At 40.6% G+C, this 101,741-nt stretch carries 91 protein-coding genes and 1 riboswitch (1 of these 92 only partly in view); of the genes, 64 read left to right on the top strand and 27 right to left on the bottom strand.

Annotation, left to right across the window (positions count from 1 at the left end):
- Positions 1 to 432 precede the first annotated feature (432 nt).
- Positions 433 to 1,356 (top strand): glutaminase B, encoded by a 924-nt coding sequence (glsB, locus tag AN393_RS06280; RefSeq protein WP_055017622.1) that lies wholly within the window; start codon positions 433 to 435, stop codon positions 1,354 to 1,356.
- Between the two features lie 34 nt (positions 1,357 to 1,390).
- Here the strand turns inward: glsB and AN393_RS06275 are convergent, their stop codons facing one another.
- Entirely contained in the window at positions 1,391 to 2,695 is a 1,305-nt protein-coding gene (locus AN393_RS06275; protein WP_055017621.1) for an inosine/guanosine kinase, read from the bottom strand.
- Between the two features lie 178 nt (positions 2,696 to 2,873).
- Here AN393_RS06275 and tadA point away from each other — a divergent pair, with 178 nt between their 5' ends.
- Complete coding sequence (tadA, locus tag AN393_RS06270; RefSeq protein WP_055017620.1) at positions 2,874 to 3,377, top strand: tRNA adenosine(34) deaminase TadA; 504 nt, start codon at positions 2,874 to 2,876, stop codon at positions 3,375 to 3,377.
- Here tadA and AN393_RS20425 read toward each other — a convergent pair.
- Both AN393_RS20425 and mltF read right to left on the bottom strand, forming a co-directional pair.
- A complete protein-coding gene (locus tag AN393_RS20425; protein ID WP_200909026.1) occupies positions 3,374 to 3,538 on the bottom strand; it encodes a hypothetical protein in 165 nt (54 codons plus the stop codon). The genes tadA and AN393_RS20425 overlap by 4 nt on opposite strands.
- A 245-nt stretch (positions 3,539 to 3,783) precedes the next feature.
- Positions 3,784 to 5,280: a membrane-bound lytic murein transglycosylase MltF gene (gene mltF, locus AN393_RS06265; protein ID WP_055014881.1), complete on the bottom strand. Its 1,497-nt coding sequence runs from the start codon at positions 5,278 to 5,280 to the stop codon at positions 3,784 to 3,786.
- Positions 5,281 to 5,491: 211 nt separating this feature from the next.
- Here mltF and purL point away from each other — a divergent pair, with 211 nt between their 5' ends.
- The 4 genes from purL to AN393_RS06245 all read left to right on the top strand — a co-directional run bounded on the left by purL (position 5,492) and on the right by AN393_RS06245 (position 12,512).
- On the top strand, positions 5,492 to 9,382 hold the full coding sequence (gene purL, locus AN393_RS06260; protein WP_055017624.1) for a phosphoribosylformylglycinamidine synthase: 3,891 nt from the start codon (positions 5,492 to 5,494) through the stop codon (positions 9,380 to 9,382).
- Positions 9,383 to 9,515: 133 nt separating this feature from the next.
- Positions 9,516 to 11,972 (top strand): YdbH domain-containing protein, encoded by a 2,457-nt coding sequence (locus AN393_RS06255; RefSeq protein WP_055017619.1) that lies wholly within the window; start codon positions 9,516 to 9,518, stop codon positions 11,970 to 11,972.
- Between the two features lie 2 nt (positions 11,973 to 11,974).
- On the top strand, positions 11,975 to 12,172 hold the full coding sequence (locus AN393_RS06250) for a YnbE family lipoprotein (RefSeq protein WP_010556932.1): 198 nt from the start codon (positions 11,975 to 11,977) through the stop codon (positions 12,170 to 12,172).
- 10 nt (positions 12,173 to 12,182) lie between these two features.
- Positions 12,183 to 12,512 carry a YdbL family protein gene (locus tag AN393_RS06245; RefSeq protein WP_055014884.1) on the top strand — a complete coding sequence of 110 codons (330 nt, stop codon included), beginning with the start codon at positions 12,183 to 12,185 and terminating at the stop codon, positions 12,510 to 12,512.
- A 30-nt stretch (positions 12,513 to 12,542) separates the two neighbouring features.
- Here the strand turns inward: AN393_RS06245 and AN393_RS06240 are convergent, their stop codons facing one another.
- Both AN393_RS06240 and waaA read right to left on the bottom strand, forming a co-directional pair.
- Positions 12,543 to 13,091 (bottom strand): DUF1415 domain-containing protein, encoded by a 549-nt coding sequence (locus AN393_RS06240; protein WP_055017618.1) that lies wholly within the window; start codon positions 13,089 to 13,091, stop codon positions 12,543 to 12,545.
- Positions 13,088 to 14,371 (bottom strand): lipid IV(A) 3-deoxy-D-manno-octulosonic acid transferase, encoded by a 1,284-nt coding sequence (gene waaA / locus AN393_RS06235; protein WP_055017617.1) that lies wholly within the window; start codon positions 14,369 to 14,371, stop codon positions 13,088 to 13,090. The genes AN393_RS06240 and waaA overlap by 4 nt, the downstream gene beginning before the upstream one ends.
- Positions 14,372 to 14,553: 182 nt before the next feature.
- Between waaA and AN393_RS06230 the strand changes: the two genes are divergently transcribed.
- Together AN393_RS06230 and hldE are read left to right on the top strand one after the other, a co-directional pair.
- A complete protein-coding gene (locus AN393_RS06230) occupies positions 14,554 to 15,144 on the top strand; it encodes an SIS domain-containing protein (RefSeq protein ID WP_055014887.1) in 591 nt (196 codons plus the stop codon).
- Positions 15,144 to 16,583: a bifunctional D-glycero-beta-D-manno-heptose-7-phosphate kinase/D-glycero-beta-D-manno-heptose 1-phosphate adenylyltransferase HldE gene (hldE, locus tag AN393_RS06225; RefSeq protein WP_055014888.1), complete on the top strand. Its 1,440-nt coding sequence runs from the start codon at positions 15,144 to 15,146 to the stop codon at positions 16,581 to 16,583. The genes AN393_RS06230 and hldE overlap by 1 nt, the downstream gene beginning before the upstream one ends.
- 96 nt (positions 16,584 to 16,679) lie before the next feature.
- Here the strand turns inward: hldE and AN393_RS06220 are convergent, their stop codons facing one another.
- Positions 16,680 to 18,185 carry a capsule assembly Wzi family protein gene (locus AN393_RS06220; protein WP_055014889.1) on the bottom strand — a complete coding sequence of 502 codons (1,506 nt, stop codon included), beginning with the start codon at positions 18,183 to 18,185 and terminating at the stop codon, positions 16,680 to 16,682.
- A gap of 211 nt (positions 18,186 to 18,396) precedes the next feature.
- On the opposite strand from AN393_RS06220, the gene AN393_RS06215 reads away from it, so the two are divergent.
- Together AN393_RS06215 and AN393_RS06210 are read left to right on the top strand one after the other, a co-directional pair.
- Positions 18,397 to 19,470: a hypothetical protein gene (locus AN393_RS06215; protein ID WP_055017616.1), complete on the top strand. Its 1,074-nt coding sequence runs from the start codon at positions 18,397 to 18,399 to the stop codon at positions 19,468 to 19,470.
- Positions 19,467 to 20,549 (top strand): glycosyltransferase, encoded by a 1,083-nt coding sequence (locus tag AN393_RS06210; protein ID WP_055017615.1) that lies wholly within the window; start codon positions 19,467 to 19,469, stop codon positions 20,547 to 20,549. Before AN393_RS06215 ends, AN393_RS06210 begins: the two co-directional genes overlap by 4 nt.
- Here AN393_RS06210 and AN393_RS06205 read toward each other — a convergent pair.
- Positions 20,532 to 21,260 carry a 3-deoxy-D-manno-octulosonic acid kinase gene (locus AN393_RS06205; RefSeq protein WP_055017614.1) on the bottom strand — a complete coding sequence of 243 codons (729 nt, stop codon included), beginning with the start codon at positions 21,258 to 21,260 and terminating at the stop codon, positions 20,532 to 20,534. The two genes, AN393_RS06210 and AN393_RS06205, sit on opposite strands and share 18 nt — an antisense overlap.
- A 123-nt stretch (positions 21,261 to 21,383) precedes the next feature.
- Here AN393_RS06205 and AN393_RS06200 point away from each other — a divergent pair, with 123 nt between their 5' ends.
- From AN393_RS06200 to glpG, 6 genes are all read left to right on the top strand, one after another.
- Positions 21,384 to 22,445 carry a glycosyltransferase family 9 protein gene (locus AN393_RS06200; RefSeq protein WP_055017613.1) on the top strand — a complete coding sequence of 354 codons (1,062 nt, stop codon included), beginning with the start codon at positions 21,384 to 21,386 and terminating at the stop codon, positions 22,443 to 22,445.
- Positions 22,442 to 23,005, top strand: a complete 564-nt coding sequence (gmhB, locus tag AN393_RS06195; protein ID WP_055017612.1) for a D-glycero-beta-D-manno-heptose 1,7-bisphosphate 7-phosphatase — start codon at positions 22,442 to 22,444, stop codon at positions 23,003 to 23,005. The genes AN393_RS06200 and gmhB overlap by 4 nt, the downstream gene beginning before the upstream one ends.
- A gap of 168 nt (positions 23,006 to 23,173) precedes the next feature.
- Positions 23,174 to 24,370, top strand: coding sequence for a glycine C-acetyltransferase (locus AN393_RS06190; protein WP_055017611.1), 1,197 nt, complete (start codon positions 23,174 to 23,176; stop codon positions 24,368 to 24,370).
- Between the two features lie 48 nt (positions 24,371 to 24,418).
- Positions 24,419 to 25,444 (top strand): L-threonine 3-dehydrogenase, encoded by a 1,026-nt coding sequence (gene tdh / locus AN393_RS06185; protein WP_055014896.1) that lies wholly within the window; start codon positions 24,419 to 24,421, stop codon positions 25,442 to 25,444.
- Positions 25,445 to 25,510: 66 nt separating this feature from the next.
- The gene (gene glpE, locus AN393_RS06180; RefSeq protein ID WP_055014974.1) at positions 25,511 to 25,828 is read left to right on the top strand and encodes a thiosulfate sulfurtransferase GlpE; all 318 of its coding nucleotides are present in this window, start codon (positions 25,511 to 25,513) and stop codon (positions 25,826 to 25,828) included.
- Positions 25,825 to 26,646, top strand: coding sequence for a rhomboid family intramembrane serine protease GlpG (gene glpG, locus AN393_RS06175; protein ID WP_055014897.1), 822 nt, complete (start codon positions 25,825 to 25,827; stop codon positions 26,644 to 26,646). The genes glpE and glpG overlap by 4 nt, the downstream gene beginning before the upstream one ends.
- A gap of 2 nt (positions 26,647 to 26,648) precedes the next feature.
- On the opposite strand, the gene AN393_RS06170 is transcribed toward glpG, so the two are convergent.
- On the bottom strand, positions 26,649 to 27,047 hold the full coding sequence (locus tag AN393_RS06170) for a flagellar basal body-associated protein FliL (protein WP_055014898.1): 399 nt from the start codon (positions 27,045 to 27,047) through the stop codon (positions 26,649 to 26,651).
- 154 nt (positions 27,048 to 27,201) lie between these two features.
- On the opposite strand from AN393_RS06170, the gene AN393_RS06165 reads away from it, so the two are divergent.
- Both AN393_RS06165 and ubiA read left to right on the top strand, forming a co-directional pair.
- Complete coding sequence (locus AN393_RS06165) at positions 27,202 to 27,735, top strand: chorismate lyase (protein ID WP_055014899.1); 534 nt, start codon at positions 27,202 to 27,204, stop codon at positions 27,733 to 27,735.
- The gene (gene ubiA / locus AN393_RS06160) at positions 27,732 to 28,610 is read left to right on the top strand and encodes a 4-hydroxybenzoate octaprenyltransferase (protein WP_055017610.1); all 879 of its coding nucleotides are present in this window, start codon (positions 27,732 to 27,734) and stop codon (positions 28,608 to 28,610) included. Before AN393_RS06165 ends, ubiA begins: the two co-directional genes overlap by 4 nt.
- Positions 28,611 to 28,672: 62 nt before the next feature.
- On the opposite strand, the gene AN393_RS06155 is transcribed toward ubiA, so the two are convergent.
- The 3 genes from AN393_RS06155 to AN393_RS06145 all read right to left on the bottom strand — a co-directional run bounded on the left by AN393_RS06155 (position 28,673) and on the right by AN393_RS06145 (position 31,304).
- Positions 28,673 to 29,293 (bottom strand): 2OG-Fe(II) oxygenase, encoded by a 621-nt coding sequence (locus AN393_RS06155; protein ID WP_055017609.1) that lies wholly within the window; start codon positions 29,291 to 29,293, stop codon positions 28,673 to 28,675.
- A gap of 244 nt (positions 29,294 to 29,537) precedes the next feature.
- Complete coding sequence (locus tag AN393_RS06150; RefSeq protein WP_055014901.1) at positions 29,538 to 30,422, bottom strand: LysR family transcriptional regulator; 885 nt, start codon at positions 30,420 to 30,422, stop codon at positions 29,538 to 29,540.
- A 444-nt stretch (positions 30,423 to 30,866) separates the two neighbouring features.
- Entirely contained in the window at positions 30,867 to 31,304 is a 438-nt protein-coding gene (locus tag AN393_RS06145) for a DUF2721 domain-containing protein (RefSeq protein ID WP_055014902.1), read from the bottom strand.
- Positions 31,305 to 31,387: 83 nt separating this feature from the next.
- Here AN393_RS06145 and AN393_RS06140 point away from each other — a divergent pair, with 83 nt between their 5' ends.
- From AN393_RS06140 to tsaD, 3 genes are read left to right on the top strand one after another with little or no spacing between them, the layout of a single operon-like run.
- On the top strand, positions 31,388 to 31,747 hold the full coding sequence (locus AN393_RS06140) for a DUF2007 domain-containing protein (protein ID WP_055017608.1): 360 nt from the start codon (positions 31,388 to 31,390) through the stop codon (positions 31,745 to 31,747).
- Entirely contained in the window at positions 31,731 to 32,321 is a 591-nt protein-coding gene (locus AN393_RS06135) for a YjaG family protein (protein WP_055014904.1), read from the top strand. The genes AN393_RS06140 and AN393_RS06135 overlap by 17 nt, the downstream gene beginning before the upstream one ends.
- A gap of 37 nt (positions 32,322 to 32,358) precedes the next feature.
- Complete coding sequence (gene tsaD, locus AN393_RS06130) at positions 32,359 to 33,372, top strand: tRNA (adenosine(37)-N6)-threonylcarbamoyltransferase complex transferase subunit TsaD (protein ID WP_055017607.1); 1,014 nt, start codon at positions 32,359 to 32,361, stop codon at positions 33,370 to 33,372.
- Positions 33,373 to 33,374: 2 nt separating this feature from the next.
- Here the strand turns inward: tsaD and plsY are convergent, their stop codons facing one another.
- A complete protein-coding gene (gene plsY, locus AN393_RS06125; RefSeq protein ID WP_055014906.1) occupies positions 33,375 to 33,986 on the bottom strand; it encodes a glycerol-3-phosphate 1-O-acyltransferase PlsY in 612 nt (203 codons plus the stop codon).
- A gap of 230 nt (positions 33,987 to 34,216) precedes the next feature.
- Here plsY and folB point away from each other — a divergent pair, with 230 nt between their 5' ends.
- From folB to AN393_RS06085, 8 genes are all read left to right on the top strand, one after another.
- Positions 34,217 to 34,576: a dihydroneopterin aldolase gene (folB, locus tag AN393_RS06120; RefSeq protein ID WP_055014907.1), complete on the top strand. Its 360-nt coding sequence runs from the start codon at positions 34,217 to 34,219 to the stop codon at positions 34,574 to 34,576.
- On the top strand, positions 34,577 to 35,065 hold the full coding sequence (gene folK, locus AN393_RS06115) for a 2-amino-4-hydroxy-6-hydroxymethyldihydropteridine diphosphokinase (RefSeq protein ID WP_055017606.1): 489 nt from the start codon (positions 34,577 to 34,579) through the stop codon (positions 35,063 to 35,065).
- Positions 35,062 to 35,862, top strand: coding sequence for an undecaprenyl-diphosphate phosphatase (locus tag AN393_RS06110; protein ID WP_055014909.1), 801 nt, complete (start codon positions 35,062 to 35,064; stop codon positions 35,860 to 35,862). The genes folK and AN393_RS06110 overlap by 4 nt, the downstream gene beginning before the upstream one ends.
- Before the next feature lie 175 nt (positions 35,863 to 36,037).
- On the top strand, positions 36,038 to 37,393 hold the full coding sequence (gene mpl / locus AN393_RS06105) for a UDP-N-acetylmuramate:L-alanyl-gamma-D-glutamyl-meso-diaminopimelate ligase (RefSeq protein WP_055017605.1): 1,356 nt from the start codon (positions 36,038 to 36,040) through the stop codon (positions 37,391 to 37,393).
- A gap of 1 nt (position 37,394) precedes the next feature.
- Positions 37,395 to 38,015, top strand: a complete 621-nt coding sequence (locus tag AN393_RS06100) for a flavin prenyltransferase UbiX (protein WP_055014911.1) — start codon at positions 37,395 to 37,397, stop codon at positions 38,013 to 38,015.
- Positions 38,015 to 38,944, top strand: a complete 930-nt coding sequence (locus tag AN393_RS06095; RefSeq protein WP_055017604.1) for an ABC transporter ATP-binding protein — start codon at positions 38,015 to 38,017, stop codon at positions 38,942 to 38,944. The genes AN393_RS06100 and AN393_RS06095 overlap by 1 nt, the downstream gene beginning before the upstream one ends.
- A complete protein-coding gene (locus AN393_RS06090; protein ID WP_004588540.1) occupies positions 38,945 to 39,712 on the top strand; it encodes an ABC transporter permease in 768 nt (255 codons plus the stop codon).
- Positions 39,712 to 40,377: a tRNA (guanosine(46)-N(7))-methyltransferase TrmB gene (locus AN393_RS06085; protein ID WP_055014913.1), complete on the top strand. Its 666-nt coding sequence runs from the start codon at positions 39,712 to 39,714 to the stop codon at positions 40,375 to 40,377. Before AN393_RS06090 ends, AN393_RS06085 begins: the two co-directional genes overlap by 1 nt.
- On the opposite strand, the gene AN393_RS06080 is transcribed toward AN393_RS06085, so the two are convergent.
- Positions 40,374 to 42,254 carry a GGDEF domain-containing protein gene (locus AN393_RS06080; protein ID WP_055014914.1) on the bottom strand — a complete coding sequence of 627 codons (1,881 nt, stop codon included), beginning with the start codon at positions 42,252 to 42,254 and terminating at the stop codon, positions 40,374 to 40,376. The genes AN393_RS06085 and AN393_RS06080 overlap by 4 nt on opposite strands.
- Before the next feature lie 274 nt (positions 42,255 to 42,528).
- Here AN393_RS06080 and panP point away from each other — a divergent pair, with 274 nt between their 5' ends.
- Positions 42,529 to 44,157: a pyridoxal-dependent aspartate 1-decarboxylase PanP gene (panP, locus tag AN393_RS06075; protein ID WP_055014915.1), complete on the top strand. Its 1,629-nt coding sequence runs from the start codon at positions 42,529 to 42,531 to the stop codon at positions 44,155 to 44,157.
- A 77-nt stretch (positions 44,158 to 44,234) separates the two neighbouring features.
- On the opposite strand, the gene argE is transcribed toward panP, so the two are convergent.
- The gene (gene argE / locus AN393_RS06070; RefSeq protein ID WP_055017603.1) at positions 44,235 to 45,386 is read right to left on the bottom strand and encodes an acetylornithine deacetylase; all 1,152 of its coding nucleotides are present in this window, start codon (positions 45,384 to 45,386) and stop codon (positions 44,235 to 44,237) included.
- A 218-nt stretch (positions 45,387 to 45,604) separates the two neighbouring features.
- Between argE and argC the strand changes: the two genes are divergently transcribed.
- The 14 genes from argC to AN393_RS06000 all read left to right on the top strand — a co-directional run bounded on the left by argC (position 45,605) and on the right by AN393_RS06000 (position 56,411).
- A complete protein-coding gene (gene argC / locus AN393_RS06065; RefSeq protein ID WP_055017602.1) occupies positions 45,605 to 46,615 on the top strand; it encodes an N-acetyl-gamma-glutamyl-phosphate reductase in 1,011 nt (336 codons plus the stop codon).
- Positions 46,615 to 47,382: an acetylglutamate kinase gene (gene argB, locus AN393_RS06060; RefSeq protein ID WP_055014918.1), complete on the top strand. Its 768-nt coding sequence runs from the start codon at positions 46,615 to 46,617 to the stop codon at positions 47,380 to 47,382. Before argC ends, argB begins: the two co-directional genes overlap by 1 nt.
- Before the next feature lie 7 nt (positions 47,383 to 47,389).
- On the top strand, positions 47,390 to 48,322 hold the full coding sequence (locus tag AN393_RS06055; RefSeq protein ID WP_055017601.1) for an ornithine carbamoyltransferase: 933 nt from the start codon (positions 47,390 to 47,392) through the stop codon (positions 48,320 to 48,322).
- Positions 48,319 to 49,521: an argininosuccinate synthase gene (locus AN393_RS06050; RefSeq protein ID WP_055017600.1), complete on the top strand. Its 1,203-nt coding sequence runs from the start codon at positions 48,319 to 48,321 to the stop codon at positions 49,519 to 49,521. Before AN393_RS06055 ends, AN393_RS06050 begins: the two co-directional genes overlap by 4 nt.
- Before the next feature lie 51 nt (positions 49,522 to 49,572).
- Positions 49,573 to 51,438: an argininosuccinate lyase gene (gene argH / locus AN393_RS06045; protein ID WP_055017599.1), complete on the top strand. Its 1,866-nt coding sequence runs from the start codon at positions 49,573 to 49,575 to the stop codon at positions 51,436 to 51,438.
- A gap of 288 nt (positions 51,439 to 51,726) precedes the next feature.
- The gene (locus AN393_RS06040; RefSeq protein ID WP_055017598.1) at positions 51,727 to 51,924 is read left to right on the top strand and encodes a hypothetical protein; all 198 of its coding nucleotides are present in this window, start codon (positions 51,727 to 51,729) and stop codon (positions 51,922 to 51,924) included.
- A 16-nt stretch (positions 51,925 to 51,940) separates the two neighbouring features.
- Positions 51,941 to 52,471 carry a hypothetical protein gene (locus AN393_RS06035; RefSeq protein WP_055017597.1) on the top strand — a complete coding sequence of 177 codons (531 nt, stop codon included), beginning with the start codon at positions 51,941 to 51,943 and terminating at the stop codon, positions 52,469 to 52,471.
- A 26-nt stretch (positions 52,472 to 52,497) separates the two neighbouring features.
- Positions 52,498 to 52,947 (top strand): hypothetical protein, encoded by a 450-nt coding sequence (locus tag AN393_RS20535; protein WP_235576188.1) that lies wholly within the window; start codon positions 52,498 to 52,500, stop codon positions 52,945 to 52,947.
- Between the two features lie 241 nt (positions 52,948 to 53,188).
- The gene (locus AN393_RS06025; protein WP_082422681.1) at positions 53,189 to 53,611 is read left to right on the top strand and encodes a hypothetical protein; all 423 of its coding nucleotides are present in this window, start codon (positions 53,189 to 53,191) and stop codon (positions 53,609 to 53,611) included.
- A 149-nt stretch (positions 53,612 to 53,760) separates the two neighbouring features.
- A complete protein-coding gene (locus AN393_RS06020; protein WP_235576187.1) occupies positions 53,761 to 54,270 on the top strand; it encodes a hypothetical protein in 510 nt (169 codons plus the stop codon).
- Complete coding sequence (locus AN393_RS06015; protein WP_200909025.1) at positions 54,270 to 54,782, top strand: hypothetical protein; 513 nt, start codon at positions 54,270 to 54,272, stop codon at positions 54,780 to 54,782. Before AN393_RS06020 ends, AN393_RS06015 begins: the two co-directional genes overlap by 1 nt.
- Positions 54,775 to 55,299, top strand: coding sequence for a hypothetical protein (locus AN393_RS06010; protein WP_055017592.1), 525 nt, complete (start codon positions 54,775 to 54,777; stop codon positions 55,297 to 55,299). Before AN393_RS06015 ends, AN393_RS06010 begins: the two co-directional genes overlap by 8 nt.
- 82 nt (positions 55,300 to 55,381) lie before the next feature.
- On the top strand, positions 55,382 to 55,891 hold the full coding sequence (locus tag AN393_RS06005; protein ID WP_055017591.1) for a hypothetical protein: 510 nt from the start codon (positions 55,382 to 55,384) through the stop codon (positions 55,889 to 55,891).
- On the top strand, positions 55,884 to 56,411 hold the full coding sequence (locus AN393_RS06000; RefSeq protein WP_055017590.1) for a hypothetical protein: 528 nt from the start codon (positions 55,884 to 55,886) through the stop codon (positions 56,409 to 56,411). Before AN393_RS06005 ends, AN393_RS06000 begins: the two co-directional genes overlap by 8 nt.
- 41 nt (positions 56,412 to 56,452) lie before the next feature.
- On the opposite strand, the gene coaD is transcribed toward AN393_RS06000, so the two are convergent.
- On the bottom strand, positions 56,453 to 56,944 hold the full coding sequence (gene coaD, locus AN393_RS05995; protein ID WP_055014929.1) for a pantetheine-phosphate adenylyltransferase: 492 nt from the start codon (positions 56,942 to 56,944) through the stop codon (positions 56,453 to 56,455).
- A gap of 174 nt (positions 56,945 to 57,118) precedes the next feature.
- On the opposite strand from coaD, the gene AN393_RS05990 reads away from it, so the two are divergent.
- Positions 57,119 to 57,772 carry a TetR/AcrR family transcriptional regulator gene (locus AN393_RS05990; RefSeq protein WP_055014930.1) on the top strand — a complete coding sequence of 218 codons (654 nt, stop codon included), beginning with the start codon at positions 57,119 to 57,121 and terminating at the stop codon, positions 57,770 to 57,772.
- A 97-nt stretch (positions 57,773 to 57,869) separates the two neighbouring features.
- The gene (thiI, locus tag AN393_RS05985) at positions 57,870 to 59,327 is read left to right on the top strand and encodes a tRNA uracil 4-sulfurtransferase ThiI (protein WP_055014931.1); all 1,458 of its coding nucleotides are present in this window, start codon (positions 57,870 to 57,872) and stop codon (positions 59,325 to 59,327) included.
- A gap of 26 nt (positions 59,328 to 59,353) precedes the next feature.
- On the opposite strand, the gene AN393_RS05980 is transcribed toward thiI, so the two are convergent.
- Positions 59,354 to 60,256 (bottom strand): ketopantoate reductase family protein, encoded by a 903-nt coding sequence (locus AN393_RS05980; RefSeq protein WP_055014932.1) that lies wholly within the window; start codon positions 60,254 to 60,256, stop codon positions 59,354 to 59,356.
- The gene (locus AN393_RS05975) at positions 60,249 to 60,602 is read right to left on the bottom strand and encodes a VanZ family protein (RefSeq protein ID WP_055017589.1); all 354 of its coding nucleotides are present in this window, start codon (positions 60,600 to 60,602) and stop codon (positions 60,249 to 60,251) included. Before AN393_RS05975 ends, AN393_RS05980 begins: the two co-directional genes overlap by 8 nt.
- 150 nt (positions 60,603 to 60,752) lie before the next feature.
- Between AN393_RS05975 and AN393_RS05970 the strand changes: the two genes are divergently transcribed.
- The 3 genes from AN393_RS05970 to AN393_RS05960 all read left to right on the top strand — a co-directional run bounded on the left by AN393_RS05970 (position 60,753) and on the right by AN393_RS05960 (position 64,401).
- Positions 60,753 to 61,235 carry a YajQ family cyclic di-GMP-binding protein gene (locus tag AN393_RS05970; RefSeq protein ID WP_055014934.1) on the top strand — a complete coding sequence of 161 codons (483 nt, stop codon included), beginning with the start codon at positions 60,753 to 60,755 and terminating at the stop codon, positions 61,233 to 61,235.
- 267 nt (positions 61,236 to 61,502) lie between these two features.
- Positions 61,503 to 62,285, top strand: a complete 783-nt coding sequence (locus AN393_RS05965; RefSeq protein ID WP_055017588.1) for a hypothetical protein — start codon at positions 61,503 to 61,505, stop codon at positions 62,283 to 62,285.
- An 86-nt stretch (positions 62,286 to 62,371) separates the two neighbouring features.
- Positions 62,372 to 62,535: riboswitch (cobalamin riboswitch) on the top strand.
- Between the two features lie 36 nt (positions 62,536 to 62,571).
- Positions 62,572 to 64,401, top strand: a complete 1,830-nt coding sequence (locus AN393_RS05960; RefSeq protein WP_055017587.1) for a TonB-dependent receptor domain-containing protein — start codon at positions 62,572 to 62,574, stop codon at positions 64,399 to 64,401.
- A gap of 82 nt (positions 64,402 to 64,483) precedes the next feature.
- On the opposite strand, the gene msrA is transcribed toward AN393_RS05960, so the two are convergent.
- The 3 genes from msrA to AN393_RS05945 form a co-directional block, all read right to left on the bottom strand.
- The gene (gene msrA / locus AN393_RS05955; protein ID WP_055017586.1) at positions 64,484 to 65,020 is read right to left on the bottom strand and encodes a peptide-methionine (S)-S-oxide reductase MsrA; all 537 of its coding nucleotides are present in this window, start codon (positions 65,018 to 65,020) and stop codon (positions 64,484 to 64,486) included.
- A gap of 89 nt (positions 65,021 to 65,109) precedes the next feature.
- On the bottom strand, positions 65,110 to 68,217 hold the full coding sequence (locus AN393_RS05950; protein ID WP_055014938.1) for an efflux RND transporter permease subunit: 3,108 nt from the start codon (positions 68,215 to 68,217) through the stop codon (positions 65,110 to 65,112).
- Positions 68,218 to 68,220: 3 nt separating this feature from the next.
- Positions 68,221 to 69,273, bottom strand: coding sequence for an efflux RND transporter periplasmic adaptor subunit (locus AN393_RS05945; RefSeq protein ID WP_055017585.1), 1,053 nt, complete (start codon positions 69,271 to 69,273; stop codon positions 68,221 to 68,223).
- A 246-nt stretch (positions 69,274 to 69,519) separates the two neighbouring features.
- Here AN393_RS05945 and AN393_RS05940 point away from each other — a divergent pair, with 246 nt between their 5' ends.
- The 6 genes from AN393_RS05940 to AN393_RS05915 all read left to right on the top strand — a co-directional run bounded on the left by AN393_RS05940 (position 69,520) and on the right by AN393_RS05915 (position 75,564).
- A complete protein-coding gene (locus tag AN393_RS05940; protein WP_055014940.1) occupies positions 69,520 to 70,224 on the top strand; it encodes a DUF2982 domain-containing protein in 705 nt (234 codons plus the stop codon).
- A 20-nt stretch (positions 70,225 to 70,244) separates the two neighbouring features.
- Positions 70,245 to 70,577 carry a hypothetical protein gene (locus AN393_RS05935; protein WP_024034321.1) on the top strand — a complete coding sequence of 111 codons (333 nt, stop codon included), beginning with the start codon at positions 70,245 to 70,247 and terminating at the stop codon, positions 70,575 to 70,577.
- Positions 70,578 to 70,854: 277 nt separating this feature from the next.
- On the top strand, positions 70,855 to 72,510 hold the full coding sequence (locus AN393_RS05930) for a DUF1566 domain-containing protein (RefSeq protein WP_055014941.1): 1,656 nt from the start codon (positions 70,855 to 70,857) through the stop codon (positions 72,508 to 72,510).
- A gap of 9 nt (positions 72,511 to 72,519) precedes the next feature.
- Positions 72,520 to 73,038, top strand: coding sequence for a DUF1566 domain-containing protein (locus AN393_RS05925; protein ID WP_055014942.1), 519 nt, complete (start codon positions 72,520 to 72,522; stop codon positions 73,036 to 73,038).
- A gap of 532 nt (positions 73,039 to 73,570) precedes the next feature.
- The gene (locus tag AN393_RS05920) at positions 73,571 to 74,488 is read left to right on the top strand and encodes an ExeA family protein (RefSeq protein WP_055017584.1); all 918 of its coding nucleotides are present in this window, start codon (positions 73,571 to 73,573) and stop codon (positions 74,486 to 74,488) included.
- 11 nt (positions 74,489 to 74,499) lie between these two features.
- Positions 74,500 to 75,564: a general secretion pathway protein GspB gene (locus AN393_RS05915; protein ID WP_055017583.1), complete on the top strand. Its 1,065-nt coding sequence runs from the start codon at positions 74,500 to 74,502 to the stop codon at positions 75,562 to 75,564.
- A gap of 36 nt (positions 75,565 to 75,600) precedes the next feature.
- Here the strand turns inward: AN393_RS05915 and AN393_RS05910 are convergent, their stop codons facing one another.
- On the bottom strand, positions 75,601 to 76,806 hold the full coding sequence (locus tag AN393_RS05910) for an HD-GYP domain-containing protein (RefSeq protein WP_082422679.1): 1,206 nt from the start codon (positions 76,804 to 76,806) through the stop codon (positions 75,601 to 75,603).
- Positions 76,807 to 76,924: 118 nt separating this feature from the next.
- The gene (putA, locus tag AN393_RS05905) at positions 76,925 to 80,728 is read right to left on the bottom strand and encodes a bifunctional proline dehydrogenase/L-glutamate gamma-semialdehyde dehydrogenase PutA (RefSeq protein WP_055014945.1); all 3,804 of its coding nucleotides are present in this window, start codon (positions 80,726 to 80,728) and stop codon (positions 76,925 to 76,927) included.
- 206 nt (positions 80,729 to 80,934) lie between these two features.
- Between putA and AN393_RS05900 the strand changes: the two genes are divergently transcribed.
- Complete coding sequence (locus AN393_RS05900; RefSeq protein ID WP_055014946.1) at positions 80,935 to 81,417, top strand: winged helix-turn-helix transcriptional regulator; 483 nt, start codon at positions 80,935 to 80,937, stop codon at positions 81,415 to 81,417.
- A gap of 104 nt (positions 81,418 to 81,521) precedes the next feature.
- On the opposite strand, the gene AN393_RS05895 is transcribed toward AN393_RS05900, so the two are convergent.
- A complete protein-coding gene (locus AN393_RS05895; protein ID WP_055014947.1) occupies positions 81,522 to 82,127 on the bottom strand; it encodes a TIGR04211 family SH3 domain-containing protein in 606 nt (201 codons plus the stop codon).
- 215 nt (positions 82,128 to 82,342) lie between these two features.
- On the opposite strand from AN393_RS05895, the gene AN393_RS05890 reads away from it, so the two are divergent.
- The 3 genes from AN393_RS05890 to AN393_RS05880 all read left to right on the top strand — a co-directional run bounded on the left by AN393_RS05890 (position 82,343) and on the right by AN393_RS05880 (position 87,071).
- Positions 82,343 to 83,863 carry a CYTH domain-containing protein gene (locus AN393_RS05890; RefSeq protein WP_055014948.1) on the top strand — a complete coding sequence of 507 codons (1,521 nt, stop codon included), beginning with the start codon at positions 82,343 to 82,345 and terminating at the stop codon, positions 83,861 to 83,863.
- Positions 83,864 to 84,028: 165 nt separating this feature from the next.
- The gene (locus AN393_RS05885) at positions 84,029 to 84,838 is read left to right on the top strand and encodes a phosphate/phosphite/phosphonate ABC transporter substrate-binding protein (RefSeq protein ID WP_055014949.1); all 810 of its coding nucleotides are present in this window, start codon (positions 84,029 to 84,031) and stop codon (positions 84,836 to 84,838) included.
- Positions 84,825 to 87,071 (top strand): ATP-binding protein, encoded by a 2,247-nt coding sequence (locus AN393_RS05880; RefSeq protein ID WP_055017582.1) that lies wholly within the window; start codon positions 84,825 to 84,827, stop codon positions 87,069 to 87,071. Before AN393_RS05885 ends, AN393_RS05880 begins: the two co-directional genes overlap by 14 nt.
- A 32-nt stretch (positions 87,072 to 87,103) precedes the next feature.
- Here AN393_RS05880 and AN393_RS05875 read toward each other — a convergent pair whose 3' ends face one another.
- A complete protein-coding gene (locus tag AN393_RS05875; protein ID WP_408003133.1) occupies positions 87,104 to 88,573 on the bottom strand; it encodes a S10 family peptidase in 1,470 nt (489 codons plus the stop codon).
- A 378-nt stretch (positions 88,574 to 88,951) separates the two neighbouring features.
- Here AN393_RS05875 and AN393_RS05870 point away from each other — a divergent pair, with 378 nt between their 5' ends.
- The 5 genes from AN393_RS05870 (at position 88,952) to AN393_RS05850 (ending at position 97,940) form a co-directional block, all read left to right on the top strand.
- Entirely contained in the window at positions 88,952 to 90,172 is a 1,221-nt protein-coding gene (locus AN393_RS05870) for a response regulator (RefSeq protein ID WP_055014952.1), read from the top strand.
- Positions 90,173 to 90,392: 220 nt separating this feature from the next.
- The gene (locus AN393_RS05865; RefSeq protein ID WP_004587162.1) at positions 90,393 to 90,731 is read left to right on the top strand and encodes a P-II family nitrogen regulator; all 339 of its coding nucleotides are present in this window, start codon (positions 90,393 to 90,395) and stop codon (positions 90,729 to 90,731) included.
- 12 nt (positions 90,732 to 90,743) lie between these two features.
- Complete coding sequence (locus tag AN393_RS05860; RefSeq protein ID WP_055014953.1) at positions 90,744 to 91,973, top strand: ammonium transporter; 1,230 nt, start codon at positions 90,744 to 90,746, stop codon at positions 91,971 to 91,973.
- Between the two features lie 149 nt (positions 91,974 to 92,122).
- A complete protein-coding gene (gene mrcB / locus AN393_RS05855; RefSeq protein ID WP_055017580.1) occupies positions 92,123 to 94,465 on the top strand; it encodes a penicillin-binding protein 1B in 2,343 nt (780 codons plus the stop codon).
- 454 nt (positions 94,466 to 94,919) lie between these two features.
- Positions 94,920 to 97,940 (top strand): TonB-dependent receptor, encoded by a 3,021-nt coding sequence (locus tag AN393_RS05850; RefSeq protein ID WP_055014955.1) that lies wholly within the window; start codon positions 94,920 to 94,922, stop codon positions 97,938 to 97,940.
- Between the two features lie 75 nt (positions 97,941 to 98,015).
- On the opposite strand, the gene AN393_RS05845 is transcribed toward AN393_RS05850, so the two are convergent.
- The 3 genes from AN393_RS05845 to AN393_RS05835 form a co-directional block, all read right to left on the bottom strand.
- Complete coding sequence (locus AN393_RS05845) at positions 98,016 to 99,857, bottom strand: methyl-accepting chemotaxis protein (protein WP_055017579.1); 1,842 nt, start codon at positions 99,855 to 99,857, stop codon at positions 98,016 to 98,018.
- A 159-nt stretch (positions 99,858 to 100,016) separates the two neighbouring features.
- Positions 100,017 to 101,297 (bottom strand): glutamate-1-semialdehyde 2,1-aminomutase, encoded by a 1,281-nt coding sequence (gene hemL / locus AN393_RS05840; RefSeq protein WP_055017578.1) that lies wholly within the window; start codon positions 101,295 to 101,297, stop codon positions 100,017 to 100,019.
- Between the two features lie 35 nt (positions 101,298 to 101,332).
- On the bottom strand, positions 101,333 to 101,741 hold the 3' portion of the coding sequence (locus AN393_RS05835; protein WP_055014958.1) for an aspartate carbamoyltransferase. The gene runs 608 nt beyond the window's last position; only the last 409 of its 1,017 coding nucleotides appear in the window; its start codon lies off the right edge, out of view; its stop codon occupies positions 101,333 to 101,335.

The raw sequence follows: 101,741 nt of genomic DNA, 5'->3' as shown, positions 1-101,741 counted from the left end.
TGCTATGTGACTCTCTACCGCTGTGGGCACTACGACATTGCCAGGATTCAAATTAAAGAAACCCGTTACAGCGATGTAACGGGTTTTTTTGTTGTCTGGGGTTTATAAATAGCCAATACCCCATGTCGAAGACAGTCTCAGTAATGTCCGCACTTGTACATCCTTGAATCATAACATTCGTATCCTTTTAGAAAGCTTAACCATTTTATGCAAGGTTACGGCACACATCATGCTGAGTGTAATCAGGTTTAATGCCCCGTAAATAATTAACCATTATTGCGAAGCGGTATTACTTAGATATAGAAAATACCACTTTGTAAATAAACATTAAGTTCATGCTTATCTGCTATTTTATTCATGTAACATAACTAGGCGTGCAGAAGTTGTGCGTGTTAAAATCAAATTTTTATAATGCCAAAATAGAGGTGTCAATTGCCCACTGCTGACTACCAAACTGTTCTAGATGAAATAGCGCACGAAGTGCGCCCTTTGTTATCACAAGGTAAGGTTGCAGACTACATTCCTGCACTTGCTGAGATTTCTAGCGGGCAGTTTTCTATTGCTATTTATACCACTGATGGTGAAACCATTTGTGCGGGGGATTGCAGCAAACGTTTCACTATTCAGTCAGTTTCTAAAGTGATGACACTTACAATGGCCCTGCAGCGCTATGGTGATGAGCTATGGCACCGGGTAGGCAAAGAGCCCTCTGGAACCGCGTTTAACTCTCTTACACAGTTAGAGTTCGAAAAAGGCGTACCACGTAATCCTTTCATTAATGCAGGTGCGATTGTGACGTGCGATGCTTTGTACAGTCGATTATCTGCACCTCGCCACTCAATGCTTGAAACGTTTAGGTTACTCTCAGGTAATAGTGCAATAGTGATTGATAAAAAAGTGGCCAATTCTGAGTACGAGTTTAGGCATAGAAATGCGGCAATGGCGCATTTAATGAAATCATTTGGTAATTTTGAGAATGACGTAGATGATGTACTTTGGTCTTACTTTAATTTTTGTGCAATCGAACTTAACTGTATTGAGTTAGCTAGAGCGTATAACTTTTTAGCAAATAAAGGCGTTGATTACAGCTCGGGTAAACGTGTTTTAAGTAGCCGTCAGAATAAACAACTAAATTCGCTTTTATTTACTAGTGGCTTGTATGATGCAGCAGGAGATTTTGGCTACAGAGTAGGTATGCCGGGTAAGTCTGGGGTGTCAGGCACTATATTAGCAGTATTACCGGGTAAGTTTACGGTGGCTGTATATTCACCTGGGCTTAATGAATTTGGTAATTCGGTAGCGGGGATAGCAGCATTAGAGCTGCTATCTAAAAAGCTCGATATTTCGATTTTCTAAAATACCGCAATAGGGAGTACGTATAGCTCCCTATTTATTGGTCCCAATACACTTGCTCTAGGCAGTCTTCGCGCTCTGGTAGGCCACGAGATAAACGTGGCGAGTGTTGTACTAATACCTCGTAGCTCGCGCGGTTAGCGTATTTACTAATTTGTGCAAGAGAAGAATAAGTAATGGCCTTTTGTTCGTGCTTTGCTGAATTGGCGACATTTAATTTATGATAAACGTTTGCTGATAAATCGTGTAACACGGCAGCCAACGCACAATCGCCAGCACCATTGGTATTTTTGATTGAATCAGGCCCACCCATGAATGGCGCAGTGTGGCTATAGGCTTTTATCGGGTTTTCGCAATCGGATTTTTTCATTGCGCGAGAAAATTCATAGCGATTGAAATCGGCAATTGCCCCCGGTAATAGTGGATACTCGGTTGCCCGTTTAAAGCTTTCATCAACATAACCGGCCATAAATAAGCCTTTTTCGCCGGCGGTACAAATAACCAAGTCGACCCAGTCAAGTGCCTTGTCTGCGGCTAATAACGGGTCTTCAAAGCCAGTAATTGCCAGTCCTTCTTCTTCGTTCATGGCGAGTATATCGACATGCTCGTTTACAAAGTTAGCCCACCAGGTTGGATCTTGTTCAATTAAAAACTTAGTGCCCAGTGTTAAAACTACCGGTACACCTGCATCGTTAGCGTATTTAACTGCTTGTAGGGTTGCTTCAGTCATTGTTTCATCACCCTGTGTACGCATCAGGTAGGCGCTGATCACAAGGGCAGAAGATTGCTCGATTAAGTGTTTATCGATAGACTCAGGCTTTAAATGATTCATTAAACCAGCACTAATCGCGAATGTACGCTCGCCAGTTTCATCAATTAAGGTAAAGCAACGGCCAATAGGCCCATCTACAGGTTGTAAATAGTCTAAATCAACGCGACTTGATGTGTTACATAAAAAGCGATAGGCATAGCTGCCTATTTTTATGTTTTCACTCATAACACCAAGCAATACTGAGCGATCGTCTGCAAGTACTGAGTAGTTATGCATTGTGTTACCAATGGTGCCACCGGCAAACTCGTAATCAACCATATTGTTTAATTTTAAACGGTCGTATAGGGCGTTGGTAATATCGCTATCAATAACTTGCGACATACCACGGCGAAGTTGAAACTCGTCTAAAAAAGCCTGATCGACTTTGGCTTCAATATCAACAACGATCTGATCGATTCCCGTAATGTAACTACGCTGTAATCGCTCAGTGGCGTTTAGTTGATTAGTAAGTGGATCTTTAGCTTCCACTGGAAAATAATGTTTATGTCTGCGGCGTCCAGGAAATTTCATTTGCTACCTGTGTTGTGAGCTAAATAAAAAAAGCGTGAGATTATAGCGTAAATCACACTCTATGAGCCACGATAAACCACATTATTTTGTTTTATTTTTGCAATAATTTATTCAATTTCGCATTTTAAACAAGCAAATTGATATAATAGCGACAGAAAATTTATTTAAAGTAAGTAATATGAACGATCTTAAAAGCGATGAGTATTGGATGGAGCAGGCATTGGTGTATGCCAATAAAGCGCAGCAATTGGGCGAAATTCCGGTGGGAGCAGTCCTTGTCAAAGACAACACACTTATTGCTGCAGGGTATAATCGTTCAATTACTGATAACGACCCTTCTGCGCACGCTGAAATGATTGCAGTGCGAGAAGGAGGAAGAGCTTTAAATAATTACCGTTTAATTGATTGCACCTTGTACGTTACGTTAGAACCGTGCTCTATGTGTGCTGGGCTGTTAGTGCACAGTAGAATAAAGCGTTTGGTGTATGGTGCGCCCGATGCTAAAACGGGCTCGGCTGGATCTATTATGAACTTATTGCAAGAGCCGAGGCTGAACCATCAGGTAGAAGTATCAGGTGGGGTGCTTGGGCAAACCTGTGGTAGTACTATTTCGGCGTTTTTTAAACAACGCCGAGAGCAAATTAAAGCGGCTAAAAAAGCGGCTCGTCAAATTAGTGGCTAGTTAGCAACCTCTGAGTCTGCTTCTATCATTTGCTGCATAGCAAACATACGACGACGCCAAATAATTTTTTTATGTAAGTTACGTAGCATTATACGACGTCTGGTGGCTGTCGAATGAATAATATTGCGTTTTAGTTTTTGTGTGCGTCTACGTTTTAGCATGTGTTCTCCTAATGCGTGAGAGTGAGAAAGGCACAAGATATATATTAAAAATCAGGTAAATATACTATAAACACACATTAGTGATCATTTCATGACAAGTAAACAGATTTTTAATTTAGTTATCGCAGTGGTTAATCTTGAAGGAAAAATTAGCGCTCATTAAAACGCAAAGTTAAGTGTGTAATGCTCACATTTAATGTTTAACATGCATGAGCAGCCAATTAAAAAATGTAAATATAAACCCTTTACTGAGACTGCTGCGTGTTATTTTCACCTTGCTTACTTTTTTCTTCAGGTGAAAGCGATGGGGTAGGCTCGGTTTTATCGTTGTTTACAGGCTCTTTGCTTGGCTGAGCCGCTTTTTCAACTTTAGGTGTTTCAGGCTCTGGCGCTAAGGCATTATTTTCATCAAGCCAAACAAGTGCATCGTAATATCTGCGAATATTATCAACATATTTTACCGCAACATCGCCACGCGCATAACCGTAACGGGTTTTACGGTAATAACGTTTTTTGATTAAAAGTGGTAAGCGCTTTTTAACATCGGCCCATTTATCAGGGCTGGCCCCTTGTTGTTCGGTAATAATGCGCGCGTCGTTAACATGCCCCCAGCCTACATTATAGGCTGCCAGTGCAAGCCAAGTTCTATCAGGCTGCGGGATTCTATCGGGGATGCGTTTAACAAGCTTAGCTAAGTATTTAGCGCCACCGCGGATGTTTTGCTCTGGCTCTAATCTATTAGTCACGCCCACCTGTTTAGCAGTACTACGTGTAAGCATCATAATGCCTCGTACACCCGTAGGCGATTTAGCACGTGGGTTCCACATAGACTCTTGATAACTAAGTGCGGCAAGTAAGCGCCAGTCTAGGCTGCCCGCATACTGCTCAAACCAAGGTCTGTATGTGGGGAGTGTTTCTTTTATAGCCTCTATGTATGCAAGCGTATTAACGTAGTTGAATTGGCGTACGTGTCCAAAGTACTTTTCTTCAAGCACATACAATTGGTTGCTTTGCTTTACCTCACCAAAAAAAGGCACTAGCAATGCATAAAGTGAGTCATCTTTTGATTTATTCAGTATCCAGGCTATGGGGTCATTTCGGGTAACTGAAAAGCCAATACTTAAATTTGGGTGGTAACGTCTAAATAGTGAAAGCGTGTGTGAGTCGGCGAGGGTGTAGTCTATTTCGCCATCAATAACGGCTTGTAAAAGCTCCTCTTCGTCGAGCTCTTCGGTTTCTTGCCAGGTTAAATCTGGGTTGCTCTTTTTTATTTTTTGTAAGGTTAAAGAGTGGCTACTTTTGGCTATAACGGTAAAGTTTCCATCCAGGTCGTCAAATTCACGTGGGCGAACTCGACCCTGTTTATAAACCAACTTTTGGCTAATTGTTCTGTAAGTGGGGCCATAGCGGTATTGTTGTGCACGTACTTTGTTGTAGGTAAGGCCTGAGGCTATTATATCTAAGTCACCACTTTCAAGGCGCTCAAACATATCGGATAAATTAAAAAACGGCACTATTTCTAGCTCAACACCCAGGTAGTCGGCAAAGGCTTGCGAAAGCTCGTATTCAAAGCCTTGCTCGCCCTGCACTGCTTGGTAGTAGTTGCTGGCACTGGCAAGCGTACCTACACGTATTTTATTTTGTGCTTTAATTTGGGCAAGTTGAGTTTGTTGCTCCTGCATATTACAGGCGCACAACAACATAACTAAAGTGATGATAATTATTAGCTTTTCTTTCAACATTAACCGCCCCATAAAGCTCATACCCCGTTATACCAAAACTTCACTATGGCGTCACTTAGCGTTTAGCTTTTATTGGTAATTTTGCAGCTGTTTATATAAATAAAAAGTTAATTTTCTGAAAAGCGCAATTTGGAGTTAAAACTGAGTGCTACTTAGACTATAATGCCCGCCTAAAATATCGTTCAATCCCTAACCCCGGATGAAATTATCTATGTTGATCCTTCGTGGTGCACCAGCACTTTCAGAGTTCAGAGTTAATAAAATTTTAGCGCGTTGCAAACTATCGCAACTTCCAGTCACCAATGTATATGCCGAGTATGCACATTTTGCCGATTTAACCTCGCCTTTGAGTGTTGATGAGCAAACTAAGCTTGAAAAGCTACTTACTTATGGCCCAACTATTGCCGAGCATACCCCAGCTGGCACACTTATTTTAGTTACACCTCGCCCTGGCACCATTTCACCATGGGCATCTAAAGCAACCGACATAGCACATAACTGTGGTCTTAAACAGGTTCACCGTGTTGAGCGCGGTATTGCTTATTACGTAGAAGGTGAGCTAAGTGCAGAGCAACTTGCGCAGGTAGCGGCTTTATTACACGACCGTATGACTGAGGCAACGCATAGCGAGCTTGCTTCGGCAGCACAATTATTCCGTAACGACTCGCCTCGTGAAATGTCATCAGTTGACATTTTAGGTGGTGGACGCGAAGCATTAGCTGCTGCAAACGTTGAACAAGGTTTTGCGCTTGCTGATGACGAGATTGACTACCTAGTAGAAAACTTTAAAAAGTTAGGCCGTAACCCTAACGACATAGAGTTATTTATGTTTGCCCAAGCAAACTCAGAGCATTGTCGTCATAAAATATTTAACGCTGATTGGACAATTGATGGTATTGAGCAGCCTAAATCACTGTTTAAAATGATCAAAAATACATTTGAGCACAACCCTGAAAATGTACTGTCGGCGTACAAAGATAACGCAGCAGTAATGAAGGGCTCAAAAGCGGGTCGCTTTTTCCCGAATGCGCAAGGTGAATATGCGTATCATCAAGAAGACATAGAAATTTTAATGAAGGTAGAAACCCATAACCACCCAACAGCGATTGCACCATTTTCTGGTGCGGCTACAGGCTCGGGTGGTGAAATTCGTGATGAAGGCGCAACGGGCCGCGGCTCTAAGCCAAAAGCGGGTTTAGTTGGTTTTACGGTTTCTAACTTACGTATTCCGGATTACGAGCAACCGTGGGAGAGCGACTTTGGAAAGCCTAACCGTATCGTAAATGCCCTTGATATTATGATGGACGGTCCTTTAGGTGGCGCGGCATTTAATAACGAGTTTGGCCGTCCTAACTTATTAGGGTACTTCCGTACCTACGAAGAAAAAGTAACAAGCCACAACGGTGAAGAGGTGCGCGGTTACCACAAGCCTATTATGCTTGCCGGTGGTTTAGGTAATATTCGTGCTGATCATGTGCAAAAAGGGAATATTCCAGTAGGTGCAAAACTTATTGCACTAGGTGGCCCTGCAATGAATATTGGCTTAGGCGGCGGTGCTGCATCAAGCATGGCATCGGGTCAATCTAACGAAGACTTAGATTTTGCATCTGTACAGCGTGAAAACCCAGAGATGGAACGCCGTTGCCAAGAAGTGATTGATAAGTGTTGGCAACTAGGGGATAAAAACCCAATTGCCTTTATTCACGATGTAGGCGCCGGTGGCTTATCTAATGCATTCCCTGAGCTTGTAGATGATGGTGGCCGTGGTGGTAAATTCCAACTACGTGATATTCCTAACGATGAGCCGGGCATGGCCCCGCACGAAATTTGGTGTAACGAATCGCAAGAACGTTATGTGTTGGCTGTTGCTGTTGAAGACTTTGATCGCTTTGAAGCCATTTGTAAGCGCGAACGTGCGCAGTACGCAGTAATAGGTGAAGCCACAGAAGAGCGCCACTTAACTGTTGCCGACAGTCACTTTGATAACAGCCCTGTTGATTTACCGCTTGATGTATTACTAGGTAAAGCACCTAAAATGCATCGTGATGTAACTTCAAAGCAAGTTACCGGCAAGGCAATTGATGCAGAGTCAATTGATATAGCACAGGCGGCTCAGCGTTTATTACGCTTACCGACAATTGCAGAAAAAACATTCTTAATTACCATTGGCGATCGCTCGGTTACCGGTTTAGTAGCACGGGATCAAATGGTGGGTCCTTGGCAAGTACCTGTGGCTAACTGTGCAGTTACCGCAGCAACGTACGACACTTACCACGGTGAAGCGATGTCACTGGGTGAGCGCACGCCGGCTGCACTATTAAACTACGGTGCATCGGCACGTTTAGCTGTGGCAGAGTCACTAACCAATATTGCCTGTGCCAACATTGGCAGCCTTGAGAACATTAAGCTTTCGGCTAACTGGATGGCTGCAGCCGGTCATCCAGGTGAAGATGCAGGCCTTTATGAAGCTGTAAAAGCGGTAGGCGAAGAGCTTTGTCCTGCGCTTGGTTTAACTATACCTGTAGGTAAAGACTCTATGTCGATGAAAACGACATGGAAAAACGAGGATGATGCAACTGAGCAATCGGTAACGTCGCCCTTGTCACTTATTATTACTGCCTTTGGCCGTGTTGACGACGTGCGTAAAACAGTGACTCCGCAGTTACGTACTGATAAAGGCGATACATCGCTTATTTTAGTTGACTTAGGTGCAGGTAAAAACCGAATGGGTGCATCAAGCCTTGCACAAGTTTACAAGCAGCTTGGTGATGTTACGCCAGATGTTGACAGCCCTGAGCTACTTAAAGGCTTTTTCAATGCCATGCAAGCACTTGTCGCGGATAGCAAGCTACTTGCTTATCATGACCGCTCAGACGGTGGTTTATTTACTACCATAACTGAAATGGCATTTGCAGGGCACACCGGAGTGACTGTTGATTTAGCTGGTTTAACAGGGACAGACCTAGAAGCACTATATAACGAAGAGCTTGGCGCGGTAATTCAAGTTGCTAACAGCGATTTAGAGGCCGTAAATGCTGTATTTGAGCAACATGGTGTGGCTGCAATTAGCCACGTGATTGGCTCGCTTAATAGTGACGATAGCATTGTGTTTAACCGTGGTGAGCAAACAGTGCTTAATCATACTCGTACTGAGCTTCGTACAATTTGGGCCGAAACAACGTACCAAATGCAAGCACGTCGTGATAACCCTGATTGTGCAAAGCAGGAGTTTGATGCCAAGTTTGATGCAAAAGATCCAGGCTTAAACGTAAAACTTAACTTTGATTTAAACGAAGATATAGCCGCGCCGTTCATTGCAACGGGCGCTAAGCCGCAAATGGCTATTTTACGTGAGCAAGGCGTTAACTCGCATTTAGAAATGGCTGCTGCGTTTAACCGTGCTGGTTTTGCCGCTGTTGATGTACACATGAGCGATATCCTCGAAGGACGTTTAACCCTTGAGCAATTTAAAGGCTTAGTGGCATGTGGCGGTTTCTCTTACGGTGACGTATTAGGTGCCGGTGAAGGCTGGGCTAAGTCTATATTGTTTAACGATATGGCACGCGATCAGTTTAAAAACTTCTTCCACCGTGAAGACACCTTTAGCTTAGGTGTGTGTAATGGTTGTCAAATGTTATCAACGTTGAAAGAGTTAATTCCGGGGACTGAGCATTGGCCACGTTTTGTAACAAATAAGTCAGAGCGTTTTGAAGCACGCTTTAGCTTAGTTGAAATACAAGAAAGCCCGTCAGTGTTCTTTAATGGCATGGCTGGGTCGCGTATGCCAATTGCTGTATCACATGGTGAAGGCCATGCTGAGTTTGCAAATGATGCTGCCACTCAAGCTGCGCTTGACAGCGGCACTGTTGCGGTTAAATTTGTAGATAACTACGGTAACCCGACAATGCAATACCCGGCTAACCCAAATGGTTCACCAGAAGGTATTACCGGTATTACCTCTACTGATGGCCGTGCCACTGTAATGATGCCGCACCCTGAGCGTGTATTCCGCACTGTTGCTAACTCGTGGCACCCAGATGAGTGGAAAGAGGATAGCCCGTGGATGCGTATGTTCCGCAATGCACGTAAAAATGTAGGTTAAAAACGACATATACAAGTTAGATTCATAATCTAGCTGTACAATAAAAAAGGCTGCACTGTGCAGCCTTTTTTGATTGCGTAGATTTAAAATTACGATAGTTTGTAAGGTATGAATAAAAGCTTATAAGGATAGTATGTTAAAGCGCGTTAGTTTAATTATAGGTGCTGTATTGCTAAGTATAGTTTTGCTTGGCTATGTATTTCGTTTGCCACTATTGCAATGGGCTGTAGCACCTGCGCTTGAAAAAGCAGGCGTTACTTTAAGTTGTCTAGACTTTTCGCTTACGAGTAAATTAAATGTGTACGTACAAAAAGCGTGTTTAAGTTATCAAAATCAAGAACTTGTTGTTACAGGCATTACCGCAAATACTCGCCATGTTGAAATTAAGCAAGCGGCGCTTAATGTCAATCCGTTTCCACAAAGTGATAAAGAAAGCAGCCCTGCAACAATTTTAGATTTAGCCCTTCCTGAAAAAAGGCCAACAATTACAGTTGAGCAACTAAGTATAAACAGTGCGCTTTTAAAGCGCCCGCTTGTGCTAAATATTACCGAGCCTAAGCTTAACCACTTTGTAGTCAATGGTGATTTAAACGCAAGTGCAACGCTTTACAATAATAAGGTACAAGGGCAGCTTAAAGTTAATGATGAATTACTTAAACAGTTACTTAAAACCGATAACGCGTTATTAAATGGGCTTAGCTTTGATTCAGCGCAGGCATTTAGCTTTAACGGAGTAGAGGCAAGCCTTACTGGTGAATTACAAGCCCAGTATGACTATAAAATACAAAGCTGTGATATAACAAACAGCTCAAAAGGTGTGCTAAGTGCTACCTATCATTTAAATAACCAAAACCTTGAGCTTGACCCAAGCACGCTTAAAAACAATGTAAAACTTAGTAATAACTGCCAAACTCTTATTCCTGAAAGTGCCTACAAGTCATTTGCTGTAAAGCAGCTACCACTTAATTGGCAATGGGCTTTAGCTAAACCAATTAGTGCTGAACATAACACTCTATCTTTACCGTTAATAACGCTCAAAAGCGCAGAGCAAGCCAAGCAAAATATAGATATAACGTTTACAGATACGTTTATAAATACGGCTGCGCCATTACAAAGTGCGCGCACGCAGCTTAAAGCGCAGCTACACACTGATGATATAAAGGCTGTAGTGCTAAATACGCAGCTTGAAAATGAACAACTAAGTGGCAATTACGATATTGCGCTTACTGCTTTGCCTGAATTTTTACCGGCTGAGGCTAATAATGTAAAAGCCGCAGGGGATTTTACAGTTACTCAGATTATTGACTTTAAGCCCGTAGGTAACGCACGTATTGAACTTAGCTTTGATAGCGCAGCTGCTTATGGCAATGCTCTTACCGGGTACACAGGTAACCTTAAAGCAAGTATGAACGAAGAGTTCGATGCAAAAGTAACGCTTAAAAGTAAGCTTAATAGCGTGCAATACAACGAATATAAACTTACCGGTATTAATAACGCCCTTAGTGCCAGGGCAAACTTAGGTGTGGGTGAGTTATTTGCTCACTTAAATGCAAGCACTCAAATAAACACACTGACAAGCCCAAATGTCGATTTAAATACTATAAACGTAACCTCCACAGGGCTGCAAAGTCGCGCGCTTCAAGCGTCGCATCATTTACTTATTAATGGTGTTGAGCTGGTCGCTAATCACCATGTTTCAAAAGTAGCGCATCCGTTTGAAGTGATTATACCGCAGCAAAGTGTGCTTTCGTTAAATTCGATTATTAGCCAATTTGAGCCATTAGCTCAACTCACTCAAGGCGAGTTTGGCGGGCGTATTAGTGGCGATGTTAATTTACAAAAAGCCGATTTTAATTTAACCGTTGGTGATACCAGCGCGCTTTACAACGATTACTTAGCTAATCAGTTTAGTACGCAATTTAGTGGGCAGTACGATTCAGGGCAGCTTAATATTGCCCCTACTACCTTTAACGTTAATGAATTAAGAGCGGGCGTGGTAGTTAATAATATTAATGGCAAAATAGAAGTGGTAAATAATAGTGCGCAAGCCTTTAATGTAGTTGGCAATGTGTTTGGTGGGGTATTTGAATTAGATAAATACTCGCTTTTAAAACCGCAGCAAACAGCATATGTTACGTTTGAAAATGTTGATGCTAGTAAATTAATAACGCTTGACGATAAGTCGGGTATTACCCTCACTGGTAGGTTAAAAGGGTCGTTGCCATTTTATTTTGATGAAACAGGGGTTGAGGTAAAAAATGGTAGCCTAGTCAACCAAGGCCAAGGTAAGCTTATTATTAGTAATAACGAAGCGTTTGACGCCGTTATGCGCCAGCAACAAGAGTTACAACCTGTACTTGGGCTACTCAAAAACCTTGATATACAAAAGCTTGATAGTACAGTGGTGCTTAAAAGTGATGGCTGGTTAAACTTAGGTGTTAACTTACAAGGTTTTAATGAGCCAGAGCAGCAGCAAGTTAACTTTAATTATAACCACGAAGAAAACGTGTTTACGTTACTAAGAGCGCTTAGGCTGAGCGACGAAATAACACAAAAAGTTGAGCAGCAATATTCTCAAAAAGGAAACTAATGATGAAAAATTCGTTAAGCATTAAGGCAATCATTGCCCTTGCTGCTATTAGCGCATTGAGCGCATGTACACACAGAGTAGAAGTAGCAGCTAAAGAGCCAATAACTATCAACCTTAATGTAAAAGTAGATCATGAAATTCGTGTAAAGGTGGATAAAGAACTCGATACCCTGTTCAGTGACGACAGCGAATTATTTTAGGAGCTAAATGATGACTATAAAAAATAAATTAAGTATTGCCACTTTAATTGGTGCAGTGTGTATGTCGTTTTCGGCGTGGGCGATTAGTTTAGATGATGCTAAAAATCAAGGCTTAGTGGGTGAAGATAGCTCAGGTTACTTAGGGCTTGTTGTACAAAACAGCGAGGCAAAAGCAGTGGTTGAGGAAATTAATGCTAAACGCAAAGCACAGTATTTAAAGCTGGCTAAAAAGAACGACTTATCACTGGCACAAGTCGAAGCACTCGCTGCAGCTAAAACAATCGAAAAGACCAAAAGTGGCCACTATATTGAAGTGAATGGAAACTGGGTTAAAAAGTAGTATTGAATTTGTTACTTTAAAACCGAGCGTTTAGGCGCTCGTTTTTTTTATGTTTGCTAAAAGTTGCTGCCAAAAGTCGATGCCTTTTCGCCTTGCAAGCTTTATATTGTGTTCTGGTATAGATTCAGGCTCATTATAGTTATCAAGCGCTTCGCTCATACTCAGTTCGCGTATTAAATGCAGTGTAGGGTAGGGGGCTCGGTTGGTGTAATTTGCTGCATCATCTTCATCGCTGTCGGCAAATACGTAATCGGGGTGAAAATTAGCAATTTGGTATTTACCTTCAAACCCTTGCGCTACCAGTAAGGCATTGGCTAAATCAACTAAATCTAAAAAGTCTTCAAAATCGCTAAAGCCGTTATCAAACAATATTAATGTGGTTTCACGCTCGGGGTTTTGATCAAGCTGCACACACTGATCTAGCATGTCCATGACAGCGTCATCAATTTTATCTGCTGGGCTAAGCACATAATGAATACAGTTGTTTTCTACTTCTTTACGGGCAAATGGGCAAAAGTTATATTTTACAATAACAGACGATACCCACTCGCGGGTTTGGGTAATTGCTTGATGAGTCATGCTTTTGGCTCTAAATACTGATTTATAAGGGTCAATGTTTTTTCAATGGCGCCTTGGTTTTTTACTACACATTGCTGCGCTTTAATCCCCAAACTTTGGCACGCTTTGGTGTTTTGGCTTAAATTAATTAATTGTTTAGCAAGCTCGTCGGTATTTTCAACAACAACGGCCCCTTTAAGTTTAATTAGCTCAGGGTATACATGGTCAAAATTATATGTATGTGGGCCTGTAATAACACCAACTGAAAAAGCAGCAGCTTCAAGTGGGTTGTGCCCGCCGCGGCGAATTAAACTGCCGCCTATGTAACTTACATTCGCTGCGCCATATAAACACTGTAGCTCGCCCAATGTATCAGCTAATAGCACGTGCTCGTTTTGATAGTTATTGTTGCTGCGACGACTAAAACTAAGGGCACTTTGAGCTAACGTGTCGGCCACTTTATCAAACTGTTCAGGGTGGCGCGGTGCAATAATTAAAAGGGCATTAGGGTATTTTTTTAATAGCTGCTGATGTGCGTTTAATATCATTTCATGTTCAAGCGGGTGGGTAGAGCCTGCCACCCATACAAAACGTTCTTTGGTTTTATACTCGGTTTTAAGATTTGCAATTTTAGTTAGTTGCTCATTGCGTGGTGTAATGTCGAACTTTATTGAGCCTGTAACATGGCTTTTAGAAGAAGGTAAACCAAGTTCAATAAACCGCTTAGCATCATTTTTATTATGACTTGCAAGCACTGAAATTGAACGCATAATTATTTGCGTTAACCCTGCCACCTTTTGATACCCCTGTTGCGATTTTTCGCTTAGTCGAGCATTAAGCACCAATACCGGAATATTTTTTTTATGGCTTATGGCCATTAAGTTAGGCCACAGCTCAGTTTCTAAAATACACAGTGCTTGTGGGTTTATACGCTTTAAAAATCGAGCGCTTGAACCTGCAAAGTCAATAGGTAAATAACAAGATGCCACGGTATGTTTAAATTGTTCGCTAATTTGCGCACGCCCGGTAGGGGTATTGCAGGTAATAAGTATATTAAGCTGCGGGTGTTGTTTTTGCAGTGCTTTAATAAGTGGCGCTGCTGCAAGCACCTCACCTACAGAAGCGCAGTGGAACACAACCGGTTTAGCGCTATTATTAAATAAGTGTTTGCTAATAAAACCAAAGCGCTCTTTAAAGTGTGCGCGGTAGCCTTTATTTTTTTTACCTCTTAGTACATATAAGTAAAATACAATCAGTGGGCTAATTAAAATTAAAGCGAGTGAGTAAAAAATGCGTGCCATACTGAACTTTTATTAAGGTAAGTGGCGCTAGTTTAACGCGAAAGTGATAATTTCTGAACATGTGAAGCACTAAATTATAATTCAGTTCAGCTATATTCCCATAAAATACACACAACTAAATAAAACTATGGAATAATGGATTTAATTTTTTCCTGCCATTTCAGTTCCTAGAGGAATTTTTCATGTCAATTATCGATTCTGTGGCAACAAGCTACGTTGAAAGTTTAAACCGTCATCAAGCCTTATTTGAAACGATGGAGGCTTATCATCAAGAGTCTATGCAATTATTAGAAGCGTGCCACAGTGCATTGCAAGCTGGTGGTAAGGTTATTTGGTTTGGTAACGGTGGCAGTGCAGCTGATGCGCAGCATTTAGCCGCTGAGTTTGTAGTGCGTTATAAATTAGAGCGTGGCCCATTAGCTTCTATCGCACTCACTACAGATACCTCAATCCTGACTGCGCACAGTAACGATTACCACTTTGATACGGTATTTGAGCGCCAAGTTCAGGCTTTATGTAAACCTGAGGATTTAGTGATTGGTTTAACAACCTCAGGTACCAGCGCCAATATTAATCTAGCGCTTGAAGCAGCCAACAAAATTGGTGCATTTACAGTTGCCCTAACTGGGCGAGAAGGCGGTAAGGTTAAAGATATTGCAAAGCTGCCCATTATTATTAAAAACGATGAAACAGCCCGTATCCAAGAGGCACATATGTTTATTGGTCATTGGTTGTGTGAAGCCATCGATATGGTTGTTGCGGAGCAGCAGTAATGGATTTATCGCTATTAAAAAACTTATCTAAAGCGCGTATTTTAGTTGTCGGTGATGTTATGCTAGACCGTTACTGGTATGGCGATACAGGACGTATTTCGCCTGAGGCACCGGTACCGGTTGTAAAAGTAAGTAAGTTTGAAGATAAAGCGGGTGGCGCTGCCAATGTGGCAAAAAACATTGCTAGACTTGATGCAAAAGTAGGGCTACTTGGTTTAATTGGTGAAGATGAAAGCGGGCAAATTTTAGAAACCATTTTAAAAGGTGAGAAAATAAGTTCTCAACTTGTGAGTGTTTGTGATTTACCGACTATTTCTAAAATGCGTGTTATTAGCCGCCATCAACAACTTGTGCGCCTAGATTTAGAAGAAACCTTTAGCGAGCAGCATAGCCAGCTGTTATTAAACCGCTTAGAGCTAGTACTTGATGAATACGACTTTGTGGTATTTTCCGATTACAGCAAAGGCTCGTTAAGCTTAATTAAGGAGATGGTGAGCGTTGCTAAAGCCGCAGGTAAAACTGTACTGATTGATCCTAAGTCGCCCGATTTACACTTATACGAAGGCGCAGACTACATTACCCCAAATTTACATGAATTCAATTTAGCAGGTGGTAAAACAGGCTCTGAAGAAATTTTAGCGCAAAGCGCCCGTGAACTAATTAGCAAAAATGGTATTAAATCCATGCTACTTACACGCTCAGAGCAGGGAATGTCATTAATTAATGCCGATGAAAAACATGACTTTGCGGCTCAGCAGTTAGAAGTAAGCGATGTAACTGGCGCAGGCGATACTGTTATAGCCACGCTTGCCGTGATGCTCGGTGCAGGTATGGCCCCCAAAGATGCGGTAGAAATTGCTAACTTAGCGGCAGGCATTGTAGTAAGTAAATTGGGTGCGGCAACAGTGTCACCAGAAGAGCTAAGCCAAAAGCTTGGCCAATACTTACACACCAATGGCGAGCACTACCAAACGCCGTTTGACGATGTACTGCAACATATTGAATTTGCTAAGCAAAACGGCGAAACGATAGTGTTTACCAATGGCTGTTTTGATATTTTACACGCAGGCCACGTACGCTATTTAGCACAAGCCAAAGCGCGCGGGGATAGGCTCGTTGTGGGGCTAAACAATGATGATTCAATTACGCGTTTAAAAGGCCCTGAACGCCCGATAAACCCACTTGATGAGCGCGCAATGGTGTTAAGTGCACTTGCCTCTGTTGATTGGGTCATTCCCTTTGGCAGCGAGGATGAAAAAGACACACCGGCTAAATTAATCGAGCAAATAAGCCCCGATATTTTAGTTAAAGGGGGGGATTACACTGTAGAGCAAATAGCAGGGGCTGATCATGTGCTACGCCATGGCGGTAAAGTAGAAGTGCTGACATTTTTAGATGGTTGTTCTACATCTAAAGTAATTAGAAAAATTAAGCAATAACATTTGCTTAGCGAACAAAAAAGGGTTGAAAACTGCGTTTTCAACCCTTTTTTGTTCTAAATACTAACTTCTAAATGCTATTTTTAAATATAGGGTTTAAAAGTTATATTCGTATTTAGCAAACGCTGATGTGTCGTTTTCAGCGCCATCATTGTTTGATGCAAAAGCACCGAGCGTTAAGCGCCCACCCATTGCAAGTTGTCTGTAACGAAGCTCAACTTGTTTTGAGTTATAACCAGTTTTGGTAATTGTATTACCTAAGTCTGGGTTGTTAGGGTAGCGATCGCGATTATCGCTGTTGTAATCAACGCTACGCAGCTTTACTTGCCAGTCATCGCCATTTGAAAGTTGGCCAAGTAGTGTTAACACGACTGACTGTGCATCGTTATCATAGGTTGAGCCAATAGTGCGACCATGGTAACGATAGCCCGAATTATAATCTGAGTGTTCGTAGTAGCAGTTTTCATTGGTTGACTCGGCCGAGCACGATACACCTGTGTCTATGTATTCAACGTTAACGAGCACATTTTGATTGTAAATGCGCTGCGTAGTTTGTACGCCAAATAAGTATGCTCTGTCGGCTGGTTTAAATTGCGAGCTGGCATCTTCGCCAATTGTACTTGCGTAAATGGCATAAGGATGACTAAATAAAGTGTCAGACCAACGCACATCTATGCCAGCAAGCTGATTACCGATTTTAGACTCTAGGGAACTATCGCAATTTTCATTGCCATCAATACAATTTGTTTGCCCAGTAATTACATCAATAAAATCACCTGCCGAGCTTGGTTGGCCTTCGCCAGCCCACTGTGCAGACCAACTTAAAGCAACTTCAAGCTGTTGAATTGGGCGAAAGTTAACACGGCTACTCCAAAGTAATGCATCAGGAATAACGCGGGTTGATTCTAGCTTTGCCATTTGCGCGGTAAAGCTCCATTGGCCAAGCCAACTTAACCAAGGCGTTTCAAACGCTGTGCTTTGCTCACGGGTTACACTCAGTGCTGGCAGTGGCTTTGCATTACCTGACATAATTAAGCTGTTATCAACACCCGGGCCCCAAAACTGCTCTACGGCACCGGCTCTAAAAATCCAATTGCCTAAGCGGTAGGCTAAGTAGCTATCGTCAAATGAGGTATCGTTACACTCTTCAAGCGCCTGTTCGTTAGTGGCTATATCATTGGTCGTTTTGCCATCAACTAAGCATTGTTTACCATCGTTTCGGTAATTAACGGCTACCTTTGCTGCAAAATTATCGCCAAGGTAAGCGTAGGCCGCAGAAAGCTCAGACTCCTGTGTGTTGGTTGCTCCAAAGCTGGTGGCTATAATTGGGTCTGATGCAGCAAACGCTGAGAGTTGTACACTGTGCGAGCTACTGTTTTCTGACTTATAACGATGTTTTACACGAAGTAATGCATCTTGCAGGCTAGGAGATAAAAGTTCAAGCTTGCTCGATTCTAACTCCCCAATAAAACTTTTCCACATTAGCGGGTAGGTGGTTACAGGCGCTAAAATAACACCGGCATCAGCCAGCTGTTGTATATCGGCTCTGAGTCCGTAATCGTCTGGCTTTACCCAGGGCTCTGCCGTTACTGATGCGCTCATAGCGCAAAAAAGAGAAGAAAGTAGAAAAATTCTGTTTCGCAAAGTTCAGATCCTTGTGATTAAGATTGCGGCTAAGTTTACCAATCTAGCAAGGCTATTGCAGTAAATAATCTATTTTATGGCGTTAAATTTGTGTATAAAAATGTAACCTAGCTATCGTAAAAACAATGGGATTGGTATACTGCTGCGCAAATAGGAAATAGAGAATGCAATGAGCAACAAACGACTTTTATTCATACCCGTATCATCGCCACAAGGAATAGGCGAATACATGCGCTCGTTGTTGCTAGCTCAAAGCTTAGAAAGTGAATGCCCAGGTTCACTTAGTATCCATTTTGTTTTAAATAAACACACGGCCTACGCTAAAAACTGCCCATTTGATGCCACCTTGCTTGAGCGCTCTGCAACTAAAGAGCGCGATAAAGTGTGTGAAGTTATCGCTGATTTTAAACCTGACATTGTTATATTTGACTGTGCAGGGCGCGCAGCTCACATGAAAGCGGCCAAAAAAGTGGGCGCCAAAGTGGTGTTTATTTCTCAACATGCCAAAAAAAGAGCGAAAGGGTTAAAGCTTAACCGTATTAATTTAATTGATAGCCATTGGGTGGTACAGCCCGATTATTGCATTGAACCTCTGAGCTGGGCTGAAAGAGCTAAAATAGATATGTTTTCTTTGGCTATGCCTAAAAATGTGGGCCCTTACATAGCATTTTCATCAGCGTGCGATACCAAACAGGTGTTAAAAAAATATCAGCTTGATGAACAAGGCTACTTTATTGTGAGTGCAGGCTCTGGCGGTCATATGCTAGATAACCAAAACTGTGCAGATGTATTTTTTGCCGCCGCAGAGCAGGTTTCATTACAAACAGGGTTAAAAGCAGTGGTGGTATTTGGCCCTAACTATAATAAAGCGTTGCCAGTATCAAATGCGGTTTTAAATTTAAATACGTTAGAAAATAGTGAGTTTTTGTCGCTTATGGAACAAGCAAAGTTTGCACTGTTAAGTGCTGGCGATACCCTATTGCAAGCCATTGCGGTTAAAACACCTGTTGTAGCCTGTGCTATTTCAAAAGATCAAACACAACGCTTAGCAAGTTGCACCACAACCGGTGTGGTAATTAAAGCGAACTTTGAAATTCAAGACATAGTAAATAAAGTCAGTGCTTTGCTAATAGAGCCTGATTTTAACCAGCTATTAGAAAAATACGCTTTGCTTGAAAGCACGCATAGCTATGAAGAAATAACGCAAGGGGTTAAAAGCATGCTAATGGTTGCCGATAGATGAATATAGTGATTGTAATAGATTCATTAGCGGGTGGCGGCGCCGAAAAAGTGATGTTAACCCTTGCTCAGCAGTTAATAAAAGCGCATAGCGTGACTATTTTATCGTTGGCTAATAAATATGAATACACTATCCCTGCGTGTATTAAGGTTGAAAGTTTATTCACCGATAAAGCCACTAAAGTGGATCGTTTTTGGAAAATAAATAAAAGTGTAGCAAAGCTAGAAGCGTGGTTTAATAAAAAACAAAAACAAACTGGCCCCATAGATTTAGTACTTAGCAATTTAGATAGAAGCAATAACTTATTGGCTAAAAGCCAGATTAAAAATGTTCACTTTGTTATGCATAACTCTGTTAATGCAGAGCTTGCTAGGCAAAAAAAATTAGGCCCGCTATCTTATCACTACCTTAAAAAGTCAAAGCAAAACTTAAACGGAAAATCTTTGGTGTGCGTGTCTAAAGGGGTAGAGCACGAAATTACTCAAGGGCGTTTAATTAGCCCAAGCGCCATCACCACTATTTATAATCCCTTTAATTTAGAAGATATAAAGCGGCTCTCAAATGAGGTGAATGCGCAAATTCCGCAATCGCCGTATATTATTCATGTAGGGCGGTTAGCTAAACAAAAGCGCCATGATATTTTATTTGCGGCATTTGCAAAGCTTGATAAAAAATACAAATTAGTCCTTCTATGCAATAAGCCTAGTAAAGCATTTAAGCTTGCCAAAGCGCATGGTATTGAGGAGCAACTTATAGTGCCTGGGTTTGAACAAAATCCGTATAACTGGATAAAGCAGGCCGAGGCGTTAGTTTTAAGCTCTGATTTTGAAGGGCTCCCCACTGTGTTAATTGAGGCACTCGCTGTGGGTACGCCAGTGGTAAGTACTAACTGCACGTTTGGGCCGAGTGAAATTTTAACAAACGACTTAGCCAAATATTTAGCGCCGGTAGGGAATAGCGATGAGCTAGCAGCTAAAATTGAGCTGGTTTTAAACACTAAGCCTAATGTAGCTAATGCCGATATTTTACAAAAGGTAACGGCCGACCAAGTTGCTAAGCAATACCTAGCTTTGTGTGGTTAACTGGCTTTTATAAAGCGTTAATAATGTTTGCCAGTCATTATCTTGCCAATAAAATGCGTTGTTGCGTCCTTGCTCTTTTAAAAATGAGCGCTCTAAACGAGCCATATTACTTTGTTGCCACTGTTTATTTAATGGTTTTATTTCACCGCGATCAAAGTCGATAATATAAACGTCACCCGTTTCATTAAATAAAATATTATTTATATTTAAATCCGCGTGATACACGCCTTTTGAGTGAAAGAGAGCCACAGTACTGGCAATGCGCTTGAGCTCATCTTCTGTTAGTGGGCGTTCAATTAAGATATCGAGCAGGCTTTTAGCCCCTTTTATAGCCTCAGTAATTATATCACCACGATAAATTAAGCCTGTGGTTGTTACTTTAGCGGCAATGGGTTTTGGCACATTTAAACCAAGCTCAATAAGCGTTATCATTAAGCTGAACTCTTTATACACGCGGGTGCTTTCAAGGCCAGGGTAAAGGTATTGATCGCTTAATAACTTACCCACTAAACCACCTCGCCAGTAGTGTCTAAGTACAGCGGTTAAATTATCGTGTTTAAAAAACCAGGCTGTGGCACGGCCTTTTTTAGCGCCGACTATTTTATTTTGTTGTTGCCAGTAATCTGCATCAAACCAATTTAAATTAACCTCGTTAGTATAATCGGGGTGGCTTAAAATAGTGTGTTTGCCTTGCGTTAGTGTTTTAAACATAGCTCGTTAAAGTAATTCAATAATACGTGTATATTAACGTGTTTTATAGCGCAGCATAAGTGCTTGCATTAGCGCGAGTATAATTTAAGATCGCAGTCTATTATTTAAAGCCAAATGGAACGCATGACTCAAGTGCCTAATTACTCCTCAATTTGTATTTTAAGACTCTCTGCCATTGGTGATGTTTGTCATGCTGTTAGTGCTGTACAAGCGATTCAAAAAACACACCCCAATGCAAAAATAACCTGGGTTATGGGCAAAGTAGAGGCTATGTTGCTTGCCGACTTACCTGGGGTTGAGCTGGTGGTTTTTGATAAAAAACAAGGTAAAGATGCACTTAAAAAATTAAAACATTCTTTTAAAGGGCAACAGTTTGATGTGCTACTTAATATGCAAGTTGCATTAAGAGCTGGCTTTGTTGCGCGCTGTATTCCGGCTAAAGTGAAAATAGGCTTTGATTGGGCTCGTTCAAAAGAATTACACAGCTTGTTTATAAATAAACGAATAGCCCCACAAAAAGAAGCGCATGTGTTAGAGGGGTTTAAAGGCTTTGCGCAGGCCATTGGTGTTAAAAACTATTCACCTACCTGGGATATGCCTTATACCTTAGCGGATGAGAGAAAAGCAGATGAGTTGTTAGGGCCTGCGTATTTGTCAGGTAAACTATTGGTGATATCGCCTGCGGCCAGTAAAGCCCAGCGCAACTGGCTGCCTGAGCGCTACGCAGCGCTTGCTGATTACGCGCATGATCAGGGCTTTAACGTGGTACTAACGGGCGGCCCAACTGAGCTTGAGATTAATTTAGCTAACCAAATTATAAAACACAGTCACTGCACTATTTTAAACTTAGTAGGTAAAACAAAACTTAAAGAGCTGCTATGTGTGCTTAAGCGCGCTGATATAGTACTCGCTCCCGATACTGGCCCTGCACATATGGCGGTAACGGTAAGTACGCCGGTTATTGGTTTATATGCGCATTCTAATCCTGCACGTACAGGCCCTTATTTATATCAAGACTATGTAGTTGAGGTATATCATCAAAACTTGCTAAAGCAAACGGGTAAAACAGCGCAACAATTGCCTTGGGGGACGCGCGTTAAGGGCGATGACTTAATGAGCCAAATAACCGTAGACAGTGTTAAAGCTATGTTTGACCATGTGGTACAAAAAGAGTTTATCAAATGAGTGTACAAGAAAAAAACAAAGCGCTTTTTTTAGACCGCGATGGCGTGGTAAATATTGATCATGGCTATGTATATCAAAGTGAAAAATTTGAATTCATAGAGGGTGTGTTTAGTGCCTGTAAAGCATTTTATGATGCAGGTTATAAAATTATTATAGTGACTAATCAATCGGGAATAGGCCGTGGTTACTACACTGAAGAAGACTTCTTAGCCTTAACACAGTGGATGAAAACTCAATTTAGTGAGCATAATATTAAAATTACAGATGTGTACTTTTGCCCGCACCACCCCAAAAAAGCGCTAGCGCAATATTTAAAACAATGTCAGTGCAGAAAACCAGCGCCAGGTATGCTGTTACAAGCTATGCAAGAGCATAGTGTTCACCCTTCTAGCAGTGTTATGGTAGGGGATAAACTCAGCGATATGCAAGCGGCAGAAAAAGCACATATTGCAACGCGCGTTCTGGTGCGTTCAGGCCAGCATATAGATGAAAGTGCCAAGCAACATGCTGATCTCGTGATTAACTCGATACGTGATTTACCGACAGTTATCACTCTTTAGATTGAGCCTTCTTGTTCATCTGTAAAGTGGCAGGAATTCCTGCCAATTCGGGTGTTTGCGATGAACTGCAAACCGTGCATTTTACGCGTTAAACTTTTACAATACATCCCATCATAAACAGTGGCTTTAATGTTGTTGTTTACCCGTTCATTTAATTGGAGACTACAGATGAGAGCATCTGCTTTTTTTAGCCAACTACAAGAGCAAATCGAAGACGTTAAAGCGCAAGGTTTGTATAAAAGTGAGCGTATTATTACCTCGCAGCAACAAGCTCAGATAGAGGTTGCGTCTGGCGATAAAGTTATTAATTTTTGTGCTAACAACTACTTAGGTTTAGCAAATAGCCCAGAATTAATTAAAGCTGCGCAAGATGGTTTAGACGACCATGGCTTTGGTGTTGCCTCAGTACGTTTTATCTGTGGCACGCAAGATATCCATAAAACACTAGAGCAAAAAATTAGTGAGTTTTTAGAAACCGAAGACACCATTTTATATTCGTCTTGTTTTGATGCTAACGCGGGCCTATTTGAAACTATTTTAGGCGCTGAAGATGCTATTATTTCTGACTCTCTCAATCACGCATCAATTATTGATGGTGTTCGCTTATGTAAAGCTAAACGCTTTCGTTATGCTAATAACGACATGGTGGATCTTGAAAAACAATTAATTGCAGCTGATGAAGCCGGCGCTAAAACAAAATTAATAGCCACCGACGGCGTGTTTTCAATGGATGGTGTAATTTGTAACCTTGAGGCTGTGTGCGATTTAGCTGATAAGTACGATGCATTAGTAATGGTTGATGACTCGCATGCTGTAGGCTTTGTTGGCGAAAATGGTAAAGGCACCCCTGAGTACTGTAATGTGCTTGACCGTGTAGATATTATTACCGGTACGCTAGGTAAGGCGCTGGGCGGTGCATCAGGCGGTTATACATCGGGTAAAAAAGAGATTGTTGAATGGCTGCGTCAGCGTTCTCGTCCTTATTTATTTTCAAATTCCTTAGCGCCTTCAATTGTGACAGCGTCTATTAAAGTGCTCGAAATGCTTGAAAATGGTGGCGAGTTACGCGCTAAACTTTGGTCTAATGCAAAATATTTTCGTGAGCAAATGGAAGCTGCTGGCTTTACTTGTGCGGGTAAAGATCATGCCATTATTCCTGTCATGCTTGGCGATACAAAAGTAGCGTCACTAATGGCAGACAAGCTACTTGCAGAAGGCATTTATGTTACTGGGTTTTCGTTCCCCGTTGTGCCAAAAGGTCAAGCGCGCATTCGTACACAAATCTCTGCTGCACATAGCATTGAACAGCTAGATACCGCTATTGCAGCCTTTACCCGTATTGGTAAAGAAATGGGTGTAATTTAAATTTTTATAAGCCGAGGTCAGTCCTCGGTTTTTAGTTGAGTGTTAACTATGAAAGCATTATCTAAATTAAAAGCAGAGCCGGGTATCTGGATGACAGATGCGCCAAAGCCTGAAGTTGGCCATAACGATTTACTTATTAAAATTCGTAAAACGGCAATTTGCGGCACCGACGTTCATATTTACAAATGGGACGAATGGGCGAGTAAAACTATTCCTACGCCTATGGTTGTTGGCCACGAATACGTAGGTGAAGTGGTTGATATGGGCCAAGAAGTACGCGGCTTTGCAGTGGGTGATCGCGTATCTGGCGAAGGTCATATTACCTGTGGGCATTGTCGCAACTGTCGTGCTGGTCGTGTACATCTATGCCGAAATACCACCGGCGTGGGCGTTAACCGTGAAGGTGCATTTGCAGAGTACTTAGTGATTCCTGCCTTTAATGCGTTTAAAATTCCCGACAATATTTCTGATGAGTTGGCGTCTATTTTTGACCCGTTTGGCAATGCAGTGCACACTGCTTTATCGTTTGATTTAGTAGGCGAAGATGTACTTATTACGGGAGCAGGGCCAATTGGTATTATGGCAGCAGCCGTAGCGAAGCACGTGGGGGCTCGCCATGTTGTGATTACCGATGTTAACGAATACCGTCTTGAGCTTGCGCGTAAAATGGGCGCTACTCGTGCCGTTAACGTTGCCAATGATAAGTTAGAAGATGTAATGAATGACCTGGGCATGACAGAAGGTTTTGATATAGGCCTTGAAATGTCAGGCGTACCAAGCGCATTCAATTCTATGTTAAATAACATGAACCACGGTGGTAAAATTGCCATGTTAGGCATTCCACCTTCAGACATGGCAGTAGATTGGAATCAAGTAATTTTTAAGGGCTTAGTAATAAAAGGTATATATGGCCGCGAGATGTTTGAAACTTGGTACAAAATGGCAAGTTTGATTCAGTCTGGTCTTAATTTAGATCCAATTATTACGCATCAGTATTCTGTAGATGACTTCCAAGCTGGCTTTGATATGATGATCTCAGGTCAGTCAGGAAAAGTAATTTTAAACTGGGATTAATTCTACAAAATTACAAGAAGGGCGGCTGTGGCCGCCTTTTTTTATTTAATTTATAAAGAGATTTTAATGGCTTTTAAACATATATCTATAGAACAAACACATGAGCTACTTGATAAAGAAGACGTAGTAATTGCAGATATACGCGATCCTAACTCGTACCAAGCAGGGCATATCCCTGGCTCTGAAGCGCTTTCAAATGCCAATATAGCTCAATTTATGATGGAAAAAGAGTTTGATCAGCCCATTATTATTGTTTGCTACCACGGTATGAGCTCACAAGGTGCGGCGAGCTACCTAGTCGAGCAGGGTTTTGAAGATGTTTACAGCATGGATGGTGGCTTTACTGCTTGGGAAGCGGCTTACAGCGAGCAAGTAGAGCGATGATTGAATTAGGTAGCTTAAATAACCCACGCGCTGCGCAAGGGTTTATAGACTACTTAAAAAGCCAAGGCTTAGAAGGGCAGTTACACTCACCTGATGGCAGCAATGTGGTTATAAGCGTTAAGCCTGAACATTTTCATCAGGTGCAACCGCTATGGGCTGAGTTTGTACAAAACCCAAATCATCAGCGCTATCAACAAGCCTCTTGGGATGTTGGCAGCACACAATCTGGCTTAACGTACCAAGGGCAGTCGCTTAATTTAGTGGCGCGCTTTAAAGCACTAAGCTGGCTGAATAAAACCGTCAGTATTGTAAGCGTTGCTATTTACTTTGCATTTTTATTGGGTGGTTTTGAGCAAATATACACTGCTTTGCAGTTTAACCCGAGCCAACCACTGAACTGGTTTACGCCGGCACTTGTTCATTTTAGTGCAATGCACATTGTATTTAACCTAATTTGGTGGATGTCGCTTGGCGATAATATTGAAAAACAATGCGGTAAGCTCAGTTTAGTCGGATTATTTGTGGTTACTGCACTGATTAGTAACTGGGCCCAGTTTATAATAGTGGGCCCCAATTTCGGCGGGTTAAGCGGTGTTGTGTATGGGTTATTGGGCTTTTGTTGGATTCACGGCTATTTAAACCCTAAGCAGCCTGCGCTAGTGAGCACAGCGATTGTTGGCTTTATGTTAATTTGGCTAATACTTGGCTTTGCAGATGTTTTATTTGTTGGTATGGCTAATTGGGCACATTTAGGTGGGCTTTTAAGCGGCATGGCTTACGCCGTAACCGCTCATTTATTTAATGCTAAAAAAGCGTGAGCTTAGTGGTATAAGTACTTAGTAAATAATACTTCACGGATAATCTCTTGGCCTGTTTCTTCTTTTAACAGGCTTTTTAATTTTTCAGCACACTTTGCTCTAATTTCTTCACGCCCAGTAAGCGACTTTATTTTTTCTTCAGGCTCTTTTGAGAGTATTTCTACTAATGCATCGCGTAAAAGTGGAGTGTGATGCTCTACAATTGCAATGTCTGCGTTATTGCTAAGCATTAAGTCTATAGTCACGCGTACATAGCCCATTTTCTTACTTGAGGCACCTATGTAATTGGTAATTATATCTGGCTCAAAACCAAAATAACCCACTGTGGATTGTGCTTTTGCCCAGAAGCTAAAACAGCTTAGGCATAGTGCTAAAAAACCTGCGTATACTATTTTTTTCATCTTTAGTGTGTTTCCATTTTCTTAATACAAATAGTTTATACTTAATAGCGCTTAATAAACAGCTTCTACAATTATTTATCGGCAGTAAAACATCACTTTTTCAAATGCTTTGGCAATGTTATCATCGTCTCGGTTTTTATTTTATTGAGCTATTGTGATTACATTTCCGCTTTCTATATCTGCCAATTGGCAATGTGCATCTTTGGTAAATAACTTATCTGAGTTAGAACAAGAGTGGCTATTTGAGCCACATTCGTTAACCGCTAAATTGAAAAGTAATGCACAAAGTTTTAGTGTAAAAGTGCTTAATGAGCAAACTTTTACTTTAAGTGATGCACAGCAGCAATTACTTGGTTCAAACACAAATAAAGCACTTAAGCGTGAGGTGCTTTTATTGTGTGACAATGCACCTATGGTGTATGCCCAAAGCTGGCTGCCAAGTACACAAACAACACTGCATAATATGGGGGCACGCCCTTTAGGCGATGTTATTTTTCAACACCCTGAACTTACCCGCAGCAATATTGAAGTAGGACGCTTTGACTCAGAGCATGCACTGCAGTCACTTGTTAAAGAGTTGAATTTAACCATGCGCCCGTTACTAGGCCGCCGTAGTGTGTTTTCTATTAATGATTACCACTTTTTAGTGTGCGAAGTATTTTTACCCGGAGCCTATTTGTACTCATGAAATTAGCCCCTTTGCAATTACAGCATAGCCCTTTTTATATTCAACTTATGCGCGTTGATAAGCCTATAGGTACATTATTATTACTGTGGCCTACTTATTGGGCGCTATGGCTTGCAAACAATGGTATGCCTAGTCTAGTTAACTTTATTGTATTTACCTTAGGCGTAATTGTTATGCGCAGTGCTGGCTGCGTTATAAATGATTTTGCTGATAGAAAAATAGACGGCTCAGTTAAGCGTACAGCAGGGCGTCCTTTAGCCACCGGACAAGTAAGTGCCGGTGAAGCATTGAGTTTATTTGTATTACTCATAGCCATCGCCTTTGTACTAGTATTGCTGCTTGGCATCAACACTATTTTATTGTCGTTTGGGGCGTTGGCACTGGCTTTTTGCTACCCATTTATGAAACGTTATACGCACCTTCCACAGGTGGTCTTAGGCGCTGCATTTGGTTGGGCAATACCTATGGCATATATGGCATCAATTGACACATTGCCGCTGCAGGCATGGCTGTTATTTACCGCAAATATTTGTTGGACGGTAGCGTACGATACTATGTATGCCATGGTCGACAGGGATGATGATTTAAAAATAGGGGTTAAATCTACTGCTATTTTGTTTGGTAAATACGACCGTCACATTATATTTTTATTAAACGCAAATTTTATAGCGCTGTTGGCACTTATTGGCTTAATTAATCAGCTAGGCTTGGCGTTTGTTGCTGGTTTATGTACTGCCGCTGGGTTACTTATTTATCAGCAAGTGCTTATCCATAAACGTGCGCGTGATGCATGTTTTAAAGCGTTTTTAAATAATCACTATGTTGGATTAGCCATTTTTATTGGCTTGTTCTTGTCATTTGTATTTGCGCGTTAATTTCATCTCAACGTTATTAATTTAACCTCAGCATAGCCACTAGTTGTTGTGGCTATGTTTTTTTATCGTGGCGGGTCAATTACCCCACTTATTGACGCGTTCTTTCTAAACCAGCCAGCAATAGAGTAACGCTCATTAATGGCAGGTAATACCTCGTGTGCAAATCGCTCGCTTTCAAACATAACGAGTGTCCCTGCGGTGGGTTTAATTATTATTTCTATGTGGTTACTTTTTGGTTTGTATATAACAAGCTCGCCACCTTGCTCGGGCGTATTTAAATAAAGTACTGTTGTAAATACGCGGTTAGAACGCCCTTTAAACGCATCTAAGTGCTTTTTATAAAAATCCCCATTTGTATATTTTGCATAATGGCATTCGTAGTCAAATAACCCCATAAAAAACTGACGATTAAATGTTGTTTTTATACTTTCCATTAGAGCTTGATAAGTTAGTTGGGCTTGAGAGCTGCCATCAAACCAATAGGTTTTATCTTTACGGATAGTTTTATCTATTTTTAAATCGTTTAAGCGGCCAATACCTGCAAGGCTAAAATGCGGGTTTATACGGTGGCAATCGGTCATTAAACTCTCTACTAGCTCATTAATAAGTGCGTTAGGGATAACAACATAGCCGTGGGTTTTTATTGCATCTAAATAAACATCAGGACTAAAAAGTGTGTTCATTCATGTCAGTTGATTAAAAAAGGTGCGACAGTGTAGCCTAAAAAAATTTAATAGCTAATGGTTTGTGCTGCGCTACTAAAGCAAATAAAAAACCTCCCACGTAAGCATATAAACGAAAAGTGCTTTTGAGGTTAGGCTGCTGTGCTGCAGGCCTTAGCAAAAAGAAGAGTAGAACAGTGAAATATTGACTAAACGGGCTGCCCTTAAAAGCTTAAGGGCAACGCTGAATGCTATTTTCCTTGGATTAATTAATCGCGGTAGATGCTTTTTTGATAAGCGATAATAAATGGTCAATGTGTTCGCCAACCGCTGCTTGTTGACTTGTTTGTACAACAAGTTGTTCGTGGCTTAAGTCTTTATTTGTTTTTAGCTGTACAAGCTCTGTGTGCTCAGCAAGCGTATTGGCGTGTTCAATACTTGCAATAGCAAAGTGATCTGACTTAACCAGCCCTGACATTACTTGCTCAATGCTACCTACTTTAATACTCGCTGATTTGTTGAGCATATCGATAGCTTCGTTAAGCATGCTTTGAACTTGTTTAGACTGAGAAAAACAGCCATACATAGGGTAACTGTCTAGGTCGTGTTTGCTGATATCGCTTTTATTCGCTAGCGGGTGGTGTTTAGAAACAAACAACACCAGTTGGTCCGGTAGGTGTATGTCGCTGCCGATGCTATTAATAGCCTGCGAATAAACACTAATATCAATTTCACCCTCTTGGAGCTTTCTTGCAAGTTCATGTTGTTCTTGCAATTGCATTTCTATTTTTACATGTGGGTATTGCGCTAAAAACTGTCCGCATGATACGGGCACTACACTACTGGCTTTATTGGTATAGCCAATCACTAATTTTTCATCTGAATTGCCATTAACAGATTGAGAAATTCTTTTTTTTGTATGCTCAAGTTCGGCAAGGGTGTTTTTGGCGTAATCAAGAAACAGCTCACCTTCGGGTGTTAATTTGACTGAACGGGTTGAGCGTTTCACCAGTTCGTACCCCATTTCGTCTTCTAAGGTTTGAATGCTACGTGTGAGCGCTGATGTACTTATTTGAGTTTGTTCGGCTGCTTGTCTGAAGTGGCGTAGCACACCAAGCGCTACAAATTGTTCTAACTGTTCAAATCTCACTTTATAGTCCCTTTTTATAAGTAAGTCGCGTGTGCCGCGAACATCAATAATATTAGATTCAAGCGCTTATAAGCGAAGCCTAATATATAACTGTGTTTGCAAATTTATGACATATTTGCCTCAGCATATCCCTCTTTTAGTATTATTTAAAGAGCAGACGCATTTAAAAGTATTACCAATTAGGCTTAGTTATAGTGATTTATTACTCTATTTTAAACTAAGTTAAATGAGCAAGTAATATTAAATACAACAACTTAGGCTCTTTGTAGCGTACAAAAGTAATACTTTAGACATAATTTAGCATCAATTAATAAAAAAGTATGCCAGAAAAAAGGCTATACGAAAATCTTACTTAGTGATTTGTAATGATATGATGCATAGCAACTTAAAGTATCAAGTCTGCCAATACTTTTTTATTGTTTATGGTTTTAGAAAAATAAACCGCTAAGACTTATTATTTTTATTTGTAAAGTTTTTAGTTATGCGGCTACTGAGGGGCTTATCTTCAATACTTTGTAGCTCTATCTCTATAGCGTCGCACGAAATATGAATTTCAAATAACGACGTTAATAACGACAGGCTTAAGCACGCTAAGCTTACTCCAAATAAAATAATGCCCGTGGTATTAAATTCAATAAATAAGGCAAACATCGATAGCGTACATAATAAAAAAGAGGCTACACCATATACTTGCATGGTGCGTATTAGCTTGATGCGTTTTCTTAAGTTCGTTATTTGCGCTACGACTACGGGGCGAATAGACTCGCCTTCTCTTGAATTTAGTTCTCGGATTAATTGCGCTAATACTAAAAAGCGGTTTGTGTATGCAAGAAGCAGCAGTGAGATTGCTGGGAAAAGTAAACCTGGGGTAGTAAGTGTCATTGTTATGTCCTAAAAAGTTACCTGCTATACACTTTAGTAGAGTATCGTAGGATATTGTAAACACAAAATAATTGAGGTGATAATTGCAAAATATTAATACTCATAATAAGCACCAAGCCTTTCAGTGGGTAACGATCTACAAAGCAGATAACACATTAGAGGCAAATATAATCAAAGGGCTGTTATTAAGCGCGGGAATTGAGTGCCAAATTCAAGGTGAAATGCTTCAAGGCGCCTTGGGCGAAATTCCCTTTGAACAAACCCAAGTTAGTGTGCAGGTTTATTCGATAAAAGAGCGCCACGCGCGCGAAATATTGGTAAACTACCAACAAGTAAAACAATCCGCTCCAGATTGGGTATGCCCTAACTGTAATGAGCATAATGGATCAACATTTGATTTTTGTTGGTCATGTGAGACGTTAAGAAATGACAAAAGCGAATAACTTTCAACGTATTAGAGAGCTAAACTACTTACAAAAAGCGGTGTTAGCAAGTGCTTTAATTGAGCGTATGTTACCTAATTATGGTTTATTTAGTGAAGCCACCGGTTTTGGTGATGCAGCCTTATTACGCAGTGCGTTAAATGTTTGCTGGGAAAAAATATTACTACCCAAAAGTAAAATAGATCTCGAAAAACAAGTAGAAAAAATTGAGCCAAATGTCCCCGAGCTTGCCGACTTTGATATGTTTGGCACTTACCCCGCAATAGATGCTGCTACCTCGCTTTTAAGCCTAATGCATGGTTTGATGGGGCAAGACGAGCAAGAATTTATTAGCGTTAGTAAAATATCCCAAGCTACAGTGGCGCGTTTTATTGAATACCAAATGACAGTTGAAGGTGAAGTAGCCGATAATAAAGCCGTACGAGAACACCCATTAATGCAATATGAAATTGAAGTATTGAGTGAGCTAATCGACTTTGTAGAAAATATGGGCCGCGTAACTTCTGAAAACGTGAAGGCACTAAAAAAACAAGCTATTGCAGATGGGCAAACCAACATTGGCTTGGCGTTATAATACATTAAGTAAAGTTTAAAAAGGCAGGAGAAGTACAGTGCGAATTTTAGGCATTGAGTCATCGTGTGATGAAACCGGTATTGCAATTTACGATGATGAAAAAGGCTTATTGGCTCACCAGTTATACAGTCAAGTAAAAGTTCATGCAGATTATGGTGGTGTCGTGCCTGAGCTTGCATCGCGCGATCACGTTCGTAAAACACTGCCACTTATTGATGCTGCGTTTGCTCAAGCGGGGTGCGGCCCTGAAGATTTAGATGGCATTGCATACACTGCAGGCCCTGGTTTAGTAGGGGCGTTATTGGTAGGCACCTCTATTGGCCGCTCTTTAGCCTATGGCTGGGATATTCCAGCTGTAGCCGTACATCACATGGAAGGGCATTTACTTGCGCCTATGCTTGAAGAAAATGTGCCAGAATTTCCCTTTATTGCGTTGCTCGTATCGGGCGGTCATACCATGATGGTAAAAGTCGCCGGTATAGGTCAGTACGAAGTATTAGGTGAGTCTGTTGACGATGCTGCTGGTGAAGCATTTGATAAAACGGCTAAGCTGTTAGGGCTTGATTACCCTGGCGGCCCTCGATTAGCTAAAATGGCTGAGCAAGGTGTTGCAAAACGGTTTGTTTTTCCACGCCCGATGACCGACAAGCCTGGTCTTGATTTTAGCTTTAGTGGTCTAAAAACTGCGGCTTCTATCGCGATTCGCGAAAATGATGATGATGCACAAACCAAAGCAGATATCGCCCATGCGTTTCAAACCGCAGTGATTGATACACTAGTTATTAAATGTAAGCGTGCCCTTAAACACACTGGGATAAAACGTTTAGTGATTGCTGGTGGAGTGAGTGCTAATACACAGCTGCGTTTACAGCTTGAGCGTGTTATGCAGGGCATGAAAGGACAAGTTTACTACCCGCGTACTGAGTTTTGTACAGATAATGGCGCAATGATTGCCTACGCCGGTATGCAGCGCTTAAAAGCCGGCCAATTTGCCACCCTCGACATGAAAACCAAACCGCGTTGGCCAATAGACAGCTTAGAAGCGATTTAGCATTAATTATTATTTTTTTTATCAGTGGGCGCTTTTTTAGCGCCCACTTTTGGTTCTTCCCCTTTAAAAAGGCGAATAATATTAGTGCGATGACGAAATATAATTAGCACGGTAATAAAGGTTACCGGTAGGGTGTAAAGCGGTTTAATCAACCACGTATACAGTGGCGCAAGCGACACCGTGACCAAGGCGCCTAATGAAGAAAAGCGGGTCACAGCAACTACAATAATCCAGGTACTTATTAATAGCCCCGCCAGCGATAAACCAATCGGCAATAATGAGCCAAATGCAGTGGCTACCGCTTTACCGCCTTTAAAACTAAAAAATAGTGGGTACATATGCCCTAAACATGCGGCGACGGCGACCAAACCAAGTGATAAGGGGGTTAAATCTAAAAAATAAGCGCCCCATACGGGGATGGTGCCTTTTAAAATATCAAATATTAATACTAAGCACGCAGGAAAAGGCCCACCTAAACGGTACACATTAGTGGCGCCAGGGTTATTTGAACCGCTGTTGCGAGGGTCTGGCAGTTTGAATAGCCGAGACACTAATATGGCCGATGAAATCGACCCTAATAAGTAGGCTAAAACAAACAGTAAAATGGCTAACACAAAGTCCCTTATTTTTTAATTGCTATACCCATCGATAGCACTTTTACGCTATTATTGGCGGCACAATTTATCGTGAAAATTATTAACTGCTGTTTTTTGCAGTTAATCTAGCTATATGGCTATTGTAGAAGTAATTTTTACATATTTAAACACTGCTTAAAGCATATACAGTATTAATTTAATCAATGCATTGTATGTTTTGAGGGTGTTTATAGTTATTTGGAGTATCAATGGATAAGGTTTTTATATCTCAACTACACGTCGACACCATTATTGGCGTATACGACTTTGAAAAAGAAAGTAAACAAAGCCTTTATTTTGATATTGAAATGCTCAGCGATATAAAGCCTGCAGCAGCAAATGATGACATAAATTTAGCACTGGATTACGCAAAAGTAAGTGAACGGGTGATTGAACACGCTACGGCTAAGCCGGTTGAGCTACTTGAAACCTTGGTAGAGCAATTAGCGACTATTATATTAACCGAATTTAATACACCCCAAGTAACAATTAGAGTGAGCAAACCAGCCGCTGTGGCGCAAGCAAACACGGTAGGTGTAGAAATAACACGCACTAAGGCAATGAGCTAAATGGCGCAAATTTATATCAGCCTAGGCTCAAATATAAACAAAGCGCATTATATTCGTTGTGCGCTTGATGCGCTCAAGCAACATTTCACAGATATTGTGCACTCATCTGTGTTTGAAAGCGAAGCGGTAGGGTTTAAAGGTAATAACTTTTATAACTCGGTGGTGGCTGCTACCACATCAATGCCGCTTGAACGTGTATGTAAATTATTAAAACAAATTGAGCGTGATAACGGGCGTAAAGCGGACGATAAAAAATTTAGTCCCCGTACGCTCGATTTAGATCTACTTTTTTACGATGACGTTATTTGCGACTCGCCAGCACAATTACCTCGCGATGAAATTACTAAAAACGCTTTTGTGCTTCAGCCTCTTTGTGAAGTAGCCCCCAATTTTTATCACCCCGTTGCAAAGCAAACCATTGCTGCGCTATGGAGTGAGTATAATAACCCTCAACAAAAACTATGGAAGGTGGAGTTTTCTAACCCATGAGTATTTTAGAAATAATTATTTTAGCCCTGATACAAGGATTTACTGAGTTTTTACCTATTTCGAGCTCCGCTCACTTAATTTTACCTTCGCAAATTTTGGGGTGGGAAGACCAAGGCCTTGCTTTTGATGTAGCTGTACATGTTGGTACGTTGATAGCGGTTGTTATTTATTTTCGTAAAGAAGTGGCTGATATTCTTAGCGCCTGGTTTAAATCGTTTGGTACTCAAGGTACCACCGATGACAGTAAACTTGGCTGGTGGATTATACTGGGGACTGTACCAGCTGCGATACTAGGCTTATTGCTAAAAGACATTGTTGAGCTGTACCTGCGCAGTGCCTGGGTTATAGCGGCCACGACTATTATTTTTGGTTTATTACTTTGGTACGCCGATGCCAAAGGTAAGCAAATGAAAACAATTTACCAGCTTAACTGGAAAACAGCGCTGCTTATTGGCTTTGCTCAAGCGGTGGCGATGATCCCAGGAACTTCTCGCTCAGGCATTACCATGACAGCGGGTTTATTGCTGGGCATGAACAAACAAAGCGCAGCCCGTTTTTCGTTTTTACTTGCTATACCTATTATTTCTATGATGGGCCTTTATTACACAATAGAGCTGGCTTTAGGCGAGCATGTAGTTGATTGGAGTACATTAATTTTAGGTGTAGTCCTTTCGTTTTTATCGGCGTACGCCTGTATTTTCATGTTTTTAAAAGTGATAGAACGAATGGGTATGCTGCCGTTTGTAATTTATAGATTGTTACTGGGTGTTGGTTTAATTGTATTTTTAACGCTGTAATTTAAATTAATACGAACAAGCCCTCTTACTTAGGTTGGAGGGCTTTTTTATTTTGATAACGCAGATTTAGCATCAATGAATTGACGAGACGCGCGTAGTCATTAAGCCTAAAATTTGGCATTATAGCGCCATAAAACTTCACAGACGTGCGAAGTACCAAAGGATTTAAAAAGTTATGCATATTCATATATTAGGCATTTGCGGCACCTTTATGGGCGGTATTGCGGCGATTGCTAAATCACTTGGCCATAAAGTAACTGGCTCTGATCAAAATGTTTACCCGCCGATGAGCACTCAACTTGAGCAGTTTGGTATAGAGCTAACCCAAGGTTACGATGTTGCACAGTTAGAGCCTGCGCCTGATATAGTTGTTATTGGTAATGCCATGAGCCGAGGTAACCCCTGTGTAGAGTATGTGTTAGATAAGGGCTTACCGTATACATCGGGGCCAGAGTGGCTTAAACATAACCTGTTGCAAAATGCTTGGGTGCTTGCGGTGGCTGGCACGCATGGCAAAACCACTACCGCAAGTATGCTGGCGTGGATATTAGAGTATGCAGGCTTAAAGCCAGGGTTTTTAATTGGTGGCATAGTACAAAACTTTGGTGTGTCAGCTAAAGTGGGTGAAACGCCCTTTTTTGTAATAGAAGCGGATGAATACGATACTGCGTTTTTTGATAAGCGCAGTAAATTTGTACATTACCTACCACGAACGCTCATTTTAAATAACCTTGAGTTTGATCACGCCGATATTTTTGAAGATTTAAACGCAATAAAAAAACAATTTCATCACTTAATGCGTACATTACCTCACAGTGGCAAAGTGATTTGGCCTAAAGACGATTTAGCGCTTAATGATGTTATTAAGCAAGGGCTCTGGAGCGAAAGCGAAACCCTAAATGGTGATTGGCATTATGACTTATTAAGCGCTGATGGTAGTCAATTTAATGTGCTTTTAAACAATGAACTTCAAGGCACAGTTAATTGGCAGGCAATAGGCGAGCATAATGTTAAAAATGCCATTATGGCTATCGCGGCAGCGCGCCATGTTGGTATAGCCGTAGATCATAGCATTGCAGCGCTTGAAGAGTTTATTAGCCCTAAACGGCGTATGGAGCTTAAAGCCGATATAAATAACATTAAAGTGTACGACGATTTTGCACACCACCCAACAGCAATAAAAACCACCCTTGCGGGGTTACGTGCAAAAGTGGGCGATGAAAAAATTATTGCTATTTTAGAGCCTCGCTCAAACACCATGAAGATGGGTGTACACCAACATACGCTACTTGCTTCGTTAAGTGATGCCGATGACGTGCTGCTATTTGAGCCAGATAACCTAAATTGGTCTCTAAAAGCGCAAGCCGATAATGCCGGTATGCAGTGTTTTAATAGTACGCAAATGATTATTGACACTGTGCTTGAAAATATCATGCCAAATCAGCACATATTAATTATGAGCAATGGCGGCTTTAATGGCTTACATCAACACTTAGTTGATGGTTTAGCTAAAAAATACAGCGGAGAATAATGTGCAGTACAAAGATAAAATTACACTGGCGTTTAGTGGTGCTTCAGGCGCGCCTTACGGTTTAAGATTGCTTGAAGTATTACTCGCTCAGCAATTTCAAGTGTATGTACTTATATCAAGTGCTGCGCGCGTGGTGCTCGATACTGAGTCAAACATTAAACTCTCAGCTAATGAAGATAAAGCAACCGAGCAGTTAAGCGCTTTATTTAATGCCAAGCCAGAGCAGTTAAAAGTATTTGGTAAAGATAATTGGTTTAGCCCCGTTGCTTCAGGCTCTGCGGCCCCTAAAAAAATGGTGGTATGCCCATGTAGTGCGGGCTCTGTATCAGCTATTGCACTAGGGGCATCTGATAACCTACTCGAGCGTGCAGCTGATGTGGTTATTAAAGAGCGAGGCCAACTAATTTTAGTACCACGTGAAACCCCCTTTAGCGAAATTCATCTTGAAAATATGTTAAAGCTTGCGCGTTTAGGGGTCACTATTATGCCAGCAGCACCTGGCTTTTATCACCAGCCACAGAGCATTCAAGACTTAGTTGATTTTATGGTGGCGCGAATTTTAGATCATTTAAACATTGAACATAACCTAACTAAACGTTGGGGTTATGGTGAGGGTAAATAATGGATAAGCAAAATGTTGCTTTAAATATAGAAGGCCTAACCAAGGTTTATAATAATGGCGTAGAGGCCGTAAAAGGGGTTGATTTACAAGTTTTTGAAGGCGACTTTTTTGCCTTGCTTGGCCCAAATGGCGCAGGTAAATCCACCACTATTGGTGTTATTTCTTCACTAGTCAATAAAACCCAAGGAAAGGTGGAGGTGTTTGGTCACAACATCGATACCGACCTTGAAGCTGCTAAAGCGCATTTAGGACTTGTACCACAAGAGTTTAACTTTAGTCAGTTTGAAACGCTTGGACAAATATTGGTAAATCAAGCAGGTTACTACGGTGTTACTCGCAGCGAGGCGCACAAGCGTGCCGATAAATACTTAGCTCAACTTGGTTTACTTGAGAAAAAAGACAAGCAAGCACGCACACTTTCAGGGGGCATGAAACGTCGTTTAATGATTGCCCGCGCATTAATGCATGAGCCTAAGCTACTTATACTTGATGAGCCTACAGCAGGGGTTGATATAGAGCTGCGCCGTTCAATGTGGGACTTTTTACGCAAAATAAATGAGCAAGGCGTAACGATTATTTTAACCACGCATTACCTCGAAGAAGCCGAACTACTGTGTAAAAATATTGCCATTATTGATACTGGTCGCATTGTAGAAAACACCACAATAAAAGCATTACTTGCAAAGCTTGATAAAGAAACCTTTGTACTTGATTTAAAACAGCCAGCGCAGCCAGTCACCCTTGAAGGGTACTCGTTTAGCATGCCTGACGAGCACACCATAGAAGTTGAAGTGGCTAAATCTCAAGGGTTAAACGCAGTTTTTAGCGCGCTAACCGAGCAAGGTAACACTGTTTTGAGTATGCGTAATAAAGCAAACAGATTAGAAGAGTTATTTGTAGGATTATTAGAGCAAGGGCGGGGCGAATAAATGTTTAAATATGGCGTAGCCTTAAAGAGTTTATGGATTAAAGAGTGTATTCGTTTTTTACGTATTTGGGTGCAAACCTTAGTACCGCCGGCGATTACGATGAGTTTGTACTTTGTTATTTTTGGTAATTTAATAGGTTCGCGCATCGGTGAAATGGGCGGCTTTAGCTACATGGAATTTATTGTTCCGGGGCTAATAATGATGTCGGTTATTACCAACTCATATTCTAATGTTGCTTCTAGTTTTTATTCAACCAAGTTTCAAAAAAGTATTGAAGAGTTACTAGTTGCGCCTGTGCCTAATTACATCATTGTACTGGGCTATATGGGCGGTGGTATGACCCGCGGCATGATGGTGGGCTTTATTGTTACCTGTGTATCGCTGTTGTTTGTGGATATTCAAATACATAATATATTTGTAATTATGGCAACGGTAATTTTAACCTCAGCGGTGTTTGCACTAGGTGGTTTAATTAACGCTATTTACGCCAATAGTTTTGACGATATTAGTATTATCCCAACCTTTATTTTAACGCCACTAACATACTTAGGCGGCGTATTTTATTCAATTACGCTACTGCCAGAGTTTTGGCAAAATGTATCGCAAATAAACCCAATTATTTATATGGTTAATGCGTTTCGTTATGGCTTTTTAGGTGTGTCGGATGTTGATTTAAGCGTCGCGCTTGGTGTTATATTAGTATTTATTACGGTGCTATTTACTTTAGCACTAACATTAATTAAAAAAGGTGTGGGGCTTAGACATTAATGAGCGATGCAAATTCACGTCGTATTGTATCTAATCAAGCGGGTATACACGAAAAGCTTGATGAAATCGTTAACAAGCATTTAAACGCAGAGTTTAAAAAGCCTATTGCTGAGCATACTCAAAAAGCGTTTGATGAAGTAAATGAGCAAGTGAAAGCGTTTAATGGCCCGCTTATTTTAGACTCCTGCTGTGGGGTAGGAGAAAGTAGCGCCAATTTAGCTAAGCGCCATCCAGATGCGTTAATTATTGGTATAGATAAATCATCACACCGCTTAGATAAGCACGATGTTGAGTATAAACAAACAGACAGCGGCCAGTATATTTTAGTACAAGCTGACTTAAACGACTTTTGGCGTTTAGCTGTGGCTGCTAATTGGCAGCCTACTCATCATTATTTGCTTTATCCTAACCCTTGGCCTAAGTCTAAGCATATTCAGCGTAGGTGGCATGGTGCGGCTATTTTTCCGTTTATTGTTAAGCTAGGTGGTCGCTTAGAGGTGCGAAGTAACTGGGATATTTATGTAAAAGAATTTGCCAGAGCGCTTGAGCTTGCGGGTAAGCCTTGTGAGGTAACCCAGTATGAGTCAAACGAAGCAATTACTCCGTTTGAACGTAAATACTGGGCTAGCGGCCAACAAAGCCACCGTTTAGTGATTGACCTTTAAACGACTACTTCCTCTTGGCTAGGGGAGTTAACATGTGGCGTTGGGTAAGCAAAATAATTACCTTGCATTAGCGCCACATCGACATTTTTAAGTGCATTTTCAATACTTATATTTTCTACCGACTCTGCCATGAGCGTTAAACCAAGTTGCTTTGCAGCATTAACTGTATGCTCAATAAATAATGCTATATTTTCATCGCTTACGGCCTGTTTTACTAATGCGCCGTCGAGTTTTATACCGTTTACTTCAAGCTTTAGCACATTCGAAATATTTGAATAACCGCTGCCAAAACCAGTAATAATGACATTTACCCCTTTAGTTTTTACCATAGAAATAAACGTTTTAACCTCTAAAAAGTGAGTAATAGCGTGTGACTCAAAAAGGCCAAGCGTTATGTTTTCTGGGTGAGGGTAACGTTTAAGCTCGTTGGAAATGTATTCACTCAAACTTGGATCGAGAATATCCTTGTCACTTATATTTAAGCACCAGCGTATATCTGTTTTTCTAAAGCGTTCTATACATTGGCTAAATAGCGTGCGGGTTAATAGTCCACCCATTCTTGAGCGGCTCACTACGTTTAAAAATGAGTCGGGTTTTAAAATTTCACCACTTTTAGTTACCATTCTGGCCAAACATTGGTAATGGACTATTTCATTATTGGTGGTGTTAAACATAGCTTGAAAATAAGGCACTATGCGGTTGTTATCAAACGCTTCTTGCACTTCTTTAGCAAGGCTTACATTATACTGATACTGATTTTTCACATCACTCATTACTTTTGAGTAGCTAATGATCTTACCACGGCCATGCTTAGCCTGAAGTGTTGCAATATGTGCATTTTCAATCAATAACGATTTATTACCGCTGGCAATACCAGCACAGTAAGTTATATAAATAAACGGATTTGTTAATACAGGGCTATTCGCGTTATACGATTCGACTAAATCGTTCAGTTCGCTATTTTTGAAGTTTTTAGGTGCAAGAATTGCAATTTTATTGGTGGCAAGCCGGTACACTTTACAGTTTTGTGGACTGCGACTTTGATAATGACTGAGCAAGCTTTTCATTACGTTGTCGCCAATTTGAGTGCCATAAAAGCTATTAATATCTTCAATTTCGTTCACCCAAATAATGGCAAGTTGCATGTGGTGTGAATGGCTCTTTTTAATAAAGTACTCAAGCGCAATGTGATTAGCAAAGCCAGTACTGGCATCGGTTGCTAGGGTACGCTTTAACAAATATATATAAATGGCCGCAACCAGTACCGCAATAAAAAAGAAAAAGCACGCCGTTATTATGGCTTTAGTGACGCTGTATTGAAGTTTTTTATTTAAATCATCTAAGGTTATGTCGGCACCTGTAATGAAGGTAGTACCATATTTATCTACGAAGGGAATAAAAACAGTTTTAAAATCACCCCATTGGTCGCTTGATTGCTCAAAAACAGGCTCGGTAGAATAAAACGCGCCCTTGTTGATGTCGGTGGCCTCTGGGTATAAGTCGAGAAATTGCGTAACACGTGCGTTTTCTTGATCGTCTTTAGTGTAACTGGATGAGGTAAAATAAACTTTGTTATCGCGCATAACCATCGAATACACATAAGCTATATCAAGCGCTTGTGCAAGCTCTGAGAGTTGTTTGCTTTTAGTTTGGTAAACCGAAAAACCAATATCGTAGCCTTGGCTAATTCTATCGTGGTAACTTTGCCCTAAAATATGTTTTACGCTAGTGGCTGCATTTAGAAGACGCTCATCTACTGCGCGCATTATTTCACTACGTGCAGAGCTATAGGTGTAATAAACATAGACTAATAAACTGACCAAAAACAATGTAAAGCCAGCTATAAACCACTTCCCTTTTAATTTCCCTGTGAGCATACTTGTCCCTTATTGTTACACATGTTAAGTATACGCATAAATGTAATTTGCCCAAAACTAAAATGTGACTTTTTAATAAAATCCTATTATTGAAATTTTTTTACAATATTTGTCATCCGTTTTGCCGCTTTTATGGCTTAAAGGGAGACATTTTACTTATATTGCAGTAAAGTTAGCGCAATTTTTAAAAGAAGCACGCTGCTTATAATAGCGCCATAGTTTGGCATTTTTAACTGTTAAACGCGTGTTTTAGCTACACACACTAGGTATAAAGATGGATCAAAAGCGTTGTGCCGTCGCCTCTAAAGAAAGCCTTAAGCGTATATTTACTGTACCTGAAGCGCCAGACTCAACTTTAAGCAAAATTGAGCTTGAAATTTCGAGTAATTTAGCAGGGTTTTTAAACGAAAATATAGCGGCAATTGAAAAACCATTACATGAAATTGAAAAAGATTTTCAGGCTGCGGTGATCCCAGAAAACCCAACGTTTGTATCTGCTTACGCCCAAGATATTATGGAGCAGCTAGTTGCCCATTCGGTGCACACGGCTGCGCCTAGCTTTATTGGTCATATGACATCGGCGCTTCCGCATTTTTTACTGCCGCTGTCAAAGTTAATGGTGGGGCTTAATCAAAACCTAGTAAAAATAGAAACCTCAAAAGCATTTACCCCGCTAGAGCGCCAAGTACTAGGCATGATGCATCATTTAGCTTACTCGCAAGATGAGTCGTTTTATTCTAAATGGATGCACAGCGCTAAAACATCACTCGGCGCTTTTTGCTCCGGTGGTACAGTTGCAAACATAACGGCCCTGTGGATTGCACGTAACCGCTTATTAAAACCCGACGGCAGCTTTAAAGGCATTGCCGCTCAAGGGCTCGTAGCCGGTATGCTGCATTATGGCTACAAAGGGCTAGCGGTTTTAGTGTCTGAGCGAGGGCATTATTCTTTAGGTAAATCAATTGACTTACTAGGCATCGGCCGTGAAAACTTAATGGGTGTAAAAACCTGCGAAAATAACAAGGTTGATGTGAATGCCATGCGCGAAAAAGCCTTAGAGCTTGAATCGCAAGGCATAAAAGTTATGGCCATTGTTGGGGTTGCAGGGACTACCGAAACCGGCAATATCGACCCTCTTGATGATATGGCCGACTTAGCGCAAGAAATAAATTGCCACTTTCATGTAGATGCCGCGTGGGGTGGGGCTACGCTTTTATCGCAAACGCATCGCCCTTTACTAAAAGGAATTGAGCGCGCAGATTCAATCACCATTGATGCGCACAAACAAATGTATGTGCCAATGGGCGCAGGCTTGGTGTTATTTAAAGACCCAACCGCTACGGATGCAATAGAGCACCATGCAGAGTACATATTACGTAAGGGCTCAAAAGATTTGGGAAGCCATACACTCGAAGGCAGCCGCCCTGGTATGGCTATGTTAGTACATGCTTGCTTACGTGTAATTGGTCGTAAAGGGTACGAAATGCTGATTGATCGTAGTATCAAAAAAGCACATTACTTTGCAGATTTAATTAAAGCCGATGAAGACTTTGAGCTGATTTCTGAGCCTGAGTTGTGTTTACTTACATACCGTTATGTGCCTAAACAAATTAAGCAGGCTATAGCCCAAGCGGATGCCGCAACACGATTAGAAATTTTCGCGTCGCTTAACCGCTTCACTGCCAGTATGCAAAAACGCCAACGTGAATCAGGGCGCTCGTTTGTATCGCGGACTCGTTTAACACCTTCAAAGTATGACAATCAACCGACAGTGGTATTTAGAGTTGTATTGGCTAACCCGCTAACATCGGGGGTTATATTAAAAGAGATTTTAGCTGAGCAAAAAGAGCTTGCAAAAACAGACCCTGTATTTAAAAAGTACTTAAGTAAGTATATGCAGTAACGCATAGGTATTACTAAAGCAAAGGCGCCATTGGGCGCCTTTGTTATTTTTGCTATTAGTTTTTAATACAGTCTTTTTTAAGCGTTAAAGCAGTTTGCTTTAATAATGTCAGTTATAATTTTTTGCGATGGGTTTATTTTCTCCATTGCTAAAAACTCATCGGGTTGGTGAGCTTGATTAATAGAGCCAGGCCCCATGACTATTGTTTCACAACCAAGTTGCTGGATAAACGGCGCCTCCGTGCAATAGTTAACGGCAACAGCTTTCTCTCCTGCAATTTTTTCTGCCATTTTAACGAGTGCGCTGTCGGTGCTACCACTAAAAGCAGGAATGGGGTCGTGTAAATCAATCACACTTACTGCGTTTGGGTATTGCGCGTTTATATCGCGGGTGGCATCAATAAGCAAAGCTTGTAGGTCTTTAATGCTTAACCCCGGGAGTGGGCGCATATCTATGTGCATTTCGCAGCACCCACAAATGCGGTTTGCATTATCACCACCATGAATATTGCCTAAGTTTAAAGTAGGGTAAGGTATTTCAAAATGTTCAATTGAATATTTATTCTTTAACTGCTCTTTTAAGATCAGCAATTTTGTAATCAATTTATGCATGACTTCGATGGCGTTAAGTCCACGTTCGGGATCGGAGCTATGACCTGAACGGCCTACCACTCTTATAGCGGTACTCATATGCCCCTTGTGGGTAAATACAGGAGTCATATCAGTAGGTTCGCCAATTATACAGCGAGCAGGTTTTAAATTAGGGTGCTTGCAAATTTGCTGTGCACCCGCCATGGTGGTTTCTTCATCGGCAGTGGCAAGTATTAAAATAGGCTGAGATTGTTGCTTTTCATCAAGTTCACTAATTGCTTGCAGCACAAAAGCAAAAAAGCCTTTCATATCAATGCTGCCTAATCCATACAATTTATTATTGTGCTCTGTTAGTTTAAACGGGTTGTGGTTCCAGCGGCTATCATCAAACGGTACAGTATCGGTGTGCCCTGCAAGCATTAAACCGCCATCACCTTGGCCGCGTTTAGCTAATAAATTGTATCGGCCTTTACCGCCTTCTAATTCTATAATTTCGCATGTAAAACCAAGGCTTTCACACCACTGTGCAAGTAACTCTATTACCCCTTTATTACTCATACAAAGATCATCCTCTATTGCACTAATAGAGGGGGCAGCAATGAGTTGTTGGTACATTGAGATAAATGACGGCAAAGACATAAAAAAATCCAAAATAATTATTCAATTTAATTGCATAACAATATAAAAGTATTTATGATGAATATCAATTCACTTTTTAAGCATAAATATATTAAGTATAGCCATGAAGATAATGCGACGATAATCAACAATTCATTAAGAAAAGTATTAGCTAGCATCTAAGCTAGTGTAAGCGAACACCATCCCTATTTAGTAGTAAATTTATAATCGAGTAACAAATGAATGTAGTGATTATTGGCGCAAGCGGTTACAGCGGCGCAGAATTAGCAAGTTTAGTTGCTAAGCACCCTAATTTAACTTTATCAGGTTGTTATGTGTCTGAGGGAAGTTTAGATAAACATAAATTATTAAGTGATTTATACCCAGAGCATAACGGATTACTGGACTTGCCATTATTACCTCTAAGTGACTCTGCGTTTGATGATATTAGCGCAAGCGCTGATTTCATCTGTTTATGTACTGATCATAAAGTAAGTGTTGATTTAGCCCCGCAATTTTTAGCCATGGGTAAAAAAGTATTTGATTTATCTGGCGGCTACCGCCTTGCTAGTAATGACGACTACGTCACTTACTATGGCTTTGAGCACCAACACCCAGCGCTATTAAGTGAAGCGGCTTACGGGTTAGCTGAGTGGAACAGTGATGCCATAGCAAGCGCACAACTTGTTGCTGTGGCAGGTTGTTATCCTACAGCCGCACTTAATGCGTTAAAACCACTGCAGCAGGCTGGATTGTTAAGTGATGAAAAAGTAATTATTAATGCGGTTTCTGGTGTAACTGGTGCTGGGCGCAAAGCCAGCGTAGGTACTCACTTTTGCGAAGTGTCGCTTGCCCCGTATGGTTTATTTAACCATCGCCATGGACCAGAAATCGAACAGCACCTGGGACACAAGGTGTTATTTACACCGCACTTAGGTAATTTTCCGCGTGGGATTTTAGAAACTATCTATGTACAGCTTAAGCCAAACGTTACCAAGGAAAACGTTTCTGATGCTTATAAAGTACTTGAAAACGAGCCATTGATTCGTTTGCTAGGCGATAAAATACCCTCTATTAAAGGTGTAGCTAAACAGCCGTACGTTGATATTGGTTGGCAGCAACAAGGCTCGCAGTTAATTGTTATGGCAGCCATAGATAATTTATTAAAAGGCGCTGCAGGCCAAGCATTGCAGTGCATTAACTTATCTATGAATTTAGATCATACAACGGGTTTAAAGGGAGCCTTTTAATGAGCACTAAAACGTGGGTAATTAAATTAGGTGGTGCTGTACTTAACTCTGAAAACGCAGCAAAAGCGTTGTTTGATGTATTAAGCACAGATCAAAATAATCAGTTTGTAATAGTGCATGGTGGCGGCTCGTTAGTTGATACCTGGCTACAACAAGCTGGATTTGCTAGTGCAAAACACCAAGGCTTACGTATTAGCCCAAGTGAGCAAATGCCTTACATAGTGGGGGCGTTGGCTGGCTGTGCAAATAAGCAGCTGGTAAGCCAAGCTATTAATGCAGGGCATAAACCTGTTGGTTTAAGCCTTTATGAAGCCGGTGTGATGGCGTCGCAAAAACTAAAAGCACTTGGTCAAGTAGGTAAATGCACAAGTAATGATGATTCAATAGTGAATGATTTACTTAAGCTTGGTCGCTTACCTATTGTGAGCTCAATCGGCTTTGATGAGCAAGGCAATTGGTACAACGTCAATGCCGATGAAGCTGCGGCAGCGATTGCGAGCAACTTAAACGCAGAACTTATATTTATGACCGATGTAGAGGCGGTACTTGATGCAAATAAACAACCGCTACATCAACTTGACACAAAACACATTGATACTTTAATTGATGAAGGAGTGATTTTGGGCGGGATGGAGGTCAAAGTGAAGACCAGCCTACACGCTGCCCAACATTTACGACGAGGTGTGTATATTTCCAGCTGGCAAAAGCCAGAAAACTTAACTGCTTTGCTACAAGGCGAGCATGTCGGAACAAAGATTACACCATAGGGTTACCATGTTAGAGAATTTTTTAACGGGTCTAGAATTAGACCAACAAGGCGCACTTAATTTATTAAAGCTTGCGCGTGATTTAAAAGCAAATCCAGCGAAATACAGCCAAGTACTAGCAGGCAAGTCAGTTGTTACCTTATTTGAAAAGCAAAGTTTACGTACGCGTTTATCGTTTGATATTGGTATTAATCGTTTAGGTGGTCACGCTGTATATTTAGACCAGCAAAATGGCGCTATGGGTGCACGTGAATCGGTAAAAGACTTCGCGCTGAATATTTCTACATGGGCTGATGGGATTGTAGCGCGTGTAAACCAGCACAGCACGTTAACCACCTTAGGTGAGTACTCGAGTGTACCTGTCGTTAATAGCTTGTGTGATTTATATCACCCGTGCCAAGCATTGGCTGACTTTTTAACACTACAAGAAGTACATGGCGATGTGAGTGAGCTTAAAGTGGCTTACTTAGGTGAAGGTAACAACGTTACTCATTCACTTATGTTATTAGCGGCAACGCTAGGTACTGATTTTGTTGCTGTTACACCAAAAGGCAGCTCGCCTGATTCGCAAATTCTTAAAAAGGCCGAGCAAATAGCGGCAATGAACGGTGCATCAGTCATGGTAAGCGACCGTGTAGAGGCGGCTGTAGGCGCAAACGTTGTATATGCAGATACCTGGGTGTCTATGGGTGACGATACGCCGCTTGAGCAAGTTAAAGAAAAATACATGCCATATCAGCTAAACCAAGCATTGCTAGAACAAACAGGTGCGACTACGGTATTACATTGCCAACCGGCACACCGTGAGTTTGAAATTACCTCTGAGGTAATGGATGGCCCAGCATCAAAAATTATTCAACAAGCAGAAAATCGCATGCATGCGCAAAATGCTCTGCTAGTTACATTACTAAATCCAAATTTTGTTAAGGAACACCTATGAGTTCAATTAAAAAAGTCGTTTTAGCCTATTCAGGTGGTCTTGATACTTCAGCTATCGTGCCATGGTTAAAAGAAAACTACGGTTGTGAGGTTATTGCCTTTGTTGCCGATGTAGGCCAAGGCGCTGAAGAGCTTGAAGGCGTTGAAGAAAAAGCCATCGCATCAGGCGCATCAGAGTGTTACGTAGTTGACTTAAAAGATGAAATGGTAAGTGACTACATTTACCCAACCCTTAAAACGGGTTCTATTTACGAAGGTACGTATTTATTAGGTACGTCAATGGCGCGTCCTATTATTGCTAAAGCGCAAGTTGAAATTGCACGTAAAGTAGGTGCTGATGCACTTTCGCATGGTTGTACTGGTAAGGGTAACGACCAAGTTCGTTTTGAGTCGTGCTTTGCAGCGCTTGCACCTGATTTAAAAGTTATTGCACCGTGGCGTGAGTGGGACTTATCAAGCCGTGAATCATTATTAGATTACTTAGCTGAGCGTGATATTCCGTGTTCTGCTTCTGCAACAAAAATTTACAGCCGAGATGCTAATGCGTGGCATATTTCGCACGAAGGTGGCGAGCTTGAAGACCCATGGTGTGAGCCGAGCGACCAAGTGTGGACGTGGACTAACTCACCAGAGCAAGCACCCGATAAATCAGAGCTAGTAACTCTAAAAGTTGTTGAAGGCGAAGTGGTTGCGGTAAATGGTGAGCAGCTTAAACCTTACGACTGTTTAGTTAAATTAAACGACATTGCTGCGCCACATGGTGTTGGCCGTGTAGATATTGTAGAAAACCGTTTAGTGGGCATGAAATCGCGCGGCTGTTACGAAACACCAGGCGGTACCGTGATTATGGCGGCACTGCAAGCCATTGACGAGCTAGTGCTTGATAAATCAAGCCGTAAGTGGAAAGAAGTACTGGGCGGTGAATTTTCGCATTTAGTTTATGACGGTCGTTGGTTTACACCACTAAAAGACTCTATTTTAGCCGGTGCAGAAGCGCTTTCTACACTAGCAACAGGTGAAGTTGTACTTAAGCTTTACAAAGGCCAAGTAACCGCCGTTCAGAAAAAATCACCTAATAGCTTATACAGCGAAGACTTTGCTACCTTTGGTGAAGACGACGTATATGATCAGTCACATGCTGAAGGCTTTATTCGTTTATTCTCGCTTTCGAGCAGAATTTCAGCAATGGCTAAAAAGTAAATTATTTATAGCCCCTTGCATAAGGGGCATTACAGGGTTTGGAGAGATTTCATGGCATTATGGGGCGGACGTTTTTCTACGGGTCCAGATGAGGCGTTTAAACAATTTAACGACTCACTTCCGTTCGATTATCAGTTAGCAGAGCAAGACATTATTGGCTCTGTGGCATGGGCAGGTGCGCTTGAGCAAGTAAATGTACTTACAAGCGATGAGCACACAAAGTTAGTTGCAGCACTTAATGAACTGCTTGAAGAAGTAAAAGCAGATCCACAGGCTGTGGCAACCTCAGGTGCAGAAGACATTCACTCGCACGTAGAAGCTGCACTAATCGAAAAAGTAGGCGATTTAGCTAAAAAGCTACACACAGGCCGAAGCCGTAATGACCAAGTAGCCACCGACTTTAGATTATGGTGCCGCGATACTGCCGATCATCTACTGGGTGCTATTGCTGCACTAAAAGCTGAGTTTGTGGCGTTAGCTGAGCGCGAACTGGGCACTATATTGCCAGGCTACACTCACTTACAACGTGCTCAACCGGTATTGTTTAGCCACTGGTGTATGGCTTACGTAGAAATGCTAGAGCGTGATGAGAGCCGCCTACAAGATGCCAAAGCGCGTTTTAATTTTTGCCCTCTAGGCAGTGGTGCACTCGCTGGTACTGCATACCCAATTGATCGCCAAGCGTTGGCGCAAGGTCTAGGCTTTACTGGCGCAACTAAAAACAGCCTTGATGGCGTATCTGACCGTGATTTTGTAGTAGAGCTTTTAAGCTGTGCCTCTATTTCGATGATTCACTTATCACGTATGGCTGAAGATTTAATATTTTATAATTCTGGTGAAGCCGGATTTATAGAACTTGCTGATAATGTTACCTCTGGCTCATCGTTAATGCCGCAGAAAAAGAACCCTGATGCACTAGAGCTTATTCGTGGTAAAACTGGCCGTGTATTTGGCGCATTTAGTGCCATGATGATGACCTTAAAAGCACTTCCTCTAGCGTACAATAAAGATATGCAAGAAGACAAAGAAGGCCTATTTGACGCTATGCCTACGTGGCTTGCTTGTATTCACATGGCGCAAGCGTGTATTAAAGGCGTAAAAGTAAACGGCGATAAAACGCTTGCAGCGGCAAAAGGTGGCCATGCTAATGCAACTGAGCTTGCAGACTACTTAGTAGCTAAAGGTGTGCCATTTAGAGAAGGCCACCACATTGTGGGTGTACTGGTGCAGCTTGCTATAAGCGAAGGTAAAACCCTTGAAGAGCTTTCGCTTGAGCAGTACAAGTCAGTTAATGACGTATTTGAAGATGACGTTTATCCAGTACTTGAAATAGATGCCTGTATTAAAGCGCGTCAAGCGCTTGGCGGTACCTCTATTGAGCAAGTGACTAAAGCAGTAAAAGAAGCCAAAAAAAAACAGCAAATAACGGTTCGTGATGCAAATTTAGATGATGTTGAAGATATTGCTCGGCTTATACAGCACTGGGCAACCGTTGGCGAAAACTTGCCGCGTGCAAAAAGCGACATGGTCCATTCAATTAACGAATTTGCAGTAACAGAAATAGACGGCAAGGTGTCGGGCTGTGCATCGCTGTACATTTACGATACGGGGCTTGCTGAAATACGCTCTTTAGGCGTAGATCCACAAAGTGCAGTAACTGGGCAAGGTAGGCAGCTTGTAGAGCACTTATTAGCAAAAGCCAAAAAATTGGCGCTTAATCGAGTTATTGTATTAACCCGCGTGCCAGATTTTTTTGAACAGCAACGTTTTACTTTTTGTAGCAAAGAATCGTTACCAGAAAAAGTAATGAAAGATTGTGAGCTTTGCCTTCGTAAAGAAAACTGCGACGAAGTAGCAATGGAATATATTTTAAAGCCAAGTACACGTGCGGAGATCCCGTGTAAATACGTGGCTTAAATTCCCTGGATATAAAAAACGTACGGTTACCCCTGTACGTTTTTTTATGTGTATTATAAACTGGTCAGATGAGTTTGGCGCTAGTTAATATTAGGTTTTGTTTTAATAAATAGTAGTTGCTAGCATATATTTTTAATGTGTCAAAAAATATTGGCACACTGGTTGCTTTGTATAAGTCAGATAGCAAAATAGCTATCACTGCTTAAAACAGGTAATGCAATTACCTACATGATGGTGTGATTATAAGTTGCGCCAAAAAATATTAAAACTTTTACAAGGATCAATCACATGCAAGTTTCAGCTAATAGCCAATTACAAATGCAAGCATACAATAAAACACAACAATTACAGCCTGCAGCGGAACAAATTGCTAGCCCTAAAACCCTACAATCTGATACAGTAAGCTTCTCTCAAGAGGGTATAGCTGCTAGCATGGGAACTGAACGACAAGCTTCAATTTTACCTGGTGCTCCTAAACCAAAATAACAACTAAAGGTTCTTGATGTTTTTAACTGAGTTTTTTGGTCATTTTTCTTTGTCAGCTTTTACAATGTGGGCTTTTATGATGGCCTTTTTGTTTAACGTTTTTGTTTACTCTATTGGTAATAAGAGAAATACTACCCTTTTACTCAGTTCATTAATCATGTTTATTTCATACTCATCGTATGAGTACTTTTTAGATTGGTTGTCTATTTATGCATTAACTTATTTAGATTTAGCAATATATGATGGTTGCACTATAGCTGCACTTCTCATAGCGAAATATTTTATTAAAACAAGCTCTAGTTCACTGCTTTATTTAATTTTTGGATTGTCTACGAATCTTATTTTAGCTTTATGTATGCAACTGGACACCTTTATACTACGCAATAGACCATGGTTTTTTTGGGATTTTTATACTTTCTCGGTTATTACAGTCGATTTATTAATGGCTGTGTCATTGATTGTAGATAGGGATTTCTTAGGTCTTCACAAACTCAAAAACAAGCTGCTCAGTTTGTTTAAACCTTCAAAACCACAGCCTACAATCTAGCTTAAATGTATATTTCTGAAGCCCTAATGGATTACTTAGCGGCTTTTTCCCAGTGGGGCTTTTTAATGGCCTTCCTCTACTGCTTAGTCTCTAGCATAAACAAAGACAATAAATCTCCTGTTTATTTGTCTGCGTTAATGCTTTGCTCATATATTTTCAGCAGCTATCTAAAATTGTTAGAGAACCTATATCTTAATTGGGCTTTATACGATTTTATTACAATTGTCGCGTTGCTCTCTTTACAACACTTAATTGTTTTTAAACGTACTAAAGCTTTCCTGTTCCTCATTCTGGCTTTAACTGCTAATGCCGTACTTACGTTGCTTTTGTATTATGACTTATATGTTCTATATAACTTTGAGCCATGGTGGTATTGGAGTGTTTATTCTATCGGCGTAAACGTAATTGATGTATTAATGATGCTTTCATTAGTGGTTAACCAGCTAAAGAGTAATCGGCTTATTGAAAAGTTATAAGTGTGGCTGAACTTTAATAACGTGATATTAACTGCATTTATGGAGCTATTTATTGAGCTATTTATTGAGTTTAGTTACCTGATTAGACCTATGGTACTGACGAAGGGCAGATAAATTATGCTAATATTACTCATTTTTTGCCTAACTAGATAGTGTTTCAAGCAACATGGCTATTATGGATGTAATCTCTAACTTCGATTTCGCTTATATATTAAGCGCTATTGTACAGTGGGGGTTTCTCATGGCCTTTTTATACACATTCGTATCCTCTATTAATAGCCCCTTTAAAGGCTTTGTTGTACTTTCTAGTATTATGGCGATAGGTTATTTGCCTTGGATATTCACAAACTTTCAAACGGTTACTTATTTAGACTTTACTCTTTTAGATATCGCTATTTTAGTTGCTGTATATGTAGCTCAGCGTTATTTTATTAAAGAGAAAACGACAGCTTATGCCTACTTAATCATCGGCCTTAGTGTTAACACCTTTTTAGCCCTATGCATGTATCTAGATACCAATATTCTATATAATTACACCTATTGGTGGTTTTGGCGCTTTTATTCATCGGCTGTTATGTTTTCTGATTTGTGTATGATCGCTGTACTAATCATTAATAGAGACTTTTTAGGCTTAATTAAGCTTAAAAGGTGGCTTTGCAGCTAGCATTTTAAAGACGATGTATCGATACGTTTATGGCGATAAAAGTTTTTTTAGTTTTAATAAGTAAAATACTAAGCTAGGCGCTCAGTTAACAATGTTGTTTATTATTTTTGAGGTGCTTATTATTAGCGTTTACTTTTAAGATGGATGTCATGTCTTTTCTATTAGATGTGAGAATCGCCCATATAATCGGTGTGGTATTGCAATGGGGATTTCTCATGGCATTTTTATATTCTTTAGTATCATCTATCAATTCACGCTTTAAAGCGTTAGTCATTCTTTCATCAATTATGGCTATTTCGTATTTTCCAGGTGTTTTGTTCAATTACCAAACCATTACTTATCTTGACCTCGCTATTTTAGATGCTATTACCATAGTGGTTTTAATTATTGCTCAACATTTTTATATTAAAGAGAAAACGGTTGCATTTATGTATCTTATGCTCGGGCTGAGTATCAATATGTGCTTTGCTTTAGGTATGTATATAGACTCTTATATTTTGCATAATTACACCTATTGGTGGCTTTGGGGGTTGTATTCATCAGTGGTGTCCATTTCTGATTTGAGCATGATTTTAGTTTTGTTTATTAATAAAGACTTTTTAAAAATCATTTATTTTAAAAACCTTATTTACTCTTTTTTTGCTAAGAAACAGCAATAGTGAATAATGTTCTAATCCCGCCTGAAGTATCAGTTTATATCGGTGTGTTAGTGCAGTGGGGGTTTTTAATGGCCTTTTTGTATTCACTAACAACTAGCATTAACAATTCAGCAAAACAGGTGGTATGGCTATCTTTAGTTATGGCCATATCTTATTGCTTTAGCTTCTTTGTTGATATTTATGATATTACCTACATAGAGTTATTTTGTTATGACGTAGTCACGTTATTTTTTATTTTTTTTCTGCGGTATTACTTACCTGAAAAACGCATATCTACTTACTTATTATTTGGCTTGAGCATCAATTCGTTATTGTTTTTAGCTATGCATATAGATGTGTTTGTACGTGGTAATTACGAACCGTGGTGGTTTTGGTCTGTTTATACCGTTGTTATTAATATGATGGATATCATCATGATTAGTATTTTTTTCATAAAAAAGGATTTTTTAAGGTTAGTGCATGTTATGGATAAATTGGCAGGCTTTATTATGAGGGCGAAGCTAGGTGGCTGATATCCTTTGGGAGCTTGTTGATTTAGGGTACAACGTGGGCATTTTGTTTACGTGGTTTTTTATTCTTGCCTTTTTGTATAACTTATCGGCAAGTATTAATAAGCCAGATAAAAGTAGGGCACAGCTTTCATTTATTATGATGGCATCCTACACAGCTAGTTTGCTTATGGACCCACTTATTACACCATCTCACTTAAATTATTTTTATTATGATGCTGTAACTCTCCTTGTTTTATTTTTGTGGCGTAATTTCACCAAGCAAACCATACCTACGTCCTTTTATTATTTAATTGTAGGACTAAGCTGTAATGCTTGCTTATTTTTAGGTATGCATTACGACATCGTTATACAGGGTACACTTTACTATTGGTGGTTTTGGGCGGTATATACTTTTGGTATGTATTTTAGCGATTTCACAATGGCACTTGTGTTAATTATAAACAGAGATTTTTTAGGTTTACTCAGGCTTAGAAAGTATTTACTGCTATTTTATAGAGATGGCAAAGGAGTAAGTTAAATTAACTATTTTTTTGGTATTTGCTACATCTTAAAAAAATTAGATAGCGATACAATTTTTACTTTTCAGACGTTAAGGTTACATGATTGATATAGTGTTAAATACCAACATAACCTTCTATATAGGTGCATTTGTACAATGGGGCTTTTTAATGGCTTTTTTGTACTCGCTGGTCAGCTCAATAAATAACGATGATAAGAGCAAAGTTTGGTTAACATCAATCATGGCTCTTTCATATTCATCTGGCTTATTTATTGATATGGACTCCATAACCTACTTTGATTTTTTCTTATTTGATGCTGCAACACTAGTATCGATTGTATTGTGTGGTTTTTTTATAAAAACTTCTACCTTGTACATTTATTTAATTGTTGGGTTAAGTATTAATACTTCTTTATTTTTTGCGATGTATATAGATAACGATATTATGCATCACTATGAGTATTGGTGGTTTTGGGATGTTTATTTTATAGGTGTAAATTTTAGCGATTTACTTATGATTGTAGTAAGCCTTTTAAACAAAGATGTTTTAGGTTTAGTAAATCTAAGTAATTATTTAACTACAAAGTTGAAGCGTTGTCGATATGCATAACCTGTTATGGGCATTGGCTGAGCTTTATGATTACATAACCATTTTAATTACTTGGTTATTTGTTTTTGCATTTTTATATTGCTTATCTACAAGCATCAATAAGTCAGATAAAAGTTTAGCCCAAATATCATTTATTATGATGGCTTCATATACATCAAGTATGGTTATGGACCCGAAAACAGCCACGCCTCACCTAAACCTGTTCTTATTTGATGTCGTTACCATAATCGCTTTGATGATATGGGTGATTTTTTTATCGAAAGCTAAACCGATCGCTTTTTATTATTTAATCGTGGGGCTTAGTTTTAATGCGTTTTTATTTTACGGTATGCATTACGATAGTATCGTTGTTGGAAATATAGAGTATTGGTGGTTTTGGGGGCTTTATGGCATTGGGCAGCTTACAAGTGACTTAGTAATGGCAATAGTTTTATTTATAAATAAAGATATTTTAGGCTTGATAAAGCTTAAACGCGCTTTGTTTAACCGCGGTGAATTACACGCTATGGCTAAAAAGTAGTTAGGTATATTGGCGCACCAACGTGCGCTCATTGTGTTTATTTAGCTTACCTCGCCACCTAATCTTTGTTTTAAAGCATCCACTACAAGTGGGCTTACAAACTCGCTTACATCGCCATTATGGCGGGCAACTTCTTTTACCAAGGTTGATGATATAAACGAATTGCGCTCTGAAGGTGTTAAAAACACACTTTCTAAATCGGGGTTGAGGCGGCGGTTCATGTTCGCAAGCTGAAATTCGTAATCAAAGTCAGACACTGCTCTAATACCGCGAATAAGTACATCGGCTTTATGCTCAAAAGCTAAATCGGCAAGTAAACCTGAAAAACCAATCACTTTTACATTACTCAAATGCCCTAAAATGCTGTTGGCTAAGCTAACTCGCTCTTCTAGACTAAAACACGGCTTTTTAGTGGGGTTATGTGCAATAGCAACAATAACCGTGCTAAACATTTTAGCTGCACGCTGAATGAGGTCGGTATGACCATTAGTTAAGGGGTCGAATGTACCCGGGTAGATTGCCGTAACGTTCATAGATTTCACTAACTATTATTTTTTAAGTAGTCTATCAGTGTTTGTGGCACAAATCAGCTAAGCGTGTTTTTAAAATAGTAAATTATGATGGTATTTAAACCAACCTGATTTGTTTATACTGCAGGACTGTTATTTAGTGTAAAGTAGTTTATAAGTTAATTTGAGTCGTCGCATATGAATACTAAGGATAAAATAATACACACCAGTATTTCGTTATTTAACGAACACGGTGAGCGTGCAATATCAACCAATCACATTGCATCACATTTAGGGATGAGCCCGGGTAACCTTTACTATCATTTTAAAAATAAAGAAGACATTATTCGGCATATTTTTGCGCTTTATAGTGAACACTTACATACTCACTTTAAACCTATTGAAGTAAACGATGATGCGTTTGATCATTTAACTGCTTATTTAGATTCTTTATTTGAGCTAATGTGGCGCTATCACTTTTTTTACGACAACTTAGGCGACATCCTCTCAAGAGATGAAAGTTTAAAAAAGGCCTACATAGATTTTCAGGCAACGCTATTAGAGCAGGTTCGCCAAGTTATTTTAGGCCTGCGTGATAACGAAATGATTGCAATACAAGAGCAAGATGCGCTTGAACTTGCCCATACGCTTAAACTAACCGTTAGTTTTTGGACTCCATATATTAAAGCGCGTAGGCTCAGTGGTAATTTAGCCGAGCAAGATATTTATCATGGCATTTTAAAAGTATTAGCATTATTTAGGGCTTACAGCACCGAAAAAAGCATGCTTAAAATGAATCAGTTACGTGAAAAATACACCCAACTTGCAGAGCAAGCCCCAGCGCTTGCCTAACTGGTGTTAGTTGGTTAGTTCCTAGACGCAAAAATTTTTGCTATAATCGCGCGCCCAATGCCTGGGAGCGCGAATTCCCGCAGTCTAAGAGTGAACTATGCTTAAATTTATCGTCAAACTACATCCTGAAATTGCCATTAAAAGCCGTTCGGTACGTAAACGCTTTACTAAAGTGTTAGAAAATAACATTAAAATTATGTTGCGCCGTGTTGACGAAAAAGTACAAGTAAGAAATAACTGGGATAATATTTCTGTTGTAACTAAGCTTGATGATGCACAAACACGCCTAAACTTTATAGACAGCCTGCAGCGTATTCCTGGCATTGTGCAATTTATTGAAGTGACCGAAACTGACTTCACTACGCTTGACGATATCTATAAAAAAACCATAGACCTAGTAGGGCACACCATTGTTGGTAAAACGTTTTGTGTACGCGCTAAGCGTATTGGTGAACACGACTTTACTTCTACCGATTTAGAGCGCTACGTTGGCGGTGGTTTAAACCAGCACGTTGAAGGCGCGCGCGTTAAACTAAGCCGCCCAGAAGTCACTATTCGCTTAGAAGTAAAAGACGATAAAGCGTACATAGTGACGAAGACACACCTTGGAATGGCGGGCTTTCCTCTACCTACGCAAGAAGACGTGCTTTCGCTAATGTCGGGTGGTTTTGACTCGGGGGTAGCAAGTTATCAGATGATCCGTAAAGGTGCTCGCACGCACTTTTTATTCTTTAACTTAGGAGGAGCTGCGCACGAGATTGGTGTTAAACAAGCTAGCTACTATTTATGGAAAAAGTTTAGCTCTACCCATAAAGTTAAATTTATCACGGTTGATTTTGAACCCGTTGTTGCGGAGATTTTAGAAAACGTTGAAAACAGCCAAATGGGTGTTGTACTAAAACGTATGATGATGCGTGCTGGTAGCCAAGTTGCTGAAAAATTAAATATTCAAGCACTTGTAACCGGTGAAAGTATTGGTCAGGTTTCTAGCCAAACTTTAGCTAATTTAAGTGTGATTGACCGCGTAACAGAAACCCTTATTTTGCGCCCGCTTATTCAGCACGATAAGCAAGAAATTATTAATATTGCCCGTAAAATCGGCACCGCAGAAATGGCCGAAACCATGCCTGAATACTGCGGCGTAATATCTAAAAAGCCAACGGTGAAAGCTAAAATTGACGTTATTAAAGCCGAAGAAGAAAAGTTTGACTTTGATGTGCTCAATACTGTTGTTGAAAACGCGCGTATTATGGATGTGCGCGACATTGACGTAGAGGCTAAGCAAGAACTTAAAGAAGCTGAGTCGGTTGTAGATTTACCAGCGGGTGCGGTGGTTGTTGATATTCGCTCACCAGAGGAAGAAGATGCAGCGCCACTTGAGATTGACGGCATAGATGTAGTGCACTTACCGTTTTTCCGCTTAGCGACTAAGTTTGGTGACTTACCAAAAGATAAAGACTATTACCTGTATTGTGAAAGAGGGGTTATGAGCCAGCTGCAAGCGCTTATTCTTCACGAGGCAGGCTTTACGGGTGTAAAAGTTTACCGCCCGTAAAGGTTAAACGTAATTTAGAGCGTGGCTTATACCACGCTTTTTTTTGCCTGAATTTTAGCGAGTAGGGCATCGTTTAGCGGAGTACTGATATTTAATCGCTTACCTTGTTGGCTAATGTAGCCACAAATGGCGTCTATTTCGGTTTGCCGGTTGTGTGCTACGTCTTGATGCATTGAAGAGTAGTTTTCAGCGGTTAGCATCATTACGTTGTAAGCGTTGTTAAGCGCATCGGCCAGTTTAATATCAAGCTTTAAAGCATGGGCTACTTGGCATGCTTCAGTTAATAAGTTAAAAATAATGCTATTAAAATAAGGGGCACGTAACTGACCATTTTTAATATCATGCAGTGCGCTTAATGGGTTAATAGCAATGTTTACTAATAGTTTTTCAAACCGTAGCTGCTCAATATTAGTACAGTAGCTTAGCAGCGGTACGTTTTGCAATTGCTCGCACATTGCTTGGCGGTAACTGTGCGCGCATGGGTTACAGGCACCTAATATGCTTTTTCCTTCACCGGTGTGCTGTACTATAAAGTCGTTTGTTTTAAAACCGGCCATACTGGTGGTTAAAAAATACAACGCGTGTTGCTTATCAAGTTGCTCATTGAGCATTTCAACATTCCCCATACCGTTGTGCGACAAAATTAATACACTATTTGACGATAAAAAGGGTTTTACTTGCGTAAACGCCGATTGCACCTGAAAAGCCTTTACAGCAAAAATAACAATATCAAACACGGGCTGTTCACTCATTTGTGTGAGTGTAATGAACCGTGCATTAATTTTTTGCGAAGGCTGTTTTGCTTTGCAATAAAAACGCGTATTTGTAGTAGCTTTACGTGTTAAAACATGGACGTTATGAGCTTTAGATAAAAAATGGCTGAGCAATAAACCAATAGCGCCGTCGCCAATAATAAGAATATTAGCCATAAGGGTTCTTTTTTCGAGGAGTAAAAATGCTTCTTAGTAAAAAGTACGTGGCCGCACCGGCAAAATCAGCAACAAAATCACCTAACGAGGCTTGTCTGTAAGGAAGCGCATCTTGCATTATTTCTATTGCTGCACCGTAGCCCGCAAGCAGGAGTATTTGCGTGTACAGCGGTAATTTGAAGGCTTTATCCATAATGATGGCGAGTATAAAAAATATCCCAAAGTGGGCAACTTTATCAACATGTGGAAATACGTTCGTAACGCCGCCTTTTATTTCTTTGGCAAATAAGAGGGTAAACACCACAATACTAATCAAAAAAACTGCTTGGTAAACACGCCTTGTCACGATAAATCCTAAAACCGCTTAAAAAAGAGGCTGCAGTATATCAAACTAAATTAGTATCGCACCTGAACAACTGGCAGAAAAATGTAAAGATTTATAATTTTAGCGTTATAATCTGCGCATAAATTTAGATTTAATAGTTAGGAGAACCCAATGCCTTCATTTGATATCGTATCAGAAGTAGAAATGAACGAAGCTAAAAATGCAGTTGATAATGCAAACCGAGAGCTTGAAACACGCTTTGACTTTAGAGGTGTGGATGCATCAATTGAGTTAAATGATAAAACAATTAAGTTAAAAGCAGAGGCTGATCAACAGGTAATGCAATTGTTTGATATTTTAGCCGCTAAAATTTCTAAACGAGGTATGGACGTGGCAAGCTTAGATTTGCAAGATATTACTCGTGCTGGCAAAAATGTGTTTCGTAATGTTGTACTTAAACAAGGCATCGAAAAAGACATGGCTAAAAAAGTAGTTAAAGCCATTAAAGACTCAAAAGTAAAAGTACAAGCTGCTATTCAAGGTGAAGAAGTACGTGTGACGGGTAAAAAGCGTGACGATTTACAAGCCGCTATGCAAGTCGTTCGCACTGCAGATTTAGGTCAGCCTTTCCAGTTTAAAAACTTTCGCGATTAATTAGCTAAGTGCCTTTAGTATTTTAAAGTGAAAATTTAAATGTGTGGTTATTAAATGTATTAGCCACGCATTTTACCCCGCCCTAATTACAGCCTTTATTTACTCGCAACCCTAAACCCCTTTTGCCTGCGTAAAATCACTCTACTGTGCTTCCATACTCTTTGAACATTATTTAAATGCATTATTAAACCTGCTTAGCACGCAGTTGCGTATATTAGGCTATTCTTAATATCAATATTACTTAATAGTGACTGTTAAAGGCTTTAAATGCTTAAGTTTTTTATTTTTATAATGATCATTGTGTGCAGTAAGTTTAGTTATGCTAAGCCAATAAATGTAGATGTGTTGGTAGAGGACGGTTACTTTCCAATTATTATTAATGCTGAAAAAGAGCAAGGAGTAGCTCCAGAGTTTATTAAAATACTCAATGATTCTCAAAATGACTATAAATTTACGCTTAACTCTTTGCCTGTAAAAAGGCTCAAAAAGTGGGTGGAGTGGGGTGAGTTTGATGTGTTGTTTTTAATGGCTAAGCAATGGGTGCCCGAGGGATCAAGAAGCGCCTTACAGGAAACGAGTTTTTATGTTATTGCTAAAAATGAGCTGTATACGTTAGCACAGAACGCCCAAAAGCAAAGCTATTTCGACGACTTACATGCTTTAACAAAAGCGGGGGTATTGGGGTATTCCTATCGTTTTGCTGATTTTAAAACTGATGCACAATATTTAAGTGAAGAACACCAAGTTAGTTTAACAATTGATGAGTTTAACGTTGTAAAAATGCTGCTATTAAAGCGAGCAGATGTAGGGGTTATAAACAATATTGCTTATCAATATTTTAAAAAGAATAACATTTTTAATATGGACCTACTTTATAGGAGCAATACACCAGATGCTATATACGATACTCACTTTTTAGTTAACCCTCCGCGCAGTAAAATTTCGGTAAAACAAATGGATAAGCTTTTAAATGCGCCCGAAATAAAACCAAAAATCACCGCGCTTTTAAGCTCATATGGCATAACCTCTAGCTTTACACAAAACAATTAATTTAGCTTTTAGCTATATAGACGTCCGTTGACATTTGTAAACAAACTGCTCACAATAACCGCCTATTTTCAAGGTGCTTGCTGTTTGCTAAATACAGGGTTTAAAGTATTAAAACTAACAGCAAGATAATCGGGAAGTTGGTGAGCCTTTATGATAAAAGCGATCCCAACACTGCCCCCGCAACGGTAAAGTATTAACGCATTTATGTGTTTACTGAGTCCGGAGACCGGCCTTGAAGTAATCTTACTTACTTAAATCTTTGCGGTGGGCAAAGATAAGGAACATCATGCTAAATAAAACAACTCTTGGCGTTGCTATCTCGGCTGCGTTGTCTTTTTCTGCCTCTGCTTCAGAAAATCCAATTGAAAAAATCACTGTAACCGCTAATAAATTTGAACAATCAATAAATAATGTTTTAGCAAGCGTTAATGTTATCAGTCGAGAACAAATAGACAAAAGTAATGTACGCGATTTACCAACCTTACTAAGCACACAAGTGGGTTTTCAAATTAATCCTAATGGGGGCTTTGGCCAAACGTCGGGCGTGTCTTTACGTGGTACGGGTTCTGGCGATACGTTAATTTTAATTGATGGCGTTCGCACGGGATCAGCCACACTTGGCCAAAAAGCACTAAGTAATGTGCCGCTAAATAGTATTGAGCGAATCGAGATCATAAAAGGATCGCGTGCCGCTGTTTATGGCTCAGATGCCTTAGCTGGTGTTATTAATATAATAACGCGCGAAGCGAGCAATATCTCGCTTGATGCCACATTTGGCTCTAATGCCTATCAAAACTACCAGCTTGCGGGCTCTGTTAAATCGGCTGATGTAACTAGCGCTTTTAACGCCGGTTTTGAAAAAACAGATGGCTTTGACGCGCTGCAAGGTGTTGCCCCAGATGACGATGGTTACGAAAATAAGAACCTAGGTTTTAAAGTTAATTATGCTGACGCTCACTATGGTAATTTTAAGCTACTAGGTCAGTACAGCGAAGGTTACGCAGATTATGATAGCAGCTTTAGCCCTGCCACGAGCACAGTTGAAAGAGGGAACTTTAAAAACTATCAACTGTCGGCGAAGTGGAGCAAAAACTACACTAACCAATCTCATGCTCTTGAGGTTGCTTTTGCAACGGATGATTCTGACAGCACGTATGTAGATTTTTCTACAGGTGGGCAAACAACCAGTACGTTTATTACTAAACGTTCGCAAGTAGATTACAACGGCCAATACCGTTTAACTAATACGCTTAATATTAGCGGCGGCGTTAATTGGTATAAGGATGATGTATCACACAGTTCTCAAGCTTTTGATGAAGATAGCCGCGATGTATTAGCTGTGTTTGTTGGGGCTTACTACGACACCGATACTGTGCTTGCCAATTTAACTCTTCGCCAAGACGACGATGAACAGTTTGGCGATGAAACAACCTATACTGCGGCGGCCGGTTATCATTTATCTGAAAATTCAACATTTAGAATTAGTCAAAGCACGGGTTTTAAAGCACCTACGTTTAACGATTTATACTACCCAAATTTTGGTAATCCGGACCTGCAACCTGAAAAATCAACAAACCGCGAACTTGGTGTTAATGTTAATTTTGACAGTGCACAAGTCGATGTTGCAATTTTTAGAAACGATATCGAAGATAAAATTGATTACGATGCAAACTTTGCATTAGCTAATATAAACGAAGCTCGCTATGAAGGGGTTGAGTTTAGCCTTGCTCAGCAAATTTTTGGGTTTGATAGCCGCTTTAATTTTGCGTACTTAAGTGCTGAAAATAAAGAAACCGGCGATGAGCTACGCAATGTTGCCAAGCGCACTGTTAATTGGGAAATCGCGAAGCAGTTTGGAGATTTTGATGCTCGCATTGATGTGCAATACCGCAGTGATCGCGAGGGGGCAGTAACGCGCCTAGGATCGTATACACTTTGGAACCTAGCAGGCAACTATCAGCTAAACGATAGTATTGAGTTGTCGCTTCGTGTAGAGAACTTATTTGACAGAGATTACAATGTGGTTGACTCAAGAGCTGACTTTACAAGCGGTGAAATATATTACTACAACACCCCAGAGCGCCGCTTTTTTGCAGGGGCAAGCTATCAGTTTTAATAGCGTTTTTTAATATACAAAAGCCCGATTTATATCGGGCTTTTTAATGTGTGTTTAGAATCAATTTAACAACGCAAATTAGCTAGTCAGCTAAAAACGCTTTAAATACAGTTTCAAACTTGTGTAATTTAGGTGCTATTAAAATACTACAGTAACCTTGCTGTGGGTTTTCGTTGTAGTAATCTTGATGATAATGCTCTGCAGGGTAATACGTTGTAGCAGGGCTAACCTCTGTCACTATTGGCTCGCTAATATGATTTTGTAGCTGGGCTATCATCTCATTGGTTTGCTTTAATTGTGCATCGTTGTGGTAATAAACAACACTTCTATACTGTGTGCCAATATCGTTACCTTGGCGATTTAATTGTGTGGCATCGTGTAAGGTAAAAAACATGCTAAGCAGGGTTTCAAAGCTCACTACATCGCTGTCAAACTCCAGTTGAACAACCTCAGCATGACCTGTTGTACCTGAGCAAACCGATTTATATGTGGGGTTGTCGGTATTGCCGCCAGTGTAACCTGAGCTGACATTAAGTACACCCTTTACACGCCTGAATGCGGCGTCTATACACCAAAAACAGCCTCCACCAAATGTTGCTAGTTGTGTTGATGTGCTCATAAGTTGTCCTAATTATGTATGTTGCAGTATTACAGCGAGCATAAATTGATTGCGCCGCAACAGCAAGTTACGGCGCAGTCTAAGCTCAGTTAAGTTTCTTCGCTGTCTTTTAGCGGGTGAGAGTCGGCTTGCTTATTTAATTTTTGCTGCAAAAACTCGGGCGATTGTGTGTTGCGAGCTAGGGCATAGTACGCTGTAGGGACAACATACAGTGTTAGTAATGTTGATACTATAACGCCTGTAAATACCACCACACCAATTACCATGCGACTTTCTGCGCCTGGGCCCGATGCTAATACTAAAGGCACCGCGCTCATTACTGTGGTCAGAGAGGTCATTATTATTGGGCGCAGGCGTTGAGTGGCCGCTTGCAAAATAGCCTCGCTAAATTCAATGCCCTTATCGCGCAGTTGGTTGGTAAATTCGACTATTAAAATACCATTTTTAGCGCTTAATCCTATCAGCATTACAATACCAATTTGACTGTAAATATTGAGTGTAAGACCTGTGGCCCATAGGCCAAACATAGCGCCCATTAAGCCAAGGGGGACCGTAAGCATAATTACAAACGGGTGGATAAAGCTTTCAAATTGCGCCGCTAAAACTAAAAAGGTCACAGTCAGTGCAAGCACAAACACATAGGTCATAGCTGATTCGCCTTCGTAAAATAACTGCGATTCACCTTTGTAATCTACTGCGCCATCGATGTCGTTTTCCTCTGCGGCTACTTTGTTTAAAAAGTTAAGTGCTTGTTCAAGCGTATAGCCCTCTGCAAGGTTAGCGCTAAGTGTAATAGCACGCATACGGTTATAACGGTTTAAGCGTGATGCTGTTGCTTCTTCTTTTAAGCTGATAAGGCTATCTAGCGGAACAAGCTCACCACTGCGCGATTTAAGGTAAATATTTGAAATATCTGTAGGGTTTGTAAAGTCTTGCTTCGTGCCTTTTAAAATTACATCGTATTCTTCACCGCGGTCAATAAAGGTGGTTACGCGGCGCTGACCTAACATGGTTTCAAGGGTTGTGCCTACATCTGATACCGATACACCTAAATCAGCGGCTTTGTTTTTATCTATGCTGACCAAAAACTGTGGAAAGGTTTCTTTGTAGTCATGATCGATTCTTACCAAGCCAGGGTTCTTTTCTGCGCGCTCTATAATGCGGTCGCGCCAATCAGCAAGCTGCTCGTAATCGTTACCTTGCAGTACAAACTCAATAGGACGAGAAGAGCCTCCACCGCCAATACCACGGCGCATAATAGCAAAGGCACGTACGTCTGTTACCTCGGTCATTTTAGCGCTTATTTCATCCATTACTTCCCAGGTAGAGCGCTTGCGTTTATCCCAATCGGCCATACCTACAATGGCTACACCGCCACTGCCGCCCCAACCAGGAACACGCACTAGCACGCGGCTCAACTCTCCAGCCTCAGAGTAAGGCAGCAGGCGCTCTTCTATTTTTGCCATATTGGCAGCGTTATTTTCATAACTTGCGCCTTCAGGGCCGCTCATCATAATAAAAAAGGTGCCTCGGTCTTCTTTTGGTGTCAGTTCTGAGGGGACTTGTAAAAACAATGAATAGCTCACAAAACCAGCTAGCACAAGGCTTACCATAAGCCCCCATTTTTTGGTCATGTTTGAGGTGAGCGATTGGCGGTAACTGTTTTCAATTTTGCTAAAAACGCGGTCCATCCATTGGCTAAATTTACTTTCTTTTTCTGACGCTTTTAAAACTTTAGAGCATAGCGCAGGCGAAAGCGTAAGGGCCGTAATACTAGAGAAAAACACCGCGGCGCTTACAGCCATCGCAAACTCTGTAAATAAGGCGCCAATTCGCCCATCCATAAACACTAAAGGTACAAACACCGAAATAAGCACAAGTGTTGTCGCAATAATTGCAAAACCTACTTCACGGGCGCCTCTAAAGGCGGCTAATAGGGGAGGCTCGCCAAGCTCAATCCGACGGTGAATATTTTCAAGCATTACAATGGCGTCATCTACAACTAGGCCTATCGCTAGCACTAATGCAAGCAGGGTTAATAAGTTGATTGAGTACCCCATGGCAAGCAAAAACATAAAGCTGCCAACAAGGGCAACGGGCACTGTAACGGCAGGGATAAGTGTAGCGCGAATATTACCTAAAAAGATAAAAATGATTAACACCACTAATCCCATAGAAATGGCAAGCGTACTGTAAACCTCGCTAATTGACTCTTTAATAAAAACAGACGAGTCGTAGCTATCTTGAATAGTGGTGCCCTCTGGCAGGTTACGTTTTATTTTTTCAAGCTCACTGCGCGCGTTATCTACCACCGTTAACGTGTTTGCTTTAGCTTGCTTTACGATGCCTAGACCAATCATGTTACGGCCGTTACCACGGAACAGGCTTTCATCGTCGGCGGCTTCTAACTGTACGTCAGCCACTTCACCTAAGCGTACAAGATAGCCGTCTTCACCGCGTTTAATAACTAAGTTTTGAAAATCACGTTGATCTTTATAACTACGCGCTGTACGTACGGTAAAGTCGCGGTCGATAGATTCAATTTCACCTGCTGGTAGTTCTACGTTTTCACTGCGCAGGGTATTTTCGATATCGCTTGAAGTGATACCACGTGCAGCCATGGCTTGGCGGTTTAACCAAATTTTCATGGCGTATTGACGCTCACCGCCAATACGGACATTTGATACACCATCTACTACGGCTAATCGGTCGACAATAAAGCGTTGTGCATAATCGCTCAATTGCAACGAGTTCATAGTTTCACTGTTGAGTACAAACCAAGCAATAGGGCTCTCGTCGCTGTTTGACTTAGAGACCTCTGGCGGGCGTACTTGCTCTGGTAGGTTATCTAGTGCACGCGCAACTCGCTCTCGTACATCGTTTGAGGCTGCATCAATATCACGGCTAATATCAAATTCGATAACAATATTAGAGCGCCCGTTTCTACTTGAAGAGTTAATACTTTTAATACCTTCAATGCCCGATATCCTGTTTTCTAATATTTGCGTTATTTTTGTCTCGACTATTTCTGCCGACGCACCGGTATAGTCAGTACTAATACTGACAATAGGGGTTTCAATATCAGGGTATTCTCTAAGTGGTAGCATCGAAAAGGCTACCAACCCAAATGTAAGCAGTAGTAAGTTAATTACTATGGCAAAAACAGGGCGTTTGACACTCGTATCTGTAATTTTCACCGATTAACCCTCAACACTTACTTTGCTACCAGGGCGAATTTTTATAATACCTTCGGTAATTACTTGCACACCATCGCTAAGGCCTTCATCAATTGCTACCCACCCGTTATTTCTGCCAGCAACATGCACTTCTACCTTATTGACAATGCCCTCTTTTACTTGGTACACATAGTGTTTATCTTGCAGTGGGATCACGGCTTTCTCTGGCACCATAAGCGCCTGATTACTACTGAGTTCAAGGGCGGTATTTAAAAGCATGCCAGGTCGCAGTAATCCTGATTTATTAGCAAAGCTTGCGGTTACTTCAACACTGCGGGTAACCGAATCAATACGGGAACTTATATGAGTAACTTTGCCGGTAAAGGTGTTACCTGGGTAGGCGTCATTTTGGGTATGTACTTTCATGCCAAGGCTAAGTTGAGATAAATATTTTTCAGGAACTTTAAAGTCAACTTTTATAATACTAATATCATCGAGCGTTGTAATAACTGTATCGCTGCTTACATAAGCACCGATAGATACTTCTCGTTTACCTAATAAGCCAGAAAATGGTGCAGTGATTAGTAGCTCGTCAAGTTTGGTTTTAGCGCTTTCTAGTTGTGCTTGCGTAGCATCTACACGAGAAAGTTGCTCTTCTAACAATGATTTAGCGGTAGATTGTGTGCGAGAAAGCTCGGTAAGGCGACTTAACTGGCGTTTCTCCTCTTTTAAGTTAATGTTTAACTCTTTTACTGCGTACTGCTCTTGTTTATTTTGTAATTGCACAAGGCGTTGGCCTTTACTAACTAAGTCACCATCTTCAAAATAAATGTGGGTGACATAATCGCTTTGTGCGCTTTTAATATAAATAGCTTGATTTGCACGTGCACTGCCTATGGCTTCAATCATAACGGTGTTTTCTTGAGACGATACCGTATGAGCGCTAACTCTTGTTGCCTTATTACTTGAATTAGATTGTTCACCATGGCTAGATGGTAAATATAGGTACACACTTAAAATAACAAGAAGCGAAATTAGAAATGGAAAAAGGGCTTTACCTGACTGTTTTGAGTACATCGTTTTCATACCTGAAAATAAATTGTAAGTATTGTACGAAATAAGACCGTGGAAAGGCGGTTATGTGTCTCATAAATTTGTGCGTTAGGCGTAAAAATTTATGAGACTAATTACTTGTTCCCATTTAACGCTAAAATTATGATAAAACAATGAAGCCACAAGCACAGTGTAAAACCTGTTTAACAATTAGAAAAATAATACTCTGGGGTATTGTTATGTTTTTATTCTATATGGCTTTTTACCAATATGGCTAAGCAAAATTCAATAATAAAATACAGAGCGCAAGGCTCACGCAATGGCATTGAAGTACTCTCTGTCGGCAGCATAGGTTTAGTATTTATTATGCTGTTTAATTTATTGCGCCCGGGTGAAATTAGCTTAATAGAAATATTTTTAGTCAGTATGTGCATAGCGGCTATCTTTATTGGTTTTTTAAAAACACAGGAGCCATATTATAGTTTACTACTTAGTGAGTACTTACTTGTGTATCAGCATAAGTACGGTCAGTGGCAGTTAAATGTCAGTAATCTGCACCACAGCGGTATTCCTAAGGTGGCTGACGGCCTTGAATACCTTGAATTAAACGCAGTGGGTTTAAAACTCAATGATATGGACGAATTTTTAAGCGCTATACATCCACGCATCGCCGGAAAACTACTGATAGAGCAACGTAATTTATTTATGCAAGCTGTTCAAAAACATTGCAAAAATGGCAATTGCCCATCAGAATGGTTAATAGAAGAGACACAATACACTTCACCTAAAGGATTTAGCTATACTGGACTCATAGCTATGTTTGCTAACAGAGCGAAGCACCTTGAGTTGTTAACGGGGTATAATTTACTGTTACCCGCAAGTGTATTAGAGACAGACATTTGGTCGTTTAGTGCCGACTTAAATAAATGGAAACGCGCACCTGAACGGTTTATAGCATCGCAAGTTGGACACTAAATGCGATAGTAGGAAAAATAATGAGCCAAGAAAGATCTTTTATTAAAAGTGGTCGCAATACCATCATCCATAAAGATAAAAAGCTTGATCTAGTCATTGTAAATGCAGAGCAGCACCCACGTATAAAGGTAACTCAAAATGGTTTAGAGCCGTTTAAAGAGGACCTACCTAAAAACCGGCGAGATGCCAAAGAGCGGTACCTTGAAATTGTTAATGTAAGTAGCGCGGATATTTTTGGCGAAGAAAAACAGCTATTGTTTATTCAGGCGCTTGATGGACGTGAATACAAAGTAGATTACTCTAAAATAGGCACTAAGCTGTTTGTGCGTATTCATCAAGATACGTATATGTAATACCAATGTACAATAATATTTAACCATTTTGCGGGGCTAAACGTGCCGCTTCCTGCGTTAAAAAATTTTCCATTTCGGCTGCATGGATGCAGAAGCTCGCGCAATACAGGAACAATTGGCGAGAGCAACTAAATAGCGCATTTATTACCTAGTTATTAACACATATTTCCTGCCTCAAAGTAGATCACCTAATTAAGCGAATTGGTATAACTCTTAATGGCATCTTTATTGCTAGTAATTACTCTATAGTAATTATTTGACATTATAGGTGCGTTTTATGAAAGCGTTTGCTTTTGCTCCCCTTATATCTTGTTTTTTATTGGCTGCCTGTGGCGGTGGAGGCGGCGGTAGTGATGACTCTACTGTTGAAACTACGGTCAATGCAGGAAACGATCTTCAAGTTGTAGAAAAAACAGAGTTTACCATTACCGCGCAAGGCTCACCGGCAGACGGTACCTTTACTTGGCAGCGCGTTAGCGGCCCGTCAGTGGACGGCTTTCCGCTTGAAGGTGCAGAGCAAACTATTACAGCTCCCGATGTTAAAGCCGATAGTGAACTTGTACTATCTGTAAGCTATCAAACAGATAACGGCAGCTTAGTGAGTGACAATGTGAGTATATTTATTACTTCAAGCAACCAGTTACCACTTGCTGTTGTGAGTCAAATAGCTCCTGAAACACTGCCTTCGACCTATAATGATACCGTAACTTTGAGCGCTGAAGAGTCGAGCGATCCAGATGAAAACGGTCAAATTAATAGTTATCAGTGGGAATTAATTTCAGGCCCCGATTTAGATGTAACCGACTTTGATAATTCAACGGTAAGTTTTAGCCACCCGCTGCTTGAGTCAAATACTAATTTAGTGTGGCAGTTAAGCGTTACCGATGACGAAGGCGGCGAGGCAAGTACTGAATACAGTATGACACTCAATAAAACAGACGAGCTGGTTGTGGCTAATGCCGGAGATGACCAAAACGTTGAAGAATTTGAGGAAGTAACCTTAGATGCAAGTGAAAGTGACACCCTAACAGATACGTTTTCATGTAGCTGGCAACAATTAACAGGCAATGCCGAAACACTGGCAAATACTAGCCAATGTACCACGACATTTTTTGCCTCCGACGTTGATTTAGATACCACATTGAGCTTTGAAGTCACTGTTACTGATTCTAAAGGGCGCACTGACATCGATACCGTATTTATTGATGTATCTCCAAAAGCATTAGGGTTAATCAACGACAGTGGCCTAGGCGAGTGTTATAACAATACCCAACGTATCAATTGCCAAAGTAGTGATTTTCCAGGACAAGATGCAGAGCTTGGCCGAGACAGCTTTGCCAATCAACTCGATAAAGCAGGCCAAGGTAACCTTGCCTTTGACTACACTAAGCTAAATCAATTTGCTGATGAAGTAGCTGATGATAGTGACGACTTTACTTGCATTCGCGACAACGTAACGGGGCTTGTATGGGAGGTTAAAAGTGTAGAGTCAGGTACATTACCTAATACCACCTTGCGTGATGGCCAAAATCATTACTTTTGGGATTTAGGCACGACAACCTTTACCGATACCAGTACCGCAAATACCACCTGCCCAGATGATACAAGCTGTGGTGTGCAAACCTATATAAATGAAGTGAACGACTTAGACTTTTGCGGCGGTACCAATTGGCGCTTACCGACTTACACTGAGCTCTTGAGCTTAATAGATTATGGCAAGCAGGGCGAAAACGTATTAATTGATGAAGCGTTTTTCCCTAATATGCCAGCAGCAGGCGCTATAGATGATGTTAATTTACCGTACTGGACATCACAAACTGCAGCCGATGGTACCAGCTTATCGCAAGCGTACATTATAGATATGAGTAATGGGAATGACTTAGCTTACCCGAAAGAAAAATACGCGTATGTACGCCTAGTCAGAAGCCGATAGGAGAAAACCATGAAAACACGCATATTATTTTCACTGGCTGTGTTTAGCGCCAGCTTTCAACTAGCCGCAGCGCAAACGTGTTACGACGGGGCCGATACTACAACACCCACTACGCGCTTTACCCTTAATGATGATGGCACAGTATTAGATACCGAAACGGGCCTGATGTGGCAGCGCTGTAGCTATGGGCAAGTTTACGATAGCGACACCGAAACGTGCGCTGGGTCTACACCATCACTGAATTGGCAAGAAGCGCTTAGAGGAGCAGAAAACGACACCACTGCTGATTATGATGATTGGCAGGTGCCTAATATTAAAGAGCTTGCCAGTATATTAGAACACAGCTGTACCGAGCCGAGTATTAACGAAGAGGTGTTTTTAGGCACTAAATTGCAAAACTATTGGACTAATACGTCAGGCGTTAGCACGATGAGTTCAGCATGGGTTTATCAGTTTGATAGTGGGCTCAATAGTTTACATGCTAAAACCAGTGACGTGTATTTACGTTTAGTGCGTTACGAAAACTAGGGCCTGTTGACCTTTTAGGGTTATAATTTGTTCAATCTAAGGGCCATTTAATCGCGGCGCGAGGTTTGTAACCTAGTGGGCTCGATAATTGCTCCTGCGTTATTCTAATGACTTACATCCATGTAAGAATAAGTAAAAACTGAGTAAAGCTTCCGCGCCCTGCTCACGCCCTTACCTACATCCATGTAGGCAACAAAGAGGAAATAGCCCTTAGGCAGAACCCTTTGGGCAGCGCCTGTTTAGCATTTATACGTCGTTATCGCCTATTTATGGAGAACAACCACACTACATAGGCTCCGCCTTGCCTAAATACCAAACAGGCTGCTGCAAATTCAACCTCGAAAGGTCATCAGCCCCTAAGTATATGAAATAGCCAGCACGTGGCGTTAATATAAAGGCGTCGCTAAATTTAGCGACGCTTTTTGTTTTACATAAATTTACGATATTTCAATAATAAAGCACATACAACGTTGTTACTTTGTCATTTTTTTTGCCATTATAGGCCGAGTTTTAAAAACGAAGGAACATTGCGGTGTATTTAAGCTACTTTGGCTTGAGCGAAAAGCCATTTTCGATCTCGCCCAACCCCCATTATCTATTTTTAAGCGAACGCCATAAAGAGGCACTTGCCCACTTAACCTATGGTTTAGGCGAAGATGGCGGGTTTGTATTGCTCACCGGCGAAGTGGGAACAGGCAAAACCACCATTACCCGCAGTATGCTAGAGCAACTACCAGAGAATACCCAAGTTGCGATGATCCACAATCCGGCGTTGTCGGAGCTTGAGCTTTTGGCCAGTATTTGCGATGAGCTAAACATTACTTACGATGTTCAAAATGCCACCCTTAAAAGTTTAACCGACATTATTAAGCAGCACCTAGAGGCTAATAATAAAGCGGGCGGGCATACAATTTTAATTATTGATGAAGCGCAGCTTCTTGCTCCCGATGTACTTGAGCAGTTACGACTGCTAACTAACATAGAAACTGATCATAAAAAGCTGTTACAAATTGTTTTAGTGGGGCAACCAGAGCTTCAGGCATTATTAAAACGCACAGAGCTTAGGCAATTAGCACAGCGAATTACAGCACGGTATCATTTATTGCCGCTCACCCAAGGGCAAACGGTTGCCTATATAAAGCACCGTTTACATATTGCGGGGTGTGATAAAGGCGTGTTCTCGCTCGATGCTATGCAAGCTGTGCATCAGTTAACTGGCGGCATTCCACGTTTAATGAATTTAGTGTGTGAGCGGGCGTTAGTTGGGGCTTTTTCTAAGCAGCAGCTTATTGTTGATAGTGATATTGTTAAACAATCAGCGCAAGAATCACTGCCTATGGACTTTGTGGCTACGCAGAGTAATGAACTTAAATCCACAGGCCATGTTTATTATTACTTAGCATTTGCTGTTTTATTTGCAGTGGGTGTTGGTATGTCGTTTATTATATAGTTAGGTAATTTATGTCTTATTTATTAGATGCATTAAAGCAATCTCAACAAGCAGATATGAGCGCCGAGCAATATGATTTGCAGGCAGCGCAGTTAAAACAGCAACAAGCACTCACGCGTTATAAAAAGATGGTGTGGCTACTTGGCGGCGCAATTGCAGCATTTATTGCTATAGCGGGTGGATTTACGGCGGGTAAGTGGTTTCAAACCAGTGCACTACTAAAAGCAAGCCAGCCGGTTGATGTTGTTAGTACTGATAGTAAAAAACAAAAACAAGTTGCAACAGATGAGCCAATTACAGCGCAAAATGAAGCCGCAAATCCTGTAAAGTCACCTTCTACAGAGGTTGAAAAAAATAGCAATAAAGCCACTATAGAAGGGCAGTGGGTGTATGTGCAAACACCAACAGGTGTACAAAAAATGTTGCTTACCCCACAAGGGCAGTATATCCCTATTAATGATAACCCGACAAAGCAACAAGGTTACAATGTGCAACCCCCTATAAATGCTAATGGCTATAGTCAAAATGCGTTTAATCAGCCGACTTACAATGCACACTTACCTAACACGCAAAACTATAATCCACCTGGCCAAAACACACAATTTATGCAGCCGCAAGCACAAAATACCAGCTCAGCAGGTTTAGATATGAGCAAGTACAAAGTGCTTGGAAAACCATTGAATGGTGAAAATACCCCAAGTACGCAAGTGCCACAAAGTAGTCCGGAGCTTGATGCTGTACCGAGCAAATTAAAAGACGCTTTTGCACAAGCAATCAAAGACTCGCAGCAGGAGCAGGACTACGAAGTAACGCAGGCTTCACGCAGCTCCTCGCGAGTTGAACCTATTGAGCTATTACCCGATGGTTTGCAAGCTATGTTGCCGAGCATTAAATATCAAGCACACATATATTCTTCAAGTGCGGATAAGCGTTGGATAAAGCTTAACGGCCGTGAGTTACACGAAGGCGATAATATAGGTGCGCTAAAAGTGCGCGAAATTACCCCAGAGCAAAGCGTACTAGACTTTGATGGCTATGAATTTAGCTTAAAAGCTCTGCAAGACTGGCCACAGTAATATTGAACTATTAAAAAGCCGCCGTAACGCGGTTTTTTAAGGTAAAATCGAATTTTTATAAAAGCGTTCTAAATCAATATTATAATCAGCTGGTTTAACTGTCGATTCGAGTACGTCAGCTGTTTTTTTATTGGCTAAGTCAATATCTTGTACTTCGGTATAGCGGCTATGCTTTGCGCTATAGAATGTTTTTACCACAGGTTTTAAAGGAGTCGTTGGGTTGCTTTCGGTTACTAGGCCTACTTTTTGGCTTGAAAGCTTAACTAAGGTACCTACCGGGTGAATGCCAATACATTGAATAAATTTAGTGAGTAGTTCACCATCAAAGCTATCGGGGCAGCCATCTTTTAAAATTTTAAACGCTTTAATGGGCTCCATGCCTGCTTTATAGACACGTTCTGCTGTCAGTGCATCATATACATCTACAATAGATGCCATGCGTACGTATTGGCTTATCTCATCGCCTTTTTTGGCAAACGGGTAGCCTTTTCCATCTAAACGCTCATGATGTAGGCCGGCAATATCTACAGCAATACCTGTTAATCCTGCTTCTTCCAAAATTTGTTTTGAATGCAAAGCATGGTTTTGCATAATTTTAAATTCGTCATCACTTAAGCGGCCCGGTTTATTGAGCACTTCGTCAGGGGTTTTAATTTTTCCTATGTCATGCAACAAAGCACCTGTAGTAAGCTCTACAATAATATCGCGCTCTATGCCTAAGTGCTTTGCAAAAATCCCCATTAATATAGATACATTAATAGAATGCTCAAGTAAGTATGCATCTTTTTGGCGCATTTGTGTTAAGCAGGCTAGGGCATCTTGGTTTCTAAAAATTGAATCCATAAAACCACTGGCAAGCTCCTTAAAAGGCGCTATGTCTATATCTCTGCCCGCTTTTATATCGCCAAAGGCCTTTTGTTGAAGTGTTTTAGCTTCGTCGTAGAGCTTTTTAGCTTTGCCCATTTCTTGTTCGCTACTGTGAACTTTAAGCCATGGATCGCGTTTTTTAATATCAGCCTTAGGCGTTGGCGTTGGCGTTGGGGCTTGGGTGTCGGGCTCGGATGACGTTAATGTTTTATCTGGATCTATCTCTATTTCTAAAATGCCCGCTTTTTTGAGCTTATCAATACCCGCCTGAGTTTTAACCCAGCCTTGGTTTTTAATTTTAATGCGCCCAGTTTGCTTTGTAACACTTTGTACAAACATGCCAGGCTGTAATTGCGAAATAGAGATAACGTTCAATTTTCTTACTTCTATAAGGGGTCTTTGTTTAAATTAGCATCATTATACGTTGCAACGTAAAAAAAAAGGCACTTTTAAGTGCCTTTTTTTTCATTTTTAGTTAATTAGTATTAGATGGTTATTCGTCATCTTCTACTAGGGTCATCAGTGAGGTATTACCGCCAGAGGCAGTGGTATCAATACTGATCGTTTTTTCGGTAATTAAGCGTTTAATTAACGTATCGTAATACTCTGAAGTAATTACTGGCAAAATAGCGCCTTTACGCTGTGCAAGTTGTTGGCTGAAGTAACCTAAACGAGACGAACGTGCAGCAACCACCGCACCCGCTAAGTGAGGGTGAGCCAAAATAGCTTGAAGCTGGTTAGGTTTTGCAACCTGGAACACGCCCTCTGCAACGCCTGTGGCAATAAACTTGTCTTTAAAAGCTACCGCCTCATCATAAAACAGCTCCGATGCTACCGTAATTACTGTATTACCAGCAGCTAGTGCTGTAATAATTGACAGCGCCCAAAAGTTAAATGACGTGCTTTTATCTGCATAACACACCACACAACCACGCGCTTCAAGATGCAAGGTGTTTGACTCACCAGTCGGCCCAGGCAATGTAGTGAACTTACGCATGTGTTTTTCGAGGCGGTTTAATTGTGCACGCGCTTCTGAAAGCGTTAACGCTAAATCATCCGCTAAATCATCAATGATTTCGACCGTTGCGACTTTAGCAAGTAACTGACGCACAGCTGATACACGGTCGTTTAGCGGCGTTGCACGCCAAATTTTCTCATCGCGCATTGAGTTAGCCATTAGCTTTTTAACTTGCTCATTTGCACCGCTGTAATGGTGTAAATCAAGCTCATCTGGCGTTAGGTTAGTCATTTGCACGTTATCAGGTGATGCTTTCTCTTTTACTAAACGCTGCAGGTAGTTAGGACCACCGGCTTTAGGGCCAGTACCAGATAAACCACGGCCACCAAATGGTTGCACACCTACAATGGCACCAATCATATTACGGTTTACGTATACGTTACCCGCACGCGACATTTTAGCTAGGTACTCACAACGCTCTTCTATACGAGAGTGAACACCCATTGTTAGGCCGTAACCTGTGTTATTTATTTGGTCAATTACGTTGTCGATATCATTCGCTTTAAAGCGAATAATGTGTACACATGGACCAAATACTTCACGCTTAAGTACTGATAAATCTTCGATTTCGTACAAACGAGGCGCAAAAAAGTAGGCACCGTTTTGCGTGTTGTCAGGGATCTTACACTCGTAATGAAGTGTTGCATTACCTTTTAAGTATTCAACATGCTCATTTAGCGTTTTAAGGGCTTTTTCATCAATTACCGGGCCTACATCGGTAGAAAGCATTGACGGGTCCCCAACATGCAGCTCTGCCAGCGCACCTTTAAGCATTTCAATAATGCCATCAGCTACATCTTCTTGTATAAATAATACACGCAGTGCTGAACAGCGTTGACCAGCACTTTGGAAACCAGAGCTTATTACATCATCCACAACTTGCTCTGGCAGCGCTGTTGAATCAACAATCATACAGTTTTGGCCGCCGGTTTCTGCTATTAACGGTACTTGAATATCGTTACGCGCAGCGAGAGTTTGTGAAATAAGTGTGCCGGTTTCTGTAGAACCAGTAAACATAACAGCTTGTATACGCTCATCAGGTACAATTGTTTTACCCACTTCAGAACCGCGGGCGATTACTGGCTGCACTACATGCTCTGGTAAGCCAACCGAAAGCATTAATTCAATAGCACGAAGTGCAATTAAGCTTGTTTGCTCTGCAGGTTTAGCAATAACTGTATTACCCGTAACGATTGCTGCAGCTACTTGGCCTAAGAAAATAGCAAGCGGGAAGTTCCATGGGCTGATACATAAAATTACACCGCGGGCTTCAAAACGTTCATCGCTAGCTAGTTCTTCTGCGCGGGCAGCGTAGTAGCGACAAAAATCAACAGCTTCACGTACTTCATCGATACCATCTTGTGCAATTTTACCGGCTTCTTTAATACATATAGCCACAAGTTCATCGTGGTGGCGCTCTAAAATATCCGCTACACGACGTAGTAAATTAGCACGCTCTTTTACAGATGTTTGCGACCATGACTCAAATGCCGCTTCAGCATTGGCTAAAATATCTTTCATCTCATCGCTAGATTGCAGTTTAACGTGGCCGATGATTTCGTTATGATTTGCTGGGTTTTTAACCGCTAATGCGCCTTGTGGTACTTGGCTTTGATCAATTAAGTGCTCATTAAACCAGCTTTCAAGATTTTCTTTGAACGGGGTAATGGCATTAATGTCTGTTAAGTCCATGCCTTTTGAATTAGCGCGTTCATCGCCGTATAAGTCAATTGGCATTTTAATTTGCGTATTGTACTTATTGCGTAAACCTTGCAATGTTTCTACAGGGTCTGGAAGTAACGACTCAACAGGCTTAGTCGTATCTACAATGGCATTTACAAACGACGAGTTAGCGCCATTTTCAAGTAAACGACGAACTAGGTAGGCAAGTAAGTCTTCGTGTTGGCCTACTGGAGCATACACACGACATTGAATTTTTTCCTCATTTACGATTTGGTCAAATAAAGATTCGCCCATACCGTGTAAACGTTGGAATTCAAAACCGGTGTTATCGCCTTTAGCAACTTCTAAAATAGTGGCTGCAGTGTAAGCGTTGTGTGTTGCAAATTGTGGGTAAAGCACATCACGCGCTTCGAGCATTCTAATAGCACAGGCTTTGTAAGATACATCGGTCGTTGCTTTACGTGTAAATACAGGGTAGTGCTCTAAACCATCTTGCTGAGTGGTTTTGATTTCGGTATCCCAGTAGGCACCTTTAACTAGGCGCACCATCATTTTACGGCCTACGCGAGTAGCAAGCTCAGTTACCCATTCAATAACAAAAATAGCGCGCTTTTGATACGCTTGTACGGCCAAGCCAAAACCTTGCCAGTTACCTAAATCTTCATCGCTAAATACCGCTTCAATAACATCTAACGAAATATCTAAGCGGTCAGCTTCTTCTGCATCAACCGTAAAGCCAATATCGTATTGTTTAGCTGCAAGCGCCAGCTCTTTAAGTTTAGGCACAATTTCGGCCATCACGCGCTCTTTATGCGTGAACTCATAACGTGGATGAATAGCAGAAAGTTTAACGGAAATACCTGGGCTTTTAACTGGGCCACGGCCATTTGCTGCTTTACCAATGGCATGGATTGCGTTCATGTAGCTGTCGAAGTAACGCTTGGCATCTTTCATTGTGCGCGCGCCTTCGCCTAGCATGTCATATGAGTAAACGTAGCCTTTTTGCTCTTTTTCGGCAGCGCGTTCAATGGCCTCATCAATGGTGCGACCCATAACGAACTGCTTACCCATAATTTTCATGGCAAAGTTTACAGATTTGCGAATAACAGGCTCGCCTAAACGACCTATGGTCTTTTTAAGCATGCCAAATTGCTGTTCTTTGGTTTTATCTGTGTAGTTAACCATTTTACCGGTTACTAATAATCCCCATGAAGAAGCATTAACGAATAAAGAATCGCTGCTTCCTAAATGAGAACTCCAATCACCTTTAGCAAGCTTGTCACGAATTAACGTATCTTGCGTGGCTTTGTCTGGTACGCGAAGTAGGGCTTCGGCCAAACACATTAACACTACACCTTCCTCACTAGAGAGTGAGAATTCATTTAAAAGTGCGTCTACACCGCTTTGACCGTCTTGGTCTTTTCGAATGTTTAAAACAATCTGGCGAGCTCTTTCCCACGCACGGCTACGTGCTTTAACACCTACTTCTGCAAGTGGTAAAATATGATCAATAACGGCATTTTCGTCAATGCGGTAAAAATCACGAATTTTCTGTCTTGTAGGACAGGTTGTTGTCAAATCGCCATTGAATAACATAAGCAACCCTCAGGAATGTTAATATGTAAACAGTAGAACAAAATTATGCGCTTGTGCCGCTAGGCTAAAGCAAACTTGCTACTAATAAATTACCAGTGATGTAATGCGTGCATTCTAATTAAATTTCAGCAGAATATGCTGGTTAAATTTCGCGATTTACGATAATTTACAGGGCATATTTTCAACTTATCCGTATAAAATTCTGTATGACAAGTCCAAATAGATTACGCCTGCTTGATCGTATCGATTTAGCAATATTAGACGTTCTTCAAAAGAACGGCAGAATTTCTAATGTTAACCTAGCAAAACAGGTTAATTTAAGTCCTAGTCCATGCCTTGACCGTGTTAAGCGGTTAGAGCAAGAAGGCTATATAGAAGGGTATTTTGCAAAGCTTAGCGAACAAAAGCTGAACCAGAGCTTAGTGGCGCATGTGCAAGTATCGCTGGTGGCATCTAACACGGCTGTATTTAAAGTGTTTAAAGAGCACATACTTAAAATTGAGCAAGTTGTCGAGTGCGATATGGTAGCGGGCGGGTACGATTACCTGCTAAAAATTAGGGTCTCAGATATGGATGAGTACCGACAAGTGCTAGGAGATTTGGTCGACATTCCGGGGGTAGGGACTCACCATACTTATATGGTCATAGAAAAAATCAAGCAAGACCCTGGTTTACGTTTGGATATTTAAAATCCATATGCTTATTGCAATAGCTTACACACACATTAAAAAAGCACCTAAGGGTGCTTTTTTTAGTGGTTAGCTCAAAATAAGCTAATAAAAGTGTAGGTTAATTATGCCCACCCTTCGTAGCGCTTACGGCGTGAAAGTACAACGGTAAGAATAATACCTAAAAATAAACCTATAAAGGCAATAGCGCCGCCATAAGTTAATAGCTGACGTTTTTCTTTTGCTGTGGCTGCTTGTTTTTGCGCACGTTCTTGCTCAAGCGTTGTTTGCAGCTCAGTAATTTGTTGGTTAAGTAGTTTGTTTTGATTGGTTAAGCTTTGATTGTGCTTTTGTAACTGCGGGAGCTCAACTTGTGCTTGGCGCAATTTATTTTGAACACTGCTCATTTCACTACTGAGCGTTTGATACTGCTGGTGAAGACCCGGAGTTTTCGATATAAATTTAGATTCAACCCAACCTTCACGGTCTTTATCGTCTTTGATTTTTATAAAGCCGTTTTCTTCTTTTGATAGCACGGATAATTTAGTGCCCGCATCTACAGAGCCAAGTAAGCGGTAGTTTTTACCTGCACCAGAGCGCATAAAGGTATATAGATTGTCGATTATATAAGCTGTGTTTGCATCTGATGAGTTGGCTGTTTGAGCTTCTTGAGCTTGGCTTATAAACGAGGTGGCTGTTAAAAGTAGCCCTAGTAAACAGTGTTTTAGCATTTATCTACCTTGTTAGTCTATCCGTGTCCGTTGTGGTTGTGAGTAAGATTTTCACATAAGTAGTGAGATAGTATGGATTAAACGCGTTAATAGCAAGGTTGATATTGTAACCCGATAATGGCATAGCTCAGTCAAAAAGGTTAAAAAATTTGCAAAATGAGGTGGCTTTGTTTATTTTGAGCACTTATTTATTTTAAAGGTAATCCTCAACCCTAATGGATACTGAGATAGAACTGAAGTTTTTGGTATCAGATGCCGTTGTTCCACTGATCCCCTCGCTAATCACACAATTTGCTAAAACGGTTATTAATAAACCTTCACGTAGTTTGCAAAATGCCTATTACGATACTCCAAGTAGAGAGCTAAGAGCCCTGGATATAGGTTTTAGAACGCGCTGTGCCGACGGTAAATGCGAACAAACCATTAAACTTGCTGGCGAAGTTGTGGGCGGACTTCACCAACGCCCTGAATATAACTTGCCGATTGAATCAAGTCGCCCTGATTTATTAGCTTTTAATAATGCTATTTGGCCTCATGGTATGCAAGTTAATGCTATTAGCGATAATTTATATCCTATTTTTAGTACTAACTTTATTCGTCGTACATGGTTAATAGAAACCCCCAACGGTGCAAAAATCGAAGTCGTGCTCGATAAGGGCGAAATAGCTGCATCGGGTAAGGTTGATATTATTAGCGAGCTTGAAATAGAGCTTGTTGAGGGTAATAGAGACGAGCTATTTGCTTTGGCAGATAAACTTGTTAGTCAAAATTGTATCCGCTTAGGTCTTTATTCAAAAGCAGCTAGAGGCTATCGTCTAGCCGATGAAACACCGCTTAAGCCGAGTAAGTCGATAGGGTTTGTAAAATTAAAAAAACAAGCAACCCAAGAGCAAGCACTGATTGAAGCCATGAACTTTGGTATTCGCTTTGTGCAAAAGCATGAGCAGTGTTACTTTGACAAGCCCAGTTTAAAAACCCTCAAACGCGTGACTGACGGCATTAGTTTAATTAGACACAATTTTTGGTTGTTCGACGATATTGTAAGTAAAGAGAGTACTGAACAGTTAAGAACAGAGCTCAAGTGGTTGTTAAGTGAATTAGCCTGGGTTGAAAATGCTATTCAGTTAAAAACGTATACATCTAAGCGCCACGCATTTTATAAAAAGATAAATGCAGCGCCAGCATTAGCGCAAGTTATTAACGATTTAAAAGAGCTTCAACCGAGTATTGATGATATTAATGCTTTGTTTCAAAGTGCGCGTTACAATCGGTTACTGCTGTTGCTTACTACTTGGTTAGTAGACAAGCAATGGCGTAAATTTTGGGGTCAAACCGAGCTTAAGGCAGCAGAGCTGCCTGTGGCTAAAATTGCTAAACGCTTATTCAATAAAGATTGGCAAAATTTAGATAAGTTACTCCCTAAGGAGCAAACGCTTACGGTAAAAGACTATTTAAGTTTACGCCCGCAATTAGAAAACAGTTTATTAAGCGGTAATTGCTTAGGCGCACTGTTTGACAAAGAAGCGCGTTTAGAATTTAGGCTACCGTGGTTAGATATTTCTCATGGTATGTATGAGCTCAGCACGCTGGAATATTTAAAACAGCTTTGCGGCGGGCAAGAAGATGAGCAATTGGCTAAAATTCAACAGTGGCTAGATCAGAAGTCGGATTACTTAGTCAGTGCTATGGAGCAAAGCCGTTTAGCCTCTTTTGATATAGAGCCTTATTGGCAATAATACCTTGTAGCAGGTGTTGCAGTATTAACACCTGCGTTAACCTTTTTTGTTACTTTTTTAAACTCCCTTAATTAAATAACCTCCTAATTTCTACGTAATAAAAATGGTGTGTTAGGCACTCGTTAACTATGCTTATAGTCATAAACCTACAACGGTAAGACTAATATGAAGTGTAGTGTTGTTTTGCTTTTTTTATTCAATAGTATGGGGGTCTATGCTCAAACCTTCACTTTTGGTGTAGTTCCGCAATATGAGCCTCAAAAATTGACTGCAATATGGCAGCCTTTTCTTAATAAAGTAACCGAAAAAACGGGCGTGCAGTTAAAGCTTGTGACAGTGGAATCAATTCCGGTTTTTGAGCAAGGTTTTGCACAAGGCGATTACGATTTTGCTTATATGAACCCATGGCACAGTGTTATTGCCTTCGACAAGCAAGGTTATTTACCTATAGTGAAAGATGCTGCGCGGCATTTGCAAGGGGTATTAGTAGTCAATAAAAACAGTAATATTGAATCCGTTAAGCAGCTTGAAGGCGCTGAAATTGCTTTTCCTGCACCTAATGCATTGGGCGCTTCTTTATTGATGCGTGCTGAGCTTGCTTTGTTGTATGGTTTAACAATAAAACCTGTGTATGTACAAACCCACTCATCTGTTTATTTAAATGTGGCCCTTAATGCAACACCTGCAGGCGGTGGGGTGATGGGCACATTAATGCAGCAGCCTCAAAATCTACAAAAAAAACTAAAAGTTATTTACAAAACGCGCAAGGTTAATCGCCACCCCATAGTGGCTCACCCTAATGTAAGCCCTCAAGTACAAGCGCAAGTTCAACAAGCTATTATAGAAATAGGCAGTAACCCTAATCAAAAACACTTATTAGCGGGGATCCCAATAATTAACCCAAGTAAGGCAAGCATTGACGATTATAAACAATTAACGCAATGGGGCTTACGCTCGTTTTATGTTGAAAATTAACTGGTGGCGTAGCTTACGATGTCAAAGCTTTATAGCCGTTATGGCATTTGGCTTGTTATTGGTTTGCTTATTTATATTTTACGCTTTGCCAGAACAAGCTAAGTGGGTAAACGATGGCCTTTCTAGCGCAACTCAGCGCTCTTTACAGCAATTATCGACTTCAATCAAAACGCCTTTATTGACCCGTCAATACGCTCAGCTGTATGAGCAAATAGACGCACAACTTAATACAAACCCTAATTGGAAAGCTATTAGGGTAGTAGACTCGGCTACAGGCAATCAATTATACCCTTTAGATGAGTGGCAACCGCTAGATCAAAAAGGAAATGTTACCTTAAGTGAGCGTATTATCTTTTTAGATAAGCCTTTGGCTGAAATTACACTCATCGTTAATTTTGAAAACGCAATAAGTGAAGCGGCAAAGCTACATTACACGTTAATTTATATTCAGTTTTTTATACTTGTGGTGTTTTTTATAGGCTTAGCTTGGTTAGTCGATTATAGAATTACTAGCCCTTTACGAGCACTGGAGGACGCTTTTTCTAAACTGGCGAAGGGAAATTTTGATTGTCACATTCATGTACAGCAGCAAAATGAAATTGGCAGCGTTATAAATGCTTTTAACAAAATGGCCAATGAGGTGGCGAATAATCACCAAAAAGTAAATGCATTAAGAATTCAAGCTGAGTCGGCTAGTAAGGCTAAATCTGACTTTATGGCAAGTATGAGTCATGAACTTAGGACGCCTTTAAACGCCATTTTAGGGTTAGCGCAGCTATATCAATATGACAGTAAAGCAACCAACGTACACAAAGACAATGCGCAAAGTATTTATCAAGCTGGGGAGCATTTACTTTTATTAATAAACGACGTGTTGGACTTAACGTCTATTGAATCGGGGAATATGCAGTTTAATTTTGAATATGCTCCTGTTAAAGACATGCTACAGCACAGTATTGAAATGGTGAGCGAACTTGCCAGAGTAGAACTTGTGACTATTAACACCCATCATATTGAATCCCTTAATGGCGTTTATTTATATGTTGATAAGCGTCGATTTAAACAGGTGCTGCTAAACTTGCTCTCCAACGCAATAAAATACAATAAAGTGCGCGGTAAAATAGATATACGCTGTAAAACTGTTGATTCTAGCCGCTGTAAAATTGATATTGAAGATACAGGTTGTGGTTTTTCAGAGGATGATATTTTAAGGCTTTTCAAACCCTTTGATAGGCTAGGGGCAGAGAGCAGTAAAACACATGGTACGGGCATTGGTTTGGTGATTACTAAAGAGCTTGTAGAGCGTATGCAGGGGCAGCTACAAGTACATAGCAAAATTAATAAAGGCGCGTGTTTTACCATTAGTTTTAATAGCTTTAAAGAAAGCACGTTAACGACTACAAAAGTTGACGAACCACTCAATCATTCCAGCCGTTCTCCCGCCACCTCCGCTACAGGTAAACTCCCCGTATTAAATGTGCTGGTGGCAGAGGATCAGCTTACCAATCAGCAGGTCTTAAAGCAGCAATTGACTATGCTTGGCGTTGACTCAACGTTTGCAAATAATGGTGAGCAGGCGTGGCAAATGTTGCAAGATAAGTGCTTTGATATGCTACTTACCGATATTCAAATGCCGCTGTTAAACGGGCTTGAGCTGGCAAAAAAAATACGCAAAAACACACAGTTCAATGAGCTAATAATTATTGCTGTTACGGCCAATATTATGGAAAAAAATATACAGGATTGTTATAGCGCAGGAATGAATGGCTTTTTAACTAAACCGATAGAGCTTGAAAGCTTAAAAGAGCTGCTAATGAAGCACTCGCAAGGCATTGTTGCTGCGCATACACAGCCGCTACCAACCACAGAGCAAGCAAGCTCTATGTATAGCCAATTAGATATGCCTTTATTGTTTTCGATGTTAGGACATGATGCACAGGTGCATTGTTTAGTTTTTCAGGCGTTTTTACAGACCGCTTATGAACAAGTTAAATTAATTGAAGCGTATACGCATAGCTTAAATTACGCCGATTTGTCTTTTCAAGCGCATGGTTTAAAGTCATCTGCTAAATCGGTCGCAGCGTTAAAGTTAAGTGATATTTGCCAACAGATAGAAAGTTTAGCGGCGCAAAATAAGGTCGATGAAGCGTTATTATTTGCCCTACAGACGGGGTTTAATGAAGTGGTTACACAGTTAAAAGTTTATTGTAATAAACATGAGGCACTTTCTTAATGCCTCATGTAATAAAGGTTATTAGCTTATAACTAATATTTAGCGGCTTGTCCTTTGGCGGGTAAAGAACTTAAAATGAAGTCGCGTAAATCGTTATTAGAAAGCTTAAGATCTTCATGGCGTAGGTACATCATATGGCCGCTGCGGTACCCTTTAAAGCTTAATCTGTCTTTCATTTTTCCACTTGGGTCAAGCTGCCATAATGTGTATTTAGCATCAAAGTAATTTGTTGCGCCATCGTAGTAGCCAGCTTGAATCATCACGTTTAAATACGGGTTTTGCGCCATCGCTAAACGTAAGTTTTCGCCGGTATTATTTTTACTGCGATCCCACGGGTGAACATTGCCGAATAAATTGTATTTAACATCCGTTTTGTAATTAAGCTCCTCACGTAGGTAGTAATTTATTGCAGGCGTAAACGAATGTAGCCAAGAGGTGAGCTCAGCCCAGTAATCCGGTGATTCGCCAGCATCGCGTTTATCAATACCTAAATAGCGCGAGTCTAAACGTCCAACAGTTTGTCCGCGCTCACGTAAAAGTTCTTTCCAAAAAAATTGAGTGGGGATATCTAAGTTGTTTTGCGCTACAAACTGTTCTGAAAGGCCTGCATATTCAGCCATTTTTTTTATTATTTGGCGCTTTTTATCAGCATCGATAAAGCCGCCTTTAACGAGGGCTGGAATAAGCTCATTAATAGTAAACTGCTCAACTTCGGGTAAAAGTTCATAGAGCTCTTTTTTTTGTAAATCTTTTTTAAGTGTTTTGTGATACCACGCCGTTGCAGCAAAATAAGGTAAGCGGTTTGCCGCTTTTATAGGGCCGTCTCGTTTTATACCAATATCGGTTGGCGATACTAATACCACCCCATTAATGTACATCCACTGACTGTTTTGTAGCTCATAAGCAAGGCCTGATACGCGAGTCGTGCCATAGCTTTCGCCTATTAAAAACTTAGGTGAGCGCCATCGCTCATTTCTGTTTACAAAGGTATTTAGCCATTCAGCTAAGTATTTGATATCGGCATTTACACCAAAAAAGTGCTTTTTTTGTTTCTCTTTTGAAAGCATCTCACCTTTGGCGTTTTCTATTACACGTGAATAACCTGTATTTACAGGGTTAACATAAACAATATCTGCTACATCTAATACTGAATAGGGGTTATCTTTTACGCCATAAGGTTGAACGGGGTAGCCTTCGTCATCAATTTTTAATACGCGTGGGCCAGTGTACGCTAAGTGCATCCATACCGATGCGGAACCCGGCCCACCATTAAACGATATCAGTAAAGGGCGAGCAGCGATGTTATCGACTTTATCTCGTGTGTAATAGGTGTATTGTAACGTGGCAATAGCATCCCCCCCGTCATTCCACACAGGTTGGGTCCCTGTTTTAACGGTGTAGCTAAAGCGTTCACCATTGATTTTTGCTTTATGTTTGGTGACTACATGGCTATCAATGTCTATTTTTCGTTGATTATCTGCTAATGCAGCATTACTTATCATTATAATGGTAAGCGCTAAGGCATAACGAGTTAATTGGGAAAGCTTCATTGTCGTTCCTTATATTTGTTTAGAGGCTATTTAAAATAAAAAACACATAAATAACAAAAGTATTGAGACTAATAGCCGATAATAGTGGTTAAGCTCATTAGCTGAGTACTTGTTTATTTAATGTTAATTGCCCCTCGCGTGTTTAGCTTAGCTTAAAAATAAAGTATATTTAGCCGGCTTTAGATTTGAATAAAAATACAGAGCGGGCCGCAACACAAATGGACCTAGCCTACTTATTGGCTATATAAACAGAACTTTATTGGATGTTTTTCATTATTTGCCATTTAGAGCAAGTTTAAGTAGTAAAATAACAAGATTAAAGAGAAGTTTATGCAAAGAGTATTAGTGGTCGAAGACAGCAAAGTAGTACAACAGGTACTACGCCACTTAACGGCTCAATATTTAGATGTCGCTGTTGATTTTGCCTGGTCATTAAATGAATGCAAAGACTATATTGAGAAACATAAATACTCCTTAGCATTAGTTGATTTAACCCTTCCTGACGCCCCTAATGGCGAAGTTGCTAAATTTACACTTTCGCATGCTATTCCTACTGTGGTACTTACTTCAAAAATTGATGAATATAAGCGCCAACAAATGCTAGAGCTCGGGGTTATTGATTATGTAATAAAAGACAACCGTGACTCATACCATTACGCGATTAAGCTAGTGGCGCAGCTTTTGAGAAATCAAGGCTGTAAGGCGTTGGTTGCCGATGATTCGGTGTTAAGCCGCTCCTTAATGAAGCAAATGCTAGAAAAACAATTATTTGATGTAACCGATGCGCAAGATGGTCAGCAAGCACTCGAAATAATTAAAAGTAACCCTAATATAAAATTGCTTATGACCGATTATGCGATGCCATTGATGGATGGTTTTGAATTGGTTAAAGCGGTGCGCAATTTTAGAGGGCGCGATGATTTGGCCATCATTGGGCTTTCGGGGGCAGGTAAACATGGGTTATCGGCTCGCTTTATTAAATACGGTGCTAACGACTTTTTAACAAAGCCCTTTATGAATGAAGAGTTTCATTGTCGTGTTATGCAAACTATGGAGCAGTTGTCACTGATTGCGGATATTAAAGAAAGTGCTTATAGAGACTATTTAACGGGAATGTATAACCGGCGCTATTTTTACCAATATGCAGAGCAACTACTAAAAAAACAGCAGCAAAATACGCTTGCATTACTTGATATAGATTTTTTTAAAAACATTAATGACACGCTAGGCCACGAAGCGGGTGATCAGGCACTAAAGCAGGTAGCCACATTAATTAAAACGACGTTTTCTAAGTTTACGGTCGCTAGAGTAGGCGGCGAAGAGTTTGCTATTATACTAGATGATATAGACACCGCTCGTGGGCGAGAGTACTTAGAAGGCTTTAGAAAAAAGCTCGCCAAGCATGAATTTTTAATCGATGACAAACCGTTTTCTATCACCATTAGTATTGGTGTTGCTGATTTTCAAAACACTGATTTAACACAAGCTATGCGTGTCGCTGACGCTGCACTTTACCAAGCTAAAAATAATGGTAGGAATTGTGTTGTTTAACTATAAAAATAACACTAATAACAAGCTTACACGTGTTAGTTATTTGTAGTGCACCAATGTAGCTAAGTTGTTAAAAAAGCGCACCTATATGGTGCGTTTTTTTTGTTTTAAGCTTTTGGTTTGCTCTTATCTGGTTGATATAAAATAGATTTTAATAGTGGCACAAAGGTTGGATTATATAAGCCAACAGGATAACAATAAAGCGTCCGAGGGGGCCACTATGAAAATGATTAGTGCAATCATAAAACCATTTAAATTAGATGATGTGCGCGAAGCGCTCGCTGATTTAGGTATTGAAGGGATGACCGTAGTTGATGTTAAAGGTTTTGGACGTCAACGAGGCCACACAGAGCTGTATCGTGGAGCAGAGTATCAGGTAGATTTTATTCCTAAAATCAAACTTGAAATTGCGACTCGTACCGAAAACTGCCAACGCGTAGTTGAAGCAATTACTAAAATTGCCTCAACGGGCAAAATTGGTGACGGTAAGATTTTCGTGTACGACTTAGATCAAATCGTACGTATTCGTACGGGCGAACTTGATGAAGAAGCAATTTAAGGGGGCTGATTAATGGAAAACACAATTGTAGAACTCAAATTTTCTCTCGACACCTTTTATTTTCTGGTGTCGGGTATATTAGTAATGTGGATGGCAGCAGGTTTTGCCATGTTAGAAGCGGGTTTAGTTCGTTCCAAAAATACCACTGAAATTTTAACTAAAAATGTGGCGCTGTACTCTATCGCATGTACCATGTTTTTATTAGTTGGCTACAACATTATGTATGTAGACAACGCTGAAGGCGGCATAATTCCTTCAATTGGTGCATTAATTGGCACGCAAGCGGCCGATGCTGACCACTCTTTAGAATCTGACTTTTTCTTCCAAGTAGTATTTGTTGCAACGGCTATGTCGATTGTATCGGGTGCCGTGGCTGAACGTATGAAGTTATTTGCTTTCTTAGCATTTACAGTGATTTTAACTGGCTTTATTTACCCAATGGAAGGTTACTGGACATGGGGCGGTGGCTTCTTATCAGAAATGGGCTTTGTTGACTTTGCAGGCTCTGCTATTGTTCACGGTGCGGGTGCTGCAGCTGCGTTAGCAGGTGTAATTTTACTTGGCGCTCGTAAAGGTAAATACGGTAAAAACGGTGAAATTTACCCAATTCCTGGCTCTAACTTACCCCTTGCTACATTAGGTACGTTTATTTTATGGATGGGTTGGTTTGGCTTTAACGGTGGTTCGCAATTACTTCTTTCAGACAAAGAAAATGCAACAGCGGTAGGTCAAATTTTACTTAACACCAATGCCGCTGCGGCAATGGGTGCAATTGCTGCCTTATTTGTATGTAAAGTGTTATGGGGTAAAGCTGATTTAACTATGGTACTAAACGGCGCATTAGCAGGCTTGGTTGTTATTACTGCAGACCCACTTTCACCATCACCACTTATGGCATGTTTACTAGGCATTTTAGGTGGTTCTCTGGTTGTGTTTAGTATTGTAGCTCTTGATAAAGCGAAGATTGATGACCCGGTAGGTGCAATCTCAGTACACGGTGTATGTGGTGCCCTAGGTATTATGCTTGTACCTGTATCTAACGGCGATGCAAACTTTGTAACTCAGCTTATTGGCTTAGTAACGATTTTAGCTTTTGTTTTCGTAGCTTCATTCATTGTCTGGACTATTTTAAAGCAAACTATGGGCATTCGCGTAACAGAAGAAGAAGAGTTAAGCGGTATGGACCAACACGATTGTGGTGTTGATGCTTACCCAGAATTCGTATCTGTTCGCAGTAACTGATATTAAATAGATTAATCATTGTGTTCACAAAGCCCTACCTAGGTAGGGCTTTTTTTCGTTTCAGGGGAGGTTAACTTTTCAGGTGTTAGGCTATAACCAATATGCTAAGCTCACACTCGTGAATAAACCTTGGAATAAATTACACTTAAATGGCTGACAATAAAAAAACACCCAGTAGTAAAACCACACCTAAGCGTGCTTCTAAAGCAGCTAGCTCGCCACGCAAAGCCAAATCAAAAACCACAAAAAAAGGGTCAAACCCTGTTGTTAAACGCTCATTTATGCGAAAAACATGGTCTATATTTTGGAAGTTGAGCTTGGCTGTTTTTATTGCGATGGCTATGTATCTTATTTATTTAGATTCAAAAACAACTCGTATATTCGAAGGCAATAAATGGCAACTGCCAGCACAAGTATATGCACGCTCAATGGAATTTTACCCAGGACAGTTTTTATCAAGCCAAGAGGTTGTATGGGAGCTTGAGCGTTTAAATTACTCATCGGTCAACCGTTTAAGCCGCACCGGCCAATACGTTAAAACGCCAAACAGCATTAAAATCTACCGACGCGACTTTGAGTTTTATGATGGCTTAGAGCAAGCTCATATTATAGAGCTACGTTTTGCAGGGAAAAAAGTAGCCACAATAAAAGATAAATTTGGCAGGCGTTTAAATAGTGCGCGTTTAGAGCCTGTACAAATAGCCCGTATTGGCAACGATTCAAAGCAAGACAGAGAGTTTGTACCGCTTGATAAGTTTCCGCCGATGCTAAAAGACACATTACTAGTGGTAGAAGATCGTGATTTTTATAATCACCATGGTGTATCGGTATTTTCTATTTTACGTGCACTTTATTCAAATATTAAAGCAGGACGTACCGTACAAGGTGGCAGTACCTTAACGCAGCAGCTTGCAAAAAATATATACCTAACACGTGAGCGTTCTTTGGTGCGTAAAATAAATGAGGCATTTATTGCGCTTATTTTAGATTACCGTTATTCAAAAGATCAGATTTTAGAAGCTTATTTAAATGAAGTTTACTTAGGACAGTCTTATAACCAAGGCGTGCATGGCATGGGCTTGGCGTCTGAGTTTTATTTTTCAAAGCCTGTTGATGAGCTGGAATATGACCAAATAGCGCTACTGGTGGCGATGGTTAAAGGGCCTTCGTATTACAATCCTCGTCGTTATAAAGAACGCACTATGGAGCGTCGTGATCTAGTACTGCGCTTAATGGTTGAAAACAAACTACTAACGACAAAAGAATACCGTGCATCACTTAAACGCCCAATTGATATAGCGCCAATGAAAGCAAGTTTACAAAAGTCATACCCTGGCTTTTTAGAACTGGTAAATCGTGAGCTTAAGCAGTTATTACCTGATCAAAAAACACTAGATGCGGGTGTGCGTGTATTTACTTACTTTGATTTACAAAAACAAACGGCAATGGAAGAGTCCATTCAAAAAAGTTTACCGTATCTAGAAAAACGCCCTAATACCGATAAACTCGAAGCAGCCATGATCTCAGTTAATATCGAAAAAGGCGGTGTGTCTGCTTTAGTATCAGGGCGCGATGTTCGTTACTCAGGTTTCAACCGAGTGCTCGATACTAAACGTAATATAGGCTCCTTAGTTAAACCTGCTGTGTATTTAACAGCCCTACAGCTACCGCATTATAACTTAGCTACATTACTTGATGACTCCCCTGTACAGGTAACAAATGAGCAGGGTAAAGTGTGGCAACCTGAGAACTTTGATCACCAATACCGAGGTGCATTACCACTTTATAAAGCCTTTAGTAACAGCATTAATATTCCTGCAGTAAATTTAGGCTTAGATGTCGGTGTTGATAAAGTTGCAAACACGCTCAAAGGGTTAGGAGCAAAAGGTAATATAGATGAGTATCCCTCGCTGCTACTTGGTGCCGTAGAAATGTCGAGCTTTGAGGTTGCCCAGCTTTATACCACTATTGCAGCCGACGGCGAGTATAGAGAGCTTACAGCTATATCTGCGCTAACAGACTCCGTAGGTAAGGTATTGTATAAACATAAAGTTAAGTCAGAACCGCGCTTTGCAAAAGACGCTGTTTATATGACTAAATATGCCATGAAGCGAGTAACAAAAGACGGCACCGCTAAGCGCCTAAATTTGCACTTTCCTTCAATCCAGCTTGCAGGTAAAACAGGCACTAGTAATGATTTACGTGATAGCTGGTTTGCAGGGTTTGATCAAAATACAGTGACCGTTGCCTGGCTTGGTAGAGACGATAATAGAAGCACCGGTTTAACAGGTAGTGTGGGCGCATTGGAGGCTTATATTCGCTACTTAAAACCACTTAACCCTGAAGCTATTGCCGATACCCGCCCATCATCAATTAGATGGGCTTTCGTCAATGAAAAAACGGGTTTACAAGCCCCACCTGGATGCGGCAAGGTCATTCAGCTACCACTAAGAGCCAGTGAGTTTGAGCCAAGACCACAATGCATACGCTAATAAAATAAAAACCTTAATAATAAAACCGCTAACTCAGCGGTTTTATTATATCTAGCTTATCTATCTACCTAGTAATTAAAATTTGAAATTAAATAAATTTTAATTACTTTTATTTCCTTTTTATAAATTATTAAATAAAGAGGGAGTATAACCTGCCTAAAAAAGCATTTTACGAGGTTGAAATACAAGTGCTGTAACTAACATGTTAATAGTTTAATTAGCTGAATTATTATTTATTAAAGCTTTTAATTTGTTTCTTTAAATTAACATTTGATGTTTTGTAATTTACAAGTTGGCGCGTGAAAATAATATTAAGGTATTGATTTTTATTGCTTTTATTTCTTGTTTTATCTTTGTTTAATTAACGTATTTACAATTTGTACCCTTTTGTTACTCTCTGTATGCATTTTGTATAAAGTGCAAAAATAATTATAAACTTAACAGGGATAAGAGTATGAAAAATATTTTCAAAAAAAATCTTACGGCAATAGCGGTTCTCGCTTCACTAGGTGTAACGCTTCCAGCAGTGGCATCAGATGTTGTAGGTTCTATCGATAATATTTCTACTACAGCAGGGTATACCGTAACAGTAAAAAATCCTGCAACAGGGTTAGAAAGAACATTAAATATTTCTGAAGACGGTTCATTTAGATTTGCTTCATTGCCTTCAGGTAGCTATCAAATACAAATTTTAAAAAACGGCGCTGTTGTAGCTGAAGATAGTGTACGCGTTTCATTAGGTGCTAATGCAAAAGCGAGCTTTGATTTAGCACAGGTTAGTGATTCAGGTCCTGAAGTAATCCAAGTATTAGGCGCTCGCATTTCTTCGATTGATTTAACTACTGCCGATTCTGGTCTCGTTATTACAGATGCTGAAATAGATCGTATGCCAATAAACAGAGACCTTACCTCGGTTGCTTTATTAGCACCAGGCGCTGTAAAAGGGGACAGTGCTTTTGGTAATACTGCGTCGTTTGGTGGCTCATCAGTAGCTGAAAATGCATGTTATATTAATGGCTTAGAGGTTACTAATACACGCCAAGGCCTTGGTTGTGGTGAAGTGCCATTTGAGTTTTATGACCAATTCCAAGTTAAAACGGGTGGTTATTCTGCCAAATTTGGCCGCGCAACCGGTGGTACCATAAACACAACTACTAAAAGTGGTACAAATGAGTGGGAATTTGCGGCAGTTGTGCAATTTCAACCAGACTCTTTGCAAGAAGAAGGCAGTATCTCTCGTGGTAACAATGGCGCAGGTCAAATATTTAGAGACGAAAGCTTAGACACTGATAGCAAAACAGATGTAACTATTTCTGCTGGTGGTCCTCTAATTGAAGACACGTTGTTTTTCTATGGATTAATTAACCCAAGAGATACTGAGTCTACATACACCTGGGGTGGAGATGAATTTTCGCCAAACGATCAATACCGAAATGAATCGGCTTCTGGTGGCGATAATTTATTTTGGGGCGGTAAGCTTGATTGGGATATTAATGAAAACCATAGGTTGAGCTATTTTGCTTACTCTAATCGTCGTGATATTGAGCGTTCTGTATACGAATACAATAACGGTACTGTGGGCGATCGTATCGATGGCGCCATTTTAAAGCGTGGTGGTGAAGCACAAAGCTTAAGTTATACAGGCGTTTTAACTGAAGACCTAGTTGTTACTGCAATGGCTGGTAATATTAAAACAGAATATGAAACGCAATCAGAAAACTTGGTTTGTCCATCTATTACCGACTCTCGAGGTACTGCTAATCCAATCACTGGCTGTGGTGCAGGCGGTAGCTTTGGTGCTAATAATGATGAAAATACCCAATACCGCTTAGATGTTGAATATGTATGGAATGACCATGAAATTACATTTGGTATTGATTACCAAGAGCGTAAGTCTGAGAACATAAGTAGTCCTATCGGTGGCCATAGCTATGACTACAGAACACTTGCAGATAATGGTAGCTGGCAAGCTGATAATGGCGCGCTAACAAATAATACAGGTGCCGCGCTTGACTATGTTGAAGACCGTATCTTTGATGGTGGCGGTAGCTTTGAGTCGGAGTTAACGGCTTATTACATAGAAGATCAGTGGCAAGTAACAGAGGATTTCTCTGTTAAAGTCGGCTTACGTATTGATGAGTTTGATAGCTGGGGGACGACTGGTAAGTTACTCACTAGCTTTGAAACAGATATTGCTCCTCGACTTGGTTTCACATGGGATCCTACGGGTACAGGCGATACTAAAGTATATGGTACATATGGGCGTTATTACTTACCCGTAGCCAATAATACAATTTTTAGAGCCGCATCAGGAGTTAGTGATATAACTACCGCTTATACCTACACAGGTGTAGATTCGCAAACTGGCGCACCTACGGGGCTCACGCCTTTAGCTGACACGCTTGGAAATGGTGGTATTCAAAACTCACAGCAAGTGAGTGGTGTACCGGTTATACCTGAAAAAGATATTTTTCAGGCGCAAGAGGCTGATCCATTCTCTAAAGATGAATATATTATTGGTATACAGCAAGCGTTAAATGATGAATATACAGTAGGTGTTAAAGGTATATACCGCGAAGTTGCAACTGCATTAGATGACTACTGTGGGCGATATGCCTACCCATACTGCGTAATGATAAATCCGGGTGATTCGTCTAGCTGGTACAGCGATGGTTACTACTGGAATGGAACCGATTGGGGGGATTCATCATTCAATAACGACGGTGTTCCAGATAGTGGTTCTTTAACTACCTATTCAGCAGAAACAATAGGCCTACCTAAAGCAAATAATGAATACACCGCTGTAGAGTTTAGTCTTGATTATAAAGCTGACACTATTCGTTATCAGTTTGGTTATACATGGGCTAGAAGTGTAGGTAACTTTGAAGGTGCTGTTAAATCAGATATTGGTCAAGCTGATGCGGGTATTACCCAAGACTTTGACTTCCCAGCAGTTATGGATGGATCACAAGGTTATCAACCTAATGACAGACGCCATACATTCAAATTCTTTGGTAGTTGGGAACCGATGGAAGACTTAACAGTAGGTTGGAATGCTACTTTACAAAGCGGACGCCCTAAGAGCTTATTTGGTCAAGGATATCCATCTACCGATCCAAACTTAAATGGCGGTTGGGGTGATACTTTCTACATTTACACTAATGAATGTCCGGATACAAATGGCAACGGCGACTGTGATCAAGATGAGAAAATCTATGAAAAACATAGCCGAGGCACTAATGGCCGTACACCTTGGGTATTTAACTTAGATTTATCTGCTGCATATGATTTCACAGTATCTGATATCGACATGCGTGCATCGGTTAATGTATTTAACATTTTCAACTCGCAAACAGAGTCATCACTGAATGAACACTATGAGCAAAACGAAGGTGAAGTAAATGCGTACCATGATGCTGCATATTCTTGGCAAACACCACGTTACGTTCGTATAGGTTTAGAAGCTCGCTTTTAACACTTATTAATAACTAACCTAAAAACCCTTCTTAATCGAAGGGTTTTTTGTAATTTAAAAGCACTATTTATTATTTCATGACTTAAAAAATTGCATTGATTTTGTTAGGTCATCGGATAAACGACTAAGTTGCTGCGCATCTTGCAAAGTAGACTGCGCAGAGAGAAGAGTTTGATCTGCTAAATTACTTACTTCTTGCGAATCAGTTAGTGCTTGTGTGGTTGCGATAGATTGCTCTTTTACACTCAGTGCTATCTCTTCGCCTTGGCGTTTTATATCACCCATACTGTACTCTGCACTTTGTAAAACGTCATTTGTTTGAGTGGCGGCTTTTACCGATTGTTCCATCTTTTCAACACTTGAGCTCATTTTTTGTTGTGTATTGTTAGAGGCTTGTTGGAGCGAGCTAATTATTTGGTGAATTTCTTGGGTTTGTGTTTGCGTACGCTGGGCGAGGGTTCTTACTTCATCAGCCACAACAGCAAAACCACGACCATGCTCACCGGCGCGTGCGGCTTCAATAGCGGCATTAAGGGCCAATAAATTTGTTTGATCGGCTATTTCGCTAATGCCTTTGCTTACCTTGCTAATTTCTTGGCTGTCTTGGGCTAATCTATTTAAGGCTTGCTGGCTTTCGGTAAACTCAACTTGTAAATCTTGCATGTACCGAGCCAGTTCCATGGTGTTGTAAGAGCCTTGCTTTACATGCTGCGCTGCATCTTGCGCGGTTAACATCGCTTGATTAGCTGATACTTCTACACTGAGCGCACTTTGTTCCATATTACTAAGTGCATTGTGAATCGCGTTTACGCGTATTTGTTGTTTTTCAACATCTTGGCTTGTTTGGCTACTCGCCTGAGAGAGTGACTTAGTAGCACCACATAGCTCTAATGTGCTTGTTTTTACATTAAATAGTAAATGTGAAATTGCGCTCAGCAAAGCGTTGTAGCGAGTAGCAATTATACCCATTTCATCATTCGTGATTGAATTAATAGAGGCATTTAAATCCCCGTTTGCCGCTCTTTCAGCGGCATTAGCAAAGCGGGTAATACTATCAACTACTGCAAAATAAAAGCTAATCATTAAGTAAAGTGCAATCAATAAACTAATTAATGATGCTGCTAATACAGTGTTTCTTGTCAAGCGCTGCGTGTTCAGTTTTTCATTTATTAGCGATTCAAGGGTAGGAATGCTTTTATCAATTAGTTCGCTAATGCGATTAAGCACTTGGCTGGTAAGCCCCGCAAATTCGTTTTGTGTAAGCTGTATATCATCTGGTTCAAGTAGCCTCTTATCAATAGCTGTTTTAAAAGCGGCTATGGCATTATGTAAATTAGTTAAAGAGGGCATTAGAGCTTTATTTACAGATGTATCAGCCGTGGTGGCAATTGTAATTATTTTATCAAGTTGCTGCTGGTATAAAGGTAGCGACTTACTCAAGTTTGAAAGCGCAATAAAAGTTTCTGGTGTAAAACGCTGGTTAGTAAGAACAGTATTAGCGCTTTGCGCTGTCGCATTTATCTGTATGATAAGCGCAGGTATAGGCGTAACTAATGCGCGATTAACATAAGCACTTGCAAGCTGATTATCTAAGGCTAAATTAGACTGTATTGAAACCAGTTCAAGTACGTCATTCATTTGCTCATCTTTTACATTAAAACCACGTGCTTTTGCTACTTTTACGTTTTTATAGGTTTCACCTTGCATTTGATTTGCAAGAATCTCTCTGTAGCCCAGTAATCCTTGTTTTTGCATTTGAGAGACGCTTATACTCTCGCTTAATAAAGAGACTAAAAAAAACAAACTAAGCGCAAGGGGTAATAATAAAATACCAAAAACTAAACCAATTTTAGTTTTATATTTTAAGTTGCCCATCAATGATGTAGCCGGTGCTGCTAATTGCCTTAAGCTTGTCATACGTTTCTCTTGTAGGGTAAAAGTGAGTCTTAAAAGTGAGACCGTATAAAGGCTAAAAACCATTCAATTATCAATGCGCATAAATAAAAAAAGCCCTTACGGGCTTTTTTTAACTTTAGGGCTAATAACGCAGGTTATTAACCTGTGTTTTTTGGATGCTTATAGCTTAGCAAAGGCGCGCTCTGCAGCTTCGATAGTCGCTTGTACTTCTTGCTCAGTGTGCGCAGCGCACACAAAGCCTGCTTCAAATGCCGAAGGTGCTAGGTATACGCCTTCTTCAAGCATTAAGTGGAAAAAGCGTTTAAAGCGTTCTAAATCACATTCAGTTGCTTGCTTATAAGAGGTTACTTTTTCTGCTTCAGTAAAGAAAAAGCCATACATACCGCCAGCGTAGTTTGTGGTTAAAGGAATGCACGCTTTTTTAGCGCCAGCCTCAAAACCTTCACAAATAGCTTTAGAAATGGCTTCTAACTTATCGTGTAAACCTGGCTCGCTTAATAGCTCAAGTGATTTTAAACCTGCAGCCATTGCAATAGGGTTACCAGAAAGCGTACCCGCTTGGTAAACCGGACCTACTGGCGCAATGTAATCCATAATTTCGGTTTTGCCGCCAAAGGCACCAACAGGCATGCCGCCGCCAATGACTTTACCTAAACAGGTTAAGTCAGGTTTTATGTTGTAATACGCCTGAGCGCCACCTAATGCAATACGAAAGCCGGTCATTACTTCATCAAAAATAAGCACCGATTTGTACTCATCACATACTGCACGCAAGCCTTCTAAAAAGCCTTCAACAGGAGGAATACAGTTCATGTTACCAGCTACTGGCTCAACAATAACACAAGCAATGTCGTCAGCGTATTTTTCAAAAACAGCTTTTACTTCATCAAGGTTATTAAACGATACGGTAAGCGTGTGCTTTGCAAAATCCTCAGGAATACCTGGTGAATTTGGCACACCCATGGTAAGTGCCCCAGAGCCCGCTTTTACCAATAACGAGTCGGCATGGCCGTGGTAACAACCTTCAAATTTTAGGATTTTATCACGACCTGTATAGCCACGTGCTAAACGAATAGCGCTCATAGTGGCTTCTGTTCCTGAGCTAACCATGCGTACTTTTTCGATTGAAGGAACAAGCGCTTTTACTTTTTCGGCCATTAAAATTTCGGCCTCAGTAGGGGCGCCATAACTTAAGCCATTTTCTACTGCTTCATGCACTGCTTGCTTTATAGCTGGGTGATTATGGCCCATGATCATTGGGCCCCACGAGCCTACGTAATCAATATAACGGTTGCCATCAGCATCAAAAGTAAATGCGCCTTCTGCTTTGGTAATAAATAGTGGCGTACCACCTACACCGTTAAATGCACGTACAGGTGAATTTACGCCACCAGGAATTGAAGTTTGTGCGCGATTAAATAAATCTTGGCTAATTGTCATGAAAAATCCTATAAATTGTCGCTTGGTAAAAGTGTTTAGCTGTCGCGTTTGCGGCTAAACCAAGGAACGTCTACTTCATATTGCTCGACTTTGTTTTCTACGCCGAGGGTTAAAGCAAACAGTGCCATACGAATCAATACGCCATTTTGCACTTGGCGAAATATTGCTAAGTTGTCGTTACTGTTTAAGTCGTTATCAAGCTCGTTAGCTTCTAAACGGCTATCACGTGGAAGCGGATGCATAAGCACTGAATTTGGCTTACAGTGCGCGTTATAAATTGATTGGCTGATTCTAAAGCCGCCACGGTATTTGTTGGCTTCTTCTTGTGAAGGGAAGCGCTCTTCTTGAATGCGTGTTTGGTACACAATATCAGCTGCTAAGTTACCTTCCATTTTGTTAACTAGCTGTATTTTATGGCCTGCATTTTCGACAGCATCTAAAATA

The sequence above is a fragment of the Pseudoalteromonas sp. P1-25 genome (genome assembly GCF_001401805.1).
Classification (GTDB): domain Bacteria; phylum Pseudomonadota; class Gammaproteobacteria; order Enterobacterales; family Alteromonadaceae; genus Pseudoalteromonas.
The sequence above is the reverse complement of the archived record's forward strand: the minus strand, read 5'-3'. Positions and strand labels throughout refer to the sequence as shown.

What these genes read in the sequence shown, in the direction of transcription:
- AN393_RS06275 (WP_055017621.1), bottom strand. Translation starts at nt 2,695, where the DNA reads ATGAAATTTCCTGGACGCCGCAGACATAAACATTATTTTCCAGTGGAA.
- tadA (WP_055017620.1), top strand. Translation starts at nt 2,874, where the DNA reads ATGAACGATCTTAAAAGCGATGAGTATTGGATGGAGCAGGCATTGGTG.
- AN393_RS20425 (WP_200909026.1), bottom strand. Translation starts at nt 3,538, where the DNA reads ATGCTAAAACGTAGACGCACACAAAAACTAAAACGCAATATTATTCAT.
- mltF (WP_055014881.1), bottom strand. Translation starts at nt 5,280, where the DNA reads ATGTTGAAAGAAAAGCTAATAATTATCATCACTTTAGTTATGTTGTTG.
- purL (WP_055017624.1), top strand. Translation starts at nt 5,492, where the DNA reads ATGTTGATCCTTCGTGGTGCACCAGCACTTTCAGAGTTCAGAGTTAAT.
- AN393_RS06255 (WP_055017619.1), top strand. Translation starts at nt 9,516, where the DNA reads ATGTTAAAGCGCGTTAGTTTAATTATAGGTGCTGTATTGCTAAGTATA.
- AN393_RS06250 (WP_010556932.1), top strand. Translation starts at nt 11,975, where the DNA reads ATGAAAAATTCGTTAAGCATTAAGGCAATCATTGCCCTTGCTGCTATT.
- AN393_RS06245 (WP_055014884.1), top strand. Translation starts at nt 12,183, where the DNA reads ATGACTATAAAAAATAAATTAAGTATTGCCACTTTAATTGGTGCAGTG.
- AN393_RS06240 (WP_055017618.1), bottom strand. Translation starts at nt 13,091, where the DNA reads ATGACTCATCAAGCAATTACCCAAACCCGCGAGTGGGTATCGTCTGTT.
- waaA (WP_055017617.1), bottom strand. Translation starts at nt 14,371, where the DNA reads ATGGCACGCATTTTTTACTCACTCGCTTTAATTTTAATTAGCCCACTG.
- AN393_RS06230 (WP_055014887.1), top strand. Translation starts at nt 14,554, where the DNA reads ATGTCAATTATCGATTCTGTGGCAACAAGCTACGTTGAAAGTTTAAAC.
- hldE (WP_055014888.1), top strand. Translation starts at nt 15,144, where the DNA reads ATGGATTTATCGCTATTAAAAAACTTATCTAAAGCGCGTATTTTAGTT.
- AN393_RS06220 (WP_055014889.1), bottom strand. Translation starts at nt 18,185, where the DNA reads ATGAGCGCATCAGTAACGGCAGAGCCCTGGGTAAAGCCAGACGATTAC.
- AN393_RS06215 (WP_055017616.1), top strand. Translation starts at nt 18,397, where the DNA reads ATGAGCAACAAACGACTTTTATTCATACCCGTATCATCGCCACAAGGA.
- AN393_RS06210 (WP_055017615.1), top strand. Translation starts at nt 19,467, where the DNA reads ATGAATATAGTGATTGTAATAGATTCATTAGCGGGTGGCGGCGCCGAA.
- AN393_RS06205 (WP_055017614.1), bottom strand. Translation starts at nt 21,260, where the DNA reads ATGTTTAAAACACTAACGCAAGGCAAACACACTATTTTAAGCCACCCC.
- AN393_RS06200 (WP_055017613.1), top strand. Translation starts at nt 21,384, where the DNA reads ATGACTCAAGTGCCTAATTACTCCTCAATTTGTATTTTAAGACTCTCT.
- gmhB (WP_055017612.1), top strand. Translation starts at nt 22,442, where the DNA reads ATGAGTGTACAAGAAAAAAACAAAGCGCTTTTTTTAGACCGCGATGGC.
- AN393_RS06190 (WP_055017611.1), top strand. Translation starts at nt 23,174, where the DNA reads ATGAGAGCATCTGCTTTTTTTAGCCAACTACAAGAGCAAATCGAAGAC.
- tdh (WP_055014896.1), top strand. Translation starts at nt 24,419, where the DNA reads ATGAAAGCATTATCTAAATTAAAAGCAGAGCCGGGTATCTGGATGACA.
- glpE (WP_055014974.1), top strand. Translation starts at nt 25,511, where the DNA reads ATGGCTTTTAAACATATATCTATAGAACAAACACATGAGCTACTTGAT.
- glpG (WP_055014897.1), top strand. Translation starts at nt 25,825, where the DNA reads ATGATTGAATTAGGTAGCTTAAATAACCCACGCGCTGCGCAAGGGTTT.
- AN393_RS06170 (WP_055014898.1), bottom strand. Translation starts at nt 27,047, where the DNA reads ATGAAAAAAATAGTATACGCAGGTTTTTTAGCACTATGCCTAAGCTGT.
- ubiA (WP_055017610.1), top strand. Translation starts at nt 27,732, where the DNA reads ATGAAATTAGCCCCTTTGCAATTACAGCATAGCCCTTTTTATATTCAA.
- AN393_RS06155 (WP_055017609.1), bottom strand. Translation starts at nt 29,293, where the DNA reads ATGAACACACTTTTTAGTCCTGATGTTTATTTAGATGCAATAAAAACC.
- AN393_RS06145 (WP_055014902.1), bottom strand. Translation starts at nt 31,304, where the DNA reads ATGACACTTACTACCCCAGGTTTACTTTTCCCAGCAATCTCACTGCTG.
- AN393_RS06135 (WP_055014904.1), top strand. Translation starts at nt 31,731, where the DNA reads ATGACAAAAGCGAATAACTTTCAACGTATTAGAGAGCTAAACTACTTA.
- folB (WP_055014907.1), top strand. Translation starts at nt 34,217, where the DNA reads ATGGATAAGGTTTTTATATCTCAACTACACGTCGACACCATTATTGGC.
- folK (WP_055017606.1), top strand. Translation starts at nt 34,577, where the DNA reads ATGGCGCAAATTTATATCAGCCTAGGCTCAAATATAAACAAAGCGCAT.
- AN393_RS06110 (WP_055014909.1), top strand. Translation starts at nt 35,062, where the DNA reads ATGAGTATTTTAGAAATAATTATTTTAGCCCTGATACAAGGATTTACT.
- mpl (WP_055017605.1), top strand. Translation starts at nt 36,038, where the DNA reads ATGCATATTCATATATTAGGCATTTGCGGCACCTTTATGGGCGGTATT.
- AN393_RS06095 (WP_055017604.1), top strand. Translation starts at nt 38,015, where the DNA reads ATGGATAAGCAAAATGTTGCTTTAAATATAGAAGGCCTAACCAAGGTT.
- AN393_RS06090 (WP_004588540.1), top strand. Translation starts at nt 38,945, where the DNA reads ATGTTTAAATATGGCGTAGCCTTAAAGAGTTTATGGATTAAAGAGTGT.
- AN393_RS06085 (WP_055014913.1), top strand. Translation starts at nt 39,712, where the DNA reads ATGAGCGATGCAAATTCACGTCGTATTGTATCTAATCAAGCGGGTATA.
- AN393_RS06080 (WP_055014914.1), bottom strand. Translation starts at nt 42,254, where the DNA reads ATGCTCACAGGGAAATTAAAAGGGAAGTGGTTTATAGCTGGCTTTACA.
- panP (WP_055014915.1), top strand. Translation starts at nt 42,529, where the DNA reads ATGGATCAAAAGCGTTGTGCCGTCGCCTCTAAAGAAAGCCTTAAGCGT.
- argE (WP_055017603.1), bottom strand. Translation starts at nt 45,386, where the DNA reads ATGTCTTTGCCGTCATTTATCTCAATGTACCAACAACTCATTGCTGCC.
- argC (WP_055017602.1), top strand. Translation starts at nt 45,605, where the DNA reads ATGAATGTAGTGATTATTGGCGCAAGCGGTTACAGCGGCGCAGAATTA.
- argB (WP_055014918.1), top strand. Translation starts at nt 46,615, where the DNA reads ATGAGCACTAAAACGTGGGTAATTAAATTAGGTGGTGCTGTACTTAAC.
- AN393_RS06055 (WP_055017601.1), top strand. Translation starts at nt 47,390, where the DNA reads ATGTTAGAGAATTTTTTAACGGGTCTAGAATTAGACCAACAAGGCGCA.
- AN393_RS06050 (WP_055017600.1), top strand. Translation starts at nt 48,319, where the DNA reads ATGAGTTCAATTAAAAAAGTCGTTTTAGCCTATTCAGGTGGTCTTGAT.
- argH (WP_055017599.1), top strand. Translation starts at nt 49,573, where the DNA reads ATGGCATTATGGGGCGGACGTTTTTCTACGGGTCCAGATGAGGCGTTT.
- AN393_RS06040 (WP_055017598.1), top strand. Translation starts at nt 51,727, where the DNA reads ATGCAAGTTTCAGCTAATAGCCAATTACAAATGCAAGCATACAATAAA.
- AN393_RS06035 (WP_055017597.1), top strand. Translation starts at nt 51,941, where the DNA reads ATGTTTTTAACTGAGTTTTTTGGTCATTTTTCTTTGTCAGCTTTTACA.
- AN393_RS20535 (WP_235576188.1), top strand. Translation starts at nt 52,498, where the DNA reads ATGGATTACTTAGCGGCTTTTTCCCAGTGGGGCTTTTTAATGGCCTTC.
- AN393_RS06025 (WP_082422681.1), top strand. Translation starts at nt 53,189, where the DNA reads ATGGCCTTTTTATACACATTCGTATCCTCTATTAATAGCCCCTTTAAA.
- AN393_RS06020 (WP_235576187.1), top strand. Translation starts at nt 53,761, where the DNA reads ATGTCTTTTCTATTAGATGTGAGAATCGCCCATATAATCGGTGTGGTA.
- AN393_RS06005 (WP_055017591.1), top strand. Translation starts at nt 55,382, where the DNA reads ATGATTGATATAGTGTTAAATACCAACATAACCTTCTATATAGGTGCA.
- AN393_RS06000 (WP_055017590.1), top strand. Translation starts at nt 55,884, where the DNA reads ATGCATAACCTGTTATGGGCATTGGCTGAGCTTTATGATTACATAACC.
- coaD (WP_055014929.1), bottom strand. Translation starts at nt 56,944, where the DNA reads ATGAACGTTACGGCAATCTACCCGGGTACATTCGACCCCTTAACTAAT.
- AN393_RS05990 (WP_055014930.1), top strand. Translation starts at nt 57,119, where the DNA reads ATGAATACTAAGGATAAAATAATACACACCAGTATTTCGTTATTTAAC.
- thiI (WP_055014931.1), top strand. Translation starts at nt 57,870, where the DNA reads ATGCTTAAATTTATCGTCAAACTACATCCTGAAATTGCCATTAAAAGC.
- AN393_RS05980 (WP_055014932.1), bottom strand. Translation starts at nt 60,256, where the DNA reads ATGGCTAATATTCTTATTATTGGCGACGGCGCTATTGGTTTATTGCTC.
- AN393_RS05970 (WP_055014934.1), top strand. Translation starts at nt 60,753, where the DNA reads ATGCCTTCATTTGATATCGTATCAGAAGTAGAAATGAACGAAGCTAAA.
- AN393_RS05965 (WP_055017588.1), top strand. Translation starts at nt 61,503, where the DNA reads ATGCTTAAGTTTTTTATTTTTATAATGATCATTGTGTGCAGTAAGTTT.
- AN393_RS05960 (WP_055017587.1), top strand. Translation starts at nt 62,572, where the DNA reads ATGCTAAATAAAACAACTCTTGGCGTTGCTATCTCGGCTGCGTTGTCT.
- msrA (WP_055017586.1), bottom strand. Translation starts at nt 65,020, where the DNA reads ATGAGCACATCAACACAACTAGCAACATTTGGTGGAGGCTGTTTTTGG.
- AN393_RS05945 (WP_055017585.1), bottom strand. Translation starts at nt 69,273, where the DNA reads ATGTACTCAAAACAGTCAGGTAAAGCCCTTTTTCCATTTCTAATTTCG.
- AN393_RS05940 (WP_055014940.1), top strand. Translation starts at nt 69,520, where the DNA reads ATGGCTAAGCAAAATTCAATAATAAAATACAGAGCGCAAGGCTCACGC.
- AN393_RS05935 (WP_024034321.1), top strand. Translation starts at nt 70,245, where the DNA reads ATGAGCCAAGAAAGATCTTTTATTAAAAGTGGTCGCAATACCATCATC.
- AN393_RS05930 (WP_055014941.1), top strand. Translation starts at nt 70,855, where the DNA reads ATGAAAGCGTTTGCTTTTGCTCCCCTTATATCTTGTTTTTTATTGGCT.
- AN393_RS05925 (WP_055014942.1), top strand. Translation starts at nt 72,520, where the DNA reads ATGAAAACACGCATATTATTTTCACTGGCTGTGTTTAGCGCCAGCTTT.
- AN393_RS05915 (WP_055017583.1), top strand. Translation starts at nt 74,500, where the DNA reads ATGTCTTATTTATTAGATGCATTAAAGCAATCTCAACAAGCAGATATG.
- putA (WP_055014945.1), bottom strand. Translation starts at nt 80,728, where the DNA reads ATGTTATTCAATGGCGATTTGACAACAACCTGTCCTACAAGACAGAAA.
- AN393_RS05900 (WP_055014946.1), top strand. Translation starts at nt 80,935, where the DNA reads ATGACAAGTCCAAATAGATTACGCCTGCTTGATCGTATCGATTTAGCA.
- AN393_RS05895 (WP_055014947.1), bottom strand. Translation starts at nt 82,127, where the DNA reads ATGCTAAAACACTGTTTACTAGGGCTACTTTTAACAGCCACCTCGTTT.
- AN393_RS05890 (WP_055014948.1), top strand. Translation starts at nt 82,343, where the DNA reads ATGGATACTGAGATAGAACTGAAGTTTTTGGTATCAGATGCCGTTGTT.
- AN393_RS05885 (WP_055014949.1), top strand. Translation starts at nt 84,029, where the DNA reads ATGAAGTGTAGTGTTGTTTTGCTTTTTTTATTCAATAGTATGGGGGTC.
- AN393_RS05880 (WP_055017582.1), top strand. Translation starts at nt 84,825, where the DNA reads ATGTTGAAAATTAACTGGTGGCGTAGCTTACGATGTCAAAGCTTTATA.
- AN393_RS05875 (WP_408003133.1), bottom strand. Translation starts at nt 88,573, where the DNA reads ATGATAAGTAATGCTGCATTAGCAGATAATCAACGAAAAATAGACATT.
- AN393_RS05870 (WP_055014952.1), top strand. Translation starts at nt 88,952, where the DNA reads ATGCAAAGAGTATTAGTGGTCGAAGACAGCAAAGTAGTACAACAGGTA.
- AN393_RS05865 (WP_004587162.1), top strand. Translation starts at nt 90,393, where the DNA reads ATGAAAATGATTAGTGCAATCATAAAACCATTTAAATTAGATGATGTG.
- AN393_RS05860 (WP_055014953.1), top strand. Translation starts at nt 90,744, where the DNA reads ATGGAAAACACAATTGTAGAACTCAAATTTTCTCTCGACACCTTTTAT.
- mrcB (WP_055017580.1), top strand. Translation starts at nt 92,123, where the DNA reads ATGGCTGACAATAAAAAAACACCCAGTAGTAAAACCACACCTAAGCGT.
- AN393_RS05850 (WP_055014955.1), top strand. Translation starts at nt 94,920, where the DNA reads ATGAAAAATATTTTCAAAAAAAATCTTACGGCAATAGCGGTTCTCGCT.
- AN393_RS05845 (WP_055017579.1), bottom strand. Translation starts at nt 99,857, where the DNA reads ATGACAAGCTTAAGGCAATTAGCAGCACCGGCTACATCATTGATGGGC.
- hemL (WP_055017578.1), bottom strand. Translation starts at nt 101,297, where the DNA reads ATGACAATTAGCCAAGATTTATTTAATCGCGCACAAACTTCAATTCCT.